This window comes from Pseudomonas sp. S30 (assembly GCF_016518545.1).
Taxonomy (GTDB): domain Bacteria; phylum Pseudomonadota; class Gammaproteobacteria; order Pseudomonadales; family Pseudomonadaceae; genus Aquipseudomonas.
In genome coordinates this window covers 57,672-150,216 of record NZ_JACVTO010000015.1, presented here as the reverse complement: position 1 = coordinate 150,216, position 92,545 = coordinate 57,672, and the positions used below count along the sequence as shown (strand labels likewise).

General features: G+C 64.8%; 89 protein-coding genes (1 of these 89 running past the window's edge). 50 read left to right on the top strand and 39 right to left on the bottom strand.

Features of this window, described 5'->3' with window-relative positions:
* Nucleotides 1-262: 262 nt before the first annotated feature.
* The 6 genes from IAE34_RS17390 to IAE34_RS17365 all read left to right on the top strand — a co-directional run bounded on the left by IAE34_RS17390 (nucleotide 263) and on the right by IAE34_RS17365 (nucleotide 5,794).
* Complete coding sequence (locus IAE34_RS17390) at nucleotides 263-1,906, top strand: acetolactate synthase large subunit (protein ID WP_200140204.1); 1,644 nt, start codon at nucleotides 263-265, stop codon at nucleotides 1,904-1,906.
* 197 nt (nucleotides 1,907-2,103) lie between these two features.
* The gene (locus tag IAE34_RS17385) at nucleotides 2,104-2,658 is read left to right on the top strand and encodes a UPF0149 family protein (RefSeq protein WP_200140203.1); all 555 of its coding nucleotides are present in this window, start codon (nucleotides 2,104-2,106) and stop codon (nucleotides 2,656-2,658) included.
* A 132-nt stretch (nucleotides 2,659-2,790) separates the two neighbouring features.
* Nucleotides 2,791-3,423 carry a glutathione S-transferase family protein gene (locus IAE34_RS17380; protein ID WP_200140202.1) on the top strand — a complete coding sequence of 211 codons (633 nt, stop codon included), beginning with the start codon at nucleotides 2,791-2,793 and terminating at the stop codon, nucleotides 3,421-3,423.
* 35 nt (nucleotides 3,424-3,458) lie between these two features.
* Nucleotides 3,459-4,358, top strand: a complete 900-nt coding sequence (locus tag IAE34_RS17375; RefSeq protein WP_200140201.1) for a LysR family transcriptional regulator — start codon at nucleotides 3,459-3,461, stop codon at nucleotides 4,356-4,358.
* A 93-nt stretch (nucleotides 4,359-4,451) separates the two neighbouring features.
* Nucleotides 4,452-5,297: a sugar phosphate isomerase/epimerase family protein gene (locus IAE34_RS17370; RefSeq protein ID WP_200140200.1), complete on the top strand. Its 846-nt coding sequence runs from the start codon at nucleotides 4,452-4,454 to the stop codon at nucleotides 5,295-5,297.
* 41 nt (nucleotides 5,298-5,338) lie between these two features.
* A complete protein-coding gene (locus IAE34_RS17365) occupies nucleotides 5,339-5,794 on the top strand; it encodes a hypothetical protein (RefSeq protein WP_200140199.1) in 456 nt (151 codons plus the stop codon).
* A 72-nt stretch (nucleotides 5,795-5,866) separates the two neighbouring features.
* Here the strand turns inward: IAE34_RS17365 and IAE34_RS17360 are convergent, their stop codons facing one another.
* Complete coding sequence (locus IAE34_RS17360) at nucleotides 5,867-7,120, bottom strand: ribonucleotide-diphosphate reductase subunit beta (RefSeq protein WP_200140198.1); 1,254 nt, start codon at nucleotides 7,118-7,120, stop codon at nucleotides 5,867-5,869.
* Nucleotides 7,121-7,357: 237 nt separating this feature from the next.
* Nucleotides 7,358-10,237 (bottom strand): ribonucleoside-diphosphate reductase subunit alpha, encoded by a 2,880-nt coding sequence (locus IAE34_RS17355; protein WP_200140197.1) that lies wholly within the window; start codon nucleotides 10,235-10,237, stop codon nucleotides 7,358-7,360.
* Between the two features lie 692 nt (nucleotides 10,238-10,929).
* On the opposite strand from IAE34_RS17355, the gene IAE34_RS17350 reads away from it, so the two are divergent.
* On the top strand, nucleotides 10,930-11,631 hold the full coding sequence (locus IAE34_RS17350) for a response regulator transcription factor (RefSeq protein WP_200140196.1): 702 nt from the start codon (nucleotides 10,930-10,932) through the stop codon (nucleotides 11,629-11,631).
* Nucleotides 11,628-13,232 (top strand): ATP-binding protein, encoded by a 1,605-nt coding sequence (locus IAE34_RS17345; RefSeq protein ID WP_200140195.1) that lies wholly within the window; start codon nucleotides 11,628-11,630, stop codon nucleotides 13,230-13,232. Before IAE34_RS17350 ends, IAE34_RS17345 begins: the two co-directional genes overlap by 4 nt.
* Nucleotides 13,233-13,235: 3 nt before the next feature.
* Here IAE34_RS17345 and IAE34_RS17340 read toward each other — a convergent pair whose 3' ends face one another.
* Both IAE34_RS17340 and IAE34_RS17335 read right to left on the bottom strand, forming a co-directional pair.
* Nucleotides 13,236-13,937: a 4'-phosphopantetheinyl transferase family protein gene (locus IAE34_RS17340; RefSeq protein ID WP_200140194.1), complete on the bottom strand. Its 702-nt coding sequence runs from the start codon at nucleotides 13,935-13,937 to the stop codon at nucleotides 13,236-13,238.
* A 53-nt stretch (nucleotides 13,938-13,990) separates the two neighbouring features.
* A complete protein-coding gene (locus tag IAE34_RS17335) occupies nucleotides 13,991-14,782 on the bottom strand; it encodes a dienelactone hydrolase family protein (RefSeq protein ID WP_200140193.1) in 792 nt (263 codons plus the stop codon).
* Between the two features lie 137 nt (nucleotides 14,783-14,919).
* Here IAE34_RS17335 and IAE34_RS17330 point away from each other — a divergent pair, with 137 nt between their 5' ends.
* The 4 genes from IAE34_RS17330 to IAE34_RS17315 all read left to right on the top strand — a co-directional run bounded on the left by IAE34_RS17330 (nucleotide 14,920) and on the right by IAE34_RS17315 (nucleotide 19,270).
* Nucleotides 14,920-15,525, top strand: coding sequence for an outer membrane protein (locus IAE34_RS17330; protein WP_200140192.1), 606 nt, complete (start codon nucleotides 14,920-14,922; stop codon nucleotides 15,523-15,525).
* 108 nt (nucleotides 15,526-15,633) lie between these two features.
* Nucleotides 15,634-16,311 (top strand): response regulator, encoded by a 678-nt coding sequence (locus IAE34_RS17325; protein WP_200140191.1) that lies wholly within the window; start codon nucleotides 15,634-15,636, stop codon nucleotides 16,309-16,311.
* Nucleotides 16,308-17,654 (top strand): ATP-binding protein, encoded by a 1,347-nt coding sequence (locus tag IAE34_RS17320; protein WP_200140190.1) that lies wholly within the window; start codon nucleotides 16,308-16,310, stop codon nucleotides 17,652-17,654. The genes IAE34_RS17325 and IAE34_RS17320 overlap by 4 nt, the downstream gene beginning before the upstream one ends.
* 290 nt (nucleotides 17,655-17,944) lie before the next feature.
* Nucleotides 17,945-19,270, top strand: a complete 1,326-nt coding sequence (locus IAE34_RS17315; protein ID WP_200140189.1) for a dicarboxylate/amino acid:cation symporter — start codon at nucleotides 17,945-17,947, stop codon at nucleotides 19,268-19,270.
* Nucleotides 19,271-19,335: 65 nt separating this feature from the next.
* Here IAE34_RS17315 and IAE34_RS17310 read toward each other — a convergent pair whose 3' ends face one another.
* Nucleotides 19,336-19,830, bottom strand: coding sequence for a SprT family zinc-dependent metalloprotease (locus IAE34_RS17310; RefSeq protein WP_200140188.1), 495 nt, complete (start codon nucleotides 19,828-19,830; stop codon nucleotides 19,336-19,338).
* Between the two features lie 163 nt (nucleotides 19,831-19,993).
* Here IAE34_RS17310 and ttcA point away from each other — a divergent pair, with 163 nt between their 5' ends.
* Together ttcA and IAE34_RS17300 are read left to right on the top strand one after the other, a co-directional pair.
* Nucleotides 19,994-20,818, top strand: a complete 825-nt coding sequence (gene ttcA / locus IAE34_RS17305) for a tRNA 2-thiocytidine(32) synthetase TtcA (RefSeq protein WP_200140187.1) — start codon at nucleotides 19,994-19,996, stop codon at nucleotides 20,816-20,818.
* 4 nt (nucleotides 20,819-20,822) lie between these two features.
* On the top strand, nucleotides 20,823-21,494 hold the full coding sequence (locus tag IAE34_RS17300) for a DNA-3-methyladenine glycosylase I (RefSeq protein ID WP_200140186.1): 672 nt from the start codon (nucleotides 20,823-20,825) through the stop codon (nucleotides 21,492-21,494).
* A gap of 32 nt (nucleotides 21,495-21,526) precedes the next feature.
* Here IAE34_RS17300 and IAE34_RS17295 read toward each other — a convergent pair whose 3' ends face one another.
* Genes IAE34_RS17295 through arsC form a run of 3 tightly spaced genes read right to left on the bottom strand, consistent with a single transcriptional unit; the run spans nucleotide 21,527 to nucleotide 22,885 of the window.
* Nucleotides 21,527-21,937 carry a DUF2069 domain-containing protein gene (locus IAE34_RS17295; protein ID WP_200140185.1) on the bottom strand — a complete coding sequence of 137 codons (411 nt, stop codon included), beginning with the start codon at nucleotides 21,935-21,937 and terminating at the stop codon, nucleotides 21,527-21,529.
* The gene (gene wrbA, locus IAE34_RS17290; protein ID WP_200140184.1) at nucleotides 21,930-22,535 is read right to left on the bottom strand and encodes an NAD(P)H:quinone oxidoreductase; all 606 of its coding nucleotides are present in this window, start codon (nucleotides 22,533-22,535) and stop codon (nucleotides 21,930-21,932) included. The genes IAE34_RS17295 and wrbA overlap by 8 nt, the downstream gene beginning before the upstream one ends.
* Nucleotides 22,532-22,885, bottom strand: coding sequence for an arsenate reductase (glutaredoxin) (arsC, locus tag IAE34_RS17285; protein ID WP_200140183.1), 354 nt, complete (start codon nucleotides 22,883-22,885; stop codon nucleotides 22,532-22,534). Before arsC ends, wrbA begins: the two co-directional genes overlap by 4 nt.
* 86 nt (nucleotides 22,886-22,971) lie before the next feature.
* On the opposite strand from arsC, the gene IAE34_RS17280 reads away from it, so the two are divergent.
* Nucleotides 22,972-23,439 (top strand): TlpA disulfide reductase family protein, encoded by a 468-nt coding sequence (locus tag IAE34_RS17280; protein WP_200140182.1) that lies wholly within the window; start codon nucleotides 22,972-22,974, stop codon nucleotides 23,437-23,439.
* A 14-nt stretch (nucleotides 23,440-23,453) separates the two neighbouring features.
* Here IAE34_RS17280 and IAE34_RS17275 read toward each other — a convergent pair whose 3' ends face one another.
* Genes IAE34_RS17275 through IAE34_RS17260 form a run of 4 tightly spaced genes read right to left on the bottom strand, consistent with a single transcriptional unit; the run spans nucleotide 23,454 to nucleotide 28,087 of the window.
* The gene (locus tag IAE34_RS17275) at nucleotides 23,454-23,858 is read right to left on the bottom strand and encodes an META domain-containing protein (RefSeq protein ID WP_200140181.1); all 405 of its coding nucleotides are present in this window, start codon (nucleotides 23,856-23,858) and stop codon (nucleotides 23,454-23,456) included.
* Nucleotides 23,855-24,292, bottom strand: a complete 438-nt coding sequence (locus IAE34_RS17270; RefSeq protein WP_200140180.1) for a hypothetical protein — start codon at nucleotides 24,290-24,292, stop codon at nucleotides 23,855-23,857. Before IAE34_RS17270 ends, IAE34_RS17275 begins: the two co-directional genes overlap by 4 nt.
* A 25-nt stretch (nucleotides 24,293-24,317) precedes the next feature.
* Nucleotides 24,318-25,307 carry a 2-hydroxyacid dehydrogenase gene (locus IAE34_RS17265; RefSeq protein ID WP_200140179.1) on the bottom strand — a complete coding sequence of 330 codons (990 nt, stop codon included), beginning with the start codon at nucleotides 25,305-25,307 and terminating at the stop codon, nucleotides 24,318-24,320.
* A gap of 23 nt (nucleotides 25,308-25,330) precedes the next feature.
* Nucleotides 25,331-28,087, bottom strand: coding sequence for a response regulator (locus IAE34_RS17260; protein WP_200140178.1), 2,757 nt, complete (start codon nucleotides 28,085-28,087; stop codon nucleotides 25,331-25,333).
* 240 nt (nucleotides 28,088-28,327) lie between these two features.
* Between IAE34_RS17260 and cysM the strand changes: the two genes are divergently transcribed.
* The 5 genes from cysM (at nucleotide 28,328) to IAE34_RS17235 (ending at nucleotide 34,384) form a co-directional block, all read left to right on the top strand.
* Complete coding sequence (gene cysM / locus IAE34_RS17255) at nucleotides 28,328-29,227, top strand: cysteine synthase CysM (RefSeq protein WP_200140177.1); 900 nt, start codon at nucleotides 28,328-28,330, stop codon at nucleotides 29,225-29,227.
* On the top strand, nucleotides 29,227-30,591 hold the full coding sequence (gene rlmD / locus IAE34_RS17250) for a 23S rRNA (uracil(1939)-C(5))-methyltransferase RlmD (protein WP_200140176.1): 1,365 nt from the start codon (nucleotides 29,227-29,229) through the stop codon (nucleotides 30,589-30,591). Before cysM ends, rlmD begins: the two co-directional genes overlap by 1 nt.
* Nucleotides 30,592-30,687: 96 nt before the next feature.
* The gene (relA, locus tag IAE34_RS17245; RefSeq protein ID WP_200140175.1) at nucleotides 30,688-32,928 is read left to right on the top strand and encodes a GTP diphosphokinase; all 2,241 of its coding nucleotides are present in this window, start codon (nucleotides 30,688-30,690) and stop codon (nucleotides 32,926-32,928) included.
* Nucleotides 32,929-32,984: 56 nt separating this feature from the next.
* Nucleotides 32,985-33,818, top strand: coding sequence for a nucleoside triphosphate pyrophosphohydrolase (gene mazG / locus IAE34_RS17240; RefSeq protein ID WP_200140174.1), 834 nt, complete (start codon nucleotides 32,985-32,987; stop codon nucleotides 33,816-33,818).
* 26 nt (nucleotides 33,819-33,844) lie between these two features.
* Nucleotides 33,845-34,384 carry a DUF2058 domain-containing protein gene (locus tag IAE34_RS17235; protein WP_200140173.1) on the top strand — a complete coding sequence of 180 codons (540 nt, stop codon included), beginning with the start codon at nucleotides 33,845-33,847 and terminating at the stop codon, nucleotides 34,382-34,384.
* Nucleotides 34,385-34,427: 43 nt separating this feature from the next.
* On the opposite strand, the gene IAE34_RS17230 is transcribed toward IAE34_RS17235, so the two are convergent.
* From IAE34_RS17230 to purM, 4 genes are all read right to left on the bottom strand, one after another.
* A complete protein-coding gene (locus IAE34_RS17230) occupies nucleotides 34,428-34,610 on the bottom strand; it encodes a hypothetical protein (protein ID WP_200140172.1) in 183 nt (60 codons plus the stop codon).
* 205 nt (nucleotides 34,611-34,815) lie between these two features.
* Nucleotides 34,816-35,526: a DUF3108 domain-containing protein gene (locus IAE34_RS17225; RefSeq protein ID WP_200140171.1), complete on the bottom strand. Its 711-nt coding sequence runs from the start codon at nucleotides 35,524-35,526 to the stop codon at nucleotides 34,816-34,818.
* 8 nt (nucleotides 35,527-35,534) lie between these two features.
* Nucleotides 35,535-36,188, bottom strand: coding sequence for a phosphoribosylglycinamide formyltransferase (gene purN, locus IAE34_RS17220; RefSeq protein ID WP_200140170.1), 654 nt, complete (start codon nucleotides 36,186-36,188; stop codon nucleotides 35,535-35,537).
* On the bottom strand, nucleotides 36,188-37,246 hold the full coding sequence (purM, locus tag IAE34_RS17215; RefSeq protein WP_200140169.1) for a phosphoribosylformylglycinamidine cyclo-ligase: 1,059 nt from the start codon (nucleotides 37,244-37,246) through the stop codon (nucleotides 36,188-36,190). The genes purN and purM overlap by 1 nt, the downstream gene beginning before the upstream one ends.
* Nucleotides 37,247-37,523: 277 nt before the next feature.
* Here purM and IAE34_RS17210 point away from each other — a divergent pair, with 277 nt between their 5' ends.
* The 4 genes from IAE34_RS17210 to IAE34_RS17195 all read left to right on the top strand — a co-directional run bounded on the left by IAE34_RS17210 (nucleotide 37,524) and on the right by IAE34_RS17195 (nucleotide 42,553).
* Nucleotides 37,524-38,585: a DUF2066 domain-containing protein gene (locus IAE34_RS17210; RefSeq protein ID WP_200140168.1), complete on the top strand. Its 1,062-nt coding sequence runs from the start codon at nucleotides 37,524-37,526 to the stop codon at nucleotides 38,583-38,585.
* Nucleotides 38,586-38,597: 12 nt separating this feature from the next.
* Nucleotides 38,598-39,671, top strand: a complete 1,074-nt coding sequence (locus IAE34_RS17205) for an AI-2E family transporter (RefSeq protein WP_200140167.1) — start codon at nucleotides 38,598-38,600, stop codon at nucleotides 39,669-39,671.
* A 261-nt stretch (nucleotides 39,672-39,932) separates the two neighbouring features.
* The gene (gene mqo / locus IAE34_RS17200; protein ID WP_200140166.1) at nucleotides 39,933-41,576 is read left to right on the top strand and encodes a malate dehydrogenase (quinone); all 1,644 of its coding nucleotides are present in this window, start codon (nucleotides 39,933-39,935) and stop codon (nucleotides 41,574-41,576) included.
* 221 nt (nucleotides 41,577-41,797) lie between these two features.
* Nucleotides 41,798-42,553: a tail fiber protein gene (locus IAE34_RS17195; RefSeq protein WP_233631204.1), complete on the top strand. Its 756-nt coding sequence runs from the start codon at nucleotides 41,798-41,800 to the stop codon at nucleotides 42,551-42,553.
* Nucleotides 42,554-42,645: 92 nt separating this feature from the next.
* On the opposite strand, the gene IAE34_RS17190 is transcribed toward IAE34_RS17195, so the two are convergent.
* The 4 genes from IAE34_RS17190 to IAE34_RS17175 form a co-directional block, all read right to left on the bottom strand.
* Complete coding sequence (locus IAE34_RS17190) at nucleotides 42,646-43,536, bottom strand: LysR family transcriptional regulator (RefSeq protein WP_200140164.1); 891 nt, start codon at nucleotides 43,534-43,536, stop codon at nucleotides 42,646-42,648.
* 112 nt (nucleotides 43,537-43,648) lie between these two features.
* Nucleotides 43,649-44,545, bottom strand: coding sequence for a bestrophin family protein (locus IAE34_RS17185; RefSeq protein ID WP_200140163.1), 897 nt, complete (start codon nucleotides 44,543-44,545; stop codon nucleotides 43,649-43,651).
* Between the two features lie 21 nt (nucleotides 44,546-44,566).
* Nucleotides 44,567-45,571 carry a GTP 3',8-cyclase MoaA gene (moaA, locus tag IAE34_RS17180; protein WP_200140162.1) on the bottom strand — a complete coding sequence of 335 codons (1,005 nt, stop codon included), beginning with the start codon at nucleotides 45,569-45,571 and terminating at the stop codon, nucleotides 44,567-44,569.
* 130 nt (nucleotides 45,572-45,701) lie between these two features.
* Nucleotides 45,702-46,160, bottom strand: coding sequence for an Lrp/AsnC family transcriptional regulator (locus IAE34_RS17175; protein ID WP_200140161.1), 459 nt, complete (start codon nucleotides 46,158-46,160; stop codon nucleotides 45,702-45,704).
* A gap of 148 nt (nucleotides 46,161-46,308) precedes the next feature.
* Between IAE34_RS17175 and IAE34_RS17170 the strand changes: the two genes are divergently transcribed.
* Nucleotides 46,309-47,484 (top strand): trans-sulfuration enzyme family protein, encoded by a 1,176-nt coding sequence (locus tag IAE34_RS17170; protein WP_200140160.1) that lies wholly within the window; start codon nucleotides 46,309-46,311, stop codon nucleotides 47,482-47,484.
* A gap of 54 nt (nucleotides 47,485-47,538) precedes the next feature.
* Here IAE34_RS17170 and IAE34_RS17165 read toward each other — a convergent pair whose 3' ends face one another.
* Nucleotides 47,539-47,775, bottom strand: coding sequence for a YdcH family protein (locus IAE34_RS17165; RefSeq protein ID WP_200140159.1), 237 nt, complete (start codon nucleotides 47,773-47,775; stop codon nucleotides 47,539-47,541).
* Between the two features lie 275 nt (nucleotides 47,776-48,050).
* Between IAE34_RS17165 and IAE34_RS17160 the strand changes: the two genes are divergently transcribed.
* The 6 genes from IAE34_RS17160 (at nucleotide 48,051) to IAE34_RS17135 (ending at nucleotide 54,043) form a co-directional block, all read left to right on the top strand.
* A complete protein-coding gene (locus tag IAE34_RS17160; protein WP_200140158.1) occupies nucleotides 48,051-49,688 on the top strand; it encodes a phosphoethanolamine transferase in 1,638 nt (545 codons plus the stop codon).
* A 100-nt stretch (nucleotides 49,689-49,788) separates the two neighbouring features.
* A complete protein-coding gene (gene rnd, locus IAE34_RS17155) occupies nucleotides 49,789-50,922 on the top strand; it encodes a ribonuclease D (protein WP_200140157.1) in 1,134 nt (377 codons plus the stop codon).
* On the top strand, nucleotides 50,919-51,212 hold the full coding sequence (locus IAE34_RS17150; protein WP_200140156.1) for a YcgL domain-containing protein: 294 nt from the start codon (nucleotides 50,919-50,921) through the stop codon (nucleotides 51,210-51,212). Before rnd ends, IAE34_RS17150 begins: the two co-directional genes overlap by 4 nt.
* A 72-nt stretch (nucleotides 51,213-51,284) precedes the next feature.
* Nucleotides 51,285-52,220 (top strand): D-2-hydroxyacid dehydrogenase, encoded by a 936-nt coding sequence (locus IAE34_RS17145; RefSeq protein ID WP_200140155.1) that lies wholly within the window; start codon nucleotides 51,285-51,287, stop codon nucleotides 52,218-52,220.
* A 123-nt stretch (nucleotides 52,221-52,343) separates the two neighbouring features.
* The gene (locus tag IAE34_RS17140) at nucleotides 52,344-52,793 is read left to right on the top strand and encodes a YcgN family cysteine cluster protein (RefSeq protein WP_200140154.1); all 450 of its coding nucleotides are present in this window, start codon (nucleotides 52,344-52,346) and stop codon (nucleotides 52,791-52,793) included.
* A gap of 38 nt (nucleotides 52,794-52,831) precedes the next feature.
* On the top strand, nucleotides 52,832-54,043 hold the full coding sequence (locus tag IAE34_RS17135; RefSeq protein ID WP_200140153.1) for a hypothetical protein: 1,212 nt from the start codon (nucleotides 52,832-52,834) through the stop codon (nucleotides 54,041-54,043).
* 22 nt (nucleotides 54,044-54,065) lie between these two features.
* Here the strand turns inward: IAE34_RS17135 and IAE34_RS17130 are convergent, their stop codons facing one another.
* The 4 genes from IAE34_RS17130 to IAE34_RS17115 all read right to left on the bottom strand — a co-directional run bounded on the left by IAE34_RS17130 (nucleotide 54,066) and on the right by IAE34_RS17115 (nucleotide 56,954).
* Entirely contained in the window at nucleotides 54,066-54,407 is a 342-nt protein-coding gene (locus IAE34_RS17130; protein WP_200140152.1) for a YgaP-like transmembrane domain, read from the bottom strand.
* Nucleotides 54,408-54,504: 97 nt separating this feature from the next.
* Nucleotides 54,505-55,554: a GlxA family transcriptional regulator gene (locus IAE34_RS17125; RefSeq protein WP_200140151.1), complete on the bottom strand. Its 1,050-nt coding sequence runs from the start codon at nucleotides 55,552-55,554 to the stop codon at nucleotides 54,505-54,507.
* Nucleotides 55,555-56,041: 487 nt separating this feature from the next.
* Nucleotides 56,042-56,512, bottom strand: a complete 471-nt coding sequence (locus tag IAE34_RS17120; protein WP_200140150.1) for an RNA methyltransferase — start codon at nucleotides 56,510-56,512, stop codon at nucleotides 56,042-56,044.
* A 70-nt stretch (nucleotides 56,513-56,582) separates the two neighbouring features.
* Nucleotides 56,583-56,954, bottom strand: a complete 372-nt coding sequence (locus IAE34_RS17115) for a YajD family HNH nuclease (protein WP_200140149.1) — start codon at nucleotides 56,952-56,954, stop codon at nucleotides 56,583-56,585.
* 131 nt (nucleotides 56,955-57,085) lie between these two features.
* Here IAE34_RS17115 and IAE34_RS17110 point away from each other — a divergent pair, with 131 nt between their 5' ends.
* The gene (locus tag IAE34_RS17110; RefSeq protein WP_200140148.1) at nucleotides 57,086-57,355 is read left to right on the top strand and encodes a hypothetical protein; all 270 of its coding nucleotides are present in this window, start codon (nucleotides 57,086-57,088) and stop codon (nucleotides 57,353-57,355) included.
* Nucleotides 57,356-57,357: 2 nt separating this feature from the next.
* On the opposite strand, the gene IAE34_RS17105 is transcribed toward IAE34_RS17110, so the two are convergent.
* Nucleotides 57,358-59,403 (bottom strand): S9 family peptidase, encoded by a 2,046-nt coding sequence (locus IAE34_RS17105; RefSeq protein WP_200140147.1) that lies wholly within the window; start codon nucleotides 59,401-59,403, stop codon nucleotides 57,358-57,360.
* Between the two features lie 83 nt (nucleotides 59,404-59,486).
* Here IAE34_RS17105 and IAE34_RS17100 point away from each other — a divergent pair, with 83 nt between their 5' ends.
* From IAE34_RS17100 to IAE34_RS17075, 6 genes are read left to right on the top strand one after another with little or no spacing between them, the layout of a single operon-like run.
* The gene (locus IAE34_RS17100; protein ID WP_200140146.1) at nucleotides 59,487-59,996 is read left to right on the top strand and encodes an MFS transporter; all 510 of its coding nucleotides are present in this window, start codon (nucleotides 59,487-59,489) and stop codon (nucleotides 59,994-59,996) included.
* A 16-nt stretch (nucleotides 59,997-60,012) separates the two neighbouring features.
* Complete coding sequence (locus tag IAE34_RS17095) at nucleotides 60,013-60,780, top strand: class II glutamine amidotransferase (RefSeq protein ID WP_200140145.1); 768 nt, start codon at nucleotides 60,013-60,015, stop codon at nucleotides 60,778-60,780.
* Between the two features lie 9 nt (nucleotides 60,781-60,789).
* Nucleotides 60,790-61,311, top strand: coding sequence for a DUF2937 family protein (locus tag IAE34_RS17090; RefSeq protein ID WP_200140144.1), 522 nt, complete (start codon nucleotides 60,790-60,792; stop codon nucleotides 61,309-61,311).
* A gap of 45 nt (nucleotides 61,312-61,356) precedes the next feature.
* Nucleotides 61,357-62,145 carry a 5-oxoprolinase subunit PxpA gene (locus tag IAE34_RS17085; RefSeq protein ID WP_200140143.1) on the top strand — a complete coding sequence of 263 codons (789 nt, stop codon included), beginning with the start codon at nucleotides 61,357-61,359 and terminating at the stop codon, nucleotides 62,143-62,145.
* Nucleotides 62,146-62,155: 10 nt separating this feature from the next.
* A complete protein-coding gene (pxpB, locus tag IAE34_RS17080) occupies nucleotides 62,156-62,851 on the top strand; it encodes a 5-oxoprolinase subunit PxpB (protein WP_200140142.1) in 696 nt (231 codons plus the stop codon).
* A complete protein-coding gene (locus tag IAE34_RS17075) occupies nucleotides 62,848-63,765 on the top strand; it encodes a biotin-dependent carboxyltransferase family protein (protein WP_200140141.1) in 918 nt (305 codons plus the stop codon). Before pxpB ends, IAE34_RS17075 begins: the two co-directional genes overlap by 4 nt.
* A 37-nt stretch (nucleotides 63,766-63,802) precedes the next feature.
* Here IAE34_RS17075 and IAE34_RS17070 read toward each other — a convergent pair whose 3' ends face one another.
* The 3 genes from IAE34_RS17070 to IAE34_RS17060 form a co-directional block, all read right to left on the bottom strand.
* Nucleotides 63,803-64,981, bottom strand: a complete 1,179-nt coding sequence (locus tag IAE34_RS17070; RefSeq protein WP_200140140.1) for a vWA domain-containing protein — start codon at nucleotides 64,979-64,981, stop codon at nucleotides 63,803-63,805.
* A 10-nt stretch (nucleotides 64,982-64,991) separates the two neighbouring features.
* Complete coding sequence (locus IAE34_RS17065; RefSeq protein ID WP_200140139.1) at nucleotides 64,992-65,837, bottom strand: AAA family ATPase; 846 nt, start codon at nucleotides 65,835-65,837, stop codon at nucleotides 64,992-64,994.
* Nucleotides 65,838-65,989: 152 nt separating this feature from the next.
* Nucleotides 65,990-67,063, bottom strand: a complete 1,074-nt coding sequence (locus IAE34_RS17060) for a DUF748 domain-containing protein (RefSeq protein WP_200140138.1) — start codon at nucleotides 67,061-67,063, stop codon at nucleotides 65,990-65,992.
* A gap of 134 nt (nucleotides 67,064-67,197) precedes the next feature.
* Here IAE34_RS17060 and cysK point away from each other — a divergent pair, with 134 nt between their 5' ends.
* Both cysK and IAE34_RS17050 read left to right on the top strand, forming a co-directional pair.
* Nucleotides 67,198-68,172 (top strand): cysteine synthase A, encoded by a 975-nt coding sequence (gene cysK / locus IAE34_RS17055; RefSeq protein ID WP_200140137.1) that lies wholly within the window; start codon nucleotides 67,198-67,200, stop codon nucleotides 68,170-68,172.
* Nucleotides 68,173-68,342: 170 nt separating this feature from the next.
* The gene (locus IAE34_RS17050; protein WP_200140136.1) at nucleotides 68,343-69,278 is read left to right on the top strand and encodes an aspartyl/asparaginyl beta-hydroxylase domain-containing protein; all 936 of its coding nucleotides are present in this window, start codon (nucleotides 68,343-68,345) and stop codon (nucleotides 69,276-69,278) included.
* Nucleotides 69,279-69,329: 51 nt separating this feature from the next.
* On the opposite strand, the gene IAE34_RS17045 is transcribed toward IAE34_RS17050, so the two are convergent.
* Nucleotides 69,330-70,205, bottom strand: a complete 876-nt coding sequence (locus tag IAE34_RS17045) for a DMT family transporter (protein ID WP_200140135.1) — start codon at nucleotides 70,203-70,205, stop codon at nucleotides 69,330-69,332.
* 81 nt (nucleotides 70,206-70,286) lie between these two features.
* On the bottom strand, nucleotides 70,287-71,147 hold the full coding sequence (locus IAE34_RS17040; RefSeq protein ID WP_200140134.1) for a DUF6279 family lipoprotein: 861 nt from the start codon (nucleotides 71,145-71,147) through the stop codon (nucleotides 70,287-70,289).
* A 123-nt stretch (nucleotides 71,148-71,270) separates the two neighbouring features.
* On the opposite strand from IAE34_RS17040, the gene IAE34_RS17035 reads away from it, so the two are divergent.
* Nucleotides 71,271-72,107, top strand: coding sequence for a CvfB family protein (locus tag IAE34_RS17035; protein WP_200140133.1), 837 nt, complete (start codon nucleotides 71,271-71,273; stop codon nucleotides 72,105-72,107).
* Here the strand turns inward: IAE34_RS17035 and IAE34_RS17030 are convergent, their stop codons facing one another.
* Together IAE34_RS17030 and IAE34_RS17025 are read right to left on the bottom strand one after the other, a co-directional pair.
* Nucleotides 72,108-72,488 carry a hypothetical protein gene (locus IAE34_RS17030; RefSeq protein WP_200140132.1) on the bottom strand — a complete coding sequence of 127 codons (381 nt, stop codon included), beginning with the start codon at nucleotides 72,486-72,488 and terminating at the stop codon, nucleotides 72,108-72,110.
* Nucleotides 72,489-72,711: 223 nt separating this feature from the next.
* The gene (locus tag IAE34_RS17025; RefSeq protein WP_200140131.1) at nucleotides 72,712-74,178 is read right to left on the bottom strand and encodes a NosD domain-containing protein; all 1,467 of its coding nucleotides are present in this window, start codon (nucleotides 74,176-74,178) and stop codon (nucleotides 72,712-72,714) included.
* 212 nt (nucleotides 74,179-74,390) lie between these two features.
* On the opposite strand from IAE34_RS17025, the gene IAE34_RS17020 reads away from it, so the two are divergent.
* Nucleotides 74,391-74,567, top strand: a complete 177-nt coding sequence (locus tag IAE34_RS17020) for a CsbD family protein (protein WP_200140130.1) — start codon at nucleotides 74,391-74,393, stop codon at nucleotides 74,565-74,567.
* Between the two features lie 195 nt (nucleotides 74,568-74,762).
* On the top strand, nucleotides 74,763-75,719 hold the full coding sequence (locus IAE34_RS17015) for a YihY/virulence factor BrkB family protein (RefSeq protein ID WP_200140129.1): 957 nt from the start codon (nucleotides 74,763-74,765) through the stop codon (nucleotides 75,717-75,719).
* 22 nt (nucleotides 75,720-75,741) lie between these two features.
* Here IAE34_RS17015 and IAE34_RS17010 read toward each other — a convergent pair whose 3' ends face one another.
* Nucleotides 75,742-76,149: a GNAT family N-acetyltransferase gene (locus IAE34_RS17010; protein ID WP_200140128.1), complete on the bottom strand. Its 408-nt coding sequence runs from the start codon at nucleotides 76,147-76,149 to the stop codon at nucleotides 75,742-75,744.
* A 211-nt stretch (nucleotides 76,150-76,360) separates the two neighbouring features.
* On the opposite strand from IAE34_RS17010, the gene IAE34_RS17005 reads away from it, so the two are divergent.
* Nucleotides 76,361-76,615 (top strand): DUF2790 domain-containing protein, encoded by a 255-nt coding sequence (locus tag IAE34_RS17005; RefSeq protein WP_200140127.1) that lies wholly within the window; start codon nucleotides 76,361-76,363, stop codon nucleotides 76,613-76,615.
* Here IAE34_RS17005 and IAE34_RS17000 read toward each other — a convergent pair.
* On the bottom strand, nucleotides 76,612-77,964 hold the full coding sequence (locus tag IAE34_RS17000; protein WP_200140126.1) for an aminotransferase-like domain-containing protein: 1,353 nt from the start codon (nucleotides 77,962-77,964) through the stop codon (nucleotides 76,612-76,614). The two genes, IAE34_RS17005 and IAE34_RS17000, sit on opposite strands and share 4 nt — an antisense overlap.
* Before the next feature lie 90 nt (nucleotides 77,965-78,054).
* On the opposite strand from IAE34_RS17000, the gene IAE34_RS16995 reads away from it, so the two are divergent.
* Complete coding sequence (locus IAE34_RS16995; RefSeq protein ID WP_200140125.1) at nucleotides 78,055-79,008, top strand: threonine dehydratase; 954 nt, start codon at nucleotides 78,055-78,057, stop codon at nucleotides 79,006-79,008.
* A 27-nt stretch (nucleotides 79,009-79,035) separates the two neighbouring features.
* On the opposite strand, the gene IAE34_RS16990 is transcribed toward IAE34_RS16995, so the two are convergent.
* Nucleotides 79,036-79,506, bottom strand: coding sequence for a MaoC family dehydratase (locus IAE34_RS16990; protein WP_200140124.1), 471 nt, complete (start codon nucleotides 79,504-79,506; stop codon nucleotides 79,036-79,038).
* Nucleotides 79,507-79,537: 31 nt separating this feature from the next.
* On the bottom strand, nucleotides 79,538-80,479 hold the full coding sequence (locus IAE34_RS16985; protein WP_200140123.1) for an alpha/beta fold hydrolase: 942 nt from the start codon (nucleotides 80,477-80,479) through the stop codon (nucleotides 79,538-79,540).
* Nucleotides 80,480-80,666: 187 nt separating this feature from the next.
* On the opposite strand from IAE34_RS16985, the gene fadD2 reads away from it, so the two are divergent.
* Both fadD2 and fadD1 read left to right on the top strand, forming a co-directional pair.
* Nucleotides 80,667-82,355: a long-chain-fatty-acid--CoA ligase FadD2 gene (gene fadD2, locus IAE34_RS16980; protein ID WP_200140122.1), complete on the top strand. Its 1,689-nt coding sequence runs from the start codon at nucleotides 80,667-80,669 to the stop codon at nucleotides 82,353-82,355.
* A gap of 335 nt (nucleotides 82,356-82,690) precedes the next feature.
* Nucleotides 82,691-84,388: a long-chain-fatty-acid--CoA ligase FadD1 gene (fadD1, locus tag IAE34_RS16975; RefSeq protein WP_200140121.1), complete on the top strand. Its 1,698-nt coding sequence runs from the start codon at nucleotides 82,691-82,693 to the stop codon at nucleotides 84,386-84,388.
* An 81-nt stretch (nucleotides 84,389-84,469) separates the two neighbouring features.
* Here the strand turns inward: fadD1 and IAE34_RS16970 are convergent, their stop codons facing one another.
* Together IAE34_RS16970 and IAE34_RS16965 are read right to left on the bottom strand one after the other, a co-directional pair.
* Nucleotides 84,470-85,777 (bottom strand): NAD(P)/FAD-dependent oxidoreductase, encoded by a 1,308-nt coding sequence (locus tag IAE34_RS16970; protein ID WP_200140120.1) that lies wholly within the window; start codon nucleotides 85,775-85,777, stop codon nucleotides 84,470-84,472.
* A gap of 23 nt (nucleotides 85,778-85,800) precedes the next feature.
* Nucleotides 85,801-87,165: a glutamine synthetase family protein gene (locus tag IAE34_RS16965; protein WP_200140119.1), complete on the bottom strand. Its 1,365-nt coding sequence runs from the start codon at nucleotides 87,163-87,165 to the stop codon at nucleotides 85,801-85,803.
* Between the two features lie 537 nt (nucleotides 87,166-87,702).
* Here IAE34_RS16965 and IAE34_RS16960 point away from each other — a divergent pair.
* The 3 genes from IAE34_RS16960 to IAE34_RS16950 all read left to right on the top strand — a co-directional run.
* A complete protein-coding gene (locus IAE34_RS16960) occupies nucleotides 87,703-87,951 on the top strand; it encodes a hypothetical protein (RefSeq protein WP_200140118.1) in 249 nt (82 codons plus the stop codon).
* A 111-nt stretch (nucleotides 87,952-88,062) separates the two neighbouring features.
* Nucleotides 88,063-91,968: an ATP-dependent RNA helicase HrpA gene (gene hrpA / locus IAE34_RS16955; RefSeq protein WP_200140117.1), complete on the top strand. Its 3,906-nt coding sequence runs from the start codon at nucleotides 88,063-88,065 to the stop codon at nucleotides 91,966-91,968.
* Between the two features lie 210 nt (nucleotides 91,969-92,178).
* Nucleotides 92,179-92,545: the 5' end (the start) of a beta-ketoacyl-ACP synthase III gene (locus IAE34_RS16950; RefSeq protein ID WP_200140116.1), read on the top strand. Its footprint extends 755 nt past the window's final position; the window shows 367 of its 1,122 coding nt (coding positions 1-367); it begins with the start codon at nucleotides 92,179-92,181; its stop codon lies off the right edge, out of view.

Below are 92,545 nucleotides of genomic sequence, written 5' to 3'. Positions count from 1 at the left end.
CAAAACCCCTATCTGCTCGCGCAGGTAGGGGTTTTGTCTTTTTGGCGATTGCGTTTCTTCCCGGGCCTATCGACCGTCCAGCAGCGCGACAAGCGCACAGTATCTGCCAGCAGTCGACTAAATACCTTGATCTCACGTGACTCCCCCCAGCCCCCCTGCGTCAAGCTAGAAGCGGGACAAGACATTCCGCCTTCGTGCCCACCCGATGTGGGACACGCCCCTGGGCTTCACCACCGTCCGACCATGTGAGGTAAGTAGCAAGATGGCCAAGGCCGCCGATGTCGTTGTGCAATGCCTGGAAAACGAAGGTGTCGAGTATGTATTCGGCATTCCTGGCGAGGAGAACCTCGACCTGCTGGAATCCCTGCGCAAGTCGAAGATCAAGCTGGTACTGACCCGTCACGAACAGTCTGCAGGTTTCATGGCCGCCACCTATGGCCGTCTCACCGGCAAGACCGGCGTCAGCCTGTCCACCCTCGGCCCTGGTGCCACCAACCTGGTCACTGCCAGCGCCTACGCCTATTTGGGCGGCATGCCGATGATGATGATCACCGGCCAGAAGCCGATCAAGAAGTCCAAGCAGGGTCGCTTCCAGATCATCGATGTGTGCGGTATGATGGATCCCATCACCAAGTACACCCACCAGTTCGCCTCGGCCGACAACATTCCTGCGCGCATGCGCGAAGCCTTCCGTCTGGCCGAAGAAGAGAAGCCCGGTGCCGTGCATCTGGAACTGCCCGAGGACATCGCTGCCGAGCAGACCGACTCCCTGCCGATCCCGCCCAGCCTGCACCGCCGCCCGCTGGCCGAGAACAAGGCCGTGGAAGCTGCTGTGGAGAAGCTCAAGCATGCGCGCAGCCCGATCCTGGTAATCGGTGCCGGAGCCAACCGCAAGATGACCGCCAAGGTCCTCAAGCAACTGATCGACAAGACCGGCATCCCCTTCATCACCACGCAGATGGGCAAGGGTGTGGTCGACGAGCGTCATCCGCGCTTCCTCGGCAACGCTGCCTTGTCCTCGGGCGACTTCGTGCACCGCGCCGTGGAAGCGGCCGATCTGATCGTCAACATCGGCCATGACGTCATCGAAAAACCGCCCTTTTTCATGGTGCGCGGCGGTACGGAGGTCATCCACATCAACTTCCGCTCCGCCGAAGTGGACGCCGTCTATTTCCCGCAGATCGAAGTGATTGGTGATATCGCCAACGCCGTCTGGCAGATCGGTGAAGCGCTGGAAGATACCTCGCATTGGGATTTCACTCGCCTGATGACGATCCGCGAAGCTAACGAGGCGCAGATCGTCGAAGGCGCAGACGACGACCGTTTCCCGGTCTACCCCCAGCGCATGGTCGCCGATATCCGCCGCGTGCTGCCTTCCGAGGGTATCGTTGCTCTGGACAACGGCATCTACAAGATCTGGTTCGCCCGCAACTACAAGGCCCACAAGCCCAACACCGTGCTGCTGGACAACGCCTTGGCCACCATGGGCGCGGGCCTGCCATCGGCCATGGCCGCGCACCTGGTCTACCCGGAGCGTCCGGTGATCTCGGTCTGCGGCGATGGCGGTTTCATGATGAACAGCCAGGAGCTCGAGACTGCCGTACGCCTGGGCATGCACATCACCGTGGTGATTCTGCGTGACGATGGCTACGGCATGATCCGCTGGAAGCAGGCCAACATGGGCTTCACCGATTTCGGCCTGGACTACGGCAACCCGGACTTCGTCAAGTACGCCGAAGCCTACGGTGCCAATGGACACCGTGTGGAAAGCGCCGAGGCACTGCTGCCACTGCTCGAGCACTGCATCAAAACCCCGGGTGTGCATGTGATCGACTGCCCGGTCGACTACAGCGAGAACGATCGCATCCTCAACAGCGAACTGCGTGAGCGCGCATTGGCTGTCTGATGCCGTGACCAGCGCCGCTTGCATTGCCTAGGGTGATGCAAGCGGGCCGCTGCAACTGGTTTTCCACGTCCAGGGCTTCTGACCTGGCCACCCACCGGTCGATACCCGCCCTTCAGGCTTTTCAGACAGAGCCTCGTAACGTCCTTCCTTCGCCAAGCCTGTGCTAGGGTGCACCTCTCCCTATCCAGGACTGCCCCATGCTGCCCACTCTGAGCGAAAAAGAACTCGATCGTCTCGAAGACCTGCTGATCACCTATGGCAACGACTACTCGGTGATCAACCTCGCTGAACTCAACGGCTTTTTCACCGCCCTTGCCAGCTCGCCGGTCAAGGTCACCCCCGAGCACTGGCTTCCGGCCGTCGCCGGTGGCAAGGTGCCCAAGTTCAAGAAGCCTGCCCACGAAGAAGCCTATACTGCACTGATGCTGCGCTATGCCAGTCAGATCGCCGATGAGCTGGCCGATGATCTCGACCAGTTCCAGCCCCTGCTGGAGGAAAGCGAGACCGACGAGGGCACCGTAGTCGTGCTTGAGGAATGGTGCTTCGGCTACATGCGCGGCACCCAAGTGGCCGAATGGCCGGTGCTACCGCCTCAGTGCGACGCTCAGCTCAAGGCCATCTCCCTGCACGGGCTCGAAGACAACTATGAATTGCTCGACGCAATGAGCGCGGCGGACCGTGAAGCCTGCGTACCGCAATTGATCGAGGCCGTACGTGTGCTGTATCGCTATCATCACCAGCCCACGCAGTGATGCAGCAGTGCTGGCTTGGATGATCATTTCTCCAGGCGAAACGGTTGATTGCCTGACGCGGGCATTCTCGCATTGGACATTCGGGCGCAGGATCAGTCCTGCGCGCCATCGCTGATACCCTGGAGAAACGCCATGCCTGCGGCCCCGATCAAGCTTTATGACTTCGTCACTTCCGGCCATGCTCACCGTGTCAAACTCATGCTTTCACTGCTGGACCTGCCGACCGAAATCGTCGCCGTGGACCTGGCACAGGGCGAACACAAGCAGCCCGCCTTTCTGGCGATGAATCCTTTCGGGCAAGTGCCCGTCATCGACGACAACGGTAAGGTGATAGCGGACTCCAACGCGATTCTGGTGTACCTCGCCACCACCTACGGCGACGGTCGCTGGCTGCCGCAGGATCCCTACGGCCAGGCACAGGTGCAACGATGGTTGACGGTGGCGGCCGGACCGTTGGCGTTCGGCCCGGCCGCAGCACGGCTGATCACCGTCTTCGGCTACGCGTTCGATGCCGATGAGGTCATCACCCGCGCGCACAACCTGCTCAAGGTGATGGATGGCGAACTGGCCAATCGGGCCTTCCTGGCGGGTGATAAGCCGACCATCGCCGATGTCGCTAATTATTCCTACACGGCGCACGCGCCCGAAGGTAATGTCTCACTCCAGGCGTACACCCATGTACGAGCCTGGCTGGCCCGTATCGAAGCGCTGCCGGGCTTCGTGGGGATGCCACGTACCGTTGCGGGCTTGCAGGCCCAGCCCTGAGCGACGTCCTCTGACCTGCGCTGCCGAGAGCGACCATGGACCCGTTCCATTTGATGAAAGTGTTCGTCGCTGTCGGCGAGCTCGAAGGCTTTGCCGCTGCGGCACGTCGCCTGGGCATCTCGCCGGCTGCGGTGACACGCGCGGTCAGTGCGCTGGAGACGCGTCTGGGAGTCAAGCTGGTGCAGCGCACTACCCGCAGCGTGCGCGTCACCGAAGCTGGCCGGCGCTATCTGGACGACAGTCGCGCCATTCTGGCGAGCCTCGTGGAGGCTGACGAGGCGGCTGCCGGCGTCAACGCCTCGCTCAAGGGCACGCTCAGCATCACCGCGCCTGTATTGTTCGGCCGGACGTACGTCATGCCGTGTATCGTCGACTTTCTCCAGGCGCACCCCGAGGTAGACGTCTGCGCCTTCTTTCTCGACCGCCTGGTGAATGTGGTGGAGGAGGGGATGGACGTAGCCGTGCGCATCGGCCATCTGCCCGACTCCGGGCTGCGCGCCTTGCGTGTAGGACAGGTGCGACGGGTGCTCTGCGCCTCGCCGGGGTATCTGGCGCAGCATGGCACACCGCGGCGGCCAGCCGACCTCGCCAGTCATGTCCTGATCGCCAGCAGTAGCGCAGGCTCAGGTGCTGTCTGGCGTTTCAGCGAGTCTGGCGAGCCTGTGGCACTGCGTATAAAGCCTCGCCTGTCGGTGACCAGCAACGACGGCGCCATCGCCGCGGCATGCGCGGGGCTGGGCATTGCCCAACAAATGTCCTACCAGGTTGCAGACCAGATCGCACAGGGCGCGTTGACGGTGGTGCTGGAGGCGTTCGAGGAGTCACCTTGGCCTATCCATGTCCTGCACCGGGAGAGCAGGCATGGCTCGGTCAAGGTGCGCACCTTCATCGATCATCTGGCGGCTCACCTGCGCTGCCACCGTTATCTGAATTGAGTGCTCCCGGGTAATCTGAACCAATGAGCCTGCCCAGCTGCCTGTGAAAGGTGAGGTCATCACCTCGTTCATCCACGGCAACCTGGAGGCACCATGCGCAACCTGGCCATCAGCCAGATCACCACCGCTCCGTTGACCCTGCAAGAGGACATCGACCTCTGCCTGCGCCTGGGCGCGGGCCTTGAGATCGCGGAGAAGAAGCTGTCGCTCGATCCCGGCGAAGCCGATGAGCAATTGGCGTTCATCCAGGGTAGCGGCGTGCGGGTGACGTCCATCCAGCCCCGAACCCTGACGATCTTTCCTTCTGCGTCCGACCCCGAACCGGCGGCGCCCGAAGCTCGCCTGGACGCGTTGATGGCGTCGGTCAGCCGTTTCAGCCGCTACTGGCCGGGCGTGCCCCTGGTCACCAATACCGGCGCAGCAGGCGGTGACGAGGCCAAGGTGTGGGACGGCTGCGTCGAGCACTATGGTGCGCTGGCTCGTCATGCCCAGGCTCAGGGCATGCTGATTGCGCTGGAGGCGTTGGGTCCGTCGTTGATGAATCGCAACTCGGTGCTGTTCTCCTATTCCCAGGCCCATGAAATGGCCGAGCAGGTGCACCATCCAAGCTTCGGTGTATGCCTTGACCTGTACAACAGCTGGCAGGACGCTGGGCTGCTCGAGAGCATCTGCGCCCAAGGGCTGTTTCTGGTGCAACTGGCCGACTGGCGCCGCCCGCGTTCCCTGCATGACCGCCGCGCCCTGGGTCAGGGCCGCCTGCCGTTCGGCCCACTACTGGAGAAGCTCAGCACCTGCGGTTACCACGGCAATTATGTGCTGGAGATTTTTTCCGAGGACGTGGACGACTCGTTGTGGGCGGACAAGGCCACCCTGGTGCAGGCTGTCGAAGCCAGCGCCGGTATCTTCGGTGCATTGCGCGCCGGTAGGCAGAATGCGTAGGCTAGGTCCCCGGTAATGTTGACCTATAGCGAACCCACACGATGATCCTGCGCACACTCCGTAAAAGCCTGGGCCTGCTCGCCCTGCCGCTCCTGGCCGCCTGCAGCGGCCAGCAGACCGAGCGTACCGTGGTGTACGAGAACACGGTCCATCACTGGCGAATCGAGCACGTGGTCCAGCACAACTTCCCGGCTGGTACGCACCAGTATTACCAGGTCTTCCTCAACGACCGGCCGCTGGTGCTACCGGCCAAGACATTCAACGACCAGCGCAACATCGAGGTGTTCCTGGCCGCGGGCGGTTTCGACATCGGTCACTGGCGCAACCAGTCCATCATCGTGACGTTCGAGAACATCCAGACGCGTGACAAGGGAGACGTCCGCCTCATTCGCTCGATAATGATCACGCCTGATCGCAACGAGCACCAGGTCATTCTGACGGATCTGCAGACGCAGCAGCAGGTGATGGTGGAGCGGGTCGAGGCGGCGGCGACATAGCCCTGAAACTCTACCAAGCCACTCGATGCCAATCATCGGGCACAAAAAAGCCACCTTTCGGTGGCTTCCTCATCAGTCCCAGCTCAACGCCCCGCCAGTCTGATACTCGATCACTCGCGTCTCGAAGAAGTTCTTCTCTTTCTTCAAGTCCATGATCTCGCTCATCCACGGGAACGGGTTGGTGGTGCCCGGGTATTCTTCCTTCAGACCGATCTGGGTCAGGCGACGGTTGGCGATGAACTTGAGGTAATCCTCCATCATGGCCGCGTTCATGCCCAGTACGCCGCGAGGCATGGTGTCGCGGGCGTATTCGATCTCCAGCTGGGTCCCTTGCAGGATCATCTGGGTCGCTTCTTCCTTCATCGCCGCGTCCCACAGGTGCGGGTTCTCGATCTTGATCTGGTTGATCACGTCGATGCCGAAGTTCAGGTGCATCGACTCGTCGCGCAGGATGTACTGGAACTGCTCGGCGACGCCAGTCATCTTGTTGCGACGGCCCATGGACAGGATCTGCGTGAAGCCGCAATAGAAGAAGATGCCTTCCAGTACGCAGTAGTAGGCGATCAGGTTGCGCAGCAGTTCCTTGTCGGTCTCCACGGTGCCGGTGTTGAACTCGGGATCGGAGATGGCGCGCGTGTACTTCAGGCCCCAGGCGGCTTTCTTCGCGACCGACGGGATCTCGTGGTACATGTTGAAGATCTCGCCTTCATCCATGCCCAGCGATTCGATGCAGTACTGGTAGGCGTGGGTGTGGATCGCTTCTTCGAAGGCCTGGCGCAGGATGTACTGGCGGCACTCGGGGTTGGTGATAAGGCGGTACACGGCCAGGGCCAGGTTGTTGGCGACCAGCGAGTCGGCGGTGGAGAAGAAGCCGAGGTTGCGCATGACGATGCGGCGCTCGTCTTCGGTCAGGCCATCCATGCTCTTCCACAGGGCGATGTCGGCGGTCATGTTGACCTCTTGCGGCATCCAGTGGTTGGCGCAGCCGTCGAGGTACTTCTGCCAGGCCCAGTCGTACTTGAAGGGCACGAGCTGGTTGAGGTCGGCGCGGCAGTTGATCATGCGCTTCTCGTCGACCGCGACGCGGGCCGAGGAGCCCTCCAGCTCGGCCAGGCCTTCGGCGATGTCGAGGGCGTCGAGGGCGGCCTTGGCGCGCTTGACCGCATCGGAGTCGGCAGCAGTGGCGGCACGGGCTTCCAGGGCGGCGGCACCGCCGGCGCTGTCGAGTTTATCGAGGGCGGCGCTGGCGTTGGCCTGTGCGGTGGTGTTGCCTTTGGCGGCGACTTCGCCGTCGTCTTCTTTGTCGAATTCGTCCCAGCTCAGCATGATGAGATTCTCCTGCTCGAGGGCCATGGGTGGAGTATGGCCGGTGGATCTTGGTTGCGCTGCTTGGGCCCCGGGTGGGGTACTGCCGTGCACGCAAATCTGGAGTGCCGATGAGGCTGACCGAGGCGAATGCCTCGGCTTTCTTTTATAGGGCTGTAGAGCGGTGATGAGCTCGCCTACAGGACTGTGCCGTGGCACAGAAGGTTGAGGCTTCCCGGGGGAAGCCTCAGTGGCACCTTACTGGCAGGCTTCGCAGTCTGGCTCGTCAATGGCGCAGGCCTTGGGCACAGGTGCCGGACCGGCGGCCTGGACCGGGGCGCTGTCGCCACCGCTGGAAACGGCGTTGAGCTTGCCGGTGTTGATGGTCGACTTCTCGGTGCTGGTCGCGGCCAGGGCACGGAGGTAGTAGGTGGTCTTCAGGCCACGGTACCAGGCCATGCGGTAGGTCACGTCCAGCTTCTTGCCCGAAGCGCCGGCGATGTACAGGTTCAGCGACTGAGCCTGGTCGATCCACTTCTGGCGACGCGAGGCGGCGTCGACGATCCACTTGGTGTCCACTTCGAACGCGGTGGCGTACAGGTCCTTCAGTTCCTGGGGGATCCGCTCGATCTGCTGCACCGAACCGTCGTAGTACTTCAGGTCGTTGATCATCACCGAGTCCCACAGGTCGCGAGCCTTCAGGTCGCGGACCAGGTACGGGTTGATGACGGTAAACTCGCCCGACAGGTTCGATTTGACGTACAGGTTCTGGTAGGTCGGTTCGATCGACTGCGACACGCCGGTGATGTTGGCGATGGTCGCGGTCGGCGCGATGGCCATGATGTTCGAGTTGCGAATGCCCTTCTTGACGCGCTCGCGCACCGGTGCCCAGTCCAACGACTCTTCCAGGTTGACGTCGATGTACTTGGCGCCACGGGCCTCGATCAGGATCTGTTGCGAATCCAGCGGCAGGATGCCCTTGGACCACAGCGAACCGTCGAAGGTCTGGTAGGCGCCACGCTCGTCGGCCAGATCGCACGAGGCCTGGATGGCATAGAAGCTGACCGCTTCCATGGACTTGTCGGCGAACTCGACGGCAGCGTCCGAGCCATAGGGGATGTGCTGCAGGTACAGCGCGTCCTGGAAGCCCATGATGCCCAGGCCGACCGGGCGGTGCTTGAAGTTCGAGTTCTGCGCCTGGGGCACCGAGTAGTAGTTGATGTCGATGACGTTGTCGAGCATGCGCACGGCAGTCTTGACGGTGCGCGCCAGCTTGGCGGTATCCAGCTTGCCGTCGGTGATGTGGTTAGGCAGGTTGATCGAACCCAGGTTGCACACGGCGATTTCATCGGCGTTGGTGTTCAGGGTGATCTCGGTGCACAGGTTCGAGCTGTGCACCACGCCCACGTGCTGCTGCGGCGAGCGCAGGTTGCACGGGTCCTTGAAGGTCAGCCACGGGTGGCCGGTCTCGAACAGCATCGACAGCATCTTGCGCCACAGGTCTTTGGCCTGGACGGTCTTGAACACCTTGATCTTGTTGTATTCGGTCAGGGCTTCGTAGTACTCGTAGCGCTCTTCGAAGGCCTTGCCGGTCAGATCGTGCAGGTCGGGCACTTCCGAGGGCGAGAACAGCGTCCACTTGCCGTCGTCGAACACACGCTTCATGAACAGGTCCGGAATCCAGTTGGCGGTGTTCATGTCGTGGGTACGGCGACGGTCGTCACCGGTGTTCTTGCGCAGCTCGAGGAATTCCTCGATGTCCAGGTGCCAGGTTTCCAGGTAGGCGCAGACCGCGCCCTTGCGCTTGCCGCCCTGGTTGACCGCCACGGCGGTGTCGTTGACCACCTTGAGGAACGGCACGACGCCCTGGGACTTGCCGTTGGTGCCCTTGATGTACGAGCCCAGGGCGCGTACCGGAGTCCAGTCGTTGCCCAGGCCGCCGGCGAATTTGGACAGCATGGCGTTGTCGTGGATGGCCTTGTAGATGCCCGACAGGTCGTCCGGAACGGTGGTCAGGTAGCAGCTGGAGAGCTGCGGACGCAGGGTGCCGGCGTTGAACAGGGTCGGGGTCGAGGCCATGTAGTCGAAGGACGACAACAGGTTGTAGAACTCGATCGCGCGGGCTTCGCGGTCTTTCTCCTGGAGTGCCAGGCCCATGGCCACACGCATGAAGAACACCTGCGGCAGCTCGAAACGTACGCCATCCTTGTGGATGAAGTAGCGGTCGTAGAGGGTCTGCAGGCCCAGGTAGGTGAACTGCTGGTCGCGCTCGTGATCGATGGCCTTGCCCAGGCGCTCCAGGTCGTAGCCCTTGAGGGCCGAGTCCAGCAGCTCGAACTCCACGCCTTTTTCGACGTAGGCCGGCAGGGCCTTGGCGTACAGCTCGGCCATTTCATGGTGGGTGGCGCTCTCGGCCACGCCCAGGAAGCCCAGGCCTTCGGCACGCAGGGTGTCCATCAGCAGGCGGGCGGTGACGAACGAGTAGTTCGGCTCGCGCTCGACCAGGGTGCGGGCGGTCATCACCAGCGCGGTGTTGACGTCCTTGAGGGCTACGCCGTCGTAGAGGTTCTTCAGGGTCTCGCGCTGGATCAGGTCGCCGTCGACTTCGGCCAGGCCTTCGCAGGCTTCGCTGATGATGGTGTTCAGGCGCGCCATGTCCAGGGGCGCCAGGCTGCCATCGGCCAGGGTGATGCGGATGCTCGGGTGCGGCTCGACCACGCTGTCGGTGTTCACGCGGGTGGCGCGCTCCTTGGCGCGTTGCTCGCGATAGATCACGTAGTCGCGGGCGACCTTCTGCTCACCGGCGCGCATCAGGGCCAGTTCGACCTGGTCCTGGATTTCTTCGATGTGGATGGTGCCACCCGACGGCATGCGACGCTTGAACGTGGCGCTGACCTGCTCGGTCAGGCGCGCGACGGTGTCGTGGATACGCGACGAAGCGGCAGCGGTGCCGCCCTCGACTGCGAGGAACGCCTTGGTGATGGCGACGGTGATCTTGTCGTCGGTGTAGGGAACGACGGTACCGTTACGCTTGATCACGCGCAGTTGGCCCGGAGCGGTCGCAGCCAGATCCTGCTTGGAATCGGCGGTCTGCGGTGCTGCGGCCTGCGAGTTCTCGCGAGTCGTGTCGGTGTGCATGGGTGGGTGTCTCCACAGTTTCTATAGTGTTCGGGCGTCTTGTGGACGCCCACCGTTCCATCCATCGGTGGGCAGGCCCGGGGGCGAACGGCACGCACAGGTGCGTTCGCCCACTCGGGATTGCCGACTTCGGGACAGACTCAGGAATTGGGACGATGGCTCGCCGCTCCCTGGCCGAAGTCAAAGATCCTGGGTTCGCCCAGGAACTGTTGCTGTCAGGTGCCAGGCGATGCCTGTGTCACCCATACCCGAACAAGGCCATGGTGGCTTGCCTCGGTCGCGCCTGTGCAGGAGCGGTTTGGCTGCTGAAATCACTGGAAGTTCCGGCAGAAAAATCGCTTGAGTTTCGGCGTGGACTTGTGTTTGTGATTCTGGGTGGATCCACAATATGTAGTGGTTCTCCGCGCTGGGGATACAAGATAATGCGGTATCGGGGTGTTTGCAAGGCGAGCAGCTGTGGATATCTTGTGGGTACTTTGTGAGTGAAATTGGGTGGTTCGCTGTAGCCCTTGTCGCTACAGGCGCGGACCTGTTTTCACCCCTGATCAGGGCTCGAAGCGCAGGCGCCGAGCGGTTGGCAGTTCGACAGGCTGAACGTAGTATCCGAGATGCGCTGTGCGCGCCGGGGCGATGCCCGACGGGCGCCCGTACACGTGCCGCAAGCGAATATCCCTGATCAAAAGGTGAAGGCGATGGACCTGCTCCGCCCCCGCATCCTCATCGTCGAGGACGATCCACGCCTGGCCGACCTTACCGCGGAGTATCTGCACAGCAACGGTTTCGAGGTGGCCGTGGAGCGCGACGGTGCGCGGGCGGCCCGACGCATTCTGGACAGCCAGCCAGACCTGGTGGTGCTCGACCTGATGCTGCCGGGCGAAGATGGCCTGAGTATCTGTCGTCGTGTGCGAGGTGGGTTCGCCAAGCCCATTCTGATGCTCACGGCCCGCACCGACGAGCTCGATCAGGTCCAGGGGCTGGACCTCGGCGCTGACGACTATGTCTGCAAGCCTGTGCGCCCGCGTCTGCTGCTGGCGCGCATTCATGCCCTGCTGCGCCGTGGCGAGGCGGGCGCGGTGAAGGCCGATGAACTGAGCTTCGGCGCCTTGCGTGTCGACCACCGTCTGCGCGAGGCCTGGCTCGACGGGCGACCGATCGAGCTGACGGGGGCTGAATTCGACCTGCTATGGCTGCTGGCCAGCAATGCCGGGCAGGTCTTGTCGCGCGAGCAGATTTCAACCGCCCTGCGCGGCGTCGGTCACGATGGTCAGGACAGGTCCATCGATATCCGCATTTCCAAGATCCGGCCGAAGATCGGCGATGATCCGCTGCATCCGCGCCTGATCAAGACCCTGCGCAGCAAAGGCTACCTGTTCGTCGGCGATGTCGCGCCATGAACTCGATTTTCCTGCGTATCTACGGCGGTATGCTGGGGGTGCTGGTGCTGGTCGCGGTGCTGGGCGTGCTGAGCCTGCAGGTGGTCAACCAGGTGCGCGCCAGCCAGTACCGCGAGGGCCTGGCCCAAGGCACCTTCAGCCTGATGGCGGATAACCTGGCGTTGCAGAGCGAGATCGAGCGCAAGCGCGCGCTGCTGATCTGGACGCGCCTGCTCGGCGTGCCGTTGCAGTTGCTGCCGTTGTCCGCGCAGCCACTCGATGCGGGCCAGCGCAGCCGCCTGTCACAGGGGCGGGTGGTGGTGGAAAAGACCGGCGCCCACGCCGCCAGGGTGCTGCGCCAGGTCGGCCAGGAGGATTGGCTGCTGGTGGCGCAGGTCAAGCAGATCAGCGAGCAACTGGCGCGCGCCACGTTGTACCTGTTGGCCGATGAGCTGGTGCGCTACCCGGTGACCGAGCAACCGCAGCGCCTGGCGCAACTGCACCAGAGCAAGGGTTTCGCGTTCGCGGTGGCCTTGCAGCGGATCGAGCGTGCAGGGCTGGACGACGATCAGCGTCGACGCGTGGAGGAGGGCGATACCGTCATGGCCCTTGACCGCGAAGGCGACGCGATTCGCGTGTTCGCCGGCTTGCCGGGCTCGCCCTGGGTGCTGGAGATCGGTCCGCTGCATCAGTTCGACCCGTATCCGCCTGCGTTGCTGATCGCCATTGCGCTGGTGGGGCTGTGTCTGATCGGGCTGGTGGTCTATCTGCTGGTGCGTCAGCTGGAGCGGCGTATCTGCGGGCTGGAGCTGGCCGCCTCGCGCATCGCCCAGGGTAGCCTGCAGACCCGGGTACCGGACGGCGACGCCGACTCGGTGGGGCGACTGGCCGCAGCGTTCAATGGCATGGCCGAACACCTGCAGCGCTCGCTGGGCATGCAGCGTGAACTGGTTCGCGCGGTGTCCCATGAGCTGCGCACGCCAGTGGCGCGCCTGCGCTTCGGCCTGGAGATGCTGGAAGCGGCGAACACCGAACAGGGGCGGGCCAAGCATCTGCAAGGCATGGACAGCGACATCCAGGACCTGGACGAGCTGGTCGACGAAATGCTCACCTACGCCCGGCTGGAACAGGGCGCACCGGCGCTGCACTTCCAGCAGGTGGATGTGCAGCGGCTGGTCGAGCGGATCATCGCCGAACTGGCACCGTTGCGCGCCGATATCCGCGTCACCCGTGTCAGCGACCTGGACGGCGAGTCGGCACCGGTGCAGGTGGAGGCCGAGCCCCGCTACCTGCACCGTGCCTTGCAGAATCTGGTGAGCAACGCGCTGCGCCATGCACGATCCGAGGTTCGCCTGAGCGTGCAGTGCGATGCCAGGATGTGTCGGATCGCTGTGGAGGATGACGGGCCGGGTATTCCCGAGGGTTACTGGGAGCGCATTTTCATCCCCTTCACCCGCCTGGACGACAGCCGTACCCGCGCCTCGGGCGGGCATGGTCTGGGCTTGTCCATCGTGCGCCGGATCATTCACTGGCACGGCGGGCGTGCACTGGTGGGGCGCAGCGAGACGCTGGGCGGCGCCTGTTTCAGCCTCACCTGGCCGAGAAACCAGGCGCCCCGGTAGCCCTCACACGCTGACCAGGCTCAGCAGGTGCCCGTCCTGCAGGCAGAACTGGCCCTGCAACTCGCGGCCCTGATGCCACTGCGCCGACAGGTCGGTGAGCAGGCGCAGGCGAGCATGGCCCTCGGGGCTCCAGCTCAGCACCTCGGCATGCTCGAAATAGAAGCGCGTGAGGGTCAGCGGATACAAGGCCTTGAACAGGCTCTCCTTCAGCGAGAAGGTCAGTGTGACGCCCAGCCCGAGCTGCGAGCGATCCAGGCGTTCGAGTTCCGCCGGCGTCAGGATTTGCTCGGCCAGCCGCTCGGCGCGCTCATCCTCGAGCAGGCATTCCTGATCCAGGCCGATGCCTTGACACGCCGTGTCGTGGGCCACCACGGCTGCCGCCCAGCCCTGGCTGTGGGTGATGGAGCCGCGGATGTCGGCGGGCCAGAGGGGCGAGCGGTCGGCTTGCGTGTCCGGGATGTAGTCCCGGCCATCCAGCCTGAGCAAGGCCGCGCGCGCGCAGACGCGGCCAGCCAGGTATTCGGCCTGGCGCTTGGCCACCGAGCGGTGCAGGCTGGCGCTCTGCGCCACACCCGCGCGCTGGAAATCATCGGCGGCCAGGTTGCCGGGATCGAAGGCGCAACTGACCAGCACCGCGCCGGGGACCGGTTGGGGCAGTGGCCAGTGGTGCTGCAGCGCCGTGCAGCAGGCAGGTAGTCTGTTCATGGCGGTCATTGTGCCAGTTTCGTCGACGCTGAGCAGGCTGGCGCCGCGATCGCCTATTTGAACGCCTGCTTGAAGAAGGTCTGCATGTCCTGCCACGAGCGTTGGTCGGCGGCCTTGTCGTAGCCGATGTCGGGGCCGCCATGTTCGCCATGGCCGAGGCGATCGGCGTCGGGATTGGTGAAGCCATGCTTGGCTCCGGGAAGGCTGACGAAGGTCATGTCTGCCCCGGCGGCGGTCATTTCTTGCTTGAACGCCTCGACCTGCTGGGGCGTGACCATGCTGTCGGCCTCGCCATGCTCGACCAGGATCCTGGCCCTGACCTGACCCGGCTGGGCGGGGGTCTGGGTGACCAGCGCGCCATGGAAACTCACCACACCATCGAGCTTCTCGCCGCGCCGGGCGGCATCGAGCACCACCTTGCCGCCGAAGCAGTAACCCACCGCACCCAGTTCGTGCTTGTTGGTGTTGGGCTGCAACTTGAGCAGCGCCAACCCGGCGTCGAAGCGTCGCGCGGCGGCGGCCGGGTCCTTGAGGGCGGCGGCCATGAATGCCTGGGCATCCTGGGGATGCTCGGTGTGCTTGCCGTCACCGTACATGTCGATGGCCAGGGCGTTGTAGCCCAGCGCCGCGAGATCGCGGGCGCGGCGTTTGGCGTAGTCGTTCAGCCCCCACCATTCATGCACCACGACGATACCCGGGCGTTTGCCGCTCACCGCGTCGTCATAGGCGTAGTAGCCGACCAACGGGGTGCCATCGGCATCCTGATAGCGGATTTCACGGGTCTGTACCGCCGCCTGAGCGAAGGCGGCGCTGCACATCAGTGCCAGGGCAAGCAGGAAACGCATGATGGATCTCCAGGGCGAAGGCTGTCCGAGTCCGGTTCGTTCAGCGCAGGTTCAGTCGGGGTTCAGGGGGCGTTCAGGCCGGCCTGCTTACTCTAGCCCTCACACCCACACAGCGCACCTCACTGGAGAAACAAAGCATGAAAGCACTCAATACCTTGATGGTCGCCATGGCAGTCTGCGCCACCGGCTTCGCCGCTACGTCCCAGGCTGACGACACTTTCGCCAGCATCACCTACGGGCAAACCAGCGACAAGATCCGCAAGTCCGGCCTGCTGCAACGCAATACTGGCCACCTCAATACCGACGGCGTGATCCACAAGAACGGCACCTGGGGCGTACGGGTCGGACAGATGAACGACCAGGGTCGCTACTACGTCACCTACGACAACGTGTCCAACGACCACAGTGGCATCAAGGTGCGCCAGGAAAACCTGCTCGGCAGCTATGACCTGTTCCTGCCCGTGACCGATACCACCAAGCTGTTCGGCGGCGCCAGCCTGGGCATGACCAAGATGACCCAGACATCCTCCGGTTACAGCCGCGACAGCAACTATGGCTATGCAGCGGGCCTGCAGGCTGGTGTGATCCAGGAGATCACCAACAACGCCTCGGTCGAGCTGGGCTATCGCTACCTGCGCACCAACGCCTCCACCGAGCTGTCGCCGCACGGAGGCCCCAAGCTGGGCTCCCTGCGCTTGACCAGCAGCGCCCAGACCTACCTGGCCGCTACCTACAAATTCTGAAGTCACTGACGCGATGAGCCGGCCGGGCAATGCCTTGGCCGGTTCGCTGTTATGCTGTGGCGGTGCCGAGCACACTCAGGTGCGATGAGAGGGAGCGAGGAGAACGACATGAAGCTGCTGGTGGTCGAGGATGAAGCGCTGCTGCGTCACCACCTCTACACGCGCCTGGGCGAAACCGGGCACGTGGTCCAGGCGGTGGGCGATGCCGAGGAGGCGCTGTACCAGGCTGGGCAGTACCATCACGACCTGGCCGTGATCGATCTCGGGCTGCCGGGCATGAGCGGCCTCGACCTGATCCGCCAGTTGCGCAGCCAGGACAAGACTTTCCCCATTCTCATCCTGACTGCCCGTGGCAACTGGCAGGACAAGGTCGAAGGCCTGGCGGCCGGGGCCGACGACTATGTGGTCAAGCCCTTTCAGTTCGAGGAGCTGGAAGCGCGGCTCAATGCGCTGCTGCGTCGCTCCAGCGGCTTCACCCAGTCCACCATCGCCGCCGGGCCTCTGGTGCTGGATATCAACCGCAAGCAGGCGGTGCTCGAAGAGCAGCCCCTGGCGCTGACCGCCTTCGAATACCGCATCCTGGAATACCTCATGCGCCATCACCAGCAGGTGGTGTCCAAGGACCGCCTGATGGAACAGTTGTATCCCGATGACGACGAGCGCGATCCGAACGTCATCGAGGTGCTGGTCGGCCGGCTGCGGCGCAAGCTCGAGGGCGAGGACGGCTTCAAGCCGATCGATACCGTGCGGGGTCTGGGCTACCTGTTCACCGAGCGTTGCCGATGATCCGATCGCTGCGCGTGCGCCTGATGCTGGCCGCCGCGGTGTTGGCCCTGCTGTTCATGCTGGCGCTGCTGCCAGCCTTGCAGAAAGCCTTCAGCCTGGCCTTGCAGGAGTCGATCGAGCAGCGTCTGGCCTCGGATATCACCACGCTGATCTCCGCCGCCCGTGTCGAGCATGGGCATCTGCAGATGCCCGACCTGCTGCCGGACGAGCGCTACAACCTGCCGAGCCTGGGCCTGCTCGGTTACATCTTCGACCGTGAAGGCAATCTGGTCTGGCGCTCGCGCGCCACTACCGACCGGCATATCAACTACCAGCCGCGCTACGATGGCCATGGCAACGAGTTCGCGCGCATCCGCCAGGACAACGGCGAGGAGTTCTTCGTCTACGACGTGGAGGTCAAGTTGCTCGGCGGCCGAAGCGCGGCCTTCAGCATCGTCGCGTTGCAGCCGGTGCGTGAGTATCAACATACCCTCGACGGCCTGCGCGAGAAGCTCTACCTGGGCTTCGGCGCCGCGTTGCTGGCCTTGCTGGTGCTGCTCTGGGCCGGCCTGACCTGGGGTTTGCGTTCATTGCGCAGGCTCAGTCGTGAACTGGACGAGGTGGAAAGCGGTGCCCGCGAGGGGCTCAGCCGCGAGCATCCGCGCGAATTGCTGCGCCTGACAGGCTCGCTCAACCGCCTGTTGCACAGCGAGCGCGAGCAACGCCAGCGCTACCGTGATTCGCTGGACGATCTGGCACACAGTCTCAAGACGCCCCTCGCCGTGCTTCAGGGCGTGGGCGAGAGCATGGGCCGGGGCAGTGGCGAGCGCGAACAGGCGCGTGTGCTGCGAAGTCAGATCGAGCGCATGAGCCAGCAGATCGACTATCAGTTGCAGCGGGCCAGCCTGCGCAAGAGTGGGCTGGTGCGCCATAGCGTGCGACTGGCACCGGTGCTCGACAGGCTGTGCTCGACCCTGGACAAGGTCTACCGCGACAAGCGCGTGGCCGTCACCCTGGACGTGCCCGCGCAGGCACGAGTGCCGATCGAGGAAGGCGCCTTGCTCGAGCTGCTCGGCAACCTGCTGGAGAACGCCTACCGGCTGTGCCTGGGACAGATCCGGGTGAGCCTGCAGCAATTGCCGGGCGAGCTGGTGCTGTGCGTGGAGGACGATGGCCCGGGAGTGCCAGTCCATCAGCGCGAGCGTATCCTCCAGCGCGGCGAGCGATTGGACCGCCAGCACCCGGGGCAGGGCATAGGGCTGGCGGTGGTCAAGGACATCATCGACAGTTTCGAGGCTCGTCTGACCCTCGAGGATTCGCCGCTTGGGGGCGCAGCTTTCCGTATCGAGTTCCAAACGGAGTAATCGATACAAAGGGCGGAATCCCGCCATCTACCCTGTACGAATTTCGCCACTGGGCGGAAATCCGCCATCTCGCACCCATCGCGCGCCCTGTCCTTGGGCAGAAATACCCAGTAATCACGGGCCTTGCACCCATAACGGGCACTTTGGCATCAGCCTTGCTTTAGTGATCGGCAGAGACCTGTTCCGGCAGCTCTAACACAATGACAAATCCCTCCAGGTGCAGGAGGGTTCGCGCTTTAGGTGCCTCGCCCTGGGAAGGGTGAATGGGCACACTCGAGGAAACCCACGCCATGACGAAACGTCAGCCGCTGTACAAGTCCCTGTATTTCCAGGTGATCGTCGCCATCACCATCGGTATTCTGCTCGGCCACTTCTACCCTGAAACCGGCGTCGCCCTGAAACCCCTGGGTGACGGCTTCGTCAAGCTGATCAAGATGGTCATCGCGCCCATCATCTTCTGTACGGTGGTCAGCGGCATCGCCGGCATGCAGAGCATGAAGTCGGTCGGCAAGACTGGCGGCTACGCTCTGCTGTACTTCGAAGTCGTCTCCACCATCGCCCTGATCATCGGCCTGATCGTGGTCAACGTGGTGCAACCGGGCGCCGGCATGCACGTCGACGTCAGCACTCTGAACGCCAGCAGCGTTGCAGCCTATGCTACGGCTGGTGCCCAGCAGACCACCGTGGGCTTCCTGCTCAACGTGATTCCGGCCACCGTGGTCGGTGCCTTCGCCAACGGCGATATCCTGCAAGTGCTGATGTTCTCGGTGCTGTTCGGCTTCGCCCTGCACCGTCTGGGCAGCTACGGCAAGCCGCTGCTGGAGATGATCGATCGCTTCGCCCATGTCATGTTCAACATCATCAACATGATCATGAAGCTGGCACCGGTCGGCGCCTTCGGTGCGATGGCCTTCACCATCGGTCAGTACGGCGTGGGTTCGCTGGTGCAGCTGGGCTACCTGATGGTCTGCTTCTACATCACCTGCCTGCTGTTCGTGCTGGTGGTGCTGGGCGCCATCTGCCGTGCGCATGGCTTCAGCGTGCTCAAGCTGATCCGCTACATCCGTGAAGAACTGCTGATCGTACTGGGCACGTCCTCCTCGGAGTCGGCTCTGCCACGCATGCTGACCAAGATGGAGCGCCTGGGCGCGAAGAAATCGGTCGTCGGCCTGGTGATCCCGACCGGCTACTCGTTCAACCTGGACGGTACTTCGATCTACTTGACCATGGCTGCGGTGTTCATCGCCCAGGCCACCGACACCACCATGGACATCACTCACCAGATCACCCTGCTGCTGGTGCTGCTGGTCGCCTCCAAAGGTGCTGCCGGTGTGACCGGTTCAGGCTTCATCGTCCTGGCCGCCACCCTGTCGGCGGTCGGCCATCTGCCGGTGGCTGGCCTGGCGCTGATCCTGGGGATCGACCGCTTCATGTCCGAAGCCCGCGCCCTGACCAACCTGGTCGGTAACGCGGTGGCTACCGTAGTGGTGGCCAAGTGGGTGAAGGAGTTGGACACCGACAAGCTGCAATCGGAGTTGGCCTCCGGTGGCTCGCCGCTGGTCGAGACCCGTCCGACCGACGACCTGGGTGTGGCCGAAGGTCCGGCAACCCGCTGAGAGCCTTGATGGCACCCTGAAAAAGGCGACCTGCGGGTCGCCTTTTTCGTGCCTGGGAAACCGGCTCACTCCACCCGGGTTTCGCCGGTATACAGCAGCGTCTGCCGACAGCGCTTGCACAGGTAGCGTCGGCCCTGGAGCACCAGTTTGTGCCGCTGTGCGGTGAACGCGAATTCGCCCTGCGGGCATGGGCAGCGGTACAGGTAGCGGGTGGCGGTGCGGCGCTGGACGGCGTAGTTGTGGCAGCGATTGGGCGGCAGCTCGTAGACGCCGCGCATGATCAGTTGCCATTCCTCGCCGTGGGCCTGGATACGGTCGCCGAACAAGTGGTGGGCGATCAGGTGGGCGACTTCGTGGGCCACGGTCTGGCGCAGGAAGTCTTCCTGGTTCTCGCGGTACAGTTGCAGGTTGAAGCGCAGCAGGTTCTCGTGCAGGTGAGCGACGCCCGCTTTCTGGCCGCGCAGCTTGAAGCTGATCTCCGGGCGTGGGAAGAGGCGTTTGAAAAAGGTTTCGGCATGCTGGTAACAGGTTTCGACGCGTTGCTTGAGCAGCTCGGGCATGGCGGGGCAAGTCTCCTGGCCGATCATTATGCCGCAAGCCGGCGGGACCTGCCGAGCCGCCTGTCACCCTCGGCTACGGGCCCTTGATCAGAATGCCCTACGCGCGGACCCGGTTTGCAGGTAAAATAGTCGGCTTTTGTCACACCTCGCGGATTCAAGCGCTATGGGCACCCTCTCGGTCAATCAGAACAAACTGCAAAAACGCCTGCGCCGCCTGGCCGGCGAAGCCATCACCGACTACAACATGATCGAAGATGGCGACAAGGTCATGGTCTGCCTGTCTGGTGGCAAGGACAGCTATACCATGCTCGATGTTCTGCTGCACCTGCAGAAGGTGGCACCGATCTCCTTCGAGATCGTCGCGGTGAACATGGACCAGAAGCAGCCGGGTTTCCCCGAGCACGTGCTGCCGGCCTACCTGAAGACGCTCGGCGTGGAGTACCACATCGTCGAGAAGGACACCTACTCGGTGGTCAAGGAACTGATTCCCGAGGGCAAGACCACCTGTTCGCTGTGCTCGCGCCTGCGCCGTGGCACGCTGTACACCTTCGCCGACGAGATCGGCGCGACCAAGATGGCCTTGGGGCACCACCGCGACGACATCGTCGAGACCTTCTTCCTCAACATGTTCTTCAATGGCGCGCTCAAGGGTATGCCGCCCAAGCTGCGTGCCGACGATGGACGCAACGTGGTGATCCGGCCGCTGGCCTATTGCAGCGAGAAGGACATCCAGGCGTATTCGGACATGAAGGAATTTCCGATCATTCCGTGCAACCTGTGTGGCTCTCAGGAGAACCTGCAGCGTCAGGTGGTCAAGGACATGCTGGTGGAGTGGGAGCGCAAGCACCCCGGGCGTACCGACAGCATCTTCCGTGCCCTGCAGAACGTCGCGCCGTCGCAACTGGCCGACCGCAACCTGTTCGATTTCACCGGCCTGAAGATCGACGAGAGCGCCACGCCGCGTTTTCTCGACGTGCTGAACGTCTGAGCCCATGCGCGATTACCAATGGCTGCATGAGTTCTGCCTCAATCGCTTCGGCTCGGCCAAGGCGCTCGAGGCCTTCCTGCCGCAACCGCGCACGGCAGCGCAGTTGCGCGCCATGCCGGACGACCGCTACTTGTCCACCCTGGCCCTGCGGGTGTTCCGCGCGGGGCTCAAGCACAGCCTGGTGGATGCCAAATGGCCGGCGTTCGAGCAGGTGTTCTTCGGCTTCGATCCGGAGAAGGTCGTGCTGATGAGTGCCGAACATCTGGAGCGCCTGATGCAGGACACGCGCATCATCCGTCATCTGGGCAAGCTCAAGAGCGTGCCGCGCAATGCGCAGATGGTCCTCGACCTGGCCAAGGTACATGGCAGTTTCGGTGCCTTCATCGCCGACTGGCCAGAGACCGACATCGTCGGCCTGTGGAAATACCTGGCCAAGCATGGCAACCAGCTCGGCGGGCTGTCGGCACCGCGGTTCCTGCGCATGGTCGGCAAGGATACCTTCGTGCCGACCGAGGACATGGCGGCTGCGCTGATCGCCCAGAAGGTGATCGACAAGGCGCCCACCAGCCAGCGTGATCTGGCACGGGTGCAGGACGTGTTCAACCAGTGGCACCAGCAGAGCGGCCGGCCGCTGTGCCAACTGTCGGTGATGCTCGCCCATACGGTCAATCACTGAGTACGCGAGCTGCCTGGCAGCCCGCCTCGCGCTCAGGCTTCGCCGGCCTGGCGGCGTTCGAACTGAAAGCGCCAGCGCACGTACAGCAAGGCGCTGACGAACAGGCCCAGGCTGATCGCCACCTCGCTCCAGCCCAATAGCACCCTGGCCGGGTCGAACGCGGCCAGCACACCCTTGATGAAATAGATGTTCACCACGAAGCAGGCCCAGGCGTGAGCCCGGGCGCTGCCCATCAGCAGGCCGGGCAGCAGCAACGACAGGGGCAGCAGTTCGATGGCCAGGATCACTGCTACCCGCGCGCCGTGCAGGTCGGCGAACCACAGGTCGTTGACCAGCAACAGGGCGATGAGGCCGAAGAAGCAGGCCAGGGCCAGGGCGCGGGTCAAGCGCAACCGAGGGGCCAGCCACTCCAGGCTCGGTAGCACCTTGGCCGCTCTAGCCACGCGAGCCACCCAAGGCCTTGGCGGTGTTTGCCAGGCGCTGGCCCAGGGCGCGGCACAGGGCGATTTCGTGCGCGTCCAGGGCACGCTTGCCATCGGCCCCGGCATGATGACTGGCGCCATACGGCGTGCCGCCACCCTGGGTTTCCAGCAGCGCCGATTCGCTGTAGGGCAGGCCGGTGATCAGCATGCCGTGGTGCAGCAATGGCAGCAGCATGGACAGCAGGGTGGTTTCCTGGCCGCCGTGCAGACTGGCGGTGGAGGTGAACACCGCCGCAGGCTTGCCGACCAGTTCGCCGCCCAGCCACAGGCTGCTGGTGCCATCGATGAAGTACTTGAGCGGTGCGGCCATGTTGCCGAAGCGCGTCGGGCTACCCATGGCCAGGCCTGCGCAATGGCGCAGGTCGTCCAGGGTGGCGTAGAGCGCGCCGTTGGCCGGAATGTCCGGCGCCACGGCTTCGCACTCCGTGGAGATCGCCGGCACGGTGCGCAGGCGCGCCTCCAGGCCCGCCATCTCCACCCCACGGGCAATGTGCCGGGCCATTTCGCTGGTGGCGCCGTGACGGCTGTAGTACAGAATCAGGATGTAGGGCTCGCTCATGGCAGGATCTCCAGCACACGCTCCGGTGGACGGCCGATCACCGCTTGGTCGCCGGCCACGAGGATCGGTCGCTCGATCAGTTTCGGGTGGTCGACCATGGCCTCGATCAGTTGGGCATCGCCGAGGGTCTCATCGGCAAGGTTCAGGGCCTTGTACTCGTCCTCGCCGCTGCGCAGCAGCTGGCGAGCACCGATGCCGAGCTTGGCGAGCAGGCTGCGCAAGGTGGCGGCGTCGGGTGGGGTTTCCAGGTAACGCACCACGGTCGGCGTCAGGCCGCGCGCCTCCAGCAGTTCCAGGGCGCCGCGGGATTTGGAGCAGCGTGGGTTGTGGTAGAGAGTCAATTCGGGCATGACGGGTCGCATCCAGCTGGGTGTGGCGGCTATTCTACCCGCTGCGTACGACATTTCATGCTTTAAACTTCGAGAAGGATTGACCCATGGCAAGGCGTTTGGCAGCTGCACTGGCCATCACCGCGAGCCTGCTGCTCGGCGGCTGCGGTGCGGACTACGGCGTGGACCAGCACGGCAACACGGTGAAGGCCGAGCAGATCGACGGGCACTGGCTGGTGCTCAATTACTGGGCCGAATGGTGTGGACCGTGCCGCACGGAAGTCCCCGAGCTGAACACGGCGGCCAAACAGTGGCAGGCCGAAGGCATCCGTGTGCTAGGGGTGAACTTCGATGGGCTGCAGGGCGATGACCTCAAGCAGGCCGCTCAGGCCCTGGGCATCGACTTCACCGTGCTGGCGCAGGATCCGGCCGAGCGCTACGACCTGCCACGCAGTGAAGCCCTGCCTGTGACCTACATCATCGACGACAAGGGCAAGGTCCGTGAGCAGTTGCTCGGCGAGCAGACCCGCGAGGGTCTGCAAGCGAAGATCAAGGCCCTGAAAAGCGGCGCTTGAGCCGCCAGTGCGGCTCAGTCTTCTTCGGGCCACAGGCGCAGGGGCTTGCCCTGCGCCGGCCAGAACCGTAGTTGCTCGGTGGCCGACACGTCCCAGCGCTGCACGCCTTGCAAGGCTTTGAGAAAACGTGTTTCCTGTTCCATCAAGGCCGGCGCGCAGCCTTTGCGGGTGCTGCCGATCTGGTCGAATGCCAGGTGTTCGCCGTCCAGCGTGTAGCGGCCGAACCAGTGGTTGCAGCCGGCATTGCCATAGGCGCGACCGTCGCTGGCCAGGGTCAGGGTGAGATGGCTGTTGTCGATCAGCGGTCGCTCGCCGATCCATTCCAGCATATAGCTGCGTTCCTGCTGCAGCTTCGACGGCTCGGCAGCGCAGCCCGACAGACCGCCCAGCACGGCGGCGCAGGTCAGCAGATATTTCACTGGGCCTCCGTCTGGCAGCGGCGGCACAGATGGCGTTCGCCTTCGCTGCGCCAGCCGAGCTCGGTGATACGAGCGTTGGCGGCCGGCTGCCGGGCTTTCTTGCCGAGCTTGGCGTCGACCGCGAACTCGAAGTCGAGCACCGCATCGCACTGATCGCACGTGACCTGCCAGGTGAGGATTTCCAGCTCGTTGAACACCGGTCCGCTGGCCACGGCCACCCACTGGCCGCGGGGGTTGATCAGGTGGCGCACGCTTTCGACGGTCAAGCGCATGGACAGGTCCTTGCTGCCCTTGAGGGTGACCAGCAGGGCGTCGCCCTTGTGCATCGAGCCACCGTTGCCGGTCACCTGGTAGCGCCCGGGTACCAGGGCGCGGCATTCGATCAAGGTGTGTTGCGGGTTGAAAAGGGTGTAGCGGAAATCGTGTTCGACCATGGGTCCTCCAGAAATGCCGCTTATCCTACCCCGTGACGATGTTGCGCGCATCGGCTGCTGCCCAGTGGCGCACATTGTCCAGCGTGGTGGTGGCGATCGCCGCCAGGGCCTCCTGGGTGAGGAAGGCCTGGTGGGCCGTGACGATGACGTTAGGGAAGGTCAGCAGCCGCGCCAGCACGTCGTCCTGCAGCAGCTGATCGGAACGGTCCTCGAAGAACAACTGGGCCTCTTCTTCGTAGACGTCCAGGCCGAGATAGCCAAGCCGACCGCTCTTGAGCGCATCGATCAGCGCAGGGGTGTCCACCAGCGCGCCGCGACCGGTATTGATCAGCATGGCGCCGGGTTGCAGGGTGGCCAGGCTGCGGGCGTCGATCAGGTGGCGGGTGGCCTCGGTCAGCGGGCAGTGCAAGCTGATGATCCGTGATTGGCCGAGCAGCTCCGGCAACGGCAGGTAGCGCCCGCCCAGGGCGAGCAGCTCGGGGTTCGGCGTGGGATCGTAGGCCAGCAGCTGGCAGCCGAAGCCGGCCATGATCCGTGCGAACGCCACGCCGATCTGTCCGGTGCCGACCACGCCGACGGTCTTGCCGTGCAGGTCGAAACCGGTCAGGCCGTGCAAGGTGAAATCCCCGTCGCGGGTGCGATTGTAGGCGCGGTGCAGGCGGCGATTGAGTGCCATGATCAGCGCCACGGCATGCTCGGCCACGGCATGGGGCGAGTAGGCCGGCACCCGCACGACGGTCAGCCCCAGGCGTGCAGCCGCCGCCAGGTCGACATGGTTGTAGCCCGCCGAGCGCAAGGCGATCAGGCGCGTGCCGGCACTGGCCAGGCAGGTCAGCACGGCGGCGTCCAGCTCGTCGTTGATGAACGCGCAGACCACCTCGAAGCCCTGGGCCAGGGGCGCGGTATCCAGGGTCAGGCGGGCAGGCTGGAAGTGCAGCTCCAGAGCGCTGCCGACGGCGGCCTGGGTGAAGCTCTCCTGGTCGTAGTGCTGGCTGCTGAACAACAGAACGCGCATGGCGAGGACTCCTTCGGTGAGCATCAGGCGCCCAGGTGCGCTTGCTGCGCCAGTCGCTCGATGGCGTCGTCCAGCGCGTCCAGGGCCTGAGGGGTTTGCGGACTGTCCTGCTTGAGCAGGGTTTCGGCACGTTGGCAGGCTGCACGCAGTTGCGGCACGCCGCAGTAGCGCGAGGCGCCATTGAGGCGATGCACCCGCTCGATCATGGCCGTGCGATCGCCCATTTCACGCGCAGCAGCGATCGCCTGGCGATCACCCTCCAGCGATGCCAGCAGCATGGTGAGCATGTCGGCGGCCAGGTCCGGCTTACCTGCGGCAAGGCGCAGGCCTTCTTCGTGGTCCAGCACCACCGGTTCGCTGCTGTCGGCCAGGCGCTCGGTGCCGCGCTCTGGCGACGGCGTGCCCAGGCTCAGGCCGGTCCACTTGTTCACCACCTGTGCCAGCTGGCGCTCGCTGATCGGCTTGGTCAGGTAATCGTCCATGCCGCTGTGCAGCAGGGCGCGCTTCTCGTTGGCCATGGCGTGCGCGGTCAGGGCGACGATCGGCATGGGCGCGCCATCGTGTCGGGTTTCCCAGTCGCGGATCTGCTCGGTGCAGGCGCAACCATCCATGCCCGGCATCTGCACGTCCATCAGCACCAGGTCGAAGGTCTCGTCCTGGACCGCCTGCACGGCCGCGAAGCCGTTGTCGACCGCCGCCACGCTGGCGCCCATGTCTTCGAGCAGGGTCTGCACCAGCAGCAGGTTGGCCGGGTTGTCGTCCACGCACAGGATCCTGGGCGCACGGCTGCCGATACCCTGGCGCACCTCGGCAGGGGGACGGCTGGGCTGCATCAGGTCCAGCAACAGGCGCCGCAACTTGCGGGTGCCGACGGGCTTGCTCAGCAACTGACCGTGGCCATTGGGCAGGAAGGGATGGTACTGGGCCTGCTCGGTGGTCGGGCACAGCACCACGCATTGGCAGACCAGGCGATCGAGCTGCTGCTGGTACTGGCCCAGGCGTTCGGGCGCCAGGTTGCCCAGGTGAGCGCCGAGCACGGCCAGCTCGAACGGCTGACCCGCCTGACTGGCCGCCTGTACCCCTTGCAGCAGCTGCTCGAAGGAAGTAAATGCGCTGACGCCCAGCCCCCAGTCTTCGAGCTGATGCTGCAAGGCCTGGCGCGCCAGTTCATGGCTGTCGACGATCGCCACGCGGCGGCCTGCCAGCGCTTGCAGTGGCAGGACTTCGCTGTCGTCGTGGGCCTTGGGCAGGTTGAGGTTGATCCAGAACTGGGAGCCTTCGCCCGGCGTGCTGTCGACGCCGATCTCGCCGCCCATCTGCTCGATCAGGCGCTTGGATATCACCAGCCCCAGGCCGGTACCGCCCGGCTGGCGCGACAGCGAATTGTCGGCTTGGCTGAACGCCTGGAACAGGGCCCGCACATCCTGGGGTGACAGGCCGATGCCGGTATCCTGCACGCTGATGCGCAACTGCGCGGTGTTCTCGTGCTCGTCCTCGACCATCGCGCGAACGACGATGGTGCCTTCGCGGGTGAACTTGATGGCGTTGCTCACCAGGTTGGTGAGGATCTGCTTGAGGCGCAACGGATCGCCGATCAGCGACAGCGGCGTGTCGCGGTAGATCAGGCTGACCAGCTCCAGGTGCTTGGTGTGGGCGGCGGGCGCCAGGATGGTCAGCGTGTCCTCGATGATGTCGCGCAGGTTGAACGGCACGCTGTCGAGCACCAGCTTGCCGGCTTCGATCTTGGAGAAGTCGAGAATCTCGTTGATGATGCCCAGCAGGTTGTCGGCCGACTTCTCGATGGTGCCCAGGTAGTCGAGCTGGCGGGGCGTGAGTTCGCTTTTCTGCAGCAGGTGGGTGAAGCCGAGAATGCCGTTGAGCGGCGTGCGGATCTCGTGGCTCATGTTGGCGAGGAACTCGGACTTGATGCGGCTGGCCTCCAGTGCCTCCTTGCGTGCCATGTCCAGCTCGATGTTCTGGATCTCGATGGTCTCCAGGTTCTGGCGCACGTCTTCGGTGGCCTGGTCGATGCTGTGCTGCAATTCCTCGTGGGCGCTGTGCAGAGTCTCGGCCATGCGATTGATGCCGGCGGCCAGCTCGTCCAGCTCGACGCTGCCCATCGCCGGCAGGCGTTCCTCCAGGTTACCTTCCTTGAGCTGGGTGACCGCATGCTTGATACGCCCGATCGGCCCATTGATCGCCCGACTCATGCGCAGCGCCAGCAGTACGTTGAGGCTCAGGCAGGCGAGAATCAGCAGCAGGCTGGTGAACAGGTTGCGATAGCCGCGCAACAGGGTGCCGTCGTGTGACAACTCGATTTCGACCCAGCCCAGCAAGCGCTCGCTTTCGTTCGGCACTGCCTCGGTGGCCAGGTCGCGGTGGTGGCCGAAGACCGGCATCAGGTAACGCGTGGCGTCGTTGCCGCTGCGTTGCAGCAACTGCGTGCCGGTGCCGCCGCTGGGCGGTGGATTGAGCATGCTCGGGCCGGCATGGGCCAGGCGCGAGCGGTTCGGGGCCAGGAAGGCCACGGCGCGCACGTCGGCCTGCTCCAGGGCCTCTGCAGCGATGCGCTCGAGCTGCGCCGGGGTGTTCTGCGCCATGGCTGGGGCGGCCAGGGGCGCCAGTTGCTCGGCGATCATCTTGCCGCGTTGCAACAGTTGGCTGCGCAGTTCGTTCTGTTGCAACCAGGTGAAGTAGCTGCCCAGGACCAGCGCCATCAGCCCTGCAGGCAGAAGGGCCAGCAGCAGTACGCGGCTTCTGATTCCCAAACGATCGAGCACACTGGTCTCCTGTCATGTGCGGGCGGTCCGTCCGGACAGGACGGCGACCTGGCTGAACGTTAACCTGCGCTGGGCCGCATTGCACGGGTTTGTGCGGATGGGCGCGAGCGGTGGCGGGGACTACCCGGCCAGATGAATCGATATAGCCGAACGCTATATCTCCCGACGATTGCGTGATATGGCCGAACGGGCTTTGCCGGTATGATAGGCGCCCCTGCCGTCCTGATTGCGAAGACGCCCATGACCTTGCAGTACCCCACCATCGCCGATTGCGTCGGCAACACCCCGCTGGTCCGCCTGCAGCGCATGGCCGGGCAGACCAGCAACACCCTGCTGCTCAAGCTCGAGGGCAACAACCCTGCCGGGTCGGTGAAGGATCGCCCGGCGCTGTCGATGATCGAGCGGGCCGAGCTGCGCCAGCAGATCAAGCCTGGCGATACCCTGATCGAGGCGACTTCCGGCAACACGGGCATCGCCCTGGCCATGGCGGCGGCGATCAAGGGTTACAAGATGATCCTGATCATGCCGGACAACTCCACGGCCGAGCGCAAGGCGGCGATGACTGCCTATGGCGCGCAGCTGATCCTGGTGACCAAGGAGCAGGGCATGGAGGGTGCCCGGGACCTGGCCGACCGTCTGCAGGCCGAGGGCCGTGGATTGGTCTTGGACCAGTTCGCCAACGGCGACAACCCGGTGGCTCACTACACCAGCACCGGCCCTGAGATCTGGCAGCAGACCCAGGGCAGCATCACCCACTTCATCAGTTCGATGGGCACCACGGGCACCATCATGGGCTGCTCGCAGTACCTCAAAGAGCAGAATCCGGCCGTCCAGGTCATCGGGCTGCAACCGATGGAAGGCGCCGCCATTCCGGGTATCCGCCGCTGGCCTGAGCAGTACCTGCCGAAGATCTTCGATGCCACTCGCGTGGATCGGGTAGTGGATCTGTCCCAGGACGAGGCCGAGGCCACCATGCGCCGGCTTGCCCGCGAAGAGGGCGTTTTCTGTGGCGTGTCCTCTGGCGGTGCGGTTGCGGCGATGCTGCGGCTGTCCCGTGAAGTGGAGAATGCCGTGATGGTCGCGATCATTTGCGACCGCGGCGACCGCTACCTGTCCACCGGCCTGTTCGACGCGACCTGATGTCCAGAAAGAAAACCCATGGCAGCGGGCTGCGCTTCCAGCCTGCCGGCGGCGAGCGCAGTGCGCAGGTGCCGGTCGGCAAGAAACAGCGACTGCAGATCGAGCGCCTGGCTGGCGACGGCCGCGGCATCGTCTTCAACGAGGGGCGCACTTGGTTCGTCAGTGGCGCACTGGCCGGCGAGACGGTCGAGGCGCGGGTGCTCAACGCCCGCGGCAAGGTGGTCGAGGCGGGGTTGGAGCGCGTGTTGCAGGCCAGTCCCGAGCGCCGCGAGGCGCCCTGCCGGCACTACGCCCGCTGCGGCGGCTGTACGCTCCAGCACCTGCCGCACGAGGCCCAGTTGGCGCTCAAGCAGCGTCAACTGGCCGAGCAACTGCAACGCGTGGCGGGGATCCAGCCGCAGGAATGGGCCGCGCCGCTCAGTGGGCCGGAATTCGGCTACCGCCGCCGGGCGCGCATCGCCGTGCGCTGGGAGGCCAAGGCGCGTGTGCTGCACGTGGGATTGCGTGCCGAAGCCAGCCAGGACATCGTCGCCATCGACGAATGCCCGGTGCTGGTACAGCCTTTGCAGGCGATCCTGCGCCACTTGCCCACCGTGCTGCGCAGCCTGAGCAAGCCTCAGGCGCTGGGCCATGTCGAGCTGTTCAGCGGGACTGCCGTGGCGGTGCTGGTGCGGCATGTGGCGCCGCTGCCCGACGAGGATCAGGCGCGCTTGCGGGCGTTCTGCGATGAGGCCAGGGCGCAGCTGTGGCTGCAGGGAGAAGGCGCCCCGGCGGCGCAGGATCCCGACGCGCAACTGGGTTTCACCCTGGATCCCTGGGGGCTGGAACTGGCCTGGCGGCCAGGCGACTTCGTCCAGGTCAATGCGCCGGTCAACGCACTGATGGTCGAGCAGGCGTTGGCCTGGCTGGATGTGCAACCCCACGAGCGGGTGCTGGACCTGTTCTGCGGCCTGGGCAATTTCGCCTTGCCGCTGGCGCGACACGCGCGCGAGGTGGTGGCGGTGGAGGGCGTGCAGGCGATGGTGGCGCGCGCCGCGGCCAACGCGCAGGCCAACGATGTGCATAACGCGCGGTTTTTTCAGGCCGATCTGGCACAGTCGCTGAGCGACGCCGAGTGGGCCACCGAGGGCTTTTCTGCGGTACTCTTGGACCCACCTCGCGACGGTGCCCATGAGGTGGTACAGGGCATTGCCCGTCTCCGGGCCAAGCGTCTGGTATATGTATCGTGCAACCCCGCGACGCTGGCGCGAGACGCGCAGGTGCTGGTCGGCCAGGGGTACCGGTTAAAAAGGGCCGGGATTCTCGACATGTTTCCTCAGACGGCGCATGTCGAGGCCATGGCGTTATTCGAAGCGGACCAGTGATTTCAGGTCCCTTGGTACGGCTTCCAGGGAATGGAGGCGGTACGGTTGATGGCCAGGGCGCCCGTGGGGCGCGCTGTATGGAAAGGTAAACGAAACATGGTACAGGTGAGAGTGCACCAGCCGGTCAACACCGACGGCAGTATCAACCTCGATGCATGGCTGGATCATGTGGTGAGCGTCGATTCGGCGCTGGATCGTGCGGCGCTCAAGGAGGCGTGCGATTTCGCCCAGGCGGTCGAGAAGAAAGGCAATCCGGCCAAGCATTCCTGGGCCGACGGCACGTCCAGCTATCAGGCGGGCCTGGAAATCGCCGAGATCCTCGCCGACCTCAAGCTCGACCAGGACTCCCTGGTGGCCGCGGTGATCTATCGGGCGGTGCGCGAGGGTAAGGTGACCCTGGCCGAAGTCGGCCAGCGCTTCGGCCCGGTGGTGTCCAAGCTGATCGACGGTGTACTGCGCATGGCTGCCATCAGCGCCAGCCTGAGCCCGCGCCAGTCGCTGGTGCTCGGCTCCCAGGCGCAGGTCGAGAACCTGCGCAAGATGCTCGTGGCCATGGTCGACGACGTGCGTGTCGCGCTGATCAAGCTGGCCGAACGCACCTGCGCCATCCGCGCGGTGAAATCCGCCGACGACGAAAAGCGCCTGCGTGTGGCCCGCGAGGTGTTCGACATCTATGCGCCGCTGGCCCATCGCCTGGGCATCGGCCACATCAAGTGGGAACTGGAAGACCTTTCGTTCCGCTACCTGGAGCCGGATCAGTACAAGCAGATCGCCAAGTTGCTGCACGAGCGCCGGCTGGACCGTGAGCGCTTCATCTCCGATGTGATGAACCAACTGCAGAACGAGCTGCTGGCCACCGGGGTCAAGGCCGATATCAGCGGTCGGGCCAAGCACATCTATTCGATCTGGCGCAAAATGCAGCGCAAGGGTCTGGAATTCAGCCAGATCTACGACGTTCGTGCCGTGCGCGTGCTGGTCCCGGAGATCCGCGACTGCTACACCGCGCTGGGTATCGTCCATACCCTCTGGAGGCACATTCCCAAGGAGTTCGACGACTACGTCGCCAACCCCAAGGAGAACGGCTACCGCTCGTTGCACACCGCCGTGATCGGCCCGGAGGGCAAGGTGCTCGAAGTGCAGATCCGTACCCACGGCATGCACGAGGAAGCCGAGCTGGGGGTGTGCGCGCACTGGAAGTACAAGGGCACAGACGTCAAGTCCAGCTCCAATCACTACGAGGAGAAGATCTCCTGGTTGCGCCAGGTGCTGGAATGGCACGAGGAACTGGGTGACATCGGCGGGCTGGCCGAGCAGCTGCGGGTGGACATCGAGCCGGACCGGGTTTATGTGTTCACCCCGGATGGCCATGCCATCGACCTGCCCAAGGGCGCCACGCCGCTGGACTTCGCCTACCGCGTGCACACCGAGATCGGCCACAACTGCCGCGGAGCCAAGATCAACGGGCGCATCGTGCCGCTGAACTACAGCCTGCAGACCGGCGAGCAGGTGGAGATCATCACCAGCAAGCACGGCAGCCCCAGCCGCGACTGGCTCAACTCCAACCTGGGGTATGTCACCACGTCGCGCGCGCGGGCCAAGATCGTTCACTGGTTCAAGTTGCAGGCCCGCGATCAGAACGTCGCCGCCGGCAAGACCCTGCTCGAGCGCGAGCTCAGCCGTCTGGGTCTGCCCCAGGTCGACTTCGAGCGCCTGGCGGAAAAGGCCAACGTCAAGACCGCCGAGGACCTGTTCGCCGCCCTGGGAGCGGGCGACCTGCGCCTGGCGCACCTGGTCAACGCTGCCCAGCAGTTGCTCGAACCGGAGCGAATCGAGCAGGTCGAGCTGATTCCGCGTCAGGCGCGCGGTATCCGCTCCGGCAAGCGCAGCGATATCCAGATCCAGGGCGTGGGCAATCTGCTCACGCAAATGGCCGGTTGCTGTCAGCCGCTGCCGGGCGATGCCATCGTCGGCTACATCACCCAGGGCCGTGGGGTGAGCATTCACCGTCAGGACTGCGCCTCGGTGCTGCAACTGGCGGGCAAGGAGCCCGAGCGCATGATCCAGGTCAGCTGGGGGCCGATCCCGGTGCAGACCTACCCGGTCGACATCGTCATCCGCGCCTACGACCGTCCTGGGCTGCTGCGTGATGTCTCGCAGGTGCTGCTCAACGAGAAGATCAACGTGCTGGCGGTAAATACCCGCTCGAACAAGGAGGACAACACCGCGCTGATGTCGCTGACCATCGAGATTCCCGGGCTGGATGCCCTGGGTCGTCTGCTGGGGCGCATCTCGCAGTTGCCGAACATCATCGAGACGCGGCGCAACCGGACGCCCTGAGACTGTGTGCCCTTCTGCCGGTCGGACCGCCAGAGGGGCCAATGGATGTACACGACATGACCTACACCCTCGACGACCTGCTGCACCTCATGGCCCGACTGCGCGACCCGCAGCACGGTTGCCCGTGGGACCTGGAGCAGGATTACGCCAGCATCGTCAAGCATACGCTGGAGGAGGCCTACGAGGTGGCCGATGCCATCGAGCAGGGCGATTTTCCCCAGCTGCGTGGTGAACTCGGCGATCTGCTGTTCCAGGTGGTGTACTACAGCCAACTGGCGCGGGAGGAAGGCCGCTTCGACTTCGCCGCCGTGGTCGATTCGATCACCCGCAAACTGATCCGTCGTCACCCCCATGTGTTTCCCACCGGCGATCTGTACGCACCGGCCGATGCGCCGCGGTTGAGCGAGGAACAGGTCAAGGCGCGCTGGGAGCAGATCAAGGCCCAGGAGCGCGCCGAGAAGTGCGAACCGCAGCAGCTGTCGCTGCTCGACGATGTGCCTGGCGCCTTGCCGGCGCTGTCGCGCGCGGCCAAACTGCAGAAGCGCGCGGCGACCGTCGGTTTCGACTGGTCCGATCCGCTGCCGGTGCTGGACAAGGTTCGCGAAGAGCTGGACGAGGTCTTGCAGGCCATGGCCGAAGGCGATGCCGAGGCCGTGCAGGACGAGATCGGCGACCTGCTGTTCGCGGCCGTCAATCTGGCCCGCCATCTCAGGCAGGATCCGGAAGACGCCCTGCGCCGCGCCAACCGTAAATTCGAGCGACGTTTTCGCTTCATCGAACAGGCCCTGCGCGACACGGGCCGGCCGATCGAAGCCTGTAGCCTTGACGAGCTGGATGCCCTGTGGGGCGAAGCCAAGCGTCAGGAAAAGAACCTGCCCAGCTGCGGCTGAGCCGATGCATAAGTGAGTGAACACCCATGAGCCTTTCCCTTCGCGATCAATTGCTCAAGGCCGGTCTGGTCAACCAGAAGCAGGTCTCCCAGACCAACAAGGCCGAGAAGAAACAGAAGCGCCTGCAGCACAAGGGCCAGGTGGAGGTAGACGACAGCCAGCAGCGCCTGGCCAAGGAAGCTCTCGCCGACAAAGCCAGGAAGGACCAGGAGCTCAACCGCCAGGTCCAGGAGAAGGCCGAGCAGAAGGCGCGTGCTGCCCAGGTCAAGCAATTGATCGAGGCGACCCGCCTGCCCAAGCTGACCACCGAGGACTACTACAACTTCGTCGACGACAAGAAGGTCAAGCGCATTGCGGTCAATGCCCTGATGCGCAGCAAGCTGAGCAATGGCTCGCTGGCCATCGTGGCCCATGGCGGGGGTTATGAAGTGATTCCGCGCGAGGCGGCGGTGAAGATCCAGGAGCGCGACGCCAGGCGTATTCTGCTGCTCAACACCCATGTCGAGGAAGCCGACGAGGACGATCCGTACGCCGCTTACAAGATCCCCGACGATCTGATGTGGTAAACGACGAAAACCCCGCGAAGGCGGGGTTTTTCGTGGGCGCTGCTTACTGCGTGCGACGCTGGCTCTCGAGTGTTTCGAGTTCCTGACGATACTGGTGTGCTTCGTGTTCGTTGTGGAACATGCCGACCAGTTCACCCTGTTGGTGCACGTCCCAGATCCGCACGCCTGCGGCAAGGCCTTCGTGGGACATTTTCGATTCATCGCGTTCGGTCACTTGAACAGTCATCGGTAAACTCCACTTTGGTTGGTCTGCGACACTGTGTCGCACACCTCCTTTATAGAGTTAGATAGCAGACTAAGTAAATAAACGGACGATGAAACAATGTTCATGGAACCCATTGCGCCTACAGCGACTGACAGGCGCGCCAGAATCGTCGCTGCACAAAAAAGCCCCGCGCTGAGGCGGGGCTGGAGCAATGGGGCGCGAGGCCTCAGTTGCCTTTGACGGTCTTGCCGTCGACCGTACCGTCCTGCAGCACGATCACGTACTCCTTGCCGTCGTTCTCGACCTGGCGCAACTGCACCAGCAGGTAATCCCAGTCCTTGGCGAACCACAGCTCGGTGATACGTTTGCTCTGGCTCGGGTCGCGCACGCGCTCGACCTTGACCGCCTCCACCTGACCGCTCTTGGTGGAGACTTTCTCGGTGCCCAGCACGCGGAAATCGTAGTTGTCGACCTCATCGCCGTCGACCACCGGGTAGGTCATGCTCTTCTTGCCGGCGGCCACATCATGCTGCAGCGCCAGCTGATAGGTGGACTTGTCCAACACGCCGCGGTTGAGCGGCAGGCTGATGGCATCGCCACGGTCGCTGCCGGTGACTTTTTTGCTGGTCCAATCGAAGTCCAGGTCGACTTTCTTGGCCTTGCCCAGGCCGCCCCGTTCGAAGTGGTACTTCAGCGGGAGCAGGGCATCGTTCTCCATGCGCACCGTGCTCTGCTCGGTGAGGCTGGCGATCATCATGGAGGCCTTGAAATTCAGGTCCCAGGTGCCGTTGGCATTCTTGACCAGGCTACGCTCGGCGGTGCCGCTCATGGGCAGCTGTTTCCAGTCGGCGGTATAGCTGGCCGAGAAGGGCTTGAGGTCGGCTGCCTGGAGTGGCAGGGCGAGTACGGCGAGAGCCAGTAGCAGGGCGCGACGCATATGTTCTCCTAGGGTCGAATCAAGTGACCGCTGGCCGCCAGCGGTTGGCCATCCAGCAGTGCCCCTCGCTCGCCCAGGCGCAAACGGCCTTCGGCGAACCAGCGCACGGCCAGCGGGTAGATCTGGTGTTCCTGTCGGTGGACCCGTTGTGCCAGGCTCTGCGCATCGTCGCTTGGCGCGACCGCCACCACAGCCTGTACGACCAAGGGCCCGCCATCGAGTTCCTCGGTGACGAAGTGAACGCTGCAGCCATGTTCCGTGTCACCGGCATCCAGTGCGCGCTGATGGGTGTGCAGGCCTTTGTACTTGGGAAGCAGGGACGGGTGGATGTTCAGCAGGCGCCCTTGGTAGTGGCGCACGAAGTCGCCACTGAGGATGCGCATGAACCCTGCCAGCACCACCAGATCGGCGGCGAAGCCGTCGATCAGTTGCATCAGGGCCGCGTCGAAGGCCTCGCGGCCCTCGAAGCCGGCGTGCTCGAGCACCGCGGTGTCGATGCCAGCGGCGCGGGCACGCTCCAGACCGTAGGCGTCGGTGCGATTGGCGATGACGGCGCGGATCCGTGCCGGGCTGCCCTCGGCGCGGGTGCTGTCGATCAGCGCTTGCAGGTTGCTGCCGGAGCCCGACAGCAGTACGACCACATTGCAGGTGTCACTGGGCATCAGTGTGCCTTGAGGTTGTGCAGCTCGACCTGGGCCGCGCCTTCGGCGGCGACTTCGATGCGACCGATCACCCACGGTTGCTCGCCAGCCTGGCGCAGGACGTTCAGGGCGTTGTCGACCTGATCCTGTGCCACGCAGATGACCATGCCCACACCGCAGTTGAGCACGCGGTGCATCTCGTGTTCGTCGACGTTACCCTGCTGCTGCAGGAAGTCGAACACCGCCGGGCGCTGCCAGCTGGCCACGTCGACCACCGCCTGGGCGCCCTTGGGCAGCACGCGCGGGATATTGTCCAGCAGACCGCCGCCGGTGATGTGGGCCATGGCCTTGACCGCGCCGGTCTGCTTGATCAGCGCCAGCAACGGCTTGACGTAGATGCGTGTCGGGGCCATCAGCAGGTCGGCCAGCGGCGTACCGTCGAGCTGGGTGTTGCCGATGTCGGTGCCGGAGACTTCGAGGATCTTGCGGATCAGCGAGTAGCCGTTGGAGTGCGGGCCGGAGGAGGGCAGGGCGATCAGGGCGTCGCCAGCGACGACCTTGGAGCCGTCGATGATGTCGGCCTTTTCCACCACGCCGACGCAGAAGCCGGCCAGGTCGTAGTCTTCACCTTCGTACATGCCCGGCATCTCGGCCGTTTCGCCACCGACCAGCGAGCAGCCGGCCAGTTCGCAGCCGGCGCCGATACCGGTCACCACGGTGGCGGCCACGTCGACATTGAGCTTGCCGGTGGCGTAGTAGTCGAGGAAGAACAGCGGCTCGGCGCCACACACCACCAGGTCGTTGACGCACATGGCGACTAGGTCCTGGCCGATGCTGTCATGCTTGTTCAGATTCAGCGCCAGGCGCAGCTTGGTGCCGACGCCGTCGGTGCCGGAGACCAGCACGGGCTGCTTGTAACCGGCCGGGATCTCGCAAAGGGCGCCGAAGCCGCCCAGGCCACCCATGACCTCAGGGCGTGCGGTGCGCTTGGCCACGCCCTTGATGCGTTCGACCAGTGCTTCGCCGGCGTCGATGTCTACACCGGCGTCCTTGTAGCTCAGGGAGGGTTGCTTGCTCATTGATCCAGGCCTTTAGAGGGAGGGATTCAGGAAAACGACCAGCGCGGTCAAGCCCGGCTCCAAGGGCGGCGGCTGCCTGTACGTGACTGGTCGGCGAAGGCGCGCGATTTTATCAGGGTTGCCCGGCAGCGGCCATCCTCCATTGCGCCGGCGGTGGCAACCGGCGATGGGCAGGCTATAAGAAAAGACAGGCGGTGGCGCCGCGCGCTTTTGCTTGCCGCTGACCGCTCGCAGCTTGTAGTTTCTGCGAGGACAGTCATCTGGACAGGAATTCTCCATGCGTTTTATTCAGTACCTGGCAGTGGCCTGTGCAGGGTTGATCGCCGCGACGGCCCAGGCCGAAACGGTTTCCGGTCTCTATCAGGTCCGCGAGCCGGTCGATGGCCAGGGCAGCGACGCCCGCACCCAGGCCACGGCGAAGGCGCTGGACACCTTGGTACTGCGCCTGACCGGCGATCCCAAGGCGATTGAAAACCCGGCGGTCGCTGCGCTGCGCAAGAACCCTCAGCAGATCATCAACCAGGTGGGCAGCGAGGCTGGACCGCCCGAATCCGTGGTGGTCGAGTTCGACCCCGGCAGCACCGAGCGCGCCTTGCGCCAGGGCGGCCTGGCGTTGTGGGGCAGCAATCGGCCTTCGATTCTCGGCTGGTGGCTGAACGACAACGTCGACGGCAGCAGCCTGGTGGGCGATGGCCAGAGCAGCGCCGAGCCCCTGCGCCAGGCCGCTCAGCACCGCGGACTGCCGCTGCGACTGCCGCTGGCCGACCTGCAGGAGCAATTGGTGGCCAATGCCAAGCAGCTTGAAAGCAAGGACCCGGCGCCGTTGCGTGAGGCCGCCGACCGCTATGGCGCCGATGCACTGCTGGCGGTGCACGCCCAGGAAGCCGACGGCAAGTGGCAGGGCAAGTGGCAGCTGTGGCTGGGCGATCAGCGCGAACAAGGCACTGCCCAAGGCGCCGACCAGGCGTCGCTGGCCGACGCGGTGATGCTGGCGATCAGCACCCGCCTGGCGCCACGCTACGTGATTCGTCCAGGCGCCAGCAGCGACCTGCAGCTTCAGGTGCAGGGCATGAACCTGCAGCGCTACGCGGAACTGGGACGGGTGCTCGAACCTTACGGCCCGCGGTTGCAGAGCGCTGAAGGCGACACGCTGACCTATACCGTCAGCGGCAATCGAGAGCAGCTGCGTGCCCAGTTGGGCCTGGCGCACCTGCAAGAGGCGCCGTCAGAGCCCGCGCCGGTCGCCGCACCCGCACCTGTGGTGGAGGGGGCGCCTGGCCAACCTTCGGCACCACCGGCCCCAGCGGCGCCGTTCGATGGCCTGCGCTTCCACTGGTAAGGAGAGTCGTTCATGACCGATGTGCGCCGCTGGGTCTGGCTGGTTGTTGCCCTGCTGATCGCCGTGCTGCTGTACCTGCTGCACAACATCCTCTCACCGTTCCTGGTGGGCATTCTGCTGGCGTATCTGGCCGACCCCTTGGTCGACCGCCTGGAACGTTGGGGGCTGTCTCGTACCTGGGGCGTGGTGGTGGTGTTCGGCCTGTTCACCTTGATCTTCCTGGCCTTGCTGCTGGTGCTGGTGCCGATGCTGGCCAAACAGCTGGTGCGCCTGTACGAGCTCACCCCGCAGATGCTCGACTGGCTGCAGCATGTGGCGCTGCCCTGGGTGCAGAGTCGCCTGGGGCTGGCGGACGGCTTCTGGAAGTTCGACAAGATCAAGGCGGCCATCGGCGAGCACATGGGGCAGACCACGGACATCGTCGGTGTGGTGCTGTCCCAGGCCACCGCCTCGAGCCTGGCCCTGATCGGCTGGTTGGCGAACCTGGTGCTGATCCCGGTGGTGGGCTTCTACCTGCTGCGCGACTGGGACCTGATGATGGCCAAGCTGCGCAGCCTGCTGCCACGCCAGCGCGAGGCGCAGGTGGTGGAGCTGGCGGGCGAGTGCCATGAAGTGCTGGGGGCGTTCGTCCGCGGCCAGTTGCTGGTGATGCTGGCGCTGGGCGTGATCTACGCGGCGGGCCTGTCATTGCTGGGCCTCGAACTGGGGCTGCTGATCGGCTTGCTGGCAGGCCTGGCGGCGATCGTGCCGTACATGGGCTTCATCGTCGGCATTGGCGCGGCCTTGATTGCCGGGCTGTTCCAGTTCGGTGGCGACCTGTACCCCATGCTCGGTATCGTCGCGGTATTCATGGTCGGACAGGCCCTGGAGGGCATGGTGCTGACGCCCCTGCTGGTGGGCGATCGCATCGGCCTGCACCCGGTGGCGGTGATCTTCGCCATTCTTGCCGGTGGCGAGCTGTTCGGCTTCACTGGCGTGCTCCTGGCGCTGCCGGTGGCGGCGGTGATCATGGTCTTGCTGCGCCACGCCCATGATCTCTATAAAGAGTCGGACATGTACGCTGGCGACATCGACCCGCAGTTGTAATCGGCGCCTGCCCGGCCAGGCGCCGGGCATTTTGTCCCTGGGACAAAGCGCCACCTTGACGGATGGAACGGCAATTTGTTTGTGCTGGCATTTCAGTTACAATCCGCAACCGTTTCAGCCGATCCACGTCAATCAGACCAAAGGCTGTCGCGCTCACGGGTTCTCTGGCAGCCGAACAATGATCACAAAAAGCCTGCGCTGAAGAACAAGTTACACCCGGGCCAGCCACAGGCCCTCCGTTCTACTGACTGGAAGTGATCAATGTTCAAGAAAGCTGGCAAGACCTTGCTGAGTCTGGCTGTCGCGGCGTCCTTCATGCAGGCCCACGCCGAAGACGCCAAGAAAGTCGACGTGTTGCTGATCGGCGGCGGCATCATGAGCGCCACCCTGGGCGTCTGGCTCAACGAGCTGGAGCCGGGCTGGTCGATGGAAATGGTCGAGCGCCTCGATGGCGTCGCCGAAGAAAGCTCCAACGGCTGGAACAACGCCGGTACTGGCCACTCCGGCCTTGCCGAGATGAACTACACCCCGATCGACAAAGACGGCAACGTCAGCATTACCAAGGCGGTGGAAATCAACGAAGCCTTCCAGGTGACCCGTCAGTTCCTCGCCTGGCAGGTGCGCCAGGGCGTGCTGAAGAACCCGCACTCGTTCATCAACAGCACCCCGCACATGAGCTTCGTCTGGGGCGATGACAACATCTCCTACCTGAAGAAGCGCTACGAGGCGCTGCAGGCCAGCCCGCTGTTCCGCCCGATGCAGTATTCCGAGGACCACGCGCAGATCGCCAAGTGGGTGCCTCTGATGATGGAAGGCCGCGACCCCAACCAAAAGCTGGCGGTCACCTGGACGCCGATCGGCACCGACGTCAACTGGGGTGAAGTGACCCGTCAGTACGTCAGCCACCTGCAGACCCGCGACAACTTCAAGCTGAAGCTGTCCAGCGAAGTGCGCGACATCACCCGCAACAAGGACGGCTCCTGGCACGTCGAGTACAAGAACCTGAAGACCGGTGACACTGCCGCCACCGATGCCAAGTTCCTGTTCATCGGTGCCGGCGGCGGCGCGCTGAAGCTGCTGCAGAAATCGGGTATTCCTGAAGCGCAGAATTACGGCGGCTTCCCGGTCGGCGGCTCGTTCCTGGTCACCGAGAACCCTACCATCGCCATGCAGCACATGGCCAAGGCCTACGGCGTGGCCTCCACCGGTGCACCGCCCATGTCGGTACCGCACCTGGACACCCGCGTGCTGGACGGCAAGCGCGTGATCCTCTTCGGGCCATTCGCGACCTTCTCGTCGAAGTTCCTCAAGAACGGCTCCTACCTCGACCTGCTCAGCAGCACCACCGTGCACAACGTGTGGCCGATGACCAAGGTTGGCGTGGATGAATTCCCGCTGGTCGAATACCTCGCCGGCCAGCTGATGCTGACGGACGACGAGCGCATGGAAGCCCTGCGCACCTACTTCCCGCACGCCAAGAAAGAAGACTGGCGCCTGTGGCAGGCTGGCCAGCGCGTGCAGATCATCAAGAAAGACCCGGAGAAGGGTGGCGTGCTGAAGCTGGGCACCGAAGTGGTGACCTCCGATGACCGTACCCTGGCGGCCCTGCTGGGTGCTTCGCCAGGCGCCTCGACCGCCGCGCCGATCATGATGAACGTGCTGGAAAACGTGTTCAAGGACAAGGTCGCCACTCCTGAGTGGCAAGCGCGTCTGCACGAGATCGTGCCGAGCTATGGCACCAAGCTGAACGACTCGCCTGCCGCCGTGCAGAAAGAGTGGAACTACACCGCCGAAGTGCTGCAGCTGGACAAGCCGCCGGTGATCGACCAGAGCGTCGGCACCAGCACCGGCACCGAGCCGAGCGCACCTGTCGAGAGCAAGGCCTCCAACGACATGGCGTTGTAAGGCGCTGCACTGCACCCGTTCCGCCTTCTGGCGGGCCGGTTGGCGCTACACCGAGCCACGCGCTTCGTCATCGACGAACGCGTGGCTTTTTTGTGGGCGTTGCGAAAAGGATGATGCAACAAGAATATGCATTAATGCATTGAATAAAAATGCATCTGCGCATAGATTGTTTGAGAGGCCTCTTATCAGGCCCCTCAACCCACTCAAGAGGAAACGTTTCAATGACAACTCTTTATTCCGCACAAAACGCTATCCCGTTCGCGGCGCTGCCAACTACCAATGGTGTGATACAGCGATTCCGAGCGACTGCTACCAACTCCGCGATAGCTGCTTATTCCCCAGATGGTCTGGCGCAGGCGCCTATTTATGGCTTGGCCAGCCAGCCTTTGCAGGGCGATGAGATCGTGAGCGGGGGCAATGTCACGCTAGTGTCGCATGTCGGTGGTTCACTCAATGATGGTGCGCTGTGCTGGATACTTCTGGAATGTGAGGGCGGTACCCAGCAAGTCGCTGATGCGACCCGTAGCCAGCATGCGGTGACTCTTGGGCAACTGATTGGCTACGCGGGGGCGACACCTGGGGACATCAAGTACAGCGCCGCCAGAAGCGTCCCGGGAGGCTGGCTCAAAGCCGATGGAGCCGAGGTTTCGCGCAGTACTTATAGTGCGCTGTTCGAGGCCATTGGCACTACCTTCGGACAAGGTGACAGTTCGACTACCTTCAATGTTCCAGACTTGCGCGGTGAGTTCATCCGTGGTTTCGACGATAGCCGGGGTGTCGACAAGGATCGCGTGTTCGGTACTCTGCAAAAAGGCAGTCTTTTGGCCTACGACACAACTCAAAGCAAGCCCAATGGTATCTGGAGTGCCAGTACCACTCAAAACGGCGGCGCCGCTTCACAGGTGGCGATGGGGGTCGATGCATATTCGACCAGTGACTATGCCAGCGTGGCCCTGGGGGGGGGGATGCTACCGTAAACTACTCTTCCCCAGGTTTAGCCCAAGACCGCGGTTACTCGGGGATTATGCGTCCGCGCAACCTGGCCCTACTCGCATTGATCAAATATTAATCACTGCCTGCAACCAAACAACGCCCGCGCATGGTCGAAGCACTGCTGTGCGATGGCCGGGCGCGGCTCGCTGCGTCGCAGAAGCAGGCCGACCGGGCTGTGGATGCGCGCGTCGTCCACTGGCACGATGCGCAGGTGTTCGTTCAGCGCCTCCAGTCCACAGTCCAGCGGCATCACCGCGCAGCAGATGCCGGCGTTCACGGCCTGGATCAGATGGAAGGTGGAGTCGCTTTCCAGCACCGCCTGAGGCTCCAGCGCGCGGCTGCGAAAGCTCAGGTCCAGCGACTGGCGATAATGCATGCCCTTGCTCAGCAGGCCCAGCGGCACGTCGGCCAGTGCCTCCCACTGCAGTCGCTCGCCTTCGAACTGAAAGTGCCGGGTGTCGTGCAACAGGCCCATCGTGGTGGTGCCCAGCTCGATCACTTCGAAGAAGCTCAAGTCGACCTGGTCCAGGTAGCAGAGGCCCAGGTCGAGCTGGTTGCGGCTCAGGCCAGCGACGATCTGCTGCGAGCTCAGCGAACTCAGTTGCAGATGCAGTTCCGGGTACTTCTCCCGCAAGGGCAGCAGCAGCGTCATGGGATCGAAGCTGGCCAGCGGCACGCTGCCCAGGCGCAGGTTGCCCACCACCTGACCACGGCAGCTGGCGGCTTCGGCATGCAGGCCATCGTGGGCGGCCAGCAGGGTCTTGGCCCAGGCCAGGATACGCTCGCCGGCTTCGGTGAAACCTTCGAAGCGCTGGCCGCGCTCGACCAGCACCAGGTCGAGTTCTTCTTCCAGATTGCGCAGGCGCATCGACAGGGTCGGCTGGGAAATATGGCACAGCTCGGCGGCCTGGCCGAAGTGGCGGGTCTGGTCGAGGGCGATGAGGAACTTGAGCTGCTTGATGTCCATGGTCCGGCCTGGCGAGGAAGGGGGCGGACCGTACGTCGCCCATACAGGACGCTCGCGCCGCACGGCTAGGGTGACGCAAAAGGCCCAGCGTGACAAATCGACGCGCTCGTCATCAGCTCAACACGTGCTCGACCGGCTCCAGTACCGCAGGCAATGGTTCGCCCAGGGCCGACAGCACATCGCGTTCTATCATGCGGACCAGGGCGTCGGTGGGCAGGTCGTTCTCGTCGCGGCCGAACGGGTCTTCCAGCTCGTTGCCGATCGCATCCAGCCCCAGGAAGGTGTAGCTGACGATGGTGGTGAACAGTGGCGCCAGCCAGCCGAGCGGCTCGGCCAGGGCGAACGGCAGCAACAGGCAGAAGATGTAGATGGTGCGGTGCAGCAGCAAGGTGTAGGGAAACGGCAGGGGCGTGCCCTTGATCCGCTCGCAGGTCGCTTGCACCTCGGACAGCCCGACCAGCCGCTGTTCGAGGGTCATGTAGCGAAACTCGCCAATGCGCTGCTCGCTGGCAAGGCGCGCGCACTGCTCGCCGATATGGCGCAGGATGCCGTCGCACACGTTGTGCGGCGAGATCGCTGCGCCCTGCGCCAGCCAAGGCGCAGCTGCCTGCGCGTCGTCTTCGCCGCGCAGGCGCGCGTTGAGCCCGTGGGCGAAGCCGCACAGGCTACGCAGCAAGCTGGCCCGCTGGGCGGGGTCGGTGATGACAACGCTCTCGCGCACGAACGAGCGGACTTCGATGATCATTCGTCCCCAGGCTTTGCGTCCTTCCCACCAGCGGTCGTAGCAGGCGTTGTTGCGAAAGCTCATGAAGATCGACAGCGACAGGCCCAGCAGCGTGAAAGGCGTGGCGCTGACCGGATAGAAAAACGCCGGGTAATGCCGTTCCACCAGCACGATCAGCGCTGCCAGCAGGGTCACCATCAGGCAGCGCCATGCGATGCGCTTGACCACCGAGCCGCGCAAGGTGAACAACATGCGCAGCATGTCGGTGTGGGTATGGACGATCAAGGCGATTCCAGAGGCGGCCGCTCAGCCACCGGTCATGTTCATGAAACGCAGGATCTGCACCTCGCCGCCCACTTCGAAATGATGGCGATAGGGCTTGAGGTGCAAGGCGTCGCGGATGGCCTGGTCCAGGCGGTCGCGGTCGCCGGGATGGCTGCGCAGCACCTGCTTGAGGTCCAGCGAGTGTTCGTTGCCCAGGCACAGCAGCAGGCGGCCTTCGACGGTCAGCCTCACGCGGTTGCAGGTGGCGCAGAAATTGTGACTGTGGGGCGAGATGAAGCCGACACGGGTGTGCGGTGCCTCGGCCAGGCGCCAGTAGCGGGCCGGGCCTTGCGAGGATTCGGCCGACTCGATCAGGGTGAAGCGTTCGGCCAGGCGCGCACGCACTTCGTCGCTGGAGTAGAACGACTCGCCCCGCTCATGCTCCTGGATCACCCCCAGTGGCATTTCCTCGATGAACGTGATATCCAGCTCGCGGTCGATGGCGAACTGCACCAGATCCACCAGTTCATCGTCGTTGCGCCCCTTGAGCACCACGCAGTTGAGCTTGGTGCGGCGAAAGCCCGCACTGCGGGCAGCGTCGATGCCGGCGATCACCTGGTCCAGGTCGCCAGTGCGGGTGAGGGCCTTGAAACGGGTACTGTCCAGGCTGTCCAGGCTGACGTTCAAGCGCGAGACGCCGGCCGCGAACAGCGGGTCGGCCAGGCGCACGAGCTGTGAGCCATTGCTGGTCAGGCACAGTTCGCGCAGGCCGGGCAGGGCGGCGATGCGTGCGCACAGCTCGACGATGCCCTGGCGCACCAGCGGCTCGCCACCGGTCAGGCGGATCTTGCGGGTGCCCATGGCGACGAAGCGCTCGGCGACCTGGTACAGCTCCTCGAGGCTGAGGATCTGCTGGCGCGGCAGGAACTGCATGTCTTCGGCCATGCAGTAGACGCAACGGAAGTCGCAGCGGTCGGTGACCGACATCCGCAGGTAGTCGATTTTCCGGTTGAAATCGTCGATCAGGGCCGCAGGGTGCTGTTCCACGTTCGCGCTCGAGGCAGGAGACGGCAATCGCGCCGCACATGGAGTCCACGCTATAACCTGTGCAGCGGCACGTCAAATCGCTTTCGCCGACTGGGCGATAGGTCTGCTCTATCGCCTGAGCCCTAGGTGCTCAGCGCGAGACCGGAAAGGCCGTGGTGTACTTGATCTGCTCCATGGCGAAGCTCGACGTGATGTTCGACAGGCCTTCGGTTGAGGTGATCAGGCGCTTGTAGAAACGGTCGTACGCGGCGATGTCGCTCACCACCACCCGCAGCATGTAGTCCCAGTCGCCGGACATGCGATAGAACTCCATCACTTCCTCGAAGGCCGTGACGGTGCGGGCGAATTCTTCGAGCCAGACGCTGTCGTGGCGCTGGGTCTTGAGCTGGACGAACACGCTCAGGCCCAGGTTCAGGCGTTGCGGGTCGAGCAGGGCGACGCGGCTGCGGATGTAGCCGTCGTCCTCCAGGCGCTTGACCCGTTTCCAGCATGGCGTGGTCGTCAGGTTGACGGCCTCCGCCAGGTCCTTCAGCGAGATCGAGGCGTCACGCTGGAGCAGGGTGAGGATGTGCTGGTCGAAACTGTCCATCGCGTTCGTGCCGTTCGTCTGCAATCGTGGGAGAAGTGCAGCCTAACGCACTCGCTGGCCTGCTCGCCATTGGGCAAAGGTAGCGGCGTGTCGGGACCGGTTATGCCATAGTGGCGCTCTTTTCCGACCCCCGCAGAAGCCTCCGATCATGGCCGACAAACCGCGCAGTTTCGCTACCCGTACCATTCATGCCGGCGAGCAGTCCAGTGTGGCCGATAACGCCATCTTTCCGGCCATCGTCACCTCCAGCTCGTTCATCAAGCGCGGCCTGGATGACAACCCCGAATATGCCTACAGCCGTGTCTCCAATCCCACACGCCATGCCTATGAAACCTGCGTCGCGGCGCTGGAAGAGGGTGTCGGCGCCGTAGCCTGCGCCTCGGGTGTGAGCGCCACCGCCACGGTGCTCGAACTGCTGCCCAAGGATGCCCACGTGGTGGTGATGAATGGTGTCTACGGTGGCACATTCCGTCTGATGGAAGACTACCGGTCGCACAGCAGCGGGCTGACCACGACCTACGTCGACCTCAACGACCTGGACGCCGTGGCCGCGGCCATTCGCCCCGAGACACGAATGATCTGGCTGGAGTCGCCGACCAATCCGCTGCTGCACCTGGTCGACATCGCGGCGCTGTGCGAGCTGGCCCGTGCGCGGGGCATTCTCACCTGCATCGACAATACCTTCTGCTCGCCCTGGAACCAGCGCCCGCTCACCCTGGGCGTCGATCTGGTCATGCACTCGGCGAGCAAGTACATCGGCGGCCACTCCGACCTGACCGGTGGCGTGGTGGTGGCGGGCAATGCCGAGTTGCTGGCGCGCCTGCGTCGGATCAGCATGGCGGTGGGGGCGATCCAGGGGCCGTTCGACTGTTACCTGGCCCTGCGCGGCCTGAAGACCCTCGATGTGCGCATGGAGCGTCAGTGCGCCAATGCGTTGCGCGTGGCGCAGCACCTCGAGGGGCATCCGATGGTCGAGCAGGTGTTCTACCCGGGGCTGCCAAGCCATCCGCAGCATGCCTTGTGTCAGCGCCAGATGCGCAGCGGCGGGGCGGTGGTGGCACTGCGGGTGAAGGGCGATCGGGCCGCGGTCAATCGCCTGGTCGAGGCACTCTCGATCTTCGTGCTGGCCGATTCGCTGGGCGGCGTGGAAAGCATGATCAACCATTCCTGGAGCATGTCGCACAACTCGCTGAGCCCGGCGCAGAAGGCGAGCATGGGCATTGGCGAAACGCTGCTGCGCCTGTCGGTCGGCATCGAGGACAGCGCTGACCTGATCGACGACCTGGAGACGGGTTTTCGGGCTGCCGCGGCCGTCCAGCGCTGACGCTGCCCCCTGGGTGGGTGCAGGGCGCCGAGCGTGCGGCGCCCTCGCGGTGGTTCAGGACTTCGGCGGATGGACGATCCGCTCGATCTGGTCCTTGAGCTGCAGGCGTTCCTTGCGCAGCCGATTGACCAGCTCATCGCTGGTGCCGTTGCCCTCGGCGCTCACCACCTCCTTGTCCTTGGCGTTGTATTCCTTGTGCAGCCGGTGCAGGTCCTTGTCCTGGTCGATGAGCGCCTGAAAGGCCTCGGCACTGGTGTGCAGGTCGGCTAGCAGATCGTGGGGTACTGGCATCTCTTCACCTCGGTTCGAGTGGTTGAGTACAACGTCTGATGGATCAGGATAGCTGTCTTCATCGACCCCATGGGCGCGCGCGAGTGCGATCGCCCCTGGCCGCGCAGGCCGACGCGCAAACTGTGAAAGTTTGTTAATGATGAAATACAATTCATAACTAAATAATACGAAGGTTTTCACGAAAAATTGATGGTAACTTTCCTACTGTTCGGCCACCCCGCCAAGGTGCTCGTTCGGATGCGCCTGGTCGTTTATCAACTTTGACGGCGAACGCCATGATTAAAATCAGATCCCTGCGGACCGAATGGGTCACGCTGCTGGCCAGTCTGTACCTGCTGATCGGCCTCAACGTGTTTCTCTGGAATCACCTCGAGAGCATCGTCCCGCCCGGCATGGTTGGGCTGTGGCTGAGCCTGGCGTTCGCCGTGATGATGCTGTTCGCGTTCAATCTGCTGTTGACCCTGGTGGCCTTCAAGTATGTATTGAAACCGGTACTGATCCTGTTGTTCATGTCCGGTGCGGGCGTCGCCTACTTCATGAATCAATATGGCGTACTTATTGATGTCGGTATGTTCCGCAATGTCGTCGAGACCAATGTCGAAGAAGTTAGAGACTTGCTCTCGCTGAAGTTTGCGTTGTATATGCTGGGGCTGGGCGTACTGCCCTCGTGGTTGGTGTGGAAAGCGCCGATCGACTATCGCCCCTGGCACCGCGAAGTGCTCGGCAAGCTGGTGGTTAGCGGGGCGTGCGTCGCAGCACTGGCATCGGTGGCGCTGATCAACTATCAGGGCTTGTCCTCGCTGTTTCGCAACCACCACGAACTGCGCCTGATGCTCACCCCGAGCAACATCGTCGGGGCTTCTTTCAGCTACGCCAGCGAGAAACTCGGCAGTGCCGCGCGGCCGTTCCAGACCTATGGCGAAGATGCACGGCGCGACCCGGCCTGGCAGGGTCATGCGCGCAAGTCGCTGACCGTGCTGGTGGTCGGTGAAAGTGCCCGTGCGGAAAACTTCGGCGTGCTGGGCTATGCCCGCGACACCACCCCGCGCCTGGCCAGGGAGCCGGGTCTGCTGGGTTTCACCGACGTGCATTCGTGCGGCACCGAGACCGCCGTGTCGGTGCCGTGCATGTTCTCCGGCATGGCCCGCAAGGATTACGACCCGAGCCTGGCCAGCCGTCGCGAAGGCTTGCTGGACATCCTTGCCCGCGCCGGCCTGCAGGTGAAGTGGCGCGACAATCAGTCTGGCTGCAAGGGCACCTGTTCGCGCCTGGACTACGTCAACCTGACCAGCGCCAAGGACCCCGTGCTGTGCGCCGGCGGCGAATGCCATGACCAGATTCTGCTGCAGAACCTGGACAGCCTGCTCGACTCCCTGGACAAGGATACCGTGCTGGTGCTGCACCAGATGGGCAGCCATGGGCCGGACTACTACAAGCGCTATCCCGAGGGCTTCGAGCACTTCACGCCGGTGTGCAGGAGCAATGCCCTGAACCAGTGCAGCCGGGAGGACATCGTCAACAGCTACGACAACACCCTGACCTACACCGACGCGGTGCTGGCCTCGTTGATCGATACCTTGCGCAAGCATCAGGACAAGGTCGACACGGCCATGATCTACCTGTCCGACCATGGCGAATCCCTGGGCGAATACAACGTCTTCCTGCATGGCACGCCCTATATGCTGGCGCCCGAGCAGCAGAAGCACATCCCGCTGCTGGCCTGGTTCTCCGACAGCTACCGGCAAGATTTCGCAGTGGACACCGACTGCCTGGCGAAACGGCGCGACCTGCCGCTGAGTCAGGACAACCTGTTCCATTCGATGCTCGGCCTGCTGGGTGTGCAGACCCAGGTCTACGATGCGTCGCTGGACCTGTTCGCCGGCTGCCGGCCGGCGATGACGGCGAACAATTGACGCCTTCACCCGACCGCTGATCGCCACCGCGCGTGGCCCGGGTTTCACCCGCAGTGCCCGCGCCGTATATACTGCGCGCCAATGTTTGTGGGAGAGCCTCGTGGCTATCGAAATACACTGGATCCGTGACGACCAGAGCCTGGCAGAACGCTGCCGGGCCTGGCGCGAACTGCCTTTCGTGGCCGTCGACACCGAATTCATGCGGGTCGACACCTTCTACCCCAAGGCGGGCCTGATCCAGGTGGGCGACGGGCAGGGTGCCTACCTCATCGATCCACTGCTGATTCGCGACTGGCAGCCCCTGGGCGAACTGCTCGAGGACGGCGCGGTGGTGAAGGTGCTGCATGCCTGCAGCGAAGACCTCGAAGTGCTGCTGCGCCTGACCGGCAAGCTGCCGCAACCGCTGTTCGACACGCAGCTGGCCGGTGGCTACCTGAACATCGGTTTTTCCATGGGCTACTCGCGCCTGGTGCAGGACGTGCTGGGCATCGAGCTGCCCAAGGGCGAGACCCGTTCCGACTGGCTGCAGCGGCCGCTGTCCGACACCCAGGTGAGCTACGCCGCCGAGGACGCCGCGCACCTTGCCGAGCTGTTCGCCGCGCTGCGCCCGCGTCTGTCCGCCGACAAGTACGCCTGGGTGCTGGAGGATGGGGCCGAACTGGTCGCCCAGATGCGCCGTGAAGTCGATCCTGCCACGCTCTATCGCGACGTGAAGCTGGCCTGGAAGCTGGGTCCGCAACAGTTGGCGGTGCTGCGCGAGCTGTGTGCCTGGCGTGAGCGCGAAGCGCGCAGCCGGGACGTGCCGCGCAACCGCATTCTCAAGGAGCATGCGCTGTGGCCGATCGCCAAGGGGCAGCCGGAGACGCTGTCGGCGCTGGCCAAGATCGAGGACATGCACCCGCGGACCCTGCGCCAGGATGGCGACACCCTGCTCAAGTTGATCAAGAGCGCCGCCAGCCAGCCGCCCGAGCAGTGGCCGGCCGTGCTGCCCGAGCCTTTGCCGATCGAGGCCGCCGCGCTGCTCAAGCGCCTGCGCGCCATCGGCCAGGCCGAGGGCGAGCGGTTGGGCATCGCGCCGGAATTGATGCTGCGCAAGAAATCCCTGGAGGCGCTGCTCAAGAGCGGCTACCCCAACGGCCCCTACAGCCTGCCCGAGTCGCTGCGTGGCTGGCGCCGCGAGCGCATGGGCCAGGCCCTGCTGAGCGATCTGGCAGGTGCTGGAGAAACCCTGTGAAACGTATCTGTTCGATCTACAAAAGCCCGCGCAAGCAGGAGATGTACCTCTACGTGCTCAAGGCCGAGGGCCTGGAGCGCGTTCCGCAGGCCTTGCTGCCGTTCTTCGGCACCCCCGTGCATGCCTTCGATCTGGTGCTCACGCCAGAGCGCACCCTGGCCCGCGAGGACATCGCCAAGGTGCTGGAAAACCTCGACAGCCAGGGCTACCACCTGCAGATGCCGCCGCCCCAGGACGAGTACATCGAGCACCTGCCCGAAGAGCTACTGCGCCGCAACGACCCGGCCTGACCGGAATTCGATCATCACCCGGCGTGGCGGCCCGCTGTGGCCGCGCGCGTCGTCTGTCAAGGTTGTCTCGAGATGCGTGTTCTGATCGCAGAACAGGATCATGCCGTTTACGCTCGCCTGCTGGGCGAGCAGGCACCGGACCTGGAGGTTCTGACCAGTGGCGATTCCGCCGAACTGTCGCGCCATGCACCCGATTGTCCCATCTGGCTGGGCGAGCCGCACCTGGTCGCCAGCCTGCTGCGCCAGGGGCACAGGCCCCAGTGGGTGCAGTCGACCTGGGCGGGCATCACGCCGCTGCTGGCCGACGGTTTGCCCCGTACCTACCGCCTGACCCGTGCCGTGGGTATCTTCGGTCAGGTCATGGCCGAGTACATGCTCGGCTACATGCTGATTCACGAGCGCGAGGTGCTGTCGCGGCTGGTCAGCCAGGTCGAGCGGCGCTGGGATGGCCGCCCCGGCAATAGCCTGCAGGGGCGCAAGGTGCTGATCGTCGGTATTGGCGACATCGGCCATCAGGTGGCCGAATTCCTTCGCCCGTTCGGCATGACCCTCTATGGCATCGCCAGCTCGGCGCGCGAACAGGCGCCGTTCGTGGAAGTGGCCGGGCTGGACGCGCTACCGCGGCTGGTCGGCGAGGTGGACTACGTGCTCAACCTGCTGCCGGATACACCGGCCACCCACGATCTGTACGACGCCGCGTTGTTCCAGCGCTTCAAGCCCAGCGCGCTGTTCATCAATGCCGGGCGCGGCGTGGCGGTGGTCGATGCCGATCTGGTGGAGGCGCTCAAGAGCGGCCATCTGGCCGGCGCCGTCATCGATGTCTGCCGGCAGGAGCCGCTGCCTCAGCGTCATCCCTTCTGGACCGCGTGGGGGCTGTTGCTGACCGGTCACAGTGCGGCGCCAACCTCGCCCCCCGCCATGGTCGGGCTGTTTCTGGACAACCTGCGTGCCCACGTCCAGGACCAGCCGAACCTGGCCGGTGAAGTGGATTTCGCTCGCGGCTATTGAACTCGGCGAGGTGAGTGGCCCCATGACCAGGTGCTGACCGGCGGTCTGGCATTGCGTCGGGCCAGGCCCTAGACTTGCGCCGCCGCGCTGCGGCGCTTTCCCGTGACTGCAGGAACCTGTGCAATGATCGCCGACACCGCGCCCTTCTGGCGGCGCAAGACCCTTGACCAGCTCGATGCCCAGGAGTGGGAGTCGCTCTGCGACGGCTGCGGGCTGTGCTGCCTGCAGAAGCTCGAGGACGAGGACGACAACAGCATCTATTACACGCGCATAGCCTGCAAGCTGCTGGACCTGCACACCTGCCAGTGCAGCGACTATCCCGGCCGCTTCGCCCAGGTGCCCGACTGCGTCCAGCTCACGCCGGGCAAGGCCGAGCAATTCAAGTGGCTGCCGAGCACGTGCGGCTACCGCTTGATCAGCGAAGGCAGGGACTTGCCTGCCTGGCACCCGCTGGTCTGCGGTGATCGCGAGCAGGTGCACGAGCAGCGCATTTCCCAGTCCGGCCGGATGCTCAGCGAGAATGAGGTGGACGAGGACGACTGGGAAGACCACCTGATCTTTCGCGCCGGCTGATACCGACGCTGTCCTGTAGCCGAATGAGGGGCCTGTGTATGCGATGCCGGTGGTTGCTGCTTCTGGGGTTGCTGGTGACCGTGCCGGCGTGGGCGAAGAAGGTCGATCTGGATTACCTTGTGCGTTTGTTGCCCGACTCGGGCCAGGCCGAGGTGCGCATCACCCTGGCCGAAGGCAGTGCCGTGCGGACCCTGGATTTCGATCTGGGACGCCAGGGCCTCTATGGCGGATTCCAGGCCGACGGCCAATGGCAAGTGCAGGGCTCGCGTGGGATGTGGCATCCGGCAGCGGGCAAGTCCAGCCTGAGCTACCGTGTGCAGCTGGATACACAATCTGCCCGCGGCCGGCCCGAGTCGCGAATCACCGCGCACTGGGCGCTGCTGCGCGGCGAGCGACTGGTGCCGGCGGCGCGGCTCGATCAGCAGGACGGCAGCGAGTTGGTCGCGCGTCTGCAGTTCGAATTGCCGCAGGGCTGGAAAAGCGTCGAGACTGCCTGGCCACGTATAGGCAAGCACCGCTTTCGTATCGATGATGTCTCGCGCCTGTTCGATCGGCCCACCGGCTGGATGCTGGCTGGCACCCTGGGCAGTCGACGTGCCCAGATGGGCGATACGCAAGTGACCATTGCCGCCCCGTTGGGGCAAGGCATGCGCCGCATGGACACGCTGACATTGATGACATTCGTCTGGCCGCAACTGCAAGCAGTGTTTGCGCGTGCCCCTGGCAAGCTGCTGGTGGTGGGAAGCCGCGACGAATTGGGGCGTGGTGCCCAGACGCCGCGCAACTCGCTCTATCTGCACAGCTCACGGGCGCTGATTGGCGAGGACGGTAGCAGCCCACTCTTGCGCCAGCTGGTGCGTGTGTTCACCCAGCTCGAGTCACGGGATCGCAGCGAGTGGGTGGTCCAGAGCCTGACGGACTACTACGCCAGCGAGCTGCTGCGTCGCGCGGGGGGCATCGGTGATGACCGCTATCAGCTGTTGCAGCGTCGCCTGCAATCCGAGGGCGTGAAGGTCACCACCTTGCGCGGTGATCAGGTGAATGCCGCGCAGGTGGCCCGTGGTGTACTGGTGCTACAGGCGCTGGACCGCGAGATTCGCCTGCACAGCCACGATCAGCGCTCGCTGGATGACGTGACGCGTGCGCTGATGCGCTTGTCCAAGATTAGCACCGACGACCTCGTGCACATCAGCGAGCAGGTGCTGGGGCGTGAGGCCGAGGTGCTGCAGACCCGCCAGTTGCTGCGCTGAAGCCTTGGCCTCAGCTGCAAGATCAGACGTCGCTCAGTGGATCCTTGCCCGTCACGGTCACGGTGCGCGTCGCTGATTCGGCGCTGTCCTTGAGTGCCTTGAGTTCGGCGGCGCCGCGCTCGATGTCGGCATTCAGGCGCCGGTAATCCGCGCGCTGCTTGCGCAGCCAGGCCTTGGCCTCGCATCGACCCTTGACACCCCGGGCCAGCGCCAGGCCGCCGATGGCCACTTCCAGCAGGCCGATCACACCACCCCGGCGCATGCCCTTGGTGACCATCAATGCACCGCCTGCCAGGGAGCTTAGGCGCTCCCAGCCGGTGACGTTCTGCTCGTCCTGGGATGTGCCTGAATGAATATCGAGCATGTTGAATCTCCTGATGGATGGGTTCAACAGCTGACCCGGGGGAGGCGGGCGACGTTCAGTGCAATCGCCGAGTGGGCCTGGCGAACGTGCGGGTCGTTCAATGGGGGGCGCCCGACTCGCGCCGAGCGCCTTTCACGCAGCCCAGGCGTTTTTCCTGCGACGGCCCGTAGCCGTAGAATGAGCGGTAGCATTTGCTGAAATGGCTGGCAGAGACGAAGCCGCAGGCCACTGCCACCTCCATGATCGGCAGGTCCGAGTGCTGTAGCAGGCGACGACTCTCGGTGATGCGCAACTCCAGGTAGTAGCGCACTGGGGTCGTGCCGAGCTGGCGCTGGAACAGTCTGCCGATCTGGCGCTTGGAGCGGCCGACGTAGGCGGCCAGCTGATCCTGGCTCAAGGGTTCCTCGAGGTTGGCGCTCATCAGCGTGATCGCCTCGCGCAGCGGTTCGCTGATGTTGGCCTGCGCCGCCGGCGTGGTACGCCGGTAGCGCGACGACTCGAAGGCCAGGATCGCGGTGATGCCTTCGGCCAGGGCGGGGCCGCGACGATGGCCGATCCACTCCAGCATCATGCTCAGGGCGCCACCCGGGCTGGCCGCGCTGAGCCTGTCGCGATCGACGCAGTAGGCCTCGCTGCTCACCTGACCATGCCGGGCGATTTCGGCAACGGCCGCGCGGTGCTCGGGATGTACGGCGCAGCGGTAGCCGTCCAGCAGCCCCGCGCGGCCGAGAAACCAGGCGCCATTCCACAGCCCGGCCAGGGCCACACCGCGCTGGGCGAGGGTTTGCAGGCTGGCGTACGCCCGCTCGGGCAGGCTCAGCACCGTGCGCAACCCGCCACATACCACGAACAGATCCAGCGGCTGGGTGACGCAGTCTTCCAGGGTCATGGCCGGGCCGATTTGGATATCCAGGTCACTGGACAGCGCAGCGCCATCCACGCTGCAGGTGATGTGGGCCGAGGCGCCTGGCTGAATAAGGTTGGCAGTGACCAGTGCATCCAGGGCCTGAGTGAAGGCCAGAAGCGAGAAATGCTCGAGCAGCAGGAATCCCACGCGCAGGCCGGGCGCGTCGCTTTCCAGGTCGGCTGGGATGAAGCGAGAGTTGTGGCCGTGCAGGGCCGGGCCGAAGGTTCTCTTGGCGGTCAACGGGACGCCTCGCGGAGTAAGAGGGAAAACGCGCGCGGCGATTGTATTCTTTGTGTATACGATGCGTCGAGGCCCGTCGGAACTCCGGGTTGCCTTGCTCGGACCCCCACGCGTGGTGTGATCGTGAGGCCCTTGGCTGAGGCCGACCTGCCAGCGGATTTGGTCTTGGGTCCACACAGGTAGCCTGCGTGACGCGCCGCGCCCGTCGCGTGAAATACGCGGGCCTGACGACCATCAAATGCCTCGGCAAGGGGGATATGACCACGCTGTCTGGTGGTACATGGACACGGGGTCTGTTTGGCGCCTCAAGTCCGCCACGGCCGAGGATCGACACCCGGAGCCGAGACCTTCAGGATCAAGGCTTCATGATGTGAGCGACAGGATGCTGTTCTGACAGCATCGTGCGTCAGTCCCAGAGAAGCGGGCTTGCCCTCGAGCAACCGGCTCTGTAGTCGCTTGCGCCCGGAGTGCGTCCCAGCGGCACAGGCTACTTGAATTTCGGTCCCGAGCGGGTGTTCAAGCCCTTGGCCAGGCGGTCATAGAGCACCACGTTGACCGTCGCCGCCAGGTTCATGCAGCCCTGGGTGGGAATGTAGATGGTCTCCTCGCACCAGGCGCGCACGCTGTCGTCGAGGGTGCCGTCCTCAGGACCGAAGATGTAGAGGGCGCGGTCAGGGTGGGTGTATTCCGGTAGCGGTCTGGCGCCCTCGACCAGTTCCACCGCCACCGGGGTGCAACCCAGCGGGATGATGCGTTGCAGGTCGTCGATACCGATCAGCGGAATGTCGTAGTGCACGCGCTTGGTGTCGGTGACGAAGTCACGGGCGCGCTCGTAGCGTTTACCGGTGTAGAACACCGAGTTCACGCCGTAGCACCCGGCGGCGCGCATCACCGAGCCGACGTTTTCCGGCGATTTGGGGTTGAACAGGCCGATGCAGCTGTACCGTTTGTTCGCCACGAGGCGGAGCCCTTCGCAAAAAAAGCGCGATTATACGGGCTCGCCGACCGGACGGGGCAGGATTCGACGCTCAGTCCTTCTTCATGAGCGCGGCCAGCCCGGCGAAGGGGTTGTGCGTGGCGACGTTGGCCTTGGGCGTGCTCAGCGATCCTTCGCCGAAATACTGCTGGTCGGTATAGCGCGAGTGTTCGTTGTCGTGGCAGTACAGGCACAGCAGCTCCCAGTTCGAGCCGTCCTGGGGGTTGTTGTCGTGGTTGTGGTCGCGATGGTGCACGGTGAGTTCCGACAGACGCTTGCCGGAGAACTCGCGGGCGCAACGGCCGCACACATGCGGGTACATCTTCAGCGCCTTGTCGCGATAGCCCATTTCCTTGTCGCGCTTGGCGTCGGCGAGGATGCGGTCGAGGCGGGCGGTGGCGGCGGAGGGGGTGGCCGAACTCATGGTGTTACCTTTGTCGTTATCAGGGCTGTGACGGTTCTGCGGTCGAGTCTAGCGCGCCGGGCACTCTGCGCACAGGCGAACGGGCGAGATTGCGCGTAGTCTGTAGGCAGTTTCCCGACAGGAGATCGATGATGTTGCCCATGCTCCTTGCTACGCTGGTGCTGCTCGCCAGCGCACCGGTCGCGCTCGCCGCGCAGCCGTCGAGCGGCCTGGCCCCGGCGCCTGGCGCGCCCGGCACGCCAACGCCCACGCCCTATCCGCAGATCACCCCCGCGGCACCGCCCAAGGCCGGCGGCAGCGAGGCCGGTGGCCCGCTGCTGCCGCCGATGCCCAGGCCCGGACCGCCGAAGGATCAACCCCTGCCGGGATTGTCGCCGGCGCCACCCGGCAAGGACGGCTGAGACTAGGGCTGCACGCCCAGTTCTTCGAGCACGAAGGCATATTCCAGGGCGACATCGCGCAACCCTTGATAACGCCCGCTCATGCCGCCGTGGCCGGCGCCCATTTCAGTCTTGAGCAGCAGCCGACGGGTGTCGGTCTTGAGCGTGCGCAGGCGCGCCACCCACTTCGCCGCCTCCCAGTACTGCACTCGGCTGTCGTTGTAGCCAGCCACCACCAGCAGGGCCGGGTAGTCCTGCGCCTTGACGTTCTCGTAGGGCGCGTAGGCCTTGATCCGCGCATGCACCTGCGGGTCTTCGGGATTGCCCCACTCGTCGTACTCGGTAACAGTGAGCGGCAGTTCCGGGTCGAGCATGGTGTTGAGCACATCGACGAAGGGCACTTCGGCGATGGCGCAGCGCATCAGGTCCGGACGCTGGTTGAGCACCGCGCCGATCAGCAGCCCACCGGCACTGCCGCCGCTAATGGCCAACTGCTCGGTGCGGGTCACACCCTGGGCGATCAGGTGCTCGGCGCAGGCGATGAAGTCATCGAAGCTGTTCTGCTTGTGGGCCTGCTTGCCGGCACGGTACCAGGCTTCGCCCAGCTCGCCGCCCCCGCGCACGTGGGCGATGGCGAAGGCCACGCCGTGTTCGAGCAGGCTCAGGCGTGCGTGGGAGAACCAGGGATCCAGGCTCTCGCCGTAGGCGCCGTAGCCGTAGAGATACAGGGGCACGCAGCGGTCGAGGTCCTGGCGCCGACGCACCAGGCTGATGGGCACCTGGGTGCCGTCACCGGCGGTGGCCCAGAGGCGTTGGCTGACGTAGTCGTCGGGGTCGAAGCGGCCCAGCACGGGCGTCTGCTTGAGCACCTGCTGCGTGCCGTCGGCCAGGCTCAGCTGGCGTACCTGGGCCGGACGGTTGAGGGCTTCGTAGCGCAGGCGAATACAGGGGCTGGCGAACTCCAGGCTGTCCTGGACGTACAGGCTGTAGGCGGCGTCGGGTAGCTCGACGCGGTAGGCCGGCAGGCCGTGGGGCCGCACTTCGATGATCGGCAGGCCACCTTCGCGCAGGCTCAGCGACAGCGCCGAGGCATTCAGACTCAAGCCTTCGAGCATGACTTCATCGCGGTGCGCCACCAGTACCTGCCACTGCTGACGCTGGGGCACCTGTTCGGTGGGGGCCTGATACAGGGCGAAGTTGATGCCGTCCTGATTGCTGCGGATGAACCAGCGCCACTGGCCGTCCAACTGGCCGTGGTCGGGGAAGTATTCGTGGCCCTCGACACGTGGCGCCAGGCAGGTGAAGTGTTCCTGCGGCGTGTTCGCGTCGAGCACCCAGGCCTCGCTGGTGGTCTTGCTGTTGAGCAGCAGCACCAGCTGGCGTTCGGAACTGCTGCGGTAGCAGTGCAGGAAGAAGCGTCCGTCCGGCTCCTCGAAGACCTGCACGGCGTCGCGCTCGCCCAGGGTAAGGCGACGCAGGCGCCAGGGCCGGTGGGTGTCGTCCAGTTCGGCGAAGAACAGCGTACGGCTGTCGTTGGCCCAGGTCAGGCTGCCGTCGCAGCCGTCGAAGGGCAGGGTGACGATGTCGCCGGTGTCCAGTTCCTTGACGTACAGGGTGTAGATTTCATCGCCCGAGGTGTCGAGGCTGTAGGCCAGGCGCTGGTGGTCGGGGCTGACGTTGAACGCACCGAGGGAGAGGAAGCCGCCTTCGGCCAGGGCGTTGGGGTCCAGCAGCAGTCGCTCGGTCTGCTCGTCGACCGTGAGGCTGTCATCGGCGGGGCGCTGGCAGCGGTAGTGGCGCGGATACTCGTCGCCGGCAGTCGTGCGCGTATAGTAAAGATACGGGCCCCAGGGCGACGGCAGCGACAGGTCGGTTTCCAGGATGCGGCCCTTGATCTGCTCGAACAATTGTTCGCGCAGCGGCGCCTGATGGGCCAGGCACGCTTGCTGGTAGGCGTTTTCCTGCTCCAGGTAGGCCAGCACTTCAGGGCTGCCGCGTTCCTGCAGCCAGGCGTAGGGATCCTCGCCTGGGGCTTGGCGGGCGATGGGGGGCGTGAGTCCGGTATGCATGTGGTTTCCCGAGATGGAAAGGGCGCCTGCGCCCCTAAAAGTGTTTATCATAGGCATCTCTTCGCCTGCCTTGCACGGACACCATGATCGAACAAGACTACACACTGGCCTGGGGCCTCTATGCGGTTGCCGCAGTGGGCTGCCTGCTGGTGGCCTTCAAGCTCACCGGTTGGATGTGGCGCTGGCTGCGCGAGCCGTTGCGGGTGATCGTCGCCGTGCTGCTGTTCAGCCCCACCATCGTCGATCCGGTCAAGGACAGCTTCGCCCCGGCCATCGCCATCACGGCCCTGGACCTGGCCTTCAAGGTGGGCAACAACGCCTGGCGCGCGGCATCGGACCTGGCCATGTACGCGCTCATCGCCTTCGTGCTGTACGCCGTGTTCGTCCTGGTGCGCTGGCCGCTGGAGCGGCGCGCGCGCGAGCGCCGGGCGCGCCGCGATGCGGCCGCTGCCCGCAGCGCCGCCGAAGACCAGGCGCTGGTGACCGAAGCGCCGCAGGCGGACCCTCGCGACCGCTACCGCGACGTCCCGCCGTTAGCCGCCACGGCGCGTCGCCCCGGCCCTGGCGCCGGCCGCGTCGAACCACGGCTCTAGCCAGGAGCGCTGGTCGATGTGCGAACTGCTGGGCATGAGCGCCAACGTCCCCACCGATATCGTCTTCAGTTTCACCGGACTGATGCAGCGCGGCGGACGCACCGGCCCGCACCGCGATGGCTGGGGCATCGCCTTCTACGAAGGGCGCGGCTTGCGACTGTTCCAGGACCCGACCGCGAGCAGCGAATCGGAGGTGGCCAGCCTGGTGCAGCGCTACCCGATCAAGAGCGAAGTGGTCATCGGTCACATCCGCCAGGCCAACGTCGGCAAGGTCTGCCTGTCCAACACCCACCCGTTCGTCCGCGAGCTGTGGGGGCGCAACTGGTGCTTCGCGCACAACGGGCAACTGGCAGGGCTGGTCGGCGAGAAGACCTTCTACCGGCCAGTGGGCGATACCGACAGCGAGGCGGCCTTCTGCGATTTGCTCAACCGCGTGCGTGAAGCCTTTCCCGAGCCGGTCGAGGCCGAGACGCTACTGCCGGTGCTGGTGCAGGCCTGCGCCGACTATCGCGAGAAAGGCGTGTTCAACTGCCTGCTCAGCGACGGCGACTGGCTGTTCTGCTTCTGCTCCACCAAGCTGGTGCACATTACCCGGCGTGCGCCCTTCGGGGCGGCGCGTCTGAAGGACGTCGACCTGATCGTCGACTTCCAGTCGCAAACCACCCCCAATGACGTGGTCACGGTGATCGCCACCGAGGCCTTGACCGAAAACGAGACCTGGCTGCGTTATGCGCCCGGCCAGTGGGCCCTGTGGCGCCATGGCGAGTGCGTCGCCAGCGGCTGAGGAGCGAGCATGTTCAGAGGTTACCTGCGGTTGCTGCTGTTCACCGTCGGCCTGCTGGTGGGGGTCCAGGTGCCAGGGTTGGTCAAGGATTACGGCCAGCGAGTCGAGGCGCACCTGCTCGAATCGCGCGAGGCGTTGTCGGGCTTCCAGGAAACCGCCGAGCGCTTTTTCAACGGCGATCTCCAGGCCCTGCTGCGTCATTACCGCGGCAGTGACGATCCGGTGTTCGTCAGCGACGCTAACAGCATCGAAAGCCTGATGGTGCGCAATCAATTGCTGGAAAACGAGTGGCAGTCCCTTCAGGGCAGTTGGGCGGCGCGCACCTGGCATGTACTGGTCCAGGCCGATCCGGCGCTGCGCCAGGAAACGCTCAACGGCTACAGCTACCAGATCCTGCTGGTGCCCGAGGCGATCGGCTGGGGCCTGGGCTGTGGATTCCTGCTGGCCCTGCTGGTCGAGAGCCTGCTGCTCGGCCTCGGTTGGCTGGCACTGGGCGGGCGTCGCAGTGCGGTGAAGGAAAGCTGGCGCTAACTGGCGCCTGTGCCTGACCGATCATATCCACCAGACGAGGCCGCGATGCTCACTTCAACAGCTCCCTCGACAGCCCCTTCACCTCCCCGGCGCCTGCTGCTGAACTGCGACATGGGCGAAAGTTTCGGCAGTTGGCGCATGGGCCTGAATGCCGACGTCATGCCCTTCGTCGACTGCGCCAACATCGCCTGCGGCTTTCACGCGGGCGATCCCGGCATCATGCGCCGTACGGTGGCCCTTGCCTTGCAGCACGGCGTGACCATCGGTGCTCACCCGGCCTACCCGGACCTCAATGGCTTCGGGCGGCGCTCCATGGCGTGCAGCAGCGAGGAGATCCGCGACCTGCTGCATTATCAGATCGGAGCGCTGGAAGGTATCTGCAAGGTGCTGGGCGGGCGCGTGGCCTACGTCAAGCCCCATGGCGCGCTGTACAACGACATGATGACCAACCCAGGTCAGCTGCGCACGGTGCTCGAAGCGGTGGCCGCCTATGCGCCTGGCCTGCCGCTGATGCTCATGGCGACCGCCGACGACAGCGCGGCCCAGGCACTGGGCCAGGAGCTCGGCGTGCCTTTGTGGTTCGAGGCGTTCGCCGATCGCGCCTATACCGCGCAGGGGCACCTGGTGTCGCGGCGCCTGCCCGGCGCCGTGCACCACGACCCGGACATGGTGGTCGCGCAGGCGCTGCGCCTGGCACGTGGCGAGGCGCTGGTGGCCGACGACGGCAGCGCCTTGCGCCTGAACGCTTCGACCCTGTGCGTGCATGGCGACAACGACAGCTCGGTGGCTGCCGTGCGCCATATCCGCCAGGCGCTGGATGCCTTGCAGGCATGAGGCGCGAGCCATGAGGCCGCGGATCGAGGTGGTGGCCATCGACAGCTTCATGGTCCGGCTGTTCGACACCATCGATGAGCGCAACATGCCGTGGATCCTGGCCGTCAGCCAGCGGCTGCGGACGACGTTCGGCGATAGCCTGATCGATATCGTGCCGTCCTACACCACGGTGATGGTGCAGTCCGACCTGGCGCCGGAGCAGGCGCGGGCGCGTATCGCCGAGGCCTTGCAGGATGTGCAGCCGGATGCTGGCTACGATGGCCGTCGTCATGAGATCCCGGTGTGGTATCACCCCAGTGTCGGTCCGGAACTGCCCGTGCTGGCAGCGCGCGCCGGGTTGAGCCAGGAGGAGGTGATTGGCCTGCACGGCGAGCGCGACTACCCGGTGTTCGCCCTGGGCTTCGCTCCCGGTTTCGCGTTCATGGGACTGGTGGACGAGCGGCTGGCCACGCCGCGCCTGAGTACCCCGCGCAAGCGCGTGGCTGCGGGGAGTGTGGGGATCGCTGAGCGGCAGACGGCGGCCTACCCGGCGGTCTCGCCAGGCGGCTGGAACCTGATCGGGCGTACGCCGGTACGCCTGTTCGACCGCCAGGGCGATGGCTACAGCCTGTTGCAGCCGGGTGATCGGGTGCGCTTCGTGGCGATCTCGCACGCCGAGTTCGTCGCCCAGGGCGGTGACGACAGTCCTCAGGAGGCCTGGGCATGAAACAATTGACGATCGAGGCCAGCACGGCCCTGTGCCAGTTGCAGGACGCCGGGCGTATGGGCGTACGTCACCTGGGCGTCACACAAGGCGGCGCGCTGGACTGGGTGGCGATGAACTGGGCCAACTGGCTGCTGGGTAACGCACTGGACGCCCCGGTCGTCGAGGTGGCGCTGGGCGGGTTCACCCTCCTGGCCGAGCAGGACTGCGTGCTGGCATTGGCCGGGGCCGACCTGCAGGCCCGCATCGACGACCAGCCACTGGCACCCTGGCGCAGCGTGCTGTTGCGCCAGGGACAACGGCTGGCGTTGACACAGCCCCGGCAGGGTGCGCGCGCCTACCTGGCGGCGCCGGGTGGCTTCGAGGGCGAGGCGCTGTTGGGCAGTTGCTCGACCGTGGTCCGCGAACAGCTGGGCGGTGTGGATGGCAGCGGTGCGCCCTTGGGCAAAGGTCAGGCCTTGCGGGTGGGCGACGCTGCGCCGGCCCTGCGCGAAGTCCCCGAGGCGTTGAGGCCTATCTATTCCGACACCCCGGTGCTGGACCTGGTGATGGGCGCGCAGATCGCCGACTTCAGTGGTACCAGCCTGTTCGAGGCGTTCAACCGTGACTGGATACTGGACAGCCGTGCCGACCGCATGGGCTGCCGATTGCTGGGGCCAGCACTGGTGTATCAGGGGCGGCCGATGATTTCCGAAGGCATTTCACTGGGCGCCGTGCAGGTGCCCCCCGATGGCCAGCCGATCGTGCTGCTCAACGACCGCCAGACCATCGGCGGCTACCCGCGGTTAGGGGCGCTGACACCCTTGGCTCTGGCGCAACTGGCGCAGTGCCTGCCGGGCACTGCGATACGGTTGCGTGCGGTGGTGCAGACGTCGGCATGGCGCGAGCAGCAGGCCTACCTGCAACGCTGGCGGTGAGGCGGTCGCGCGGGAGTCCGATGCGGCGAACCCTGCGCTACTTCGACAGATAGCGCATGGCATCTTCCAACCCCTGCAATGTCAGCGGGTACATGTGGTCGTCGATCAGTTCACGCACCAACTGGGTCGAGCCGGTGTAGCGCCAGGTGTCCTGCGGGTACGGGTTGATCCACACGATCTTGCGGAATTTCTCCCTGAACCGCTGCATCCACACATACCCGGCTTCCTCGTTCCAGTGCTCGACGCTGCCGCCTGGTTGGGTGATTTCGTAGGGCGCCATGGCCGCGTCGCCGACGAACACCACCTTGTAGTCGTCGCCGTACTTGTGCAGCAGATCGAAGGTGGCGAAGCGCTCGGCGCTGCGGCGCTGATTGTTCTTCCACACCGACTCGTAGACGAAGTTGTGGAAGTAGTAGTACTCCAGGTGCTTGAACTCGGTCCGACAGGCCGAGAACAGTTCCTCGCAGACCTTGACGTGGGCATCCATGGAGCCGCCGATGTCGAACAGCAACAGCAGCTTGACGGTATTGCGCCGCTCCGGGCGCAGCTGGATGTTGAGCAGCCCGGCATCGCGAGCGGTATGGTCGATGGTGCCGTCGATGTCCAGTTCTTCGGCCGCGCCCTGGCGGGCGAACTTGCGCAGGCGGCGCAGGGCCAGCTTGATGTTGCGGGTACCCAGTTCCACCTGGTCGTCGAGGTTGCGGTACTCGCGCTGGTCCCACACCTTCACCGCCTTGCCCTGGCGCTCGCCGGCGTCGCCCACGCGGATGCCCTCGGGGTTGTAGCCGCCGGAGCCGAACGGGCTGGTGCCACCGGCGCCGATCCACTTGTTGCCGCCGGCGTGACGCTCCTTCTGCTCGGCCAGGCGCTGCTTGAACGCCTCGATCAGCTTGTCGAGGCCGCCCAGGGACTGGATCTGCGCGCGCTCCTGCGCGCTCAGCGAACGCTCGAATTCCTTGCGCAGCCAGTCTTCGGGAATCAGCGCCTCGAGGTGTCGGTCCAGGTGTTCCAATCCTTTGAAATAGGCCGAGAAGGCTCTGTCGAACTTGTCGAAGTGCCGCTCGTCCTTGACCAGGATCGCACGGGCCAGATAGTAGAATTCGTCCATGTCGGCGAACGTGACTCGCCGTTGCACGGCCTCCAGCAGGTCGAGCAGTTCGCGCACCGACACCGGCACCTTGGCCGCGCGCATCTCGTTGAACAGGTCGAGCAGCATGGCCAGGTCCTCAGCGGTTGCCGCGCCGGCTCATGAAGGCCAGGCGCTCGAGCAACTGCACGTCCTGCTCGTTCTTCACCAGGGCACCGGCCAGCGGCGGGATGGCCTTGGTCGGGTCGCGTTCGCGCAGCACGGCCTCGCTAATGTCATCGGCCATCAGCAGCTTGAGCCAGTCGACCAGTTCCGACGTGGAGGGCTTCTTCTTCAGCCCCGGCACCTTGCGTACGTCGAAAAACAGGTCCAGCGCCTCGCTGACCAGCGAGGCCTTGATGTTCGGGAAGTGCACGTCGACGATGCGTTGCAGGGTCTGACGATCAGGGAAGGCGATGTAGTGGAAGAAGCAGCGGCGCAGGAAGGCGTCGGGCAGTTCCTTCTCATTGTTGGAGGTGATGATGATGATCGGGCGATGTCTCGCCTTGATGGTCTCGTCCGTCTCGTAGACGTAGAACTCCATGCGGTCGAGTTCCTGCAGCAGGTCGTTGGGGAACTCGATGTCGGCCTTGTCGATTTCGTCGATCAGCAGGATCACCCGCTCCTGCGCCTCGAAGGCTTCCCAGAGCTTGCCTTTCTTCAGGTAGTTGCGCACGTCATGGACCTTGTCCACGCCCAGCTGCGAGTCCCGCAGACGGCTGACCGCGTCGTATTCGTAAAGGCCCTGGTGCGCCTTGGTGGTGGACTTGATATGCCAGGTGATCAGGCGTGCGCCGAAGGACTCGGCCAGTTGCTCGGCGAGCAGGGTCTTGCCGGTGCCCGGTTCACCCTTGACCAGCAGGGGGCGTTCGAGGGTAATGGCCGCGTTGACCGCCAGCTTGAGGTCATCGGTGGCGACGTAGTGGCGGGTACCTTCGAACTTCATGGATCGATTCCTCGGTGCAGTGGTGGCGCAGGACGGTGCGCGCAGATGTCCGCACCGTAACGCCAGCGGTAGGCTGGAAAAGCGATGGCCGACTATAACGCGGGGGCGGCGGGCGCAAATGCAGACCCGCCATTCAGTCCCTGAATGGTGCGTCAGTCCGGTTTCGGCGCGGGCTGCTCATAGCGCGCATTGAAGGCCTGGACGAAGCCGTTGCGCAGGATCTGCAGGAAGGCTTCGAACGCGCTGATGTCCTGCTGGTGGACGCTGCCGCTGAGCTCCACGCGGGTGGCGAACTGGTTCTTGGGCTGGTTCTTGAGCACCGTCTCGCTGGCGCCGACGACCGCTTCCCAGATGGAACGGAAGAAGCCCTTGTCCTTGTTCTGCACGTCCTGCTGCCAGTCGAACACATCGACATCGCGCAGCAGCGGCTTGATGTAACCGTTTAGCCGGCCTTTCTCGGCCTGTGCCTCGATCACCACATCGCCATGCCCGGCGTTGAAATCGAACTTGCCGTAGGCGCTGGCGAAATCGTTGAGGCGGCGCAGCTCGATGCCGGTGGCGCGCAGGCGGAATTCGAAGTCGTCGAAATCGCTGAAGGGGTCGAAGGTCGCACGGCTCTCCACCTTGGCGTCGCCAGCCACCAGTGCCTGGGCCTGGAAGCTGGCATCGCGCCGACCTGCTTCATCACGCACGTTGGTGAGGTTGCGAATGCTCGCCTGCAGCTGGGTGGCCTTGAGGTCGACGGGCGGCTTGGAGTTGAAGTTGCGGAAAGTGAGGGTGCCATCTTCGATGCGTACTTCGTTCAGGGTGATGGGCAGCAGCTTTTCCAGCTGTGCGCGCCAGTCGGTGCCCTGACCGGTCTGGGAATTCTGCTTGCTGCCACCGTCGACGAAATTCAGCTCGGGACGCACGAACGCCACTTCGGCGACCACGGCCTGGTCGTACCAGAGGGCGTGCCAGCTGACCGACAGGTCGATCAGGGGCGCCTCGAGCAGGGGCACCGGTACCTTGCCCGTGGTCTTGACGATCTTCAGGCCGTTGATCTGGTAGGCGCCGCGCCACCACGCCAGGTCCACATCGCTCACCTGGCCACGGTACTCGCCCATGTCGGCCAGCTTGTCGTTGAGGTAGTTGCGCACCAGGTAGGGCAGTGCGAAGTGCAGGGCCACCAGCAGTATCACGAGGCTGCCCAGGCCGATCAGCGGCCAGCGATAGCGAGCTTTCATCCCAGGCTCTCCAGGTCGGGTCGTGCGGTTGACCGTCTGCTGCCCGCCTTGGTTCGAACGGGCTTTACGCCCGGGCGGGGGCAGGCTTACCCTTGAACCCTTTGCGCCTATTCCACGATTCAAGGACCGCTGCCATGAGCCGTATCTACGCCGACAATGCCCATTCCATCGGCAACACGCCGCTGGTGCAGATCAATCGCCTCGCCCCGCGTGGGGTGACCATCCTGGCCAAGATCGAAGGGCGCAACCCCGGCTATTCGGTCAAATGCCGCATCGGTGCGAACATGATCTGGGATGCCGAAGGCAGCGGCAGGCTCAAGCCGGGCATGACCCTGGTCGAACCGACCTCGGGCAACACCGGCATCGGTCTGGCCTTCGTCGCAGCGGCCCGTGGCTACAAGCTGATCCTGACCATGCCGGCGTCGATGAGCCTGGAGCGGCGCAAGGTGCTCAAGGCACTGGGCGCCGAGCTGGTGCTGACCGAACCGGCCAAGGGCATGAAGGGGGCGATCGACAAAGCCGATGAAATCGTCGCTTCCGACCCGCAGCGGTATTTCCTGCCGGGCCAGTTCGAGAACCCGGCCAACCCGGCGATCCACGAAAAGACCACCGGCCCTGAAATCTGGAACGATACCGAAGGCGCCGTGGACGTGCTGGTGGCCGGCGTGGGCACCGGCGGCACCATCACCGGGGTGTCGCGCTACATCAAGCACACCCAGGGCAAGTCGATCCTGTCGGTGGCGGTGGAGCCTGTCGCCTCGCCGCTGATCAGCCAGACCCTGGCCGGCCAGGCGCTCACGCCCAGCCCGCACAAGATCCAGGGCATCGGCGCCGGTTTCGTGCCGAAGAACCTCGACCTGTCGATCGTCGACCAGGTCGAGCAGGTCACCGACGAAGAAGCCAAGGCCATGGCCATTCGCCTGATGCAGGAAGAGGGCATTCTGTGCGGCATCTCCTGTGGTGCCGCCATGGCCGCCGCAGTGAGGCTGGCGGAAAAGCCGGACATGCAGGGCAAGACCATCGTGGTGATTCTTCCCGACTCGGGCGAGCGCTACCTGTCGAGCATGCTGTTCAGCGACCTGTTCACCGAGCAGGAGCTTCAGGTATAGGCGCAGTGGCGAGCGTTGCGCCTGGGGCCTCAGGCTCCGGCGGCAGCGTGCCGCCCCGAGCTTGACCCAGATCAACGTACAGCTGGCCGGTTGGCGCTTGCAGCGGCCCGGGATGGGTTTATCATGGGCGGCTATTCGGGGACGGCTCGTATCCCCCCAAGGAGTGTTGCATGACCTTTTCCTTCCTCGCCAAGGCCGGTGTGCTGCTGGTGTTCTTCGGCAGCGTGCTGTTCGTGCACCTGCGTGGCAAGGCCCGCCTGCCGGTACTGCGCCAGTTCGTCAACCACTCGGCGCTGTTCGCCCCCTATAACAGCCTGATGTACCTTTTCTCCGGCGTGCCGTCCAAACCCTACCTGGATCGTCAGCGTTTTCCGGAACTCGATGTCCTGAAGAACAACTGGCAGGAAATCCGCGAAGAGGCCATGCGCCTGTTCGACGAGGGCTACATCCGCGCGGCCGAGAAGGACAACGACGCCGGATTCGGCTCGTTCTTCAAGAAAGGCTGGAAGCGCTTCTACCTCAAATGGTACGACAAGGCCCTGCCGTCGGCCGAAACCCTGTGCCCGCGCACCGTAGAGCTGGTCAACAGCATCCCCAACGTCAAGGGTGCGATGTTCGCGCTGCTGCCCGGCGGCAGCCACCTGAACCCGCACCGCGACCCGTTCGCCGGCTCGCTGCGCTATCACCTGGGCTTGTCCACGCCCAACTCCGACGACTGCCGGATCTACGTCGACGGTCAGGTCTATGCCTGGCGCGACGGCGAGGACGTGATGTTCGACGAGACCTATGTGCACTGGGTCAAGAACGAAACCCAGGAAACCCGGGTGATCCTGTTCTGCGACGTCGAGCGACCGCTGACCAGCCCGCTGATGACCCGCATCAATCGCAAGGTCAGCGCCTTCCTGGGGCGCGCCACTGCACCGCAGAACACCGACGACGAACGCGTCGGCGGCATCAACCAGGCCTACGCCTGGAGCAAGCGCTTCAGCAACCGCATCAGCACTCATGTGAAGCAGTTCAAACGCGCCAACCCCAAGGCCTACCGCATCCTGCGCCCGGTGCTGGCCGTACTGGTAGCGTACCTGCTGTACCGCTGGCTGTTCTGATCGGCCACGCCTGCATTGCTCGAGCCTGCAGCAGCGGTGCAGGCGCCTCTCTCAGCGGCGCGTCGGGCGCAGCACCAGCCACAGCGCCGCGCCGATCATCATCCCGCCATACAGGTGCGCCAGGGACAGTGGCTCATCGAGCAGCCACGCCCCCCACAGCACGCCGAACGCCGGAATCAGGAAGGTCACGGTGGTCGCCTTGACCGGACCGATCTCGTTCAGCAGGCGGAAGTACAGGATGTAGGCGAACGCCGTGCATACCAGTCCCAGCCCCAGCAAGGAGCCCCACACCGGCCACCCGCCCCAGCTCGCCGGTGGCTGGGTCAGCACGCTCCAGGCGAACAACGGCGTCAGCAGCAGGGTGGCGCCGAGCATGCTGCCCAGTGCCGACAGGCGGCTATCCAGGGTTCCTACCCAGCGTCGGGCGAGAAAGCCGGCGAAGCCGTAGCAGGTGGTAGCGGCCAGGCACGCCAGTGCGCCCTGCAGCAGGGCCAGGTCCAGCGCTACCGGGCCGGCCCCGCTGAGGACGGCGACGCCGAACAGACCCAGGAAGATGCCGCACAACTTGGGCAAGGTCAGGGCCTCGTGGAAGAACAGCGCCCCGATCAGCACGCCCATCAGCGGCGTGGTGGCGTTGAAGATGGCCGAGTAGCCGGCCGGCAGCACCTGGGCGGCCAGCGCGTAGAAGGTCGCCGGAATGCCCGAGTTGATCATGCCCAGCACCAGGCAGGCGCCCAGTTTGCCCTGGAAGTGCCAGCGCACCCGCGCGGCCGCGAGCATCCCGATCAGCCCGAGACAGGCGATCGATACGCGAAAGAAAGCCGTCGGCACGGCCCCCAGCTCGGGCGCGATGATGCGCATGAACAGGAAGCTGGCGCCCCAGACAGCAGCGAGGGTCAGCAGGCGGACGAGGGCGATGGGGCTCACGGGCATCTCCAGCGATAAGACAGGGGCGCGAGTGTACGTGAGCCGGGTAGGGGTTTCTTGTCGTTTCTTGCGTCGCGCGCCTCAGCCCTTGAGGCATTTGAGCTCGCTGAAGTCCTTGCGCACCTGGGCCAGCCGATCAAGCAACCGTTGCCGTTGCGCCGGGCTGCTCTGTTGCAGCAGATCCACCAACAGGCCGCGCGCCTGGCGCTCGGTATTCTCGAAGGCCACCCGGTAACTGGGCGACCACAGGCTCTGCTTGTCCTGAAGCAGCTGTGCCAGGCGTGGCTCGAACGCCGCTGTCTGCCGCTGGCTCATGGCCTGCAGCAGTTGCTGCTGCCAGGCCTGGCGGTTGGCGATCCATTCGCGATTCTGATCGCCCAGCGCCTGCGACCAGCTCGCCACCCGTTGCCGCTGGCTGTCGCTGAGCTCGCCCAGCCAGGGTTTCAGGCGTTTTTCCATGCGCGTCGCGCGTTCCTGGATCTGCCGGGGCAGGGGCGTGTCGACGTATTCTTTCTCGCGCTCGGCGATATCGTCGGCGAAGGCCCTGCGCATCTCGGCCACCTGGGCATCGCTCATGTCGCGCAGCAGTTCGGCGGCCGATGGCGTGATCGCTTCGGCTACCCGACCGATGGCGTCGCGCGCTTCGGCGGTGCGCTGTTGCAGGGCCTGGTCGGTGACCGCCTGCTCGGCGACCATGCGCTGTACCTTGTCGAGCCAGTCGAGGTAGCCCGGCAGTTGCGTCTTGCAGTGCCAGGTCAGGTGGTCGCGCAGCCGTTGGTCGAGCAATGCCTTCTGCTCGCGGTTCATGTCCAGGTAGTCGTTGAGCGACCAGGGCACCAGGCGGTCGAGGTTGCGATAGGCCAGGTCGATGCGCGTGCAGGCGCCCAGCGTCAGGGCAAGGCCGACGATGAGCAGCAGGGCGCGGGTCAGGGAGGCAGGCATGTGCGGATCCTTGCAGGTGACTGGCCTGGGGTAGACGCGGCGCGGTGCTGGACGGTTCCACCGGATCGGCAGCCCGCGCGCATCGGGTGTAGAATAGCGGCCTTGTCTGGAGGAACATCGGAAATGGCTCTGCTGGGGCGTTACAACAGTTTGCAAATCGTGAAACACGTGGAGTTCGGTCTTTACCTGGACGGCGGTGCCGACGGCGAAATCCTCCTGCCCAGGCGCTATTTCCCCAAGGGCGAGGAACTGGAGCTGGACGACTGGCTCAACGTGTTCATCTACCTGGACAGCGAAGACCAGCTGATCGCCACCACGGAAAAGCCCAAGGTGCAGGTCGGTGAGTTCGCCAGCCTGAAGGTCAAAGACATCAATGGCGCAGGTATCTTCCTCGACTGGGGGCTGTCCAAGGACCTGCTGATGCCCTACTCGGAAGAAGCGCAGCCGCTGAAGATCGGCGACTACTGCGTGGTCCACGCCTATCTGGACAAGCGCACCCGGCGCATCACCGCCACCTCTCGCCTGGATCGCTACCTGGACCGCTCACCGGCAGAGTACAAGGTCGGTCAACCAGTGGAGCTGCTGATAGCGGGCGAGACGCCGATGGGCTTCAAGGCGATCATCAACAATCGCCACTGGGGGCTGATCCACAAGAACGAGGTGTTCAAGTTCCTGCGCTCGGGCATGCACGAGCAGGGCTTCATCAAGGAAGTGCGTCACGACGGCAAGATCGCCTTGAGCCTGCAACCGGTCGGCGCGGCCCTGGCCGATGATCTGCCTGGGCAGATCCTCAAGCGCCTGGACGAGGCCGGTGGGGTGTTGCCGGTATGCGACAAGAGCGCGCCAGAGGTCATCGCCAAGCTGTTCAACGTCAGCAAGGGCAACTTCAAGAAAGCCATCGGCGGGCTGTTCAAGCAGGGACTGATCGTCATCCATGACGATCGCATCGAGCGGGTCTGATCAGGCCTGCACGAAAGGGCTGAAATCCAGCTGTTCGCCACCGGGGCGGGTATCGCGCAGCAGCGAGTCGCGGTCGGCGCTCAGCGCCAGGCTGATGGTGGAGCGGCGCTTGCCGGGGTTGCGCACTTCCATCTGCTCCTGGTGAGCACGCAGGAAATTCACTGGCACCTTCAAGTGTTGCAGTGCGTCGCTGTCGGGAGTGTGCAGCAACAGGTTGACCCAATCGGGCTGGCCTTTGCGCAGCAGTGCGACCGGCACTTCGAACCACCACAGGTTGCGTTTCTTGTCGAGGATGGCGAACAGGGTGTTGTCGCGGTCGAGCACCGGCCGGGCCAGCGCTTGATTGCGCCGGGCGATGGCGGTGGGTTTGTCGAGTTTCATGCAGGTTCCTGCGGGTTGACGCCAGAAAGGTCGACCATTGTGCCGGGGCCGGCCGGGGTGCGGCAAGGACCAGGCGCCGCGGCTGCGGTGGGTCGGGCGGCAATGCTTGCGACGAGTCATCGAAGCGCTGCCGCAGGGCCCGGGGCAGCGGGCTCGCTCGCGAACACCGGCAAGGCTCAGGAAAACGCCGTGGTCCCCGCTCCACGGCGTAGTGGCACCCTGATCACCGTGCCAGCGGCAGGCTCAATTCGGATGTGGCGCCATCGGCGGTGGTCACGGTCGCGGTGAAGCTGCCCAGTGCTGCACCGTCCTCCAGCGTCTTGTCGAATCGCGCCTGGCCTTGGTCGTCGCTGTTGACCACTACCGCTCCCAGATAATACTGCGCTTCGCGCGCATCCCGGGCGGTATTGCCGAACACCTCCACGCGCAGGCGGCTGGAGGCCGGCCCGCGGACCTCACCGTGCAGCACGTTGCCCTCGAGCTTCAGCAACCGCGGCGGCTGCTGGTTGTGGTTGGGCAGTGGCTGGCATGGCTGAGGCTGGCCCTGCCCGTCGCAGATGGTCGCCTGGTCCTGCTTGGCCAGCGTGGCGCCGACCCCGCGCGACCCGACATACAGCGCATGGGCCTGGGCCGGTACGCCAAAGATGATCGCCCCGGTGCGTTGATTCGGCACGCACGAACCACCGGCCTCGCAGCGGCGAATGTCCAGGCCGTTGCCCCAGATGCGGTTGGCGCTCAGGCGGGTCGCCGTCAGCTGGGGTTCCGGGCGCAGTGCCACACCGATACGGTTGCCCTGGATCGTGTTGGCGTCGAGCACGTTGCCGTCACCGGTGACGCTGATGCCGATGGAATTGCCGGTGAAGGTGTTGGCGCCCAGGTAATTGCGATGGCCCCAGTTGATCTGCACACCATCTGAATAATTCTCGAAGCGGTTGCGCACCACCGTGTTGTCGTTGCCCAGCAGGATCTCGATGCCCTGGGACGGTTCGGGATTGCGCTCGGTGGAGCGCAGCAGGTTGTCGGCCACCAGGTTGAAGGCCGCGCCCCGGGTCAGTTCCAGGCCATCGCCGTTGTCGATCAGCTGGTTGCGCAGCACCTTGTTGTTGATCGTGGTGGTGGCGGTGGGGTTGCCGGCACCGTCGTCACCGGTGAGCATGATGCCCGCACCGCCTTTGTTGGCGACGATGCGGTTGTCCTCGATGACGTTGCCGCTGGCGCGATTGAGCAGAATGCCGATGCAGAAGTTGCGCACCTCCAGGCCGCTGAGGTGCACGCCTTGGGTGTCACGCAGCACCAGGCCTGGATAGCTCGTGGTGCGCACGTTGGTGCCGAACTGGCCGGCGATGGCGCCGGGGCAACTGCGCACGCCCCGGTCGGGAATGTAGGCCGAACCGTCGATAGCGATGTACTGACCGTCGCGGGCCCACGACAGGCCGGTGATGCGCACCGGGCCCTTAATCTCTGGAAGCGCCCGCTGTGGGCGAATCACGTAAGGCGGCTGGCCGACCGCGGCGATGTCGATGTGGTAGCGACCGGGCGACGCGTTGCTGGTTTCCAGCGCCCAGCGCAGGGTGCCAGGTTGACCATCGTCGCTGTAGCGGTCGACCCGCAGGGTTTCGGGAGGGGTGGGGGCCGCCGCCAGGGCGGACAGCGGCAGCAGCAGGGCCGCCAGCAGGGTGATCGGACGCATGGGCAGTTCATTCCGCAAGCTGTTGTTTTTATGAGCGTTCGATTCTAGAGGCGACGACCGCCTGCCGGCAGGCCGACACGTTGATTCAGGGCGATATTCGCCCGTTGTTTGCGGACTGGTGCGTGCGGGTGAAAAAGTTTGAAACTCGCTGACAGGCCCAGGGGTCAACCCTTTGTCGGCACGGTTCACGTGTCTCTATCTGGAGATTCACCATGAGCGGCACTAAAGACAAAGCCAAAGGCCTGGCCAACGAAGCGGCTGGCAACATCAAGCAGGGCGTTGGCAAGGTCACCGGCAGCGACAAGCTCAAAGCCGAAGGCAAGGCCCAGGAACTCAAGGGCGAAGCGCAACAGAAGGTAGGCAAGGTCAAGGACAAGCTGGACAAGTGATCGTCTGGTGACACTCAAGGCCGCCAAGTGGATGGACGTGCAGGCTCATTCACAAGGCGGTCTTTTTCATGGAATCGTCGCATCTTCACCAGGTTTTTTCCTGAAGGAGGCGGGGAGCAGTACACCGGCCGCGTGGTCTATTAGACTTCACTGCATTGTTGCAACCACGATGATCGAGCGGCGAAAGGAGACGCTATGATTTTTCCCGCCCTGCAGGGTATGCCCCTGCACCGTGTGATGATACGCACCGTCCAGGAATTTCTTGACGACGAGATGTCCACCTACGCCTCGGCACTGGCCTACCAGATGCTGTTCTCGCTGTTCCCCTTCATTCTGTTTCTCATTGCGCTCATCGGTTTCCTGCATCTGCCCGACTTCTTCTCCTGGCTGCGCCTGCAATCGGAGCTGGTGCTGCCGCCCCAGGCGCTGGAGCAGGTCAACCCGGTGATCGACCAGTTGCAGCAGTCCAAGGGTGGGCTGCTTTCAGTGGGTATCGTGATTGCCCTGTGGACCGCCTCGGCCGGTGTGCGCCTGATGATGAGCGCCATGAACGCGGCTTACGACGTGCCCGAAGGACGTCCGGTATGGAAGCGCATCCCGCTGTCGATCTTCTACACCATCGGCATCGCGGCCATGCTGTTGATGGCAGCCGCGCTGATGGTGCTGGGCCCGCAGGTCATGGAATGGATCGCTGCGCACGTGGGGTTGGAAGAGTTCATCGTCACGCTGTGGACCGTGCTGCGCTGGCCAGTGATCATCCTGCTGATGATGGTGGCAGTGGCCTTGATGTATTACGTAATGCCGGACGTGCAGCAGAAGTTTCGCTTCATCACGCCAGGGTCGGTACTGGCGGTGGTGGTGTGGATCGCCGCGTCTCTGGGCTTTGCCTATTACGTTAAGACCTTCGCAGACTACAACGCGATGTACGGCAGCATCGGCGCGATCATCGTGCTGCTGCTGTATTTCTATATCTCCTCGGCCGTGCTGCTGCTGGGTGCCGAGATGAATGCGGTGATCGAGCACATGTCGGCCGAAGGCAAGGACCCAGGCGATAAAGAGTTCGACGAGGAGCAGCCCGAGCGCAAGGACACCATCAGTGTGCTGGGCCATCAGCAGCCCGCGCACGCTCCGCCCCATCCTCGCCAAGGGTAGACGTGGCACCTCGCCAGGCCCTTCAGCTTCGCACCAGCGCGCTCAGTGATTTGCTGCGCTGGTAGCGGGCCAGGCGCGAGGCCAGTTCGCTCGGCAGGTGTTCGGCAAGCACGAACCCCAGGCGCTCATAGAACCCCATCAGGCTCGGATCACAGAACAGCCAGGTAGGGCCGCTGCGCTGATGCAGTGCTGCCTCGACCAGGCCTGCGGCTATTCCCCGATTTCTATAGGGCGCTGCTACGAACAACCCGGTCAGCCATCGTCCCTGGTCGACCTCGGTCAGGTTGACTGCTGCGACGATGGTCGGCTGCCGGGCTACCCAGTGCTCGCCGTTCGCACAGGCGCGCATGCGCGAGCCATGCTGGCGGTAGAAGTGGTCGAGCAGGCGTCGTTCGCCAGTGTTCAACCGCAGATAATCAGGGGCATTCATGGCCCGCTTTTTCGCAGATTGTTACGGATAGAGCAAGGGTGTAACCCGGGCCAGCGTCTTCACACCGGCCAGAGGGTACGTAGAATGAACGTTACCCCGCCAGGTCCTTCGGCCTCGGGCTACGCTTCGTGTCACCTCGATGGTGGCAACTTCTCCCCGCCGCTCCCGGCGCCAGAAGTCGGTCAACTCGATTGTCTTCAAGGACTGCATCATGAAACCCCTACTGATCCTCGCCCTGGTCGGTATGTCTTCGCTCGCCCTCGCCGACGAAGCCGCCCCTGCCCAGGCGCCCGCCGCCACCCCATACACGTACTCGACGAACCTCGACATCAAGCGGGTCATCCATCTGTCGACCATTCCCAATGTCTGCGCGGTGGTCCCTGCCACCATGACCTACGAAGACCATCAAGGTCAGGTCCACACCATTGGCTATCGGGTCTTGGGCGAAGGCTGCCGACAGAACTAGGTCGAGCCTTCCTGCAGGAGCGCGCGGACGATCGCCAGCCCCTGCTTGAGTTGTGCGCGGCCGGCAGCGGCCGAGAGGCTGATGCGCACGGCGTGGATGTCGTCGCCTCCTACCGCGAATACGCTCGCCGGGACCACTTCCACCCCGCGCTGGCGCGCTGCGCTCGCCAACCCTTGCGCGCAGCCCGGCGTCGCGACCCAGATGTGCGGTGAGGGCGCGCCGATGGTCAGCAGCGCATCGCCCAGCAGCCGCCGAGCTAGAAGCCAGCGCTGTTCGATTTCCTCGCGCTGGCGACTCACTCGACGTGCGGCGGTGCCGTCGGCGATCCACTGGCAGGCGATGTGCAGGTTCAGCGGAGAAACGGGCCAGTGGGTGGCCTGGGTATGCGGATCGATGCGTTCGAGCAGCTGAGTCGATGCAGCGATCCAGCCTACTCGCAGCCCTGCCGCAACGGTCTTGGAAAGGCTGGTGATGAGGATGCCGTGGTCGTCGAGCAGCGGGTAGAGCGGTGCGCAGTCGCTGAGCGCGCCGTACACATCGTCTTCGATGACCAGCAGCTCATGCTGGCGAACCACGTCGGCAATGGCCTGGCGCCGGGCGTCGTCCATGCAGGCGCCGGTGGGGTTGTGCAAGGTCGGCGTGGTCACCAGCACCCGTGCGCCGCTGGCCCGCGCCACCCGATCCAGGGCCTCGGGCCTGAGGCCCTGGCCGTCCACCGCCACGCCCTGCACGGGCAGGCGCAACTGGCGACAGGCGGCCTTGATGCCCGGGGCGCTCAAGGCTTCGAGCATCACCGGCTCGCCCGGCTGGCAAAGGGACTGCAACACGCTCAGCAACCCCTGTTGGGCGGCGGCACACAACAGCAATTGATCGGCCTGCAGCTTCAGGCCCCGCCGGTTCAACCAGTGCGCGCCGTGTTGCCGGCCCAGTAGAAGCTGGTCGTGATCGAGGTAATGATCGAGCAGGTTGAAGTCATCGGCCTGCAGCAGGTGCTGCAAGCTGCGCTGCAGGTCCTCGGGCGCCAGGTCGGCGACCGGGACATTGGTCGACAGGTCGATGAGGGTGGCTGGCCGGGCGTGCTGCTTGAGGCGAAACAGCGTCGCCTCCTTGCTGCTGGCCAGCACGTAGGTGCCACGCCCGACTTCACCGGCGACCAGATGCCGGGCTGCCGCTTCGCGGTAGGCCTGCTGGGTGGTGCTGGGGTTCAGGCCGAGTTTCCACGCCAGGCGTCGCTGGGGCGGCAGCCGTTCGCCGACCTTCAGTTCACCGCATTCGATGGCGGCGGCGATGGCCTTCACCAGGGCCAGATAGCGTGGCTGATCGTCATCGGCCAGTCGAGGGAGCCACACGAGAATTGTCGCCCATGCAATATAGGGTTTGACCCATACAATGCATCGGCGAGAGCATGCAGGCAACCCGTCAGATCGAAGGATGCTCCCATGTTCGACCTCACCGCGCTGCGCGAAGCCGCCACGTTCGTCCACCAGCACCTGGCCCCGACCCCACAGCTGGCCTGGCCACTGCTGGCCGAGCGGACGGGCTGCCAAGTGTGGGTCAAGCACGAGAACCACGCGCCGACCGGTGCCTTCAAGGTGCGTGGCGGCCTGGTCTATGTGCGCTCGCTGCTGACCGCTGCCGAGCGGCCAACTGGCCTGGTCACCGCCACTCGTGGCAATCATGGCCAGAGCCTTGCCCTGGCATCGCGCCAGGCGGGCCTGCCCCTGGTGATCGTGGTGCCAGAGGGCAATTCCCGGGAGAAGAACGCGGCGATGCGGGCGCTGGGCGCCGAGCTGGTCGAGTTCGGTGCCGATTTCGATGTGGCGCGCGAGCAGGCGGCGCGGATCGCCCAAGCGCGTGGCTACCTGATGGTGCCGTCCTTTCACCCCGAGCTGGTGCGGGGTGTGGCCACCTACGCCCTGGAGCTGTTCGAGGCGGTGCATGACCTGGAGACGGTCTATGTGCCGATCGGCATGGGGTCGGGTATCTGCGGGCTGATTCAGGCGCGTAACCTGCTGGGGCTGCGCACCGAGATCGTCGGCGTGGTATCCACCGAGGCCGACGCCTACGCCCGCAGCTTCGAGTCCGGGCGCATCGTCACCACCGCCAGCGCCGAGACCTTCGCCGACGGCATGGCCTGCCGCATACCTCATCCCGAGGCGTTCGCCCTGGTGCGCGAACAGGCCGCACGTATCCTGCGGGTCAGCGATGAAGAGATCGCGCAGGCCATGCGGCTGTACCACGAGACCACGCACAACACCGCCGAAGGCGCCGGTGCCGCCGCCCTGGCCGGCCTGCTGCAGGAGCGCGAGCGCCAGACCGGGCGTCGCGTGGCCGTGGTGTTGAGCGGGGCGAACGTCGACCGTGCGCGCTACGCGCAGGTGCTGGCGGGCTGAGCGCGTGCCCGTCGGCCTGCGCAAGCCTCAGCTGGCGATGAAGTTCGGCGGCGACACCAGTTCGACCGTCTGCTGCTTGCGTGGGGCGAGAATCTCGGCTTCGCCGGCCACCACCAGCTCGTCGTTCTGGTTGTAGACATTGGTGGCGATGCGCACCTTGAATTTCGGCAGTTTCTCGAGGATCTCCAAGCGCACGGTGAGGGTGTCGCCGATCTTCACCGGTTTCTGGAAACTCATCTGCTGGCCCAGGTAGATGGTGCCAGGCCCTGGGAGCGTGCAGGCCACGGCGGCGCTGATCAGCGCGCCGCTGAACATGCCGTGGGCGATGCGCTCGCGGAACATGCTCTTGGCCGCGAACTCGGCGTCCAGATGCACCGGGTTATGGTCGCCGGACATGGCGGCGAACAGCTGGATGTCACGTTCTTCCACCGACTTTTCATAGCTGGCCTTCTGGCCGACTTCGAGGGATTCGTAGGGCGTGTTGCTGACCTGGGTCATCAGGGCTTCCTTGAAAGGGCGAGGCGTGCGGTCATTCGTCGGTCGGGCGGCCCAGGGCCAGGGTCCGTTCCAGCCAGGCGATGATGTCGCGGATGACCTCGTCGCGGTTGAGTTCGTTGAGCAATTCGTGCCGGGCATCCGGGTAGACGCGCAAGTGTACACGGCCATGGCCGGTCGCGCGCAGGGCCTGGGCAAGGTGGGTGAGACGTCCGCCGGCGCTCACCGGATCACATTCGCCGCCGATCACCAGCATCGGCAGGTTCGCATCGATGCGTGCCAGTTGCCCTGGCTGGCTGATCTGCACCAGTCCTAGCAGCAGGTCGAGCCACAGCTGGCTGCAGCAGCGAAAACCGCACAGGGGGTCGGCGACATAGGTATCCACCTCGCGCGGGTCGCGGCTGAGCCAGTCGAACGCTGTGCGAGTGGGCGCGAAGGCATTGTTGAAGGTGCCGAAGGACAGCCAGTCGATCAGTGCACTGCGCCCCTGCGGGCCTTGACGCCAGCTTTCCAGGCGAGCGATCAGCCGCGCTGCTCGATACACGCCGGGGCGGCGGCAGGTGGAGCCACTGAGCACCGCGCCCCGGACGTTGGCACTGTGGTGCAGCAGGTAGCCTTGGGCCAGGTAGCTACCCATGCTGTGGCCGAACAGCACCAGCGGCGTGCCGGGAAACTGCTCGCCCAGGTGCTGCGCCAGCCTTGCGAGTTCGTCGATCATCGTCCGCCAGCCTTCGCCTTCGGCCAGCAGGCCGAGCCGGTCCGCGCGCGCAGTGAGACCATGGCCGCGCAGGTCCGGGGCCACCACGCCCATGCCCGCCTCGGACAGCGCCTGGCCCAGCCGTTCGTAGCGTCCGCCATGCTCGGCCATGCCATGCACCAGCAGCACCAGGGCTCTGGGTGGCGCGGTCGGTAGCCAGCGATGCACATGCAGGCGGTGGGCGTGACTGCTGGTGAACCAGAACGGTTGCGCTGGCATGGCCTGTCCTTGAGGTGGCGGTCGAGTCGAGTGTATGCCCGGCGCGGGAAATTGCAGACAGGGCACAAATAAGATTCACGATGTTAATGGCAGCGCCGGGGGGCGATCGACCTGCTAACTTCGGGTGAATACCTGGTTGCCGCGGGCAATCGGGGCCTGCACCGTTCGGACCGAGGAACAATAATAAATGCGAGCCGACTTCTGGAACGACAAGCGCCCGCCGGGCGTTCCCAGCACCCTGGACCTGAGCGCCTACGCCTCGGTGGTCGACGTCTTCGAGCGCGCCTGCTCGCGCTTCGCCGACAGGCCCGCGTTCAGCAACCTCGGCGTCACGCTGACCTACGCCGACCTGGACCGCGAGTCTGCCGCCTTTGCCGCCTGGTTGCAGCGCCATACCTCGCTGCAACCGGGCGACCGCATCGCGGTACAGATGCCCAACGTGCTGCAATACCCCATTGCCGTATTCGGCGCCTTGCGTGCCGGGCTGGTGGTGGTCAACACCAACCCGCTGTACACCGAGCGCGAGATGCGCCACCAGTTCAGGGATTCCGGCGCCCGGGCGCTGGTATATATGAACCTGTTCGGCCAGCGGGTGCAGAAGGTACTGGCCGACACTGGCATCGAATACCTGATCGAAGCCCGCATGGGCGACCTGCTACCGGCGCTCAAGGGCTGGCTGGTCAATACCGTGGTCGACAAGCTCAAGAAAATGGTACCGGCCTATCGGCTGCCCCAGGCGGTGCCTTTCAGGCAGGCCCTGCGCCAAGGGCGTGAGCTGCACTACAGCAAGGTGCCGTGCACGCTCGAGGAGGTCGCCGTGCTGCAATACACCGGCGGCACCACGGGCCTGGCGAAGGGGGCGATGCTGACCCATCGCAATTTGGTCGCCAACATGCTGCAGGTGCTGGCCTGCTTCGCCCAGCAGGGTCCGGACGGCCAGCCGCTGATCAGGGAAGGGCAGGAGGTGATGATCGCGCCGCTGCCGCTGTATCACATCTATGCCTTCACCGCGAACTGCATGTGCATGACCGCCACCGGTAATCACAACGTGCTGATCACCAATCCCCGGGACATCCCGGCCTTCGTCAAAGAATTGGGCAAATGGCGCTTCTCGGCGCTGCTCGGGCTCAATACCTTGTTCGTCGCGCTCATGGACCACCCGGATTTCAAGGCGCTGGACTTCTCGGCGCTGAAGGTCACCAATTCCGGCGGCACGGCCTTGGTCACGGCCACTGCCGAGCGCTGGGAGACGCTGACCGGCTGTCGCATCGTCGAAGGCTACGGCCTCACCGAGACCTCGCCGGTGGCCAGCACCAACCCCTATGGCGCGCTGGCACGGCTCGGCACGGTGGGCATTCCGGTGGTGGGCACCGCGTTCAAGGTCATCGACGAGCAGGGCCAGGCGCTGCCGCTGGGCGAGCGTGGCGAACTGTGCATCCAGGGGCCGCAGGTGATGAAGGGCTATTGGCAGCAGCCCGAGGCCACTGCCGAGGCACTGGATGCCGACGGCTGGTTCAAGACCGGCGACATCGCGGTGATCGACGCCGACGGCTACACCCGAATCGTCGATCGCAAGAAGGACATGATCATCGTCTCGGGCTTCAACGTGTACCCGAACGAGATCGAAGACGTGGTCATGAGCCATCCACAGGTGGCCAGCTGTGCGGTGATCGGAGTACCGGACGAGCGCTCCGGGGAAGCGGTGAAGCTCTTCGTGGTCCCGCGCGCGGGGGGCGTGAGCGTCGAGGAGTTGAAAGCCTTCTGCAAGGCCAACTTCACCGGCTACAAGGTGCCCAAGCAGATCGTGCTGCGCGATTCGCTGCCCATGACGCCGGTCGGCAAGATCCTGCGGCGCGAGCTGCGTGACACGGCGTAAGTGCCGATGACCTCTGTGCCCACCTGCACATAGCGACTCGGCCGGCGCCGCTGGTCTGCGGCGCCATCCGGCGCGTGGCGCCCGACTCGCAAGATCGGGTGGAATGGAACTGCAGCAAGCCCGGCGTTAGGCAGGTGCATTCATTAAGTGACCAAAAGTGTTTGTTTAGTCAATTTTATGACTGATCGGGCTGCTGCGGGCCTAGGCGACTTCTGGCAAAGCTGATACTCTCGGCGCGCTTCGGATGATGCGGTTTGCATTGAGCCCTCATCCCATATCAATAATAAGCGCATCGACGCACAGAGCATTCGCTGTTGCTAAAGGAGTGGGGTTCCATGATCGAACATTTCTGGAAGGATAAGTATCCAGCCGGTATCACGGCAGAGATCGATCCCGATGAATTTCCCAACATCCAGGCCGTACTCAAGCAATCCTGCCAGCGCTTTGCCGACAAACCGGCGTTCAGCAACCTCGGCAAGACCTTGACCTACGGTGAGCTCTACACGCTGTCCGGCGCCTTCGCCGCCTGGCTGCAGCAGCACACCGACCTCAAGCCCGGCGACCGTATCGCCGTGCAACTGCCCAACGTCCTGCAGTACCCGGTCGCGGTGTTCGGTGCCATGCGTGCCGGCCTGATCGTGGTCAACACCAACCCGCTGTACACCGCCCGCGAGCTGGAGCACCAGTTCAGCGACTCCGGCGCCAAGGCCGTGGTGTGCCTGGCGAACATGGCCCATCTGGTGGAGAAGGTCCTGCCCAAGACCCAGGTGCGCCATGTCATCGTCACCGAGGTGGCCGACCTGCTGCCGCCGCTCAAGCGCCTGCTGATCAACAGCGTCATCAAGTACGTGAAGAAGATGGTACCGGCCTTCCACCTGCCGCAGGCCGTGCGCTTCAACGATGCGCTGGACAAGGGCAGGGGCCTGCCGGTCAGCGAGGCGAGCCCACAGCCCAACGATGTGGCGGTGCTGCAATACACCGGCGGCACCACGGGTGTGGCCAAGGGCGCCATGCTGACCCACCGCAACCTGGTGGCCAACATGCTGCAATGCCGGGAACTGATGGGCTCGAACCTGCAGGAAGGCTCGGAAATCATCATCACGCCGCTGCCGCTGTACCACATCTATGCCTTCACCTTCCACTGCATGGCGATGATGCTGATCGGCAACCATAACGTGCTGATCAGCAATCCACGCGACCTGCCGGCGATGGTCAAGGAACTGGGCAAATGGAAGTTCAGCGGCTTCGTCGGCCTCAATACGCTGTTCGTGGCCCTGTGCAACAACGACGGCTTCCGCCGCCTGGACTTCTCGGCGCTCAAGGTCACCTTGTCCGGTGGCATGGCGCTGCAACTGAGCGTGGCCGAGCGCTGGAAAGCGGTGACCGGCTGCGCCATCTGCGAAGGCTACGGCATGACCGAGACCAGCCCGGTGGCGGCGGTCAATCCGTCCGAAGCCAACCAGATCGGCACCATCGGCATTCCAGTGCCGTCCACCTTGTGCAAGGTGATCGACGACAGCGGTCAGGAACTGCCCCTGGGCGAGGTCGGCGAGCTGTGCATCAAAGGCCCGCAGGTGATGAAGGGCTACTGGCAACGCGAGGAGGCCACGGCCGAGATACTCGACAGCGACGGTTGGCTGAAGACGGGTGACATCGCCGTCATCCAGCCCGATGGCTACATGCGGATCGTCGATCGCAAGAAGGACATGATCCTGGTCTCGGGTTTCAATGTGTACCCCAACGAGCTCGAGGATGTGCTGGTGACCCTGCCAGGCGTGCTGCAATGCGCGGCCATCGGGGTGCCGGACGAGAAATCCGGGGAAGTGATCAAGGTGTTCATCGTCGCCAAGCCGGGCGTGACCCTGACCAAGGAGCAGGTGATGACGCACATGCGTGCCAACGTCACCGGCTACAAGGTGCCCAAGGCCATCGAGTTCCGCGACACGCTGCCGACCACCAACGTCGGCAAGATACTGCGCCGGGAGCTGCGCGATGAAGAGCTGAAGAAGCTGGGGTTGAAGAAGAGCGCTTGATCGACGCCGTCCCCTTCGTGGTTGAATCCGCGCCTGCCCAGAGGCTGGCCAGCGCGGATTCAGCCGCGAAGGGGCTGGCGTTCAGCGCAGCTTTTCCAGCATCTGGTAGTACCACATGCCTATTGACAGCAGCGGGTTGCCCAGCAGATCGCCAAGGGGCACCTTGATGTGCTGGCACTGCGCGAAGGTGTCGAACTGCTCCAGCGTGCCGGTCAGCGCCTCGGCCAGGATCTCTCCCATGATGTGGCTGGTGGCGATGCCGTGTCCCGAATAGCCCTGGCAATACCAGACATTGTCCGAGAGCTTGCCCAGTTGCGGGATGCGATTGACCACGATGCCCATCGCGCAGCTCCACTGGAATTCGATGGGCACGCCCTTGAGCGCCGGGAAGGTCCGTTCGATGCAGGGGCGAAGCTCAGCGGCGATGTCGCGCGAATCGCGGCCTGAATAGTTCGCTCCGCCGCCGAACAGCAAGCGCTTGTCGGCGGTGAGGCGATAGTAGTCCAGCACGAAGCGGCAGTCGTACACCGCCAGGTCCTGGGGGTTGATGCGCTCGGCCAGCTCGCCCAGCGGCGCGGTGGTGACGATGCCGCCCATCGCCGGGAAGATCTTGCCCTTGAGCTGGCGTGGCTCGAGCTTGTGGTACACGTCGCCGGCCAGCAGCACCTGCTGCGCCTCGATCTGGCCCTGAGCAGTGACCACGGCGGGGCGCGCGCCATGGACGATGTCCAGCACTTCGGAGTGCTCGTAGATCAGCGCCCCGAGCCCGTGAGCGGCGCGGGCTTCGCCCAGGCACAGGTTGAGCGGGTGCAAGTGCAGGTTGCGGGTGTTCTTCAGCGCACCCAGATACAGCGGGCTCTGCAGGTGCGCCTCGACGCCGTGGCGGTCGAGCAGTTGCACCTGATCGCCCATGCCCCGGCGTTGCGCCTCGGCTTCGAAGGCCCTCAGTTCCTCGAGGTGCGAGGGCTTCATGGCGGCGTGCAGGTGGCCGCGCTTGAGGTCGCACTGGATGCCGTAGCGCGCCACGCGTTGCTCGATGATCTGGTGCCCACGCCAGCGCAGGTGCCAGATGAAGTCATCCACATCGGCGCCCAGCCGCGCGCGCATCTGCCTGCGCATGGCCTCGTCGCCTGACAGGCTGCCGGTGACCTGGCCCCCGTTGCGCCCGCTGGCGCCCCAGCCGATGCGGTGGGTTTCGACGAGGGCCACCTTCAGGCCGCGTTCGGCCAGTTCCACCGCCGTCGCCACGCCCGTAAAGCCGCCGCCGATGATGGCGACGTCCACGTCGACCCGGCCCTGCAGGCGCGGATAGTCGTGGGCGTCGTTGAGGGTGGCGGTGTAGTAGGACGGCGCACGCGCGCTGGCGCCTGAATCGATCGTTGCATTCATATGAAACGTCCTTCTCGTTAGGGTCAGGCCTGGTGCAGGTACCAGCGCCAGTCCTGCTCGCCCACTTCTGCCATGAATTGACGGTATTCGGCGCGTTTGACCTTCAGGTACACGCCGAGAAAGGCCTCGCCCAGCGCCTGGCGTGCCCAGCTGGAAACTTCCAGGGCCTGAAGTGCCGTGAGCCAGTCGGTGGGCAGAGGGTCCGACGCTTGGGCATAACCGTTGCCCTGCACCGGTGCGCCGGGGTCGAGCTGGTGGAGAATGCCTGTGTGGGTGGCGGCCAGTATCGCGGCGGCTGCCAGGTAGGGGTTGGCATCGGCGCCACAGATCCGGTGTTCGATGTGCCGGCTGGTCGCCGGCCCGCCCGGCACGCGCAGGCTCACGGTACGGTTGTCCACGCCCCAGGTGGGCGCCAGTGGGGCATAGCTGTTGGCCTGGAAGCGACGGTAGGAGTTGGCGTGGGGGCAGAACAGCAACTGCGATTCGCGTAGATGGCGCAGCATGCCGGCCACCGCCTGGCGCAGCAGCGGCGTGCCGGCAGGGTCATCGCTGGCGAACAGGTTGCGACCTGCGCTGTCGGCCAGGCTCAGGTGCATGTGCAGGCCGGTGCCGGCGATGTGCGCGAACGGCTTGGCCATGAAGCAGGCCTGCATGCCGTGGGCGTGGGCGATGCCCTTGACCAGGCGCTTATAGCGCACCGCCTGGTCCATGGCCGCCAGGGCCGGGCCATGCTCCAGCGTGATTTCCACCTGGCCGGGGGCATATTCCGAGATGGCGGTACGGGCAGGAATGCCCTGCGCCTTGCAGGCCGCATAGAGGTCGGCGAGAAAGGGTTCGATCTGCTCCAGCTCGCGCAGGCCATACACCTGGGTGTTGCGCGGTCGTCCGCCGTCGTTGTCCCGCGCCGGTTGCGGGCGTCCCTGGGCGTCGCGCTGCTGGTCGAGCAGATAGAACTCGAGCTCGCAGGCCATCACCGGGTGGTAACCGTCGGCTTCCAGGGCCTCGAGGGTTCGCAGCAGCACGTGTCGCGGGTCGGCGACGCTCGCCGGCAATCCCTGGTCTGGGTGCATGCTGACCTGCACGGCAGCGGTAGGGATCCGCCGCCAGGGCAGGCGTACCAGGCTGCCGTCAAGTGGGTAGGCACGGCAGTCGACGTCGCCGACATCCCACACCAGGCCGGAATCTTCGACGTCATCGCCGTTGATGGTCAGCCCCAGCAGGGTGCCGGGCAAGGGGCGGCCGTTTTCATACACGGCCAGCAGTTCCTCTCGGTGCAGCAGCTTGCCGCGGGGCACGCCGTGGGCGTCGAGGATGAACAGCTCGATCAGTTCGATATCGGGATTGTCGCTCAGAAAGCGACGGGCTTGCTCGGGTTGGGCAAAGTGCATGGGATGCTCGCTCGCGACCGTGTCGGACAGGGCCACATGTAACCGCCGCGCGTCAGGCGGCCGTTCGGACGGATTCAGGCAGCCGCACGGCTGCGATGGGCGTCAGTCAAGCGTAGGCGAGCCGTCGGGCGGGCGGGCGTGGCGGCAGTGCCACAGGGCCCAGAACGCGAGGATGATGTGAACCAGAGGGTTTTCACCGACACGGGCCCGGACCTTCGATAGCGAAGGACTTGATGACGGGGGCGCGGTAAGGGTCTCGGAGGCCATGGCACGGATACTCACACGCCCGGCAAGGGTGATTAAAGCGGCCAGTGGCGACGTTCACTCCGCTATCGACTAAACATTCAGCCGCTTCTTGCGTGCGCTTCGGGAATGTTCCTACTGCCAGTTGGGATTACACAGGTGGGCGGGTGAGTGGGATGGGAGGATCGTGTTTACCCTAATCTGCCAAGCGCTCGATGTGCGGAGCAGGATCGCCATCGAGTTCACGCCGCGAAGCGCCTCGGGGTGGTTTCCCTTCGATCCGCAGGAGTACTCATGTCGACGCTGTCCACGCTGGCGTTCATCCTCGTCGCCGGTTGCCTGCTGGACTGGCTCTGTCGGTCGGCGCGGCTGCGCGATGGTGTCTGCGTGCTGTTCATGATTGCCAGCGTCACCAGTTGCACCCAGTTGGGCGACCGCGAAATCCTGCTGCTCGATGGCCTGGACTGGACCATTTTCTTCGCCCTGATCGGCACGCGCCTGCTGTTCGAGCGCTCGGCGCTGTTCGAGTGGCGGCGTCGCTGACCGGCGATCCTCGAGCCTGGGCAGCAAATGCCTGGCAAATCTGCGACAATCGTGGCCTTTCCCCATGCCGATCAAGACAAAGCAGGGCCGCCTGCGCCACCCAGAAGCCCCATGACCGACACCGCCATCGATACGCTGCTGCACAACCTCGACCACGCCATGATCGCCGACCGTCACCGCCTGCGGCGCCAGCTCCACGAGCTGCGCAAGCGTCCCGACGAGGCCCGGCTGGCGCAGTGGGCGCAGAAGGTCCAGGCCTCATGCGCGCAAGTCACTGCCCGTCAGCAGAGCGTGCCGAGCATCCGCTACGACGACAATCTGCCCATCGCTGCCAAGCGCGAGGAAATCAAGAAGGCCCTGGCCGAACACCAGGTGCTGGTGATCGCTGGCGAGACCGGCTCGGGCAAGACCACCCAGTTACCCAAGATCTGCCTGGAACTGGGCCGCGGCAGCCACGGCCTGATCGCCCACACCCAACCACGACGCATCGCCGCGCGCAGCGTGGCCGCACGGGTGGCCGAGGAACTGGGCACGCCGCTGGGAGCGCTGGTCGGCTACCAGGTGCGTTTCGAGGACCAGAGCGACTCCAACACCCTGGTCAAGCTGATGACCGATGGCATCCTGCTGGCCGAGACCCAGCATGATCGGTTCCTGGAGCGCTACGACACCATCATCGTCGACGAAGCCCACGAGCGCAGCCTGAACATCGATTTCCTGCTCGGCTACCTCAAGACCCTGTTGCACCGCCGCCCGGATCTCAAGCTCATCATCACGTCGGCGACCATCGACCTGGAGCGCTTCTCTCAGCACTTCGACGGAGCACCGATCATCGAGGTGTCCGGTCGCACCTACCCGGTCGAGACCTGGTATCGCCCGCTGACCAGCGAGCAGGACGAGGAAGGCAATCAGGTCGAGGACGACCTCACGGTCGACCAGGCCATTCTTGCCTCGCTGGACGAGATCGCCCAGTACGAGCGCAGCCAGGGCAAAGGCCCGGGCGATGTGCTGGTGTTCCTGCCGGGAGAACGTGAGATCCGCGACGCCGCGGAGATCCTGCGCAAGGCGCAACTGCGCCATACGGAAATCCTGCCGCTGTACGCGCGTCTCAGCCCGGCCGAGCAGCAGCGGATCTTCCAGTCCCACAGCGGTCGGCGCGTGGTGCTGGCGACCAACGTCGCCGAGACCTCGCTGACCGTGCCCGGCATCCGCTACGTGATCGACAGCGGCACGGCGCGGATCAGCCGCTACAGCTACCGGGCCAAGGTCCAGCGCCTGCCCATCGAAGCGGTGTCCCAGGCCAGCGCCAACCAGCGCAAGGGCCGCTGCGGGCGGGTCGAGCCGGGCATCTGCATTCGTCTGTACAGCGAGGACGATTTCAACGGCCGCCCGGCGTTCACCGATCCGGAAATCCTGCGCACCAACCTGGCGGCGGTGATCCTGCAGATGCTGCACCTGCGCCTGGGCGCCATCGACGCTTTCCCGTTCATCGAGCCACCGGACGGCAAGGCCATCAGCGACGGCTTCAACCTGCTGCAGGAGCTGTCGGCGGTCAACCGCGAGAACCAGCTCACGCCCTTGGGGCGGCAACTGGCACGCCTGCCGATCGACCCGCGGCTGGGGCGCATGTTGCTCGAAGGCGCACGCCAGGGCAGCCTGCAGGAGGTGCTGATCGTCGCCAGTGCGCTGTCGGCGCAGGACCCCCGCGAGCGACCGCCCGAGCGCCAGCAGGCCGCCGACCAGGCCCATGCGCAATGGAAGGACGTGGATTCGGACTTCGCCGCGCTGGTCAACCTGTGGCGCGGTTTCGAGGAACAGCGCCAGGCGCTGACCGCCAATCCGTTGCGCAACTGGTGCCGCAAGCAGTTCCTCAACTACCTGCGCCTGCGCGAGTGGCGCGATGCCCATCGCCAGTTGTCGCTGATCTGCCGCGACCTGCAACTCACGGTGAACAAGGACCCCTCGGACTACCAGCCGCTGCACAAGGCGATCCTCAGCGGCCTGCTCAGCCAGATCGGCCACAAGGCCGAAGAGGGTGACTACCAAGGCGCACGGCAGCGGCGCTTCTGGGTGCATCCGTCCTCGGGCCTGGGCCGCAAGCGCCCCCAGTGGCTGATGGCCGCCGAGTTGGTCGAGACCACCAAGCTCTATGCGCGCATGGTCGCGAAAATCGAACCCGAGTGGATCGAGCCGCTGGCCGGTCACCTGATCAAGAAGAATCACTTCGAGCCCCATTGGGAGAAGAAGCGTGGCCAGGTCGTGGCCTTCGAGCAGATCACCCTGTACGGGCTGATCCTGGTCGGTCGCCGGCCGGTGCACTTCGGGCCGATCGATCCGGCGACCTCGCGCGAGCTGTTCATTCGTGAGGGCCTGGTCGGCGGCGAGATCCAGTCCAGGGCCAAGTGCCTGGCCGCCAACAAGCGCCTGCTCGAACAGCTCGACGAGCTGGAGGCGAAGGCGCGTCGGCGCGACATCCTGGCCGATGAAGAGACCCTGTACGGCTTCTACGAGGCGCGCCTGCCGCAGGAGATCCACCAGACGGCCACCTTCGACAGCTGGTATCGGATGAACAGCCAGAAGGACCCCAACCTGCTGATCATGCGCGAGGAGGACGTGCTGGCCCGCGAGGCCAGCGAGGTCACTGCCGCGCAGTATCCGGACCATCTGCAGGTGGGTGATCTGCGACTGCCACTGAGCTATCACTTCGAACCCAATCACCCGCGCGACGGCGTCACCGTGCGGGTACCGGCACCCTTGCTGCCGAACCTGCCGGGCGAGCGCCTGGAGTGGCTGGTGCCGGGGCTGCTGGAAGCCAAGTGCGTGGCGTTGGTGCGCAACCTGCCCAAGGCCCTGCGCAAGAATTTCGTGCCGGTGCCGGACTTCGTCAAGGCCGCGCTGGCGCGCCTGAGCTTCGGCCAGGGGGCGCTGCCCCAGGCCCTGGGTCAGGAACTGTTGCGCATGACCGGTGCGCGGGTGTCCGACGAAGCCTGGGCCGAGGCGGCCAGCGAAGTCGAAGGCCATCTGCGGATGAACATCGAGGTGGTCGACGGCCAGGGCAAGTTCCTTGGCGAAGGCCGCGACCTGGCCGAACTCACGGCGCGCTTTGCGGCCGCCAGCCAGGCGGCGTTGGCGCTGCCGCGCACCGACAAGACCGAACAGCCGGTGCAGGCCAAGGCCTTCGCCGAAGTGGCGCAGACCGCCCAGCAGAAGATCGCAGGCCTGTCGCTGACGGTGTACCCGGCGTTGGTCGAAGACGCCGGCAGCGTGCGTGAGGGCCGTTTCTCGACCCAGGCCGAGGCCGAGTTCCAGCACCGGCGCGCCCTGCAGCGTCTGCTGTTGCAACAGTTGGCCGAGCCGGCCAAGTTCCTGCGCGGCAAGCTGCCGGGGCTGACCGAGCTGGGGCTGCTGTACCGCGAGCTGGGGCGTGTCGAATCGCTGGTGGAGGACATCCTGCTGGCCAGCCTGGACAGCTGCATTCTGGAGGATGAGGACAGCCTGCCGCGCGACGGCGCCGCGCTGGCCTCGCTGGCCGAGCGCAAGCGCGGTGCCTGGACCGAGCATGCCGAGCGCCTGGCGCGTCAGACGCTGGAGGTGCTGAAGCTGTGGCACGGCTTGCAGAAGCGCTTCAAGGGCAAGATCGACCTCAGCCAGGCGGTGGCCTTGAACGACATCCGTCAGCAATTGAGCCATCTGGTCTACCCGGGCTTCGTCCGACAGACACCGGCGCCGTGGTTCAAGGAACTGCCGCGCTATCTCAAGGCCATCGAATTGCGCCTGGAAAAGCTCGGCAGCCAGGTGCAGAAGGATCGCGTGTGGAGCGCAGAGCTGGGCAACCTGTGGAACCAGTACCAGGCCCGTGCCGAGAAACACGCTCAGGAGGGCAAGCGCGATGCGCAGCTGGTGCTGTACCGCTGGTTGCTCGAGGAATACCGGGTTTCGCTGTTCGCCCAGCAGTTGGGCACCAAGCTGCCGATTTCCGATAAGCGTCTGAGCAAGCAGTGGGGGCTGGTGGAGGGCTGATTCGGCCCGATTTTGTGGCACACTGGCGGAAATTTTCATGATTGCGCCATGGCCTGTCACGGCGGGCCCGCACCCAGCAGGGCGCGGGCTGACCCGCTAGCAAGGGGCGTGACACACCCTTACATGTTGCAATTGGTACGAAAGTGCCATCACCCAAGACCATCCCGGCCTGCGCCCTAGCGGCACCGGCCATCGACCAGAGGAACGACCGTGCACAACGTCGTGATCAGCGGCACCGGCCTGTTTACCCCGGCCCAGAGCATTTCCAACGAAGAACTGGTGGAGTCCTTCAACACCTGGTCGCAGCAGTTCAACTACGACAACGCCGAGGCCATCGAGCGCGGCGAAGTGCAAGCGGCGCCGCTGTCCGACCCTGCATTCATCGAGAAAGCCTCGGGTATCAAGAGTCGCTTCGTCATGGACAAGGCCGGCATCCTCGACCCCCAGCGCATGAAGCCGCGTCTGCCCGAACGCAGCAACGACCAGCCTTCGATTCTCTGCGAGATGGCCACGGCGGCGGCCCGCCAGGCCCTGGAGCGTGCCGGTCGCAGCGCGGCCGATGTCGACGGGGTGATCG

What these genes read in the sequence shown, in the direction of transcription:
- relA (WP_200140175.1), top strand. Translation starts at nt 30,688, where the DNA reads ATGGTACAGGTGAGAGTGCACCAGCCGGTCAACACCGACGGCAGTATC.
- IAE34_RS17140 (WP_200140154.1), top strand. Translation starts at nt 52,344, where the DNA reads ATGATCGCCGACACCGCGCCCTTCTGGCGGCGCAAGACCCTTGACCAG.
- mazG (WP_200140174.1), top strand. Translation starts at nt 32,985, where the DNA reads ATGACCTACACCCTCGACGACCTGCTGCACCTCATGGCCCGACTGCGC.
- IAE34_RS17100 (WP_200140146.1), top strand. Translation starts at nt 59,487, where the DNA reads ATGATCGAACAAGACTACACACTGGCCTGGGGCCTCTATGCGGTTGCC.
- IAE34_RS17010 (WP_200140128.1), bottom strand. Translation starts at nt 76,149, where the DNA reads ATGAATGCCCCTGATTATCTGCGGTTGAACACTGGCGAACGACGCCTG.
- IAE34_RS17135 (WP_200140153.1), top strand. Translation starts at nt 52,832, where the DNA reads ATGCGATGCCGGTGGTTGCTGCTTCTGGGGTTGCTGGTGACCGTGCCG.
- hrpA (WP_200140117.1), top strand. Translation starts at nt 88,063, where the DNA reads ATGACCGACACCGCCATCGATACGCTGCTGCACAACCTCGACCACGCC.
- IAE34_RS16970 (WP_200140120.1), bottom strand. Translation starts at nt 85,777, where the DNA reads ATGAATGCAACGATCGATTCAGGCGCCAGCGCGCGTGCGCCGTCCTAC.
- IAE34_RS17070 (WP_200140140.1), bottom strand. Translation starts at nt 64,981, where the DNA reads ATGCTGCTCGACCTGTTCAACGAGATGCGCGCGGCCAAGGTGCCGGTG.
- IAE34_RS17160 (WP_200140158.1), top strand. Translation starts at nt 48,051, where the DNA reads ATGATTAAAATCAGATCCCTGCGGACCGAATGGGTCACGCTGCTGGCC.
- IAE34_RS17170 (WP_200140160.1), top strand. Translation starts at nt 46,309, where the DNA reads ATGGCCGACAAACCGCGCAGTTTCGCTACCCGTACCATTCATGCCGGC.
- purM (WP_200140169.1), bottom strand. Translation starts at nt 37,246, where the DNA reads ATGAGCAAGCAACCCTCCCTGAGCTACAAGGACGCCGGTGTAGACATC.
- IAE34_RS17300 (WP_200140186.1), top strand. Translation starts at nt 20,823, where the DNA reads ATGCGCGATTACCAATGGCTGCATGAGTTCTGCCTCAATCGCTTCGGC.
- IAE34_RS17165 (WP_200140159.1), bottom strand. Translation starts at nt 47,775, where the DNA reads ATGCCAGTACCCCACGATCTGCTAGCCGACCTGCACACCAGTGCCGAG.
- IAE34_RS17195 (WP_233631204.1), top strand. Translation starts at nt 41,798, where the DNA reads ATGACAACTCTTTATTCCGCACAAAACGCTATCCCGTTCGCGGCGCTG.
- IAE34_RS17385 (WP_200140203.1), top strand. Translation starts at nt 2,104, where the DNA reads ATGCTGCCCACTCTGAGCGAAAAAGAACTCGATCGTCTCGAAGACCTG.
- IAE34_RS17320 (WP_200140190.1), top strand. Translation starts at nt 16,308, where the DNA reads ATGATCCGATCGCTGCGCGTGCGCCTGATGCTGGCCGCCGCGGTGTTG.
- IAE34_RS17015 (WP_200140129.1), top strand. Translation starts at nt 74,763, where the DNA reads ATGATTTTTCCCGCCCTGCAGGGTATGCCCCTGCACCGTGTGATGATA.
- fadD1 (WP_200140121.1), top strand. Translation starts at nt 82,691, where the DNA reads ATGATCGAACATTTCTGGAAGGATAAGTATCCAGCCGGTATCACGGCA.
- IAE34_RS17330 (WP_200140192.1), top strand. Translation starts at nt 14,920, where the DNA reads ATGAAAGCACTCAATACCTTGATGGTCGCCATGGCAGTCTGCGCCACC.
- IAE34_RS17050 (WP_200140136.1), top strand. Translation starts at nt 68,343, where the DNA reads ATGACCTTTTCCTTCCTCGCCAAGGCCGGTGTGCTGCTGGTGTTCTTC.
- IAE34_RS17345 (WP_200140195.1), top strand. Translation starts at nt 11,628, where the DNA reads ATGAACTCGATTTTCCTGCGTATCTACGGCGGTATGCTGGGGGTGCTG.
- IAE34_RS17380 (WP_200140202.1), top strand. Translation starts at nt 2,791, where the DNA reads ATGCCTGCGGCCCCGATCAAGCTTTATGACTTCGTCACTTCCGGCCAT.
- IAE34_RS17025 (WP_200140131.1), bottom strand. Translation starts at nt 74,178, where the DNA reads ATGCGTCCGATCACCCTGCTGGCGGCCCTGCTGCTGCCGCTGTCCGCC.
- IAE34_RS17145 (WP_200140155.1), top strand. Translation starts at nt 51,285, where the DNA reads ATGCGTGTTCTGATCGCAGAACAGGATCATGCCGTTTACGCTCGCCTG.
- IAE34_RS17105 (WP_200140147.1), bottom strand. Translation starts at nt 59,403, where the DNA reads ATGCATACCGGACTCACGCCCCCCATCGCCCGCCAAGCCCCAGGCGAG.
- IAE34_RS17340 (WP_200140194.1), bottom strand. Translation starts at nt 13,937, where the DNA reads ATGAACAGACTACCTGCCTGCTGCACGGCGCTGCAGCACCACTGGCCA.
- IAE34_RS17085 (WP_200140143.1), top strand. Translation starts at nt 61,357, where the DNA reads ATGCTCACTTCAACAGCTCCCTCGACAGCCCCTTCACCTCCCCGGCGC.
- cysK (WP_200140137.1), top strand. Translation starts at nt 67,198, where the DNA reads ATGAGCCGTATCTACGCCGACAATGCCCATTCCATCGGCAACACGCCG.
- IAE34_RS17310 (WP_200140188.1), bottom strand. Translation starts at nt 19,830, where the DNA reads ATGCCCGAGCTGCTCAAGCAACGCGTCGAAACCTGTTACCAGCATGCC.
- IAE34_RS16995 (WP_200140125.1), top strand. Translation starts at nt 78,055, where the DNA reads ATGTTCGACCTCACCGCGCTGCGCGAAGCCGCCACGTTCGTCCACCAG.
- wrbA (WP_200140184.1), bottom strand. Translation starts at nt 22,535, where the DNA reads ATGAGCGAGCCCTACATCCTGATTCTGTACTACAGCCGTCACGGCGCC.
- ttcA (WP_200140187.1), top strand. Translation starts at nt 19,994, where the DNA reads ATGGGCACCCTCTCGGTCAATCAGAACAAACTGCAAAAACGCCTGCGC.
- IAE34_RS17225 (WP_200140171.1), bottom strand. Translation starts at nt 35,526, where the DNA reads ATGCGTCGCGCCCTGCTACTGGCTCTCGCCGTACTCGCCCTGCCACTC.
- IAE34_RS16985 (WP_200140123.1), bottom strand. Translation starts at nt 80,479, where the DNA reads ATGCCAGCGCAACCGTTCTGGTTCACCAGCAGTCACGCCCACCGCCTG.
- IAE34_RS17090 (WP_200140144.1), top strand. Translation starts at nt 60,790, where the DNA reads ATGTTCAGAGGTTACCTGCGGTTGCTGCTGTTCACCGTCGGCCTGCTG.
- IAE34_RS17040 (WP_200140134.1), bottom strand. Translation starts at nt 71,147, where the DNA reads ATGCCTGCCTCCCTGACCCGCGCCCTGCTGCTCATCGTCGGCCTTGCC.
- IAE34_RS17110 (WP_200140148.1), top strand. Translation starts at nt 57,086, where the DNA reads ATGTTGCCCATGCTCCTTGCTACGCTGGTGCTGCTCGCCAGCGCACCG.
- IAE34_RS17235 (WP_200140173.1), top strand. Translation starts at nt 33,845, where the DNA reads ATGAGCCTTTCCCTTCGCGATCAATTGCTCAAGGCCGGTCTGGTCAAC.
- IAE34_RS17035 (WP_200140133.1), top strand. Translation starts at nt 71,271, where the DNA reads ATGGCTCTGCTGGGGCGTTACAACAGTTTGCAAATCGTGAAACACGTG.
- IAE34_RS17335 (WP_200140193.1), bottom strand. Translation starts at nt 14,782, where the DNA reads ATGCGTTTCCTGCTTGCCCTGGCACTGATGTGCAGCGCCGCCTTCGCT.
- IAE34_RS17175 (WP_200140161.1), bottom strand. Translation starts at nt 46,160, where the DNA reads ATGGACAGTTTCGACCAGCACATCCTCACCCTGCTCCAGCGTGACGCC.
- IAE34_RS17280 (WP_200140182.1), top strand. Translation starts at nt 22,972, where the DNA reads ATGGCAAGGCGTTTGGCAGCTGCACTGGCCATCACCGCGAGCCTGCTG.
- rlmD (WP_200140176.1), top strand. Translation starts at nt 29,227, where the DNA reads ATGTCCAGAAAGAAAACCCATGGCAGCGGGCTGCGCTTCCAGCCTGCC.
- IAE34_RS17005 (WP_200140127.1), top strand. Translation starts at nt 76,361, where the DNA reads ATGAAACCCCTACTGATCCTCGCCCTGGTCGGTATGTCTTCGCTCGCC.
- IAE34_RS17075 (WP_200140141.1), top strand. Translation starts at nt 62,848, where the DNA reads ATGAAACAATTGACGATCGAGGCCAGCACGGCCCTGTGCCAGTTGCAG.
- IAE34_RS16990 (WP_200140124.1), bottom strand. Translation starts at nt 79,506, where the DNA reads ATGACCCAGGTCAGCAACACGCCCTACGAATCCCTCGAAGTCGGCCAG.
- IAE34_RS16960 (WP_200140118.1), top strand. Translation starts at nt 87,703, where the DNA reads ATGTCGACGCTGTCCACGCTGGCGTTCATCCTCGTCGCCGGTTGCCTG.
- IAE34_RS17315 (WP_200140189.1), top strand. Translation starts at nt 17,945, where the DNA reads ATGACGAAACGTCAGCCGCTGTACAAGTCCCTGTATTTCCAGGTGATC.
- IAE34_RS17265 (WP_200140179.1), bottom strand. Translation starts at nt 25,307, where the DNA reads ATGCGCGTTCTGTTGTTCAGCAGCCAGCACTACGACCAGGAGAGCTTC.
- IAE34_RS17130 (WP_200140152.1), bottom strand. Translation starts at nt 54,407, where the DNA reads ATGCTCGATATTCATTCAGGCACATCCCAGGACGAGCAGAACGTCACC.
- IAE34_RS17370 (WP_200140200.1), top strand. Translation starts at nt 4,452, where the DNA reads ATGCGCAACCTGGCCATCAGCCAGATCACCACCGCTCCGTTGACCCTG.
- IAE34_RS17350 (WP_200140196.1), top strand. Translation starts at nt 10,930, where the DNA reads ATGGACCTGCTCCGCCCCCGCATCCTCATCGTCGAGGACGATCCACGC.
- IAE34_RS17095 (WP_200140145.1), top strand. Translation starts at nt 60,013, where the DNA reads ATGTGCGAACTGCTGGGCATGAGCGCCAACGTCCCCACCGATATCGTC.
- IAE34_RS17325 (WP_200140191.1), top strand. Translation starts at nt 15,634, where the DNA reads ATGAAGCTGCTGGTGGTCGAGGATGAAGCGCTGCTGCGTCACCACCTC.
- IAE34_RS17205 (WP_200140167.1), top strand. Translation starts at nt 38,598, where the DNA reads ATGACCGATGTGCGCCGCTGGGTCTGGCTGGTTGTTGCCCTGCTGATC.
- IAE34_RS17270 (WP_200140180.1), bottom strand. Translation starts at nt 24,292, where the DNA reads ATGGTCGAACACGATTTCCGCTACACCCTTTTCAACCCGCAACACACC.
- IAE34_RS17115 (WP_200140149.1), bottom strand. Translation starts at nt 56,954, where the DNA reads ATGAGTTCGGCCACCCCCTCCGCCGCCACCGCCCGCCTCGACCGCATC.
- IAE34_RS17390 (WP_200140204.1), top strand. Translation starts at nt 263, where the DNA reads ATGGCCAAGGCCGCCGATGTCGTTGTGCAATGCCTGGAAAACGAAGGT.
- IAE34_RS17230 (WP_200140172.1), bottom strand. Translation starts at nt 34,610, where the DNA reads ATGACTGTTCAAGTGACCGAACGCGATGAATCGAAAATGTCCCACGAA.
- IAE34_RS17060 (WP_200140138.1), bottom strand. Translation starts at nt 67,063, where the DNA reads ATGAAAGCTCGCTATCGCTGGCCGCTGATCGGCCTGGGCAGCCTCGTG.
- IAE34_RS17210 (WP_200140168.1), top strand. Translation starts at nt 37,524, where the DNA reads ATGCGTTTTATTCAGTACCTGGCAGTGGCCTGTGCAGGGTTGATCGCC.
- mqo (WP_200140166.1), top strand. Translation starts at nt 39,933, where the DNA reads ATGTTCAAGAAAGCTGGCAAGACCTTGCTGAGTCTGGCTGTCGCGGCG.
- IAE34_RS17360 (WP_200140198.1), bottom strand. Translation starts at nt 7,120, where the DNA reads ATGCTGAGCTGGGACGAATTCGACAAAGAAGACGACGGCGAAGTCGCC.
- IAE34_RS16965 (WP_200140119.1), bottom strand. Translation starts at nt 87,165, where the DNA reads ATGCACTTTGCCCAACCCGAGCAAGCCCGTCGCTTTCTGAGCGACAAT.
- fadD2 (WP_200140122.1), top strand. Translation starts at nt 80,667, where the DNA reads ATGCGAGCCGACTTCTGGAACGACAAGCGCCCGCCGGGCGTTCCCAGC.
- pxpB (WP_200140142.1), top strand. Translation starts at nt 62,156, where the DNA reads ATGAGGCCGCGGATCGAGGTGGTGGCCATCGACAGCTTCATGGTCCGG.
- purN (WP_200140170.1), bottom strand. Translation starts at nt 36,188, where the DNA reads ATGCCCAGTGACACCTGCAATGTGGTCGTACTGCTGTCGGGCTCCGGC.
- IAE34_RS17030 (WP_200140132.1), bottom strand. Translation starts at nt 72,488, where the DNA reads ATGAAACTCGACAAACCCACCGCCATCGCCCGGCGCAATCAAGCGCTG.
- cysM (WP_200140177.1), top strand. Translation starts at nt 28,328, where the DNA reads ATGACCTTGCAGTACCCCACCATCGCCGATTGCGTCGGCAACACCCCG.
- IAE34_RS17020 (WP_200140130.1), top strand. Translation starts at nt 74,391, where the DNA reads ATGAGCGGCACTAAAGACAAAGCCAAAGGCCTGGCCAACGAAGCGGCT.
- IAE34_RS17355 (WP_200140197.1), bottom strand. Translation starts at nt 10,237, where the DNA reads ATGCACACCGACACGACTCGCGAGAACTCGCAGGCCGCAGCACCGCAG.
- arsC (WP_200140183.1), bottom strand. Translation starts at nt 22,885, where the DNA reads ATGCCCGAATTGACTCTCTACCACAACCCACGCTGCTCCAAATCCCGC.
- IAE34_RS17065 (WP_200140139.1), bottom strand. Translation starts at nt 65,837, where the DNA reads ATGAAGTTCGAAGGTACCCGCCACTACGTCGCCACCGATGACCTCAAG.
- IAE34_RS17375 (WP_200140201.1), top strand. Translation starts at nt 3,459, where the DNA reads ATGGACCCGTTCCATTTGATGAAAGTGTTCGTCGCTGTCGGCGAGCTC.
- IAE34_RS17365 (WP_200140199.1), top strand. Translation starts at nt 5,339, where the DNA reads ATGATCCTGCGCACACTCCGTAAAAGCCTGGGCCTGCTCGCCCTGCCG.
- IAE34_RS17190 (WP_200140164.1), bottom strand. Translation starts at nt 43,536, where the DNA reads ATGGACATCAAGCAGCTCAAGTTCCTCATCGCCCTCGACCAGACCCGC.